Source organism: Pseudomonas sp. CFBP13508 (assembly GCF_005233515.1).
GTDB lineage: Bacteria > Pseudomonadota > Gammaproteobacteria > Pseudomonadales > Pseudomonadaceae > Aquipseudomonas > Aquipseudomonas mercuritolerans.
Map to the genome: position 1 here is coordinate 168,863 of NZ_QFZZ01000002.1, position 114,645 is coordinate 283,507.

A 114,645-nucleotide genomic window follows, 5' to 3' on the forward strand; every position below is an offset into this window, starting at 1 on the left:
CGAAAGGCTTCGATCACGCCGAAATTCAGCCCGCTGCCGCCATGAACCGCAATGCCGGCGGGCTTGTTGATCACGATCAGGGCCTTGTCTTCGAAGACGATCGAAGCTTCCAGGCGTTGCAACAACCCCTGGGCCAGCGGCACCGGTTCGTCGCGCTCAGGCACACGAACCGGCGGCACGCGCACGATATCGCCGGCCTGCAGCTTGTATTCGGGCTTGATCCGACCCTTGTTCACACGCACTTCGCCTTTGCGCAAAATGCGGTAAATCAAGGTCTTGGGCACGCCTTTGAGCCGGGCGAGGAGAAAGTTGTCGATTCGTTGGCCGGCATACTCCGGCGAGACTTCAAGCAGTTGAACGCCTGGAGTCGAAGGGGCAGTAGTTGTCATGCCGCGGATGATAACAATTTTTATGGAATTGAAGCACTTAATCATTGCTGCTATAGTCGCGAACGCCGCCAAAAGCGGCCTGGACAGCGGAACCACGGTCAAAGACCGGCCCTGACCAACGCAATTCACCAGGGCGCGAGGCCGTCCTACGGGGCTTTCGCTACGTAACGGTGGAGTTTGCGGTTGTAACGAGCGCAGGTGACATGAGGCCTGAATTACACCGCCGTGCAGAGTTCTGACTCGCCCGGCAGGCAACATTCAAGGCCAGTTCACAAAGTGCAGTCGACTGCGAATGACCCCGAGCGATTGCTTCGGAAACATCGCCTGAATTAGCCATGATGCGTGACCTCCCCTTTCGGAGCTCACGGTAAATGCCAACCCGCTGCGGATTCTGCGCGCGGCAGCACCCGAATTATCAGGGATACGTGTAGGGTGGAGATGCACAACCGCCGGACTGTGTAGCAACAAGCTTTGATCAAGACGCTTCATCTCGTCCACAGCCGCTGGTTGATTCCTCCTCCTGACTGAGTGCTTAAGTAGCCACAGCAAGCAGGACGCGTACGTCGCGGTATCGGCCCAATTGGCCGCACATCGCTGGACACGGGAATGGCCAACCACTCCCGACGCACCTGACACCGACCGTGAGAAGTCGTGTGTGCCGAACGCCGTTTCCGGCAGCCCGGAAACCGACGGTACTACATGAAAAGAATGCTGATTAACGCAACTCAACCCGAAGAGTTGCGTGTTGCACTGGTAGATGGCCAGCGCCTCTACGACCTGGACATCGAATCCGGTGCACGCGAGCAGAAGAAGGCCAACATCTATAAAGGCCGCATCACTCGCATCGAACCAAGCCTTGAGGCTGCCTTTGTCGATTTCGGCTCCGAGCGCCACGGCTTCCTGCCCCTCAAAGAAATCTCCCGCGAATACTTCAAGAAAGCCCCCGAAGGCCGCGTCAACATCAAGGACGTCCTGAGCGAAGGCCAGGAAGTCATCGTTCAGGTCGAGAAAGAAGAACGTGGCAACAAGGGCGCCGCCCTGACCACCTTCATCAGCCTGGCCGGTCGTTACCTCGTACTGATGCCGAACAACCCGCGTGCCGGCGGCATCTCCCGTCGCATCGAAGGCGAAGAGCGCAACGAACTGCGTGAAGCGCTGAACGGTCTGGTCGCTCCGGCCGACATGGGCCTGATCGTGCGCACTGCCGGCCTGGGCCGCAGCAGCGAAGAAATGCAGTGGGACCTCGACTACCTGCTGCAACTGTGGACCGCCATCAAAGAAGCCTCGCTGGATCGCTCCGCGCCATTCCTGATCTACCAGGAAAGCAACGTGATCATCCGCGCCATCCGCGATTACCTGCGCCAGGACATCGGCGAAGTGCTGATCGACAGCGTTGAAGCCCAGGACGAAGCCCTGACCTTCATCCGCCAGGTGATGCCGCAGTACGCCAGCAAGATCAAGCTGTACGAAGACAGCGTGCCGCTGTTCAACCGTTTCCAGATCGAAAGCCAGATCGAGACCGCGTTCCAGCGCGTCGTCGAACTGCCTTCCGGCGGCTCCATCGTCATCGATCCGACCGAGGCCCTGGTGTCCATCGACATCAACTCGGCGCGCGCCACCAAAGGCAGCGACATCGAAGAAACCGCTCTGCAGACCAACCTTGAAGCCGCCGAAGAAATCGCCCGTCAGTTGCGCCTGCGCGACATCGGCGGCCTGATCGTCATCGACTTCATCGACATGACCCCGGCCAAGAACCAGCGCGCCGTGGAAGAGAAAGTCCGCGAATGCCTGGAAGCTGACCGCGCCCGAGTGCAGATCGGTCGCATCTCGCGTTTCGGCCTGCTGGAAATGTCCCGTCAGCGCCTGCGTCCATCGCTGGGCGAAAGCAGCGGCATCGTCTGCCCGCGTTGCAACGGCACCGGCATCATCCGTGACGTTGAATCGCTGTCGCTGGCCATCCTGCGCCTGATCGAAGAAGAAGCCCTGAAAGACCGTACTGCCGAAGTTCGCGCGCAAGTGCCGATCCCGGTCGCTGCGTTCCTGCTCAACGAAAAACGCAACTCGATCACCAAGATCGAACTGCGCACCCGTGCCCGCATCGTCATTCTGCCGAACGATCACCTCGAGACGCCGCACTTTGAAGTTCAGCGCCTGCGTGACGACAGCCCGGAAGCCGCGACCAACCAGTCCAGCTACGAAATCGCTGCGGCCGCTGCCGAAGTCGAAGAAGTCCAGCCAGCCGCTGCGACCCGTACTCTGGTTCGCCAGGAAGCTGCAGTGAAGACTGCGCCGGCCCGTGCCAACGCACCGGTGCCGACTGAAGTTGCCCCTGCCGCACCTGCTCCTGCACCGGTTGCCGCACCTGAGCCAAGCCTGTTCAAGGGCCTGGTGAAGTCGCTGGTCAGCCTGTTCGCCACCAAGGAAGAGCCAGCCGCACCGGTCGCGGTTGCGAAACCGGCTGCCACCGAGCGTCCTGCCCGCAACGAAGAGCGCCGCAACGGTCGTCAGCAGAGCCGCAACCGTAACGGTCGCCGCGATGAAGAACGCAAGCCGCGCGAAGAACGTGCTCCACGTGAAGAGCGTGCACCACGCGAGCCGCGCGAAGAGCGCCAGCCACGTGAAGCCCGCGAGCCGCGTGAAACCCGCAGCGAAGCGCCGGTAGCCCGCGAAGAGCGCGCACCACGTGCCCCGCGTGAAGAACGTGCACCGCGTGCACCACGTGAAGATCGCAAGCCGCGTGGCGAGCGTGAAGAACGCGTGCGTGAACTGCGCGAGCCGCTGGACGCCGCGCCAGCCGCAGCCGCAGCTGTTGCTGCCGTGACCGCTGAAGAGCGTCCGGCGCGTCAGCCACGCGAAGAACGCGCTCCGCGTCCACCGCGTGAAGAGCGTCAACCGCGTGCCGAGCAGGCCGCTGCTGCCGTCGCTGAAGAAGAAGTGAACAGCAGCAACGAAGAGCAACTGCCGGAAGACGGTCAGGACAACGCCGAAGGCGATCGTCCACGTCGTCGCTCCCGTGGCCAGCGTCGTCGCAGCAACCGTCGCGAGCGTCAACGTGATGCCAACGGCAACGTGATCGAAGGTTCGGAAGAATCAGAGTCCGCTGAAAACGCTGGCGAGCCAAGCACTGCCGATCTGGCCGCTGGCCTGGCCGTCACCGCCGCCGTTGCCAGCAGCACCATCAGCGCTCCGGCAGAAGCCCAAGCCCACGAGCAGGCTGAACGCGCCACCGCCGCCACACTGGAAACTGCTCCAGTCGAAGCGCCGGTTGTCGAAGCCACCACTCCAGTGGAAGTGACTGCTGCACCGGAAATCGAAGTCGCTTCGGTCCGCGAAGCTCAGCCTCAGGTTGAAGCAACTGCCGAACCGGAAGCTGTCGTCGAAGCACCAGCGGCCATCACTGAGCCAGCGGTAGAAACCGTCAGCGAAAACGTGACCAAAACCGTGCGTGAAGTTCGCGAAGAGCAGACTGCGTTCAACTGGGTTGCCGAGCCAGCCGTCACCGAAGCACCAGCACCAGTCGCTGAAGCCGAAGTGCCGCAAGCCATGGTTTCCGAGCCAGTAGTTGCAGCAGCAGAGCCAGCGCCGACACCAGTGGTTGAAGCTCCGGTTGCCGAAGCTCAGGTTGAAGAAGCGCCAGCCGCAGTCGAAGCGCCAGCCCCTGTGGTTGAAGCTCCGGCTCCGGTCAGCGCCCTGACGCCAAACGGCCGCGCGCCAAACGATCCGCGTGAAGTGCGTCGTCGCAAGCGTGAAGCCGAGCGTCTGCAGAAGGAAGCCGAACTGGCTGCTGCTGCGGCTCCAGTCGCAGCCGAACCAGCCCCTGCAGCTGAAGTGACCGAGGCAGCCCCTACCCCGGTCGCGGAAGAAGCATCGGTAGAAGCGGTGATCGCTGAAGCACCACGCTCCGTTCAGGACGCGGTTGAACAGCGCGAAGAGGCCCAGGAAAAAGAGCACGAGCCTAAACCACTCGTGTAATTCCTGAAGTCAATAAAAAGCCCCGCCTGGTGAAAGCCTGGCGGGGCTTTTTTATGCCTGAAATTCCAGCATCATCCGGAATCTTTGTGGGAGCGAGCCTGCTCGCGAAAACGCTGGGGCAGACACTATTCATGTAACTGAACCAGCGCATTCGCGAGCAGGCTCGCTCCCACAAGGAATTTCAACACGGCTCAGGGCTGAGGAAATACCAAAGATTCAGGCACATCGATATCCCACAACACCCCTGGATCATCCACCGCCACTTCCACCACCCTACCCTGCGCAAACAACGGCCGTGCGCCACGATCGCCGGTCAGCGCCTGCAATTGCGCGCCAAACGAACGACCAAACCCCACGGGATGGCCAAATTCGCCATCCAGCACCGGCACGCTCACCGCGTCATCAGCCATCGCCGCAACCACTCGCTCGATACTCGAAGGCAAGATAAACGGCATATCGCCGAGCACAATCAACCAGCCATCCGCCTCCGGGCAAGCGGCAACACCTGCGGCAATGCTGTCGCCCATGCCGGCCGATTCGATCGACGCCACGTCGCAGCCATAAGCCTGGGCCATGCGCATCGCCTGCGGTCGAGCCTCGGTGGTGACCAGCACGCGCTTGGCGAGACTGGCCGGCAGGTTCACCAGCACCTGCTCGATGACCGAGCGCACGGCGCCATCACGCCCAGTGCAGTCAGCGAGCAATTTGTCTTTGTCGGGGCCGGCGATCTGGCGAAAGCGTTTGCCCTCGCCCGCCGCCAGCACAATCACTGCGATGGATTGGCTCATGCACCCTCCAGCGGTTTTTTCTGTTTCAGCTCCACACCGTTCTTGATCGCGACAATTTCCGCCAGCAACGACAAGGCGATCTCTGCCGGCGAATGACTGCCGATGTGCAGGCCGATCGGCCCGTGCAAGCGATCAATCGATGCTTGCGACAAGCCTAGCTGAGCCAGATTTTCCCGGCGCTTCTGGCTGTTGACTCGCGAACCGAGCGCGCCGACGTAGAACGCCGGCGAATCGAGCGCAGTGAGCAAGGCCATGTCGTCCAGGCGTGGATCGTGGGTCAAGGCGACGATCGCCGTGCGCTCGTCGGTGTGGATGTTCAACACCGCCTCGTCCGGCATGCCGGGGACGAAACGGCCATGCTGCTCTTCCCAGCCGTAAACGAACTCGGTGCGCGGATCGCAGATCAGCACTTCGAAATCCAGCAGCCGCGCCATGTCGGCGACGTAGCGCGACAACTGCCCGGCACCGATCAGCAACAAGCGCCAGCGCGGGCCGTAAATCGCCCGCAAAACCTTGCCGTCGAACACCAGCGAATCGGTTTTATTCGCCGGAGCCAGTCGCACCTCGCCGGTTTCGATGTTCAGTTCTCGGGCAACGATTTCATGGTTTTCGCAACGCTGCAGCAGCTCGGCGACCCACGCCGGGTCACCGATGCGCTCTTCGGTCAGGCGCAAAGTACCGCCGCAAGGCAGGCCGAAACGCGCGGCCTCCTCGCGGGTCACGCCGTAGGTAATCATCTGCACTGGCGGACCATCGGTGGCGATGCGGCCGTCGTGCAGCCGCGCGATCAGGTCATCTTCGACACAGCCGCCCGACACCGAGCCGATCACCACGCCGTCCTCGCGCAAGGCGAGCATGGCGCCGGGCGAGCGCGGCGCGGTGCCCCAGGTCTGCACCACGCTGAACAGCACCACCCGCTGCCCTGCGCGGCGCCACTCGAGGACGCTGCGCAGGACGTTGAGATCGACGCTATCCATTACGCTTGCGCCTTCTGCCAGCCTTGCAACTGATACCGCACCGGCAGATTGCGGATGCGCTTGCCGGTCGCGGCGAAGATCGCATTGCACAGCGCCGGGGCAATCGGCGGCACACCCGGCTCACCGACGCCACCCAACGGCACCTCACCCGGCGGCGTGACCAGATGCACAGCGACTTCCTTGGGCGCCAGCGACATGCGCGCGACCTCGTACATATGGAAGTTGTCCTGCTGGACCTTGCCGTCCTTGAAGCTGATTTCACCGAGCACGGCGTTGCCCAGGCCCATGACGCACGCGCCTTCGAACTGCGAACGGATGCGCTCAGGGTTGATCTGCGGCCCGCAGTCCACGGCGATGTCGGCCTTGTGCACGATCAGCGAACCATCGTCCTTGACCTCGACTTCAATCACCGCCGCGACATAGGTGACGAAGCTGTAATGCACCGCCAGACCGAGGCCGCGGCCCTTGGGCAGTTTGCGCCCCCAACCGGCGGCCTTGGCGGCAGTTTCCAGCACCGTGCGCATGCGCCCGGTGTCGATCGGATAACGCTCGGGCGATTCGCCGTAGTTCCACTCTTCGCTCAAGGTACGTGGATCGATCTGCCGGTCCGGGCCGAGCAATTTGATCTGGTACTTGAGCGGATCTTCCCCGGCCTTGTGCGCCAGTTCATCGACGAAACTCTGAATCGCGAAGCCGTGGGGAATGTTCGACACTGAGCGATACCAGCCGACCCGCGTGTGTACCTTGGCTTCGGGGTTTTCCAGGCGCACGTTGGGAATCACGTAGGCCATGTTGGTAAAGCCCATGCCCAGCTCGAACGCCGCCTCATGGTTCATGTCCGGCGCAAACAGCGCGGTGATGCTTGGCGCCACGGTGCGATGCAGCCACCCGGACGGCATACCGTTTTTGTCGATACCCGCCTTGAGATATTCCGCCGACACAGTGTGGAAATACGAATTGTGGATGTCGTCTTCGCGGGTCCACTGCACCCGTACAGCCTTGCCCGGAAATTCCTTGGCGAGAATCGCCGCTTCGACGACGAAGTCCGGTTTCGACTTGCGCCCGAAACCACCGCCCAGCAGCGTTACGTTGAAGGTGACCTTTTCGAACGGCACACCCAGGCGCTCGGCGATGCGCTCGCGGGTGACCTGCGGTGCCTGACTCGGCGCCCAGGCTTCGCAGACGCCGTCCTTGTAACGGGCGATAGCAACCATCGGTTCCATCGGTGCCTGCGCCAGGTGCGGCAGGTAATACGAGGCTTCGAGAGTGCTGGCGGCGCCGCTCAAGGCCTTGTCGATGTCACCGGTGTTGCGCACCACTTTGCCGGCCTTCAGCGACGCGGCTTCAAGTTCTTTGCGATAGGCAATCGAGTCATAACTGGCATTCGGTCCGTCATCCCACTCGATCTTCAGCGCCTCGCGGCCCTTGATCGCCGCCCAGGTGTTGCTGGCCACAACCGCGACGCCGCCCAATGGCTGGAACTCTGACGGCAACGGCCGACCTTCGATCTGCATGACTTTTAGCACGCCAGGGACTTTCAGCGCGGCGCTGTCATCGAGGCTTTTGACCTTGCCGCCGTACACTGCCGGGCGAGCGATAGTGGCGTAGAGCATGCCGTCGAAATGCACGTCGGCGCCGTACACTGCGCGGCCATTGACGATGTCGGCACCGTCGATGGCCTTGGTGCCTTCCTTACCGATGTAGCGAAACTCCGACGGCTGCTTGAGACGCAGGCTGTCACGCGCCGGTACTGCCAGCGCACTGGCGGCAGCGGCGAGTTCGCCGTAGCCCAGTTCGCGGCCGGACGGTTTGTGAATGACCTTGTGCAGTTGCGCATGGCATTCGCCAACCGGCACTTTCCACTGCGCAGCGGCCGCCTGTTCGAGCATGGTCCGCGCGGCGGCGCCGCAACGACGCATCGGTTCGTACCAGTGACGCATGCTGCGCGAACCATCGGTGTCCTGGTTGCCGAAGCGCACTTCGTCACCCGGCGCCTGCTGCACTTTGACCTGAGCCCAATCGGCCTCGAGTTCATCGGCCACTACCATGCTCAGACTGGTGCGCACGCCCTGGCCCATTTCCGAACGGTTGCACACCACGGTGACACTGCCATCGGCAGCAATGCTCACGTAGACCTTGGGATCGTCGATCCAGCCATTGGGCATGCCATCGGCGCCAAACTTCTTCGCAGCGTCATCGGCCAGCGCATCCTGCCAGCCCCAGCTCGCGGCGAGGACCAGCGCACCAGTGGCACCGACGCCTTTGAGAAAACCACGGCGGCTGAGGTTGCTCAGGGCGAAATCATTCGGGACACGGCTCATGCCTTCACCTCCTTCAGGTGGGTGGAGGCCTGGCGGATCGCGGTTTTGATCCGGTTGTAGGTGCCGCAGCGGCAGATGTTGCCGACCATGGCTTCTTCGATCTGCTCGTCGCTCGGGTTCGGGTTGGTTTTCAGCAGAGCGGTGGCCGACATGATCTGCCCGCCCTGGCAATAACCACATTGAGCCACGGCGCTGTCGAGCCAGGCTTGCTGCACGACCTTGCCTACCGGGTCGGCGTGGAGATTGTCGATGGTGGTGACGTTCTGGCCGATTACCGAGCCGATCGGCGTGATGCAACTGCGTGCCGGCAAGCCGTCGATATGGATGGTGCAGGCGCCGCACAGGCCCATGCCGCAACCGAATTTGGTGCCGTTGTAACCGGCGACGTCACGAATCGCCCACAACAGCGGCATGTCTTCGGTGACATCGAGGGAGTGGTCTTGACCGTTGAGTTTCAGGGTAATCATGGGCACGCCCGCATATTTTTTAGTGGTTATGGGTAACATCTTAGCGGCAAGCTTCGAGCTGCAAGCTACAAGTGAAGGCGTGTCTGATTCGCTTGCAGCTTGCAGCTCGCAACCGCGTCTTGGGTAGAGCAAATGATCGGTATCGTTAGGTGGCTAAGTTAACCCAGCATTAACAAAAAAGCCCTGCTTATACAGGGCTTTTTAGCTGCAAGTTTCTAGCTACAAGCTGCAAGCAAGAGCGGCAGATAGCTCATGACGCAGTGCAGCTTGCCGCTCGAAGCTTGAAACTTGCAGCTGCTTCAATACCGATTGGGCTCCATTTCCAGTTCGACATGAAACCGTTCGGCGATGTCTTTCTGGATACGTTGCGCCAGGTCGAGCAGTTGCAGGCCGGTGGCCGTGCCGTAGTTGACCAGCACCAGCGCCTGCAACTTGTGCACGCCGGCATCGCCATCGCGAAAACCCTTCCAGCCGGCGCGTTCGATCAGCCAGCCAGCGGCCAGTTTCATCTGCCCATCGGCTTGCGGGTAAGCCACCAGATCCGGGTGCTGCGCTTGGATCTGCGTGACCACAGCGGCAGGCACCAGCGGATTCTTGAAAAAGCTGCCGGCATTGCCGAGCACCGCCGGGTCCGGCAGTTTTTCGCTGCGGATGCTGCAGATGGCGCGGCTGACGTCGCTGGGCGTCGGCTGCTCGATGCCCTGCTCGCTCAGGCGCTGACGCACCGGACCGTATTCCAGATGCAGGTGCGCGGCGCGATCAAGCTTGAAGCGCACCCGCAGGATCAGCCAACGTCCCGGCTGCTGCTTGAACACACTGTCGCGGTAGCCGAAGTTGCACTGTTCCAGGCTGAAATCCCGCAGCTCGCCGCTCTCGCGATCCAGCGCAGTCAGGCCGGCAAACACGTCCTTGATCTCGACACCATAGGCGCCGATGTTCTGCATCGGCGCGGCGCCGACGGTGCCGGGAATCAGGCTGAGGTTTTCCAGCCCGGCAAAACCCTGGGCCAGCGTGTGCTGCACGAACGGATGCCACGGTTCGCCCGCTTCGGCTTCGATCACCACGCGATTGCCATCATCGCTGAGCACGCGGATGCCGCGCGTGGCCATGCGCAATACCAACGCCGGAATATCCGCCGTCAGCAGCAAGTTGCTGCCGCCGCCGATCACCAGCAACGGCACGTCATGGGACGCGGCATAGGCCAGCGCTTCGCGGACATCGTCATCACTGTGGGCTTCGGCAAACAGCTGCGCGCGCACATCGACGCCAAACGTATTGAAGGCCTGCAAAGATACTTGCGGTTGCACCTGCAAACTCATAAACGGCCCTTCACTTCGATCAGCAACTGGTCGCAGGCCGCTTCGATCAGATCCAGCACCTGCTCGAAACCCTGATCACCGTCGTAATACGGGTCCGGCACTTCATCGAGCAGCCCGGCATAACGACGCAAAAACAGATCCAGCTCGGCCCTGCCGGTGGACGGCTGCAAGGCCTTGAGGTTGCGCAGGTTGCTGTTGTCCATGGCGAGAATCAGGTCGTAGCTGGCGAAATCGGCCCGGCTGACCTGCTGCGCGCGTTGCGTCGACAAGTCATAACCGCGCAGTTTCGCCGCCGCTTGGCTGCGCTTGTCCGGCGGGTTGCCGACGTGCCAGTCACCGGTGCCCGCGGAGGCCACTTCGACCACATCCGCCAGCCCGGCTTCACGCAACTTGTGGCGCAACACGCCTTCAGCGGTGGGAGAACGGCAAATGTTGCCCAGGCACACAAACAGAACGCGCATCAGGCCCCCAGCAGGCGACGAACCCGCTCAAGGTCTTCAACGGTGTCGACACCGGTCGGCGGCGCGATCAGCGCGTCGGCAACATGGATGCGCACGCCATGCCACAAGGCACGCAGTTGTTCGAGGGATTCGGTGTTTTCCAGCCAGCACGGCCCCCAGCTCACGAAGTCGTGGAGGAACCCGGCGCGATAGGCATAAATACCGATGTGGCGACGATAGGGCACACCTTGCGGCAGCTGCTCGCGGCTCTTGGCAAATGCATCGCGTGCCCATGGCAAGGTTGCACGACTGAACGTCAGGGCCAGACCGTTGATATCGCTGGAAACCTTCACAACGTTGGGGTTGAACAGGGTCTCCACGTCTTCGATCGGCTCAGCCAGCGTGGCCATGCGCGCTTCGGTGTGGGCAGCAAGGTTGGCGGCGACCTGGTCGATCACGCTTGGCGGAATCAGCGGCTCATCGCCCTGGACGTTGACCACGATCGCGTCAGGCGCAAGGCCCAGTTTAGCCGCGACCTCGGCCAGACGATCGGTGCCGGAGTTGTGATCTTCACGGGTCAGCACCACTTCGGCACCAAAGCTTTTGCACGCCTCGACGATGCGCGCGTCATCGGTGGCAACCACGACGCGGGTCGCGCTGCTTTTGCTCGCCTGTTCCCAGACATGCTGGATCATCGGCTTGCCGGCAATATCCAGCAACGGCTTGCCCGGCAGACGGGTCGAGGCGAATCGCGACGGGATGACAACGGTGAAGGCTGTGGTCATTTATCCAGACGCTCGTCGGTGGTCAGGGTGCGCGCTTCGCTTTCCAGCATCACCGGGATGCCGTCGCGGATCGGGTACGCCAGGCCGGCGCCCTTGCTGATCAGTTCGGTCTTGTCGGCGCTGAGCTTGAGCGGGCCTTTGCACACGGGGCAAGCGAGGATGTCGAGCAGTTTGGTGTCCATGAACATTCCCAGAAATAAAAGAGTTAAGGCAGCAGACGATCCGGCAACAGGCGCATCAGTTGAGTGTCGAACCAGGCCACAAAGGCTGGCGACGGCACGGCATCGACCGCCAGATACCACCAGTCGGCAGCAGCAAAGGCACGGCACTTCACCGCGTCCTTTTCGGTCATCACCAACGGCAATGACGGGGTGAAATTCAACGCCTGCACGCTGTACTCGGCGTGGTCGGCAAATGCATGGGCGATCGGCCGCCAGTCTAGCGCTTCGAGGGTATTGAAGAAACGTTGCGGATTGCCGATCCCGGCCACCGCGTGCAGCGCTTGCCCGGCCGGGAAATGCTCAAGCGACTGACGCTCGCCGCTGCGCAGATTGACCAGCGCCGTAGGTTGCAGGCGAAAAGCGAAACCATCGTCGCGATCATCAAGGGCACCGTTGAACAGCACGCCATCGACACTTTGCAGGCGCTCGACCGGCTCACGCAAAGGCCCGGCCGGCAGACAGCGCTGGTTGCCCAGGCCACGTGCAGCGTCGATCAGCACCAGTTCCAGATCCCGCGCCAGACGATAATGCTGCATGCCGTCGTCAGACAGAATCAGATCCAGTGGCTCACTGGCAATCAAGGCTTTGACCGCGGCGCTGCGATCAGGGTCGATCATCAGCGGCACGCCAGTGCGCTGGACGATCAGCAGCGGCTCGTCACCGGCAATCTCGGCGCTGTGCTCGGCCTCGACGCGCCACGGCAGTTGCGGCGGTTTGGCGCCGTAACCGCGACTGACCACGCCGACGCGCAGTCCACGGCGTCGGCAATGTTCGATCAGCCAGAGAATCATCGGCGTCTTGCCCGTGCCGCCAACGGTGATATTGCCGACCACGATCAGCGGCACGGGCGATTGGTAGATCTCTCCGTCACCGTCGAGAAAGCGCTGACGCTTGTTGATCACCACGCGGCGATACAGCATTTCCAGCGGTCGCAGCAGCGTCAGGGCCGGATGCCCCTGATACCACGCGGCGAGCAGGCGATCGGACAGGCTCATCAGGATTTCGGCGCCGCCTCGACCGTGGTCATGCGCAGATGGCTGAAACCGAGCTTGCCGGCCGCATCCATGGCGGTGATCACCGATTGATGCTGGGCCTTGCCATCGGCACTGATCGACAGCGGCATGTTGGTGTCGCCGTTGGATTCTTTCTGCATGGCTTCCATCAGCGTCGGCAGGTCATTCTTCGGCAGAATCTTGTTGTTCACTGAGAACACGCCTTCGGCACTGATCGCGACGTCCAACTGTTTGACCTGCTGATCTTCGGCAGGCGAGCCGCTGACCGCTTCCGGCAGATCCACGCGCAACTGGGTTTCCCGAGTGAAAGTGGTAGTGACCACGAAAAACAGCAGCAGGATAAACACCACGTCGATCAGCGACGCGAGGTTGATGTCTACGGTTTCCCGGGGCTTGCGACGGAATTTCACGCTTTGCCCTCGGCCAGATCGACATCACGGTCGCCCTGCACCACTTCCACCAGTTTGATCGCTTCCTGCTCCATACCGACCACCAGCTCGTCGATGCGGCGCTGCAAAAACCGGTGGAAGAACACCGCTGGAATCCCGACCATCAGGCCCGCTGCGGTCGTGATCAGCGCTTTGGAAATACCGCCGGCCAGTACCGAAGCATTTGTGGTCATGCCGGAACCGGTGAAGGCACTGAAAATATCGATCATGCCCAACACAGTACCGAGCAGGCCGAGCAACGGCGCCATCGCGGCGATGGTGCCTAGAGCGTTGATGTAGCGTTCGAGTTCATGAATGACCCGCGCGGCGGCCTCTTCGATGCACTCTTTCATGATCTCGCGACCATGCTTGGAATTGGCCAGGCCTGCGGCGAGGATTTCCCCCAGCGGCGAGTTGGCGCGCAATTCCTTGAGTTTTTCCTTGTTGAGCTGCTTGTCCTTGATCCAGACCCAGACCTGACCCAGCAGATGCTCGGGGGTGACGCGACTGGCGCGCAGCGTCCACAGGCGCTCGGCGACGATCGCCATGGCCGCGATGGAACTCAGAATGATCGGCAACATCATCCAGCCGCCGGATTTGACCAATTCCCACACAGTGACAGTCCCCTCGAAAAAGTGCGCCACTTTACCATACCGATCCACGATTAAGAGCCGCCGCCCCGACGACCGTGAGGTGGCACTCATGCTGGCACCGATCAACGGCCAGCCACCGGTGGATCGCGCCAGAAACGCCGCTGTTGATGCATCGTCCACGGCGGTTTGAAGCTGCCCAGTTGCAGATGAATGGCACCGTGCTCGGCGCTGTCGTAGATGCGCAGGCCCTGTTTGCGATAGCGCGCCAGCACGGTCGGATGCGGATGACCGAAGGAGTTGCCGTGGCCACGGGAGATCAGCACCGCTTCGGGCTGCAAGGCTTTGAGCAGGACCATCGATGATGAACTGCGGCTGCCGTGATGTGGCGATTGCAGCCACTGCGTCGGCACGGCCAGCGGGCTGTCGAGCAGAACACGCTCGGCGCGAATGTCGATGTCGCCGGTGAGCAGCAGGCGTTCGCCGTTGGCCTCGATCTGCAAGACACAGGAGCGCTGGTTGCTGTCATCGGCTGCCGACCATTGCCAGAGCTGGAACTGCACGCCGTCCCACTGCCACTGTTCGCCACTCGCGCAGGCTTCGGCGCTCAACTCGGGCGGCAGGTTTGGCGGATCGCCGCTGACAACGCGCTGCACCCTCAATCCCCGCATCACCGCCAGAGCACCGCCAGCGTGATCGGCGTCAGCGTGGCTGAGCAGCATCAGGTCTAGCGCTTGCACATTGAATTTACGTAACGCTGGCAATACCACTCGCTCGCCGAGATCGAACTCGCCGAAACGTGGGCCGGCGTCATAGAGAAGCGCGTGATGGCGGGTGCGGATGAGGATGGCCAGGCCTTGGCCGACATCGAGTTGCCAGACATCGGCCCGCCCTTCTTCCATGCGCTCTCGGGGCGGCAACACCAAGAGCAAGAGCAGCGGCCAGCCCAACGGACGCAGCGGCACACCACGGGGCAACAACAATAAAATCACGCCAAGGCTGCCCAGTATCAACGCCCAAAATGGAATGGCGGCAGGTATCCATGCTGGCCATTGCCCGGCAATCAGCGCCAGCCCGTTAAACAGCCAGTCGATCAAACCACCGGCCAGCCACAACAGCCCTTCGCCGACATAAGGCACGGGCAGCAATAGCGTGCCGAGCAATGCCGGCGGCAGCACCACGAGGCTGACCCACGGCACCGCCAACAGATTTGCGACGGGGCCGCTGACGCTGATCGGCAAGCTCAGCGCCAGCAACACCGGACACAAGCCGATTGCGATCAGCCACTGCGCGCGGGTCCATGTCTGCCACCAGCGCCAGGCCCCCAGCCGCCCGCCGAAAGTGAAGATCAACACTGCCACCGCCGCGAAGGACAGCCAGAAGCCGGGACGCAAACTGGCCAGTGGATCAAACAGCAGCACGCCATTGAACGCCAGCAATAACGGCCACCACGCACCAAGATGGCGAAAACGCAGGCGCCACAGCAGCACCAGCGCCACCATCACGCAGGCGCGCTGCACTGGCACATCGAAGCCTGCGAGCAAGCCGTAACCCAGCGCCGCCGCGAAGGCCAGACCACAGGCCCACGGCAACCATGGCCAGCGCAATGGCCAGATTCCGAAACGCGCCAGCCCGGCGACCAGCATATACATCACCGCCGCCAGCAAACCGATGTGCTGGCCGGAGATCACCAGCAAATGCACGGTGCCGGTGTCTTGCAGCACCTGCCAATCCTCGCGACTGAGGCCTGAACCGTCACCAAGCACCAGCGCCGCCAGCGCGCCCTCACGTCCTTGCGCATCCACCGCCAGCAGGCGTTGGCGAACACCGTCGCGCCATGCATACCGGGCCTCAGCCAGGCGCTGGCCATCCTTGATCGTGCCGGTCGCACCGATCCGTTGCGCCAACAGCCAGGCCTCGTAATCGAAGGCGTCCGGGTTGAGCAAGCCACTCGGGCGCTTCAATTTCACCGCCAGACGCCAACGCTCACCACTATTGACCGGCGGCCCGGCGTACCAGGCCAGGCGCAGCAGCGATGGCAGTTTTTCATGGCGTGAACAGGCATCAGCCAGCTCGAAACGCACCACGCCATCGCTGTGCTGCGGCAAGCCGACCACACGCCCTTCGAGCCAACGGGTTTCTCCGTCCAGACTCGGTGGCAAGCGGTCATTCAGCGCCCACTGCGCGCCAACGCAGGCCCAGGTAAAGCCAAACAGCAAACATGCCAATGGATAGCTGCGAAACGGCAGCAGCATCAGCGCCACCACTGGCAGCACTACCAACAAGCCGACCGGCGGCAAGGCCGGCAAAAAAACCGGGGCCAGCAGACCGACTGCCAGCGCCATCATCCCTGTGCGCATATGCCCGTCCTTGAGAGTCCCCTCCTTAGGCATAGCGGGTCTGCGGCACCACTGTCGTCAACAATTGTCACAAAGTCTGAATGGGCGGTTCGTAGAATCCAGACATACTTGCCGCCTTAACCGACCGAGAAGCCTTATGCCCCGGCGCTTATTCAAACGTTACATGCCCGACCCGACGAGCATCAGGGAACACAAATCCTTACGCTTTCTCGGCACGTTGCTGCATGACCCGAACCTCTGGCATCTCAACCGCCACTCGGTCGCCCGGGCGATGGCGGTCGGCCTGTTTGCGGCGTTCCTGCCGATACCTGCGCAGATGCTGGTCGCGGCGGCATTGGCGGTGATGGTGCGCGGCAATATGCCGATCGCGGTGAGTCTGGTCTGGCTGACCAATCCGATCACCATGCCGGCGGTGTTTTTCTGCACCTACCAGGCCGGGGCGTTCCTGATGGATGTGCCGGCGCGGCATCTGCCGGACGAGCTGACCTGGGAATGGATCAGCGGTGAGCTGTCGACGTTGTGGCAGCCGTTTTTATTGGGCTCGGTGGTCGTCGGCCTGGTGCTGGGCGTCCTCGCCTACTTTCTGGTGATGCTGTACTGGCGCTGGTGGGTGGCGCGGCAATGGCGGAGGCGCAAGAAAAGCCGGCAGAAATGAATGCAAAACGGCCTCCGCGATGGGAGGCCGTTTTTTGTTGTGTCTGCGCTGGCCCCTTCGCGAGCAGGCTCGCTCCCACAGAGAACATCATTCCAGTGTGGGAGCGAGCCTGCTCGCGAAGAAAGCGACGCGGTCGGATCAGGTACGCATCCCGCGCCCGCTCACCAGCAACCGCGCACAGCCGAGATACAGCACCACGGTCGCCACCAGCATGAAGGTGATGGCGATGCCGATACGGATATCCGAGACACCAAGGATGCCGTAGCGGAAGGCGTTGACCATGTGCAGCACCGGGTTGGCCAGCGACACGGTCTGCCAGAACGGTGGCAGCAAAGTGATCGAGTAGAACACGCCGCCCAGGTAAGTCAGCGGGGTCAGCACAAAGGTCGGAATGATCGAAATATCATCGAAGTTGCGCGCAAACACCGCGTTGATGAAGCCCAGCAGCGAGAAGATTGTCGCGGTCAGCACTACCACCAGAATGGTCACGCCGAGGTGATGCACCTGCAGATGGGTGAAGAACAGCGACAGGATCGTCACGATCAGCCCCACCGCCAGACCGCGCAATACCCCACCAATGGTGAAGCCGATCAGGATCGTGTGCGGTGACACCGGCGAGACCATCAGCTCTTCGATCGAGCGCTGGAACTTGCTGCCGAAGAAGCTCGAGACCACGTTGCCGTAGGAGTTGGTGATCACCGACATCATGATCAGCCCCGGCACGATGTACTCCATGTAAGTGAAGCCACCCATGTCGCCGATCTGCCGGCCGATCAGGTTGCCGAAGATCACGAAGTACAGAACCATGGTGATCGCCGGCGGCAGCAGCGTCTGCGGCCAGATCCGCATGAAGCGTTTGACCTCGCGGTAGACGATGGTTTGCAGGGCGACGAGGTTGGGCCCGAACTCGGAACTCATACCGCCACCTTCGACAGATTTTTCTCCACCAGGGACACGAACAACTCCTCGAGGCGATTGGTTTTGTTACGCAGGCTCAGCACTTCGATGTTCTGCTGCGCCAACTGGGTGAACAACGCCGTGATGCCCATGGATTTGTCGACCTGCACCTCCAGCGTGTGGCCGTCGAGCAATCGGGCCGGGTAGCCGAGCAATTGCGGCGCCGCGCTCAAGTCGTTCTTCAGGTCAAGCAAAAAGGTCTCCACATGCAACTGGCCCAGCAACTGTTTCATGCTGGTGTTTTCGACGATGGTGCCGTGGTCGATGATGCCGATGTTGCGGCACAGCTGCTCGGCCTCTTCCAGGTAATGCGTGGTCAGGATGATGGTGATGCCCTTCTGATTCAGCTCGGTGAGGAAGGTCCACATCGAACGGCGCAGTTCGATATCGACGCCCGCAGTCGGCTCATCGAGGATCAGCAGACGCGGTTCATGCACCAGCGCACGGGCAATCATCAAACGCCGTTTCATGCCGCCGGACAGCGAACGCGACGGCACATCACGCTTGTCCCACAGGCCGAGCTGGGTCAGGTACTGCTCGGCGCGTTCCTTGGCGACTTTCGCCGGAATGCCGTAGTAACCGGCCTGGGTTACGACGATGTCGAAGGTCTTTTCGAACTGGTTGAAGTTGAATTCCTGCGGCACCACGCCGATCGAGCGTTTGAGCGCCGCCGGGCTCTTGTCCAGGTCATTGCCGAAAATATTCACGGTGCCGCTGGTCTTGTTGACCAGGGTCGAGAGAATGCCGATGGTGGTGGATTTGCCGGCGCCGTTGGGGCCGAGCAAGGCGAAAAAGTCACCTTCGGCGACGTCCAGATCGATACCACTCAAGGCCTGGAACCCGTTGCCGTAGGTTTTGGTTAGCTGCCGGATGGACAGAGCGGAACTCATATCGGATTTACGCACCAAGAAGGAAGGAAAGAAGTAAATAAGGGCGGGCGGCGAGGGAAACAACCGCGGCGCAAGTTCGCAATGGTGCTTGCCCCCGCCGCACAAGTACAGTCAAGTGTGTCGATAGTAATTATCAAGTCAACGCGGTCATGACCGCCTTCTGATAGGCCGCACGCTGCTTCAAACGTTCATACCAGGCCTGCAGATGCGGTTGCGGAGCGCGCTCGATGGGCATTTCGAACCAGGCGTAAATGAAGCTGCCCAGCGGAATGTCGCCCATGCCGATGTCATTGCCGGAAAGATAGGGCTGGCTGATCAAGGCGTGGTCGGCCATGTTCAGCAATTCATCGCATTCCTTGATCGCGGCGTTGATCGCCTTCCAGTCCTGCTTCTCCGCAGGCGTGCGCAGCACACCCCAGAACACCGTGCGAAACGGCCCGGCGAAACTCGACGTGGTCCAGTCCATCCATTTGTCCGCCGTGGCGCGGGCTTGCGCATCCGCCGGATACCAGGCGCTGTCCGGGGCGTGTTTGGCCAGCAGATAGCGAACGATGGCGTTGGATTCCCACAGCACGAAACCGTCATCCTCGATCACCGGCACCCGGCCATTCGGGTTCATCGCGCGGTACTCGGGCGTGTCGACCACACCGAACGCGCCGCCGGCGTCGATGGCCTCGTACGCCAGGCCCAACTCTTCAGCAGCCCACAATGGCTTTCTGACGTTCGATGAATTTTTCCGTCCCCAGATCTTCAGCATGACCGCCTCTTTGCAAGTGAGTGGACGGCCAGCATACGCCGGATCAGGTGCGACTCAAATCGGCCTGCATATCGCCCAGCAGCACCGGCAGTTGCTCACTGAACAGATGCGGATAGCACTTTTGCAGGTGCTCGAAGAAGAAGGTTTCCGGCACATCGGTGAATTGGCCGTGATCGAGCAGATACTCCATCAACTGCGCGCCGTCACGGTTGAACGGATGGAAAACGCTGTCATTGATGCCATCGAACTCCAGCGCTGCGACGTTGAACAACTCGCACAATTGCTGGTTGAACGCTGGCGTCGCCTTGACCCAGCGGCCGTCGAGAAACAGCTCGGTGTAGCCATGCATGGCAAACACATCGCTTTTCAGCAACTCGAGCAGACGTGGCGTCGACAGGTGATTGCGCACATCGGCCAGACCGATGCGCGCCGGGATCCCGCAATGCCGCGCACAACCGGCAAGCAGCGTGGCTTTCGGCACGCAGTAACTCTCCCCTGCTGCGAGTGCGTAACTGCCGCGCAGGGTTTGCGGATCACGGCTGAAGGTGTACGGGTTGTAGCGCACCGCCTCGCGCACGGCGTAATAAAGACTGATCGCCTGCTCACGCGGATCATTACTGGCACCGCGATGCTGCTCGGCGAACTCCACCACTGCCGGGTGGTCACTATCGATGAAGCGGCCGGGGCTCAGATACTCGTGCATGACGGCAATCTCCTGGATGAGCCACGAGTCTAGCGACAGCCTGAGCACAGAGATAACGACGTTTCGGCCAAACCTGAAAGCAAAGCTGCGCAGCAACGAACGATTTCCCACACGTGTTGCCCACCGAACCTACGAAAACCATCCGGGGTTTCCCACGATTTCAATCACCATGCTCTGACCACCCTTATTTGCAGATGCCGTCTAAGCTCTGGAGGGTCGATTTGCCTTGGTTCACGGAGGACTGAATATGCTGTTGTTGTGGATACTGGTTTTGATCGTCGGCGTGGCGTATCTCGCCCATCGACGCATCGCCCCGCTGCCCGCGTTGGGCATCGTGGCGGCCTATCTGGTCGCCATGGGGATTTTCAGTCACGCGCCGGGCTGGCTGCTGTTTGTCTTATGGGTCCTGTTGGCGGTGGTCGCCGCGCCATTGTTGCTGCCTGACCTGCGCCGCAAGCACTTCACCGCGCCGCTGTTCAACTGGTTCCAGAAAACCCTGCCGCCGATGTCGCAGACCGAACGCGACGCGATCGATGCCGGCACCGTATGGTGGGACGGCGAGCTGTTCAGCGGCCGTCCGGACTGGGACAAACTGCTGTCCTATCCAAAAGTGCAACTGAGCGAAGAAGAACAAGCCTTCATCGACGGGCCGACCGAAGAGCTCTGCGCGATGGTCAGCGACTGGCAGATCGGCCAGTCCATGGACCTGCCGCCCGAGGCCTGGACGCACATCAAGGAACACGGCTTTTTCGCCCTGATCATTCCCAAGGAATACGGTGGCAAAGGCTTCTCTGCCTACGCTCACTCGCAAGTGGCAATGAAACTGGCCACGCGCAGCGGTGACCTCGCCTCAACCGTGATGGTCCCGAACTCCCTCGGCCCGGCCGAATTGCTGCTGCATTACGGCACCGATGAACAACGTAATCACTACCTGCCGCGCCTGGCCCGTGGCGACGATATCCCGTGCTTCGCCCTCACCGGCCCGCTGGCCGGTTCCGACGCCGGCGCGATGCCCGACACCGGGATCATCTGTAAAGGCCAGTGGGAAGGACAGGAAGTCATCGGCCTGCGCCTGAACTGGGAAAAGCGCTACATCACCCTCGGCCCGGTCGCTACCCTGCTTGGCCTGGCGTTCAAGGCTTATGACCCGGATCACCTGCTCGGTGAAGAGGAAGACCTCGGCATCAGCCTGGCGCTGATCCCGACCGATACCGCAGGTGTGGAAATCGGTCGTCGTCACCTGCCGCTGGGCGCCGCGTTCATGAACGGTCCGAACTCCGGCAAGGACGTATTCATTCCGCTGGACTACCTCATCGGTGGTCAGGAAATGCTCGGCAAAGGCTGGATGATGCTGATGAACTGCCTGTCGGTCGGGCGTTCAATCTCGCTGCCAGCCGTCGGTACCGGTGCGGCCAAGTTCACCAGTCTGGTCACCGGCCAGTACGCGCAGATTCGCGAGCAATTCAATGTACCGCTGTCCGCTTTCGAAGGCATCCAGGAAGCCATGGCGCGCATCGGCGGTAACGCGTGGATGATGGACGCCGCCCGCATGCTCACCGCCAACGCGGTGGATCTCGGGGAAAAACCCTCGGTGCTGTCGGCGATCCTCAAATACCACCTCACTGAACGCGGCCGCGAATGCATCAGCCACGCCATGGATGTGCACGGCGGCAAAGCAATCATCATGGGGCCGAACAACTACCTCGGCCGCAGCTGGAACGGCGCGCCGATCTTCATCACCGTCGAAGGCGCGAACATCCTGTCGCGCAACCTGATGATCTTTGGTCAGGGCGCGATCCGTTGCCATCCGTTCGTACTCAAGGAAATGGCCCTGGCCGGTCGCCAGGATAAAGACCAGGCACTCAAGGAATTCGATGGCCTGTTGCTCAAGCACATCGGTTTTGCCGTGAGTAATGCCGCCAGCACACTGGTGCTGAACCTCGGGCTCGGTCATTTCGAACCTGCGCCGGGTGACAGGATCAGCCAAGGCTACTTCCGCGCGCTCAACCGTCAAGCCGCCGCATTCGCCATGCTCGCCGACTTCAGCATGATGCTCCTGGGTGGCGAACTGAAACGCCGCGAACGTCTGTCGGCTCGCCTTGGCGATGTACTGAGCAACCTGTATCTGGCCTCCGCCGCGCTCAAGCGTTATCACGACCTGGATTCGCCGGCGTACATGGAGCCGCTGTTCCGCTGGGCCATGGAAGAAAGCCTCGGCCAGTCGGAGCGTGCGCTGGATGAACTGCTGAGCAACTTCCCGAACAAAGTCTTCGGCTGCCTGCTCCGGGTCATCGTCTTCCCGTTTGGTCGCCGTCACAAAGGCCCATCGGACAAACTCGGCGCTGAAGTCGCTGCGGTCATCGGTCGCGCCAAGGGCGATCCGGCGCTGGAAGAACTGCTCGCCGGCTGCTACCGCCCGCAATCGGCGGACGATGCCGTGGGCGCGCTGCAACACGCCAGTGACCTGCTCAATGCCGCGCAACCGCTGCACAAAAAACTGCACACCGCACTGAAGAGCGGGCAGGTCAAACCGGCAGCCGGCGAACATGCCATCGATGCCGCGCTGGAAGCCGGCGTGCTGCAAGCCGTCGAAGCGCAAAGCCTGCGCGACGCCGAAGCGGCCCGCCGCAAGGTGATCGACGTCGATGATTTCGCCAAAGAGGAACTGACCCAGGCAGCGGGCAAAGTCCGCTGATCCCGGTTTATGTGAAAAAACGGCGCGAGGGCTTTATACTCCCGCGCCCGTTTTGCTCTTGAGGACTTATCTCGTGTCCAACGTCGTTGCCGATCATCTCGTGTTGCTCGACCACCTGCGCAGTATCCTGGTCGCCGTAGGTGAGGCCGAACAAGTGCCCGAAGAAAGCCATGCCCTGTTCCTCGAGCGCTTCGACGAACTGCTGGCCTCCCTGCCGATCGACCCTATCGAAAGCCAATACCTGGGCCAGGACATCCTCACCCAAGTCATCAGCCGCTACCCGCAAATCGCCCACCTGATCCCGCGCGACCTGCTGTGGTTCTTCGCCGGCGACTGCCTGCACTACCTCTCCGACGAAGAAATCGACCTCTACCAGGCCCTCGAAGAACGCCGCTACGAAGCCGAACAGAACGACGAACCGTTCGACTGGAACCAGGAAAAACAACTGCTGGCCATGTCTGCGCAGGACAGCAAGCACTGATATTCAAACGGAAATGAAAAGGCCCGCATGGAAATTCCATGCGGGCCTTTTTTTCAAGATCAAAAACACCCTCACCCTAGCCCTCTCCCGGAGGGAGAGGGGACTGACCGCGCTGTTTGGACGAGGTAAGTCGACCTGAATTACCGAGTCGAATGAGATTTCGAAAAGCCAAAAAATCGGCTCCCTCTCCCTGGGGAGAGGGCTGGGGTGAGGGGAAAATCCACTACAAAACCAAAGCCAGACACCTCCCGCTCCTAACCACTCAAAACAATGAGCGCAAGCTCGAGTACCGCTCTTGATCTTGATTCACAGGCGACGTCGGAAGGCTGAGCGGAGGGATTGATCCGGGGGTGGGAGCGCAGCGACCGTCTGGCGCAGCCAGACACAGCGGAAGGAGGTGCAGCGAAGCAAACCGTAGCCGCTGCGCCCGGATCAGTCCCGGAGCGAAGGAACCCGAGCCTGCGAGGGCCGAACGCAGGAGCAAGCGTTTTGGTTACTTTTTGGCGTCTGAAAAAGTGACTCGCCGTAAGGGCGAAACCGCCAGAAGCAACAACCGAAGCAACGGATATTCACCCAAACCACCAGAGCATGGTCGGCCCAAAGGCCGCCAAGTCCCACCAAAAAAACCTCAAAGCAACCCCTCACTCTCCGGCAGCTCATACGCCACAGCCGCATTGCTCCCACTGGCAGATTTCCCGGGCCTACCCAACGTCGGCTCCTTCTGCAAACACTCCACCAGATAATCAATAAACACCCGCAACTTCGGCGGCAAATACCGTGTCGGCGAATGCAGCAGCCACAACCCGCCATGATAGGAAGCAAGAAACGTCCAGTCCGGCAACACCTGCACAATCAACTTCTGTTCCAGCGCATAACGCGCCGTGAAATACGGCAGACTGCCAATGCCGATGTGCTGCAACACCGCCCCCAAGCGCACGCCCGTGTGGTTCGCGGCATAACGCCCACGCACTCCGACCGTCACCGCCTTGCTGCCCTTCTTGAATTTCCAGCGTGCATCGCTCGGCGTTTCGCCCAGATAAATACAACTGTGGTTGAGCAAATCGTGAGGATGCGTCGGCGTGCCGTGTTCGGCCAGGTATTGCGGCGTGGCGCAAAGCAAATGATCGATGGTCAGCAACTGCCGCCCGACCAGACCCGCCGGCGGACGATCAGTGATGCGTATCGCCAGATCAACGTGATCATCGATCAGATCGACCTGACGATCTTCCAGCAACAACTCGACATCGACCTTGGGATAGCGGCGCAGAAACTCCGGCATGTGCGGATGAATCACAAAGCGCCCCACCGCTTTCGGCACGCTGACCCGTACCAGACCTTCGGCTTCGTGGGTGAACTGGCCGCTGATTTCCATCACCGACCTGGCCGCACTGACCATTTCCTGGCAACGCTTGAACACCTCTTCGCCGCCATCGCTCAAGCGCAGTTTGCGTGTGGTGCGTTGCAGCAAGCGCGTGGCCAACGCCTTTTCCAATCGGGAAATACTGCGACTGACCGCCGAGGGTGAGGAACCCATCTGCCGGGCCGCTTCAGAGAAGCTGCCGGTCTCGACAACCTTGACGAAAATCGCCATTTCACCCAGCAGCGGCAGCGGAAGATTGATGCTCACAACGCACAAGTCCTTTGATGTTCGAATGGATTATCACGTTATTGCACGATTCATATAATAAAAACAGAACTTCGATCAGGGCATGGAATATGACGCTTCGCCTGTTTTTTCACAGTGACGACCTCAAGGCGAATGTCGAAGTCCTCGACTGCACACCCCACGAGAACGAATTCGCCGTAGTGCTGCGCGCGACCCTGTTTCACCCCCAGGGCGGTGGACAGCCTAGCGATACCGGCTGGATCGGTGAAAGCCGGGTGTCGCGAGTGGTACAAGAGCCGGAGTGCATTGTGCATTTCGTCGACCGACCGCTGCCGCTGGGCATGACCGTCATCCGCATCGATGAAGAACGCCGCCGCTTCAACACACGCATGCACTCGGCCGGGCACCTGATCGGTCATTTCATTCAGGCCATGGGCTGGATGCCGATCAAGGCGCACCACTGGCCGGACGAAGGCCGGGTGCAATTCAAGCCGGGCGATGGCGCAGAAGAAGTCGATGCGCCAACCGTGCAAACCGGCATCGAGCAGTGGATCGAACACGATCTGCCGCGTCTGACTTCACTGCGCGAGGGCGCGCGGGAAATCAGTTTCGGTGAGCTGCCAGCCTATGGCTGCGGTGGCACCCACGTACGCAGCCTGAAGGATTTGGGCACAGTCACGATCGCGTCCCTTTCGCAGAAGAAAGGCACGTTGTCCGTCCACTACAGCGTGGATTGAGCATTTCGGACGTTGCCATCGCGCAGCGTCCGACGCCGGGGAACCGCACTCGCCGGTTCCGTTGACTATCGATAGATGGACCTAAAACAAATGATGCTAGACGTCGAGCGTCTCGATGAGACGTGCATAAAAAAACTGGCCAACGAAGAAGTCCTCGCCATCCGCGTCAAACGCTTTCTGCCCGAGCCGCTGGCGATCGAGATCGGCGACAAGATCCTCGCCCCGGGCTTTGAAGGCTACATCAACGCGCCGAGTATCGGCCGTATCGGCATGGCCTTTTACGAGGCGGAAAACCAGCCGCTGCTGATCGAGGACTACTTCGAACGCGCCACCCGCAACATCGACGAACTGCGCCAGCGCTGCGCGCCCTACTCTTCGCCGATCGACACGTTGCGCTGCATGCTCGACGAATCCTGGCCCGCGGGCGCGCATCTGGAAAACCTCTACGGACGCAAGATGTATGTCGGCTTGTCGCGGGTGGTCAAACCCGGCGTGTGCTTTCTTGCCCATCACGACATCTTCGCCAAGGACGCCCCGGACAGTTTTCAGGCGCGCAGCCTCGAGGCGCAATTTGCCTGCAACGTCTACCTGAACATGCCCACCGAGGGTGGCGCCTTGCAGATGTGGAATGACCACATCACCCCGGATCAATTCGACGAAATGCGCGGCGACAGTTATGGCATCGAGCCGTCGCTGCTGGGGCCGCCGGCGCTGGAAGTACGACCGCAGCCCGGCGATTTCATCATGTTCAATTCGCGGCGCATGCACTCGGTGACCCCGGGTGTGGCGGATCCGCGTTTGAGCCTGTCGTTCTTTGTCGGCTATCGCGGCAATGCCTCCCCTCTGACTTTCTGGAGCTGACATGCTTTCCAATTACCTGGGCGAATTTCTCGCATTGGCGACCATCCACTTTCTCGCCGTGGTGGCGCCCGGTCCGGACTTCGCCGTGACCATCCGCCAGAGCGTGCGCTTCGGCCGGCTCGTCGGCATCTGCACTGCGCTGGGCATCGGCGCGGGAATCTCCGTGCACGTGCTGTATACCCTGCTCGGCGTCGGCGCCTTGATGCACACCACGCCGTGGCTGCTGACTGTGGCCAAAGTGGTCGGTGGGGCTTACATCCTCTATCTGGGCGTCAGCCTGATCCGCAGCAAACCCAAGAGCAGCGTCGAAGGCGAAAAAACCGCCGATGAGCCACTGGTTGAACAGTCACTGTTCAAGGCATTCAGCACCGGTTTTCTGACCAACGCGACCAACCCCAAGGCCACGCTGTTTTTCCTGGCCATCTTCACCACGATCATCAGTGCCAGCACACCGCTGCAGATCCAGGCGTTCTATGGTTTGTGGATGTGCTTCGTCAACGCGCTGTGGTTCGTGATCGTCGCGCTGTTTTTCTCCAGCAACAAAGTGCGCCTGCTGTTCATGCGCCTTGGACACTGGTTCGAGCGCAGCATGGGCGTCATCCTCATTCTATTTGCCGGACGCCTGATGCTGTCGATGTAACTCGCACAAAAAAAGTCCCGGCATCAGTTGCCGGGATTTTTTCATTTGTGCGCCTCTTTTGCATTTCTGTGCGACAGATCAAGTTTGTGACTCCCTCTTCACCTGCTCATGGTGGTAGGTTGCAAAATGTTTCTGCCGCAAGCGTCAGACATATTCTCCCAATCTCTAGCAAAGGAATGCCTGTTACATGGTCTTTTCCCTGAAAAAACTGGCCGCTGCCACGCTCGTCATGGCCAGCCTCACCGCGTTTACCAGCGCCGCACAAGCCAACATCACTGCCGAGCAAAGTGCAGCGATTCTGAAATCCTTCGATGGCAAGAACCTGACGGACTTCCGTAGCTTCCTTGGCAGCCTGGCGAAAAGTGATCTGGCCAAGACGGATAAGCTCAACCCGTCCATCAGCGCCTTTCTCGACAACAAGACCCTGAACGCCGAACAGCAGAATGAAATTCATCGCTTGCTGGGCATTTATACCCGCGTGAAATATGGCAGGGCCGCGCTGGAAACCCTGCGCCAACTCGTCGAGATCCCGACCTTCCGCAAGGACGGCGTGGAGCAACACGACAACCCGGAATTCATCAAGATTGCCGGCGAGATCCAGAAACTCGCCGAATCTTTCGGTCTGAAATTCCGCAATGTCGATAACCGTGTCTACGAAATTTCTCTGGAAGGCAAAGGCGACGAAGTCGTCGGTATTCACGCGCACGCCGATGTGGTGCCGGTGACGCCGGAAAACTGGGTGCTGAAGGACGGCACCAAACTCGACCCGTTCAAAGTCACGCTGATCGGTGATCGCATGTACGGCCGAGGCACTGAAGACGACAAGAACGCGATCGTCGTAGCGCTGTATGCCATGAAAGTGATCAAGGACGAGAAACTGCCCCTGGCGCGCAACTTCAAGTTGCTGGTCGACACCACCGAAGAAACCAGCGGCGACGCCATTCCTTATTACTTCGAACGCAACCCGACGCCGAACTACAACATGGCGCTGGACGGCGGTTATCCGGTGGTGATCGCCGAAAAAGGTTACGGCACCGTCATGGCCAACTTTGCCAAACGCAAAGCTGAAGGCACCGGCGCGGAAATCGTTTCGATGACTGGCGGCAAAGCGACCAACCAGATCCCATCGGCTTCGGTGGTCACACTGGTAACCGACAAGCCAGCCGAGCTCGCCGCCAGTCTGCAAAAAGCCGGCGACGCTTATGCCAAGGCCAACGGCAGCGACTTCGAAGTCGCGGCGAAGGTTGATGGCAAGGACGTCAAACTGACCGTTACCGGCGTTTCTGCGCACTCCTCCGAGCCTGAGTCCGGCGTCAACCCGGTCGCGCGCATGTTGAGTTTCCTCAACAGCCTGAACGGCCAAATCGCGCTCAAGCACAACCAGTTCACCGACGCGGCGCGCTATGCCGATGACAACTGGGGCCTGGATTATCTGGGCAAAAAACTTGGCGTTGGCTTCTCTGATTCGTTCATGGGACCACTGACCACCTCGCTGACCTACGTCGGTGAGGATGACAAAACCTTCAAGCTGGCGGTGAATCTGCGCGTACCGAAGGGCAAGTCTCCGGAAAAGCTCAAGGCCGAGATCGCAGAAAAACTCGACGCCTGGAGCAAAAAGACTGACGTCGCGGTAGCCTTCGACTATTCAGTGGCTGAACCGATGTATCGCAACCCCGAGGGTGAGTGGGTCAAGGCGCTGCTTGCCGTAGCCAGCGAAAACCTCGGCATGAAGTCGCAATTTGGTACTTCCGCTGGCGCGACTTCGGTTCACGAATTGCCGAACGGCGTGCAATTCGGCCTGGCGCGACCTGAGGCCAAATACACCGGCCACACCGATGGCGAATTCAAAACCGTCGACCAGTTCCTGCTGGATCTGCAGATCGTCACGGAAATGATGGGGCGTGTCGGGCAGTTGCCGAAGCTTTGAATATCGGTTCAACCCGGTGGTAAAGAAAGGCCCGAGGGTATGCACCCTCGGGCCTTTTCGTTCATTGCGTGACCGTGGTCGCTTCCCGGCTGCGGTGGACGAAGCGCCATCCCATCAACACCGTCGCCAACGTTAACGCAGTGATGAGCCCTGCCCATATCCCTTGCGGCCCCCAGCCCATACCAAATGCCATCAGGCATCCCAACGGTAGACCTATTCCCCAGTAACAGAAAATCGCCAGCCACATGGGGATTCGCGTGTCCTGCAAACCGCGCAACGCTCCCGCCGCGAGCATCTGCATGCCATCTGGGAACTGCAAAGCCGCAGCGTAGAGGAGCAGCGTCGAGGCCAGCGCGGTGACCGCGAGATCCGAGCTGTACCAGCCGGCAATCATCTGATTGCCCAAAAGCATGGCCAACATCGAAAAACTCTGGGCGACAACAACGATGACACAACCCGCATACGCCGCCCGCCGCACCGCCCTGAAGTCGCCTCGGCCCAGCGCGTGACCGACCCGCACGGTTGTCGCCTCGGCGACGGCGACCGGAATCATGAAACACAGCTGCGCGAGATTGACTGCGATCTGATGCGCCGCGAGAAAGGTCGAACCGAGTCGGCCGATGAGTAACGAGGTAACGATGAAAAGACTGCCCTGGGTCAGAATCGCAATACCGATTGGCATTCCGACCTTCAGCAAATCGAGGATGCCAGCGCGACACGGCAGATCAAACCGGGAAAACAGCTGCAAATGCGCCAACCGTTTGCCGCGCCACAGGTAACAGGCGAACAGCAGCGCCTGCAGCCACATCAACGATGCCGAGGCAATGCCCAGGCCTTGAGCACCCAGTTCCGGAAACCCAAGCTTGCCGTTGGTCAGCACGTAACCCATTGGCGCCAGCAACAGCAACCCACCAAAACTTAGAATCATGGTCGGGCGCATCCAGTGCATTCCTTCGCACAGATAACGCATGCAGAAAAACAGCGTCAGCGCCGGACTGCCCCATCGCACGGCGTGCAAAAAGTCTCGTGCGCCGGGAATCATTTGCGGCGCAATTCCTGCCGGCGCCAGTAATGCCGGCGCGAGGCTGAGAAAAGCGAACATCACGCCCCCCATGAACAGCGCCAACCAGAGTGCCTGGCGGAACACCGGACCGATCTCGCTTATTCGATCCGCGCCGTGCAAACGTGCGACCGAAGCGGTCAGCGCAATCAGCGTACCGATCGGCACCAGCATCGGCAGCCACAACAAGGCAGTGCCCAAAGTCACCGCCGCCAGGGTATCGGTGCCATGGTTGCCGGCGATCAGGTTATCAACGAAGGCGATAAGCCCGGCACTGACATGCCCGATGACCAACGGCAACGCCAGCCAGGCGGTGGCCCGTATTTCTCGCAAAGCATCAACAGTGGCAGTTTTTTGAAACATTGAATGAGATCCTCAGAATCGACTGGCCGATGCTGGCGTCATAGCCAGGAACGGCGTCGTTATCTCAGAATTGCCCATGCGCTGGCTGTCGGCTGCTTCCGAGTTTCACGGGATCGCTGTAGGAAAGTTGTAACAGAGCGCGGCAGGTACAAAACGCGCACAAACAAAAACGCCGATCATCACTGATCGGCGTTTTTATGAAATTGGAGCGGGAAACGAGACTCGAACTCGCGACCCCGACCTTGGCAAGGTCGTGCTCTACCAACTGAGCTATTCCCGCAAATGGCGTCCCCTAGGGGACTCGAACCCCTGTTACCGCCGTGAAAGGGCGGTGTCCTAGGCCACTAGACGAAGGGGACACGCTACCCGGAACACATGGTGTGTGTTTCGGTGTCCAGATCCGCATCCGAAGACTTGGTTCTGGTTTCACTCAGCACCGCCCGAAAGCACTGCTGTTTAAAATTGGAGCGGGAAACGAGACTCGAACTCGCGACCCCGACCTTGGCAAGGTCGTGCTCTACCAACTGAGCTATTCCCGCATTGGCGTCCCCTAGGGGACTCGAACCCCTGTTACCGCCGTGAAAGGGCGGTGTCCTAGGCCACTAGACGAAGGGGACACACTACAACATTCACTCCCTGCCGCGTTTCGCTGTGTGCTTTACGCTGCAAGTGGCGCGCATTCTATGGATGGATTGAGGGGTCGTCAACCCCCTGATATAAATTTATTTAAATCAATGACTTCGACCTGGATTACGGGCCGCGTAGGGCTTTTCCGTCGTCCGAAACCTGACGCCTATATTCCGCCACTCGCCAAGACGTTATAGTCACCGCACAGTGATGGCAATCTGCACATCAAGCGCCAGCATTCATCTATACAGCCGGCGGCCGATACAGATTGCAGCAGCCGATCAAACCCGTCGAGCGGCGCTAGGCGCGTAAATGCCCAGCCACTACACTCGCATGCGAACCCTATAAAGAGGTCTTACCGGTGACACCACTCATGATCACCCTGCTAGTCGTAGCCGGGATCGCAATTCTGATCGCCATTGGCTACATGAACCATGTGGTGGAAAACAACAAACTGGAGAAGGCCCGCACCAAAGTCGAACTCAACGACCGCCTGCGCCGATGCGGCGAACTGACCGAAACCTTCCCTGGCCAGTTCATGACCCCGGCGCTGAAACTGCTGCTGACCCGCCTGGAACTCAACGTCTGCCAGCGCCTGCTCAATCTGGAAAAGACCAGCGCAACCACCAAGGCCCGGATCACCGAACTCAGCGCCCTCGTTGCCCAGGGCGAATCGATCCCGGTGAACAACCCGCCCGCGCCGATCCTGACCGAAGCCAAGGCCAAAGACGTGCGCTTCCTCCTCGAAGCCCTGCACGGCCAGATCACCCGCGCCGCCCACGACGGTTTCCTGCCTCCGAACGAAGCCAAACAATGGATTCGCGAAGTGCGCCATATCCTCGTGCTGCTGCACATCGAATTCTTCAACAACCTCGGCCAACAGTCCCTGCAACAAAACCAACCCGGCCAGGCCCGCCTCGCCTTCGAACGCGGCGTGCAATATCTGCGCAAACAGCAGGATCCGCAGATGTATGCCGAGCAACTGCAATATCTGGAAAAACTCCTCGCCCGAGCCAACGCCCAGGTCATGGACAAGATCGCCCCGGTGGAAGGTGAAGAAAACCAACTGACCGCCGGCTTGAAAGATGCCGAAGCGGATGCCGACTGGAAGAAGAAAGTGATTTACGACTGAGTCGCGAATGCTGGGGAGAAAAGCCACCGTTATTGGTGGCTTTTTTGTGGGCGACTTGGAAGAGAATGTGAATTGAAGACCGCTTTCGCGAGCAGGCTCACTCCCACATTGGGAAGCAGTGTTCTCAGGTAAAAATCGGTCGGCTGTCAGGCCGCCTTCGCTGGCAAGTCAGCTCCCACAGAACAGCAAAAGCAAACCCGGGCCATCCCCACGCGGCGAAGCCGAGAGCCTGGCCGGCCCAAAGGTCGCCAAGGCTCAAAGCCGAAAATGCCCAACCATCGAGCGTAACTCCCCCCCCAACTGCGCCAGCTCAACACTCGAAGCCGCATTCCCGCGCATGGCCACGGAAGAGTGATCCGCACTCGCACGAATCTGCGTGACACTGCGATTGATCTCCTCCGCCACCGAACTCTGCTCCTCCGCCGCCGCCGCGATCTGCTGATTCATCTGCTGAATCATCGACACCGCCGCCGCAATACTCCCCAGCGCACTTTCGGTCTGCAACGCATCACTGACCGCCAGCTTCACCAGTTCACCACTGCTGCGGATCTGCTGCACCGACGACTGCGCCGCCGCCCGCAAGGCACTCACCAAGCGTTCGATCTCCTCGGTTGACTGTTGCGTACGCCGCGCAAGTGCGCGGACTTCATCGGCCACCACGGCAAATCCCCTGCCCTGCTCGCCGGCCCGCGCCGCTTCGATCGCCGCGTTCAGCGCCAACAGATTGGTCTGCTCGGCCACGCTCTTGATCACCTCCAGCACCGTGCCGATATTCTGAATCTCGGCGCTGAGGCTCTCGATGCTGGAACTGGCCGAGGTCGCTGAATCCGCCAACTGCTCGATCCGCGCCATGCTTTGGCGCACCACCTGCTGTCCGCTCTCGACCTTGTCATCCGCCGTCTGCGCCGCCAGCGCCGCCTCTTCGGCATTGCGCGCAACGTCATGCACGGTGGCGGTCATCTGGTTCATGGCCGTGGCGACCTGCTCGGTTTCCTCCTTCTGGCTGTTGACCTCCAGATTGGTCTGCTCGGTCACCGCCGACAGTGCTTGCGCGGAACCGGCCAAGCGCTCGATCCCCGACTGCAAGCCGCTGACAATCGTGCCGAGACCGGCAGCCATCTGCTGCATCGCCAACATCAGCTGGCCCATTTCATCACGGCGTGTCACCTCGACCTTTGCCGTGAGATCACCCGCAGCAATCTGCTGCGCCACACGAATCACACTGCGCAACGGTGCCACGATCAGACGCGTGATCACCCATGCAGCGAGCAATCCGACCAACAAGGCCAGCGCCGAAGAACCAATGATCAATACGGTGTTCTTTTTCAGCTCCGTCTGCATCGATGCGTCTTCGGCGACATAGGCTTGATTGACCCGGTCCACCACCTGCGCAGCACGCTGATGCAATTGGTCATAAACCGTTTTCTCTTGCGCCAGCAAACCGGTGTACTCCGCCAGTTTCTCGTTGAATCCGGCGATATGCCCCGAGACTTCATTGAGCACAGTCAGATAGCCCTCATCCTTGACCGTGCTTTTCAACGCCTCGGCCTGCTCCTGCGCTTGCGCGGCCTGCTCGATGTTGCCTTGCCCGGCATTGTCGGAATCGCCCTTGCGGCTTTGGTCCAGCCGCACCCGCGCTTCGTTCATCGCCTGCAGCATAAGTCGCGAGACCTGACTGACCTGATTCGCCTGTTCGATGAACTGGGCGCCGTCCTTGCCCTCGGTGTCTTTCAACGTATAAGCGCCATCATCGGCCAGCCCGCTCTGCAACACGTCGAGGTTATTGGCCACGCTGGACACCGACCAACTGGCCATCTCCAGCGCAAGGTCCTTGGCCTGGCTCAGCGAGACGAACTCATCGAAGGCCTTGCGATACGCGCCCAGGGCTTGCTCGACATCGCTCATCACCGGCACATTGGCCGGGGAATGTGCCTTGAGCTCGCCGGCAAGAACAATCAGCCCATCGACGCCTTCGCGCAAGGCATCGGCGGTCTTCGGATTGCCGCGCAGCGCGTACTCCTGCTCGAGCAGGCGCACCTTGAGCAGGCCGCTGTTGAGCGCGGACATCTGCTTCAAGCCGTCGAAACGCAGACTGATGGTTTGCAGCGACCAGACGCCGATCGCCGCGACCAGTGCAGTCAGCAGCAAGACCAGCACGAATCCGATACCCAGTTTTTTCGCCATACCGAGGTTGGCAAAACGTCCTTGCACGGCCGAAATCATTGCGCGTAGTCCCCTGCCAAAGTCTGTGAACGAAGATTCGCAACGGGCTCGAACCAGCACAAGACTCTGGCGTCGGAATAATGGCAAAAAGCTACGCCCGCGTCGTTTTCAGAATGCTTGAGGTCGATCCGCGCAAGTATTGCGAAAAAACTGCCGAGCCCGAGGGTCGCAGGCACAGGCCACATTGATGCGCTGCCAGTCACCGCACTCACCGCTGGGACTGAAGGCGTCCGCTGCTGATAACTCCAGCCCGCAACGCTGGGCCTGCCTGCGCACCGACGTCTGATCCTTCAACCGTGCACGCGCCCAGATGAAAAGCCCGCCAACCGGCTTGCCGAACACTTCCCACTCGGCATCTTCCAGAGCCTGCAAGGCCGCCGCGCGATCGGCATTCAAGCGCTGGCGCTGGCGCTGCACCAGTTTGCGATAGGCGCCGGTCGCCATCAGCCTGGCCAGCACCGCTTCGGCCAGCCTCGAACAGCCCAGGCCGCTGATCATCTTGACCTCAGCCAGCCGCGTCAGCAGCTCGCTGTCCGCCAGGACAAAACCGACCCGCAACGAACTGCTCAGTGTCTTGGAGAAGCTGCCCACATAAGCGACCCGTCCCTCATGATCCAGCGCTGCCAGCCGCGTACCGTTGCCAGTGTGCAGATCAGCATAGACGTCATCTTCGATCACGCGCAGGTCGTAGATCTTGCTCAACTGCACGATGCGCTGGGCAACGGCGGGCGTCAGGCAACTGCCGGTGGGATTGTGGTGATGACTGCCGATGAACAAGGCAGCGGGACGAAACTGACGCAGCACCGACTCGAGCATTTCGGTGTCCGGCCCGCTCGGCGTGCGACGAACTTCGAGCATGCGTACGCCGTGCAGACGCAGCAGGTCAAACAACGGTGCATATCCGGGCGTTTCCACCACCACGCAATCGCCGGCCTTGAACAGGGTGCGCACGATCAGATCCAGCGCATGACTGGCACCGCTGGTGCTCATCACCCGGGTACTGCAGGCGTCGATATTCAGCAGTTTGAGGCGCTTGGCAATCTGCTCGCGCAACGCTGGCAGCCCCAGCGGCGAGCTGTAATTGAACAGACTCGCCATGTCGGTGCGTGCCACCTCGCGCAACGCGTAGCTGAGGTCGTCGGGCTCGCGCCAGCTCGACGGCAGGCTTCCCTGGCCCAATATCAAGCGATTCGTTGAGGCGTTCACCTCATCACACCATGCCTGGCGACCCTCGAACGTTGCCAGTTCCGAGTCCGCTTCGCGCAACGACGGCGCGGCCGCGACGATGAATCCGGCGCCCTGACGCGCAGTCAACACACCTTGCGAAACCAGGCGCTCGCAGGCTTCGACGACGCACGACTGGCTGAGCAGATTACCCCGGGCGATTTGCCGTACGGAGGGCAACCGGGTGGCCGGCGGGATACCGCTTTGCACGATCCAGTCAGTCATTCCATCGACAATCTGCTGCACGACCGGCACCATTGCCTGTCGGTCAATTCTCAGTTCCATGAGCTCGCAAACTCCTGTCAGTTTTGCTGGCAGCAGTAAATCACAGCCGCGCCGCCGAGGCTGTGCGACAACGCCGCCAAATGCGGCAGTTCTAACGGTTTGATACACATTGTTTAACTGTATTCACATCCCAGGACGCGAGACGCAAAAAAGCCCGCACGCAGGCGGGCTCTTTGTATAACGACAACATTCAGAACGCCGTCACGCCGCCGTCCACCGCCAGCGAGTGCCCGGTGGTGAACGCCGCGCCATCGCTGCACAGATACAGCACCGCGCTGGCGATTTCCTCGACCTTGCCGATGCGCCCGACCGGGTGCATGGCGTTGGCGAATTCGCCCTTCTTCGGATCGGCTTCGTAGGCGCGGCGGAACATGTCCGTATCGATCACTGCCGGGCACACTGCGTTGACCCGGATTTTCTTCTTCGCGTATTCGATCGCCGCCGACTTGGTCAGGCCGATCACCGCATGTTTCGACGCCGCATAGATGCTCATTTTCGGCGCTGCGCCCAGCCCGGCTACCGACGCCGTGTTGACGATCGCGCCACCGCCCTGCGCCAACAACAGCGGCAACTGATACTTCATGCACAGCCAGACGCCTTTGACGTTGACGCCCATGATCGCGTCGAACTCGTCCAGCGAACCGTCGGCGAGTTTGCCTTTCTCAATTTCGATCCCGGCGTTGTTGAAGGCGTAGTCGAGACGACCGTAGGTATTGATTACCTCATCCATCAGATTTTTTACATCGCTTTCCAGCGTCACGTCGCAGCGCACGAAGGACGCTTCGCCACCGGCGGTACGAATCAGCGCCACAGTGCCTTCACCGCCGGCAGCGTCCAGGTCAGCCACCACCACTTTCAGGCCCTCGGCGGCAAACGCCAGGGCTGTCGCGCGGCCGATGCCGTGGGCGGCTCCCGTGATTACAACCACCTGACCGGAAAACGTCATGCTCATGGGTATGTCCTCGAACGCAAAAACTGGGGGATGTTGGCGTCGCAGCATAGCCAAGCGCAGCGAACGCGCGTCAGCACTATGCAATCGCTGTTTACCGGCGCATGCGCCGCAGTGATAAAACCCGCGCCGTAACCATCACTGCACTGGATCGACCTGCATTCGCCGCGTCGGCCAACCTTGCGACATCGCCGCCGAAGGGCTATCAACAAGGCTTCATTCCGTTCGAGTGCCTGTCATGACCAACCAGACCAATCGCCAGTTCCTGCTCGCCAAACGCCCGGTGGGCGCCGCAACCCGCGAGACCTTCACTTACCAGGAAGTACCGGTCGGCGAGCCACAGGCAGGACAGATTCTGGTGAAAAACGAATACTTGTCCCTCGACCCGGCCATGCGCGGCTGGATGAACGAAGGCAAGTCCTACATCCCGCCGGTCGGGATCGGTGAAGTCATGCGCGCACTGGGCGTGGGAAAAGTCATCGCTTCGAACAATCCCGGCTTCGCCGTCGGCGATTACGTCAACGGCGCGCTCGGTGTGCAGGATTACTTCCTCGGCGAGCCGCGCGGCTTCTACAAGGTCGACCCGAAACTTGCGCCATTGCCACGCTATCTGTCTGCGCTGGGCATGACCGGCATGACCGCCTACTTCGCCCTGCTCGACGTGGGCGCACCGAAAGCCGGTGAAACCGTGGTGCTGTCCGGCGCGGCCGGTGCGGTGGGCAGCGTGGCCGGGCAGATTGCCAAGATCAAAGGCTGCCGCGTCGTCGGCATTGCCGGCGGGGCCGACAAGTGCAAATTCCTCATCGACGAATTGGGTTTTGACGGCGCCATCGACTACAAGGCCGAAGACGTCGTGGCCGGCCTGAAGCGCGAATGCCCGAAAGGCGTGGACGTGTACTTCGATAACGTTGGCGGCGACATTCTCGACGCGGTGCTGAGCCGCTTGAACATGAAGGCGCGAGTGGTGATCTGCGGCGCGATCAGCCAGTACAACAATAAAGAAGCGGTCAAAGGCCCGGCCAATTACCTGTCACTGCTGGTCAATCGGGCGCGCATGGAAGGCTTTGTGGTGATGGACTACGCCGCGCAGTTCGCCAGCGCCGCGCAGGAGATGGCCGGCTGGATGGCCAACGGGCAGCTCAAGAGCAAGGAAGATGTGGTTGAAGGGCTCGAGACGTTCCCGGAGACGCTGATGAAACTGTTCAACGGCGAGAACTTTGGCAAGTTGGTGTTGAAGGTTTAAGGCCAGCCTGAAACCAATGTGGGAGCGAGCCTGCTCGCGAAAGCGGTGGATCAGTCGGTAATGATGCCGACTGACACGCCCTCTTCGCGAGCAGGCTCGCTCCCACAGTTGGATCTTCAATAAGCTTTAGGAAATTTCGGCTACGACTGCGGCCAACGCTTGCGCCGGATCTGCCGCCTGGCTGATCGGACGGCCGATTACCAGGTAATCGGAACCGGCATCCAGTGCCTGACGCGGGGTCAGAATGCGCCGTTGATCGTCTTGCGCGCTGCCCGCCGGGCGAATCCCCGGGGTCACCAGTTGCAGCGACGGGTGCGCGGCTTTCAGCGCCGACGCTTCCAGCGCCGAACACACCAGACCATCCATCCCGGCCTTCTCGGCCAGTGCCGCCAGACGCAGCACTTGTTCCTGCGGCTCGATATCCAGACCGATACCGGCCAGATCCTCGCGCTCCATGCTGGTCAGCACGGTCACACCAATCAACAACGGTTGTGGACCACTGCGCTTGTCCAGCTCTTCGCGGCAGGCCGCCATCATGCGCAGACCGCCGGAGCAGTGCACGTTGACCATCCACACGCCCATCTCGGCAGCGGCTTTCACGGCCATTGCGGTGGTGTTGGGAATGTCGTGGAATTTCAGGTCCAGGAACACTTCGAAACCCTTGTCACGCAGGGTGCCGACGATTTCCGCCGCGCAACTGGTGAACAGTTCCTTGCCCACTTTGACCCGGCACAGTTTCGGGTCCAACTGGTCGGCCAGCTTCAGTGCGGCGTCACGGGTGGGGAAATCCAGGGCGACGATGATAGGAGTCTGGCAGGCGGACATGGATGGGCTCTCAGGCTGGTCGAAAACGGCGCGCATTGTAGCGGAACCGGCGGCGGCGCGGCACCCGATGATCGGTAAATCGTCGCGCCGAACGTGATCAGCTTAGCCGCCGCGGCCATTGTGTCGACTCCGATACACAGCCGACACGCCGACAACACGCACCCGGGTTAGCCTCGCCCGGCGCAACACGTCCTTACAACAGCACTTCCCGCCTCCCGGCCGGACGCCTATGCTGAAACCACCACTGGCAGCGAACAGCCCCATGCACAACACCCCGACAACCGTGACGGACGAAAGCAAAGACGACAAGCGCTGGAGCATCCGCGCGCTGATCGTCGACGATGACGTGCCGATCCGCGAGCTGATGATCGATTACCTCGCCCGCTTCAATATCCACGCCAGCGGCGTCACCGACGGCGCGGCAATGCGCCAGGCGCTGCAGGGTGAACATTTCGACGTCATCGTCCTCGACCTGATGCTCCCCGGCGAAGACGGCCTATCGCTGTGCCGCTGGCTGCGCGCCGAATCGGACATCCCGATCCTGATGCTCACCGCCCGCTGCGAACCCACCGACCGCATCATCGGCCTGGAACTGGGCGCCGACGATTACATGGCCAAACCGTTCGAACCACGCGAACTGGTCGCCCGTATCCAGACCATCCTGCGCCGCGTGCGCGACGACCGCAGCGAACAGCGCGCGAACATTCGCTTCGACAACTGGCGCCTGAACAGCGTCCTGCGCCAGGTGGTCGCCGACAATGGCCTGGTAGTGCCCTTGTCCAACGCCGAATTCCGCCTGCTCTGGGTCTTCATCGAACGCCCGCGCCGCGTGCTCAGCCGCGAACAACTGCTCGACGCCGCTCGCGGTCGCTCGATCGAGGCTTTCGACCGCAGCATCGACCTGCTGGTCTCGCGCCTGCGACAGAAACTCGGCGACGACCCGAAAGCCCCGCAATTGATCAAGACCGTGCGCGGCGAGGGTTACCTGTTCGACGCGCGGGACATTGGCTGATGCGGGCGCGCTTCGACACGTTGTTCGGCCGGCTGTTCGGGGTGCTGTTTGTGGCGATCGTCCTGGCGCACCTGCTGGCCTTCGCCTGGTTCAGGCTCTATGGCCCTCCTCCGCCGCCTCCGCCCGAATTTTCAACAAATATTGACGGTCAACCGCCGCTGCATGATTCCGCTTATCCACCGAGGCAAGCACGCCCCTGGTTCGGTGGCCCGGTGGTGCCGCTGACCTTTCAGTTCATCACGCTGATGATTGCCGCATGGTACGGCGCCAAACTGCTCAGCCGTCCGATCCAGCGCCTGAGCGACGCCGCCGAGCGCCTGAGCGAAGACCTCGACAGCGACCCCCTCGACGAATCCGGCCCGCGCGAAGCGCGGCAAGCGGCGCACACCTTCAACCTCATGCAACGACGCATCCGCGAACAGGTACAGCAACGCGCGCGCATGCTAGGCGCCGTCTCCCACGACCTGCGCACGCCACTGTCACGGTTGAAACTGCGTCTGGAAAACATCAGCGACGACAAACTGCAAAGCCAGATGCGCCAGGATCTGGACGACATGATCGGCATGCTCGACGCCACCCTCACCTATCTGCACGAACAACGCACCAGCGAAGCCTTGCAGTTGCTGGACGTGCAGGCGCTGGTCGAATCGCTGTGCGAAAACGCCCAGGACCAGGGCGCCGATGTACAGGTCAGCGGCCACTGCGCGCCTTTGCCAGTACAACCGATGGCGCTGCGCTCGTGCATCAACAACCTGCTGGACAACGCCCTGCGCTACGCCGGACAGGCACGGATTGAACTGCTGGAACAGCGTGAGGAATTGCTGATTCGGGTGATTGATCACGGACCGGGGATTGCTGAGGACCAGCGTGAAGCCGTGTTTGAACCGTTCTACCGACTGGAAGGCTCGCGTAACCGCAACTCCGGCGGCGTAGGACTGGGCATGACCATCGCCCGCGAAGCCACGCAGCGGCTGGGTGGGGGGTTGGATCTGGAAGAAACACCGGGTGGCGGGCTGACCGCCGTTGTCCGGTTGCCACGGGGCTGAGGCTCAGCCGACTTGAAGTGTGAGCGAGCCTGCTCGCGAAAGCCTCTGATGATTCAATGCATCTGTTGAATGTATCGGCCTCTTCGCGAGCAAGCTCGCTCCCACAATGAAACTGAGTGTATTCGGTAGATATTGGTTGGATGTGGAGGCGCTATCGCTGGCAAGCCAGCTCCCACAGGGATCTAGTGGTTTCAGAGAGAGATGGGTTGGCTGCCAGGCCGCCTTCGCGAGCAGGCTCGCTCCCACAATGAAACTGCGTGTATTCGGTAGATATTGGTTGGATGTGAGGGCGCTATCGCTGGCAAGCCACTCCCACAGGGATCGAGTGGTTTCAGAGAGAGATGGGTTGGCTGCCAGGCCGCCTTCGCGAGCAGGCTCGCTCCCACAATGAAACTGAGTGTATTCGGTAGATATTGGTTGGATGTGAGGGCGCTATCGCTGGCAAGCCAGCTCCCACAGGGATCGAGTGGTCTCAGAGAGAGATGGGTTGGCTGCCAGGCCGCCTTCGCGAGCAGGCTCGCTCCCACAATGAAACTGAGTGTATTCGGCAGATATTGGTTGGATGTGGTGGCGCTATCGCTGGCAAGCCAGCTCCCACAGGGATCGAGTGGTTTCAGAGAGAGATGGGTTGGCTTTGAGGGCGCTATCGCTAGCAGGCTCACTCCTACAGTTTGATCGAGCGCGTCCAGCAAGAAATGGGTCGGCTGTCAGGCCGCCTTCGCGAGCAGGCTCGTTCCCACAAAAGCAAAAGCAAAAGCAAAATCAAAGCAGCGCAGCTGCCCGCGGCGAAGCCGCCCCACTCAACAATGAGCGCAAGCTCGAGTACCGCTTTTGATCTTGATTCACAGGCGACGTCGGAAGGCTGAGTGGAGGGATTGATCCGGGCGTGGGAGCGCAGCGACCGTCTGGCGCAGCCAGACACAGCGGAAGGAGGTGCAGCGAAGCAAACCGTAGCCGCTGCGTCCGGATCGATCCCGCAGCGAAGGAACCCGAGCCTGCGAGGGCCGAACGCAGGAGCTAGCGTTTTTTGCTTACTTTTTTTGGCGCTTGTAAAAAAGTAAGTCGCCGTCAGGCGAAACCGCCAGCCGCCGCAGCGAAACATTCGGATATTCACACCAGACAAACCCAAGCATGGTCGGCCCAAAGGCCGCCAAGCCCCCCCCTAGACCCGAGCCTGACTCTTACTCCAATCCGTCAAAAGACTATAAGCCACCGCCAACAAAGTAGGCCCAATAAACAACCCGATAAAGCCAAACGCAATCAACCCGCCAAACACCCCGAGCAACACAATCACCAACGGCAGATTCCCGCCACGACTGATCAGATACGGCTTGAGCACATTGTCCACGCCACTGATGATGAACGTCCCCCAGATCCCGAGAAAGATCGCCATCCCGTACTCACCCTTCCACACCAGCCAAGCCGTGGCCGGCACCCACACCAGCGGTGGCCCCATCGGAATCAGACTCAACATAAACGTGACGATCCCCAGCACCAGCGCCCCAGGAACCCCGGCAATGAAAAAGCCGATCAACGCCAGCACCGCCTGCGCCGCCGCCGTACCAATCACACCGTTGACTACGCGCTGCACCGTGCCCGCCACCAATTCGATGTAATAGCCGGCACGATCACCAATCAAGCGCTCCAACAGACTGTGCACAAACGCCGCCAGTCGCGGCCCGTCACGGTAGAAGAAGAACACAAACACCAGGCTCAGCGTCAGCTCGAGAATCCCGCCGCCGATCTGCGCACTGCGTGCCAGCAGCCAATTGCCGACCTGGCCCAGATATGGCTTGATCGAGACCATTAACGCCGCGCCCTGCTGGTCGATGCTGTCCCACATCGCCACCAGCCGCTCACCAACCAAAGGCACACTGCCAAGCCAGGTGGGCGCTTCCGGCAAACCGTCGACCTGCACGTCCTTGATGAATGCCGTGGCATCGCGCACATGATCGGCAAGATTGAAACCCAGCCATACCAGCGGCGCCGCCACCAGCAACATCCAGCCGAGGGTCAGGATCAACGCGGCCAGCGATTCGCGGCCATTGAGCGCACGGGTCAGCAACCGCATCAGCGGCCAACTGGCGAACGCCAGCACCGCGCCCCAGAACAGCGCCGACCAGAACGGCGCCATCACCCACAGACTGGCACCAAACAACACCAGCAGCAGAATCTGCACCAGCAGGCGATCGTTATTGAGCATGGAAAGTCCCGGCAAAGTCAGTCAGCGAAAGAGTAGGCGAACACTGCGTGCGTGCTCCCCCGGCACAGCTTATCGCAACAGGTCGATGCGCAGGCCAGAGCCTTCGAGATTGCCGGTTTCCATCCGGGCCGCCCGCACACCCTGAGTCATCAACGCCTGGCGCCAGGCTTCGGCCTTGGGCCCGGAAACCGTGACCCGCAAGGTCGTGTCGAGATTCAGGCCACGGGAAATCAGGCGCAGCCAGGTAGCATCCGGCTCATCGACCAGTTTCGGCAAATCCAGCTCGCCGGTGCTTTTCAGCTGGCGCAGCAGGGTCGCCGAGGTCGGCAGCAGTTCGCCCAACGGCGCAGTCGCCTCGAACTGCTCGACATGCAGATAGGCTTTACGATTGCCTCGAGTGATGCTGTAGAGCGCCACCAGCGTGTTGTCCTTTGGCACCGCCAGCCTGAGCAACAGATAGGCCTGCTGCTCGTCAGAGCCATACAGCTTGGCGTTGCCGAACACTTCGTTGGCCCACAGGCTGCTTTCGCCGCAATCGCGGGCCTGGCACCAGAACAGCAACTCGGCGTCCTGCTGTTGCAGGGCTTCGCGGGCGGCGGTGAAAGCTTCGGTGGCGGAATGTTCAGGCGGCAACTCGTAGGTCACCGAGGTGGTCTGGCCGCGGGCGGTGACCTGGCCGTCATAACGCAACTGGCCGCTGATCTTGCGGATCGAACCCAGCGGGTAGATGCGCTCCAGCTCGGCGGCCGGGCGATAGTCGACAATCTGAGCATCGGCCAGACGCGGCACGATTTGCAGATCCTGGCTGCCCGGCACATCGGCAGCGAAGGACAAGGAGCTGAAGCAGCACAGCGCGAATAGACTGAGTGGCCGCATAGTCAGGCTCACCGGACGGTCATGGCTGGGCGGGTCGGGGTCGCAGCGGTATAGAAATCCATCGAGTTTGTCTCCTGTTTCAACCCGCCCAGCCTCGGCAGTTGCCGGTAGCAAGTCAAGGCATGGCGAAGAAGCGATTGAAACAGTCTGCTACAAGACCTGCGCCAGCCTCGTCATTCAGGTGCAGATGATGCCCGCCCGGCAACTGTTCGTGACTGAAGGGTAGACGCTGGAGCAACTCAGGATGCCTGGCCAGCATGCCATCCGCCGCGACCACCAGATGGGCCGGGCAACCGACGCGCGAGGCAAACGCCATCGCCTGTTCTTCAGTCAGGCGCAGCGGCGACGGCAGGGTCAGGCGATTGTCGGTGCGCCAGGTGTAACCGCCCGGCACTGGCATCAAGCCGCGCTGGGCCAACAGTTCGGCAGCCTCACGACTGACTGCCACCAGGCCTTTCATCCGCGCCTCGATGGCACGCTCAAGGGTGGTATAAACCGGTTTGCGTTTTTCGCGCAGATCAAGTTGCGCCTGCAGGGCCATGCCCATGCGTTCGGCGGCGTTTTCGCCTTTGTCTGTCGGAGGAATCACGCCATCAATGAGCGCCAGATGGCTGATGCGTTCAGGCAGCGAACCGGCCAGCACCATCGAGACAATCGCGCCCATTGAATGTCCGAGCAGGCCGAAACGCTTCCAGCCCAGCTGCTCGGCGACTTGCAGCACATCATGGGCGTAGTCCCACAGGGCATAACCGGCGCCGTTCGGCCGATGCGCGGAATGACCGTGGCCGGCCATGTCCAGCGCGACGATACGCAAACCGTGGAGCTTGGGCGCCAGCCGCGCGAAGCTGTTGGCGTTGTCGAGCCAACCGTGCAACGCGATCACTGGCAAGCCGTCCTCGGGGCCGAACAGATGCGCGGCCAACTCGATGTGCGGCAGGTTCAGACGCACTTCTTCGCAGGTCGGGCTCATGCGCAATCCTTGTTCTGGCGCTGCTCCCAGCGCATGAACAGACTCTTGAGCAGCCGTGCCGTATCTTGCGGGCGCTCAAGCGGGAACATATGCCCCCCGGGCATGCTCAGCGCCTCACCCTGGGGCAGACGCGAGACGAAACGTGTGTGATGGCGCATGACCACTCGGCTCTTGTGCCCGCGCACCATGGCCAGTGGCACCTGCAACTGGCGGGTGCGCCCCGGACTGGTGTGCGGCACGCCGCGATAAATGCTGATTTCCGTGGCCGGGTCGAAACGCAGACGCAGCTTGTCGTCGACCTGATGCAAACCGTGTTGCAGGTAGGCATCGAAACAATCCGGATCGAAGCCGCGAAACAGGGTTTTGCCGGAAAAGTAGCTGCGTGCACTGTCGAGATCGGCGAACTCTTCACGGCGTCCGAGGGTGCGCCCGGCCGGGGTCAGCCGGTCGATGAAACCAAAGCGCTTGGCCGCGCGGATCACCCACTGATCGGTGCGGGTCAGCACCGGCGAGTCGAGCATGACCACGCCGCGATACAGCTCGGGACAACGCAACGCCGCATGCAGGTGCAGCAGACCGCCAAAGGAATGGCCGACGCCCCACACCGGCTGTTCCTGCTGCTCGAGGTGATGGATCAGTTCGTCGACGAGGTTGTACCAGTTATCGTCCGCCGGAAAACGCGGGTCATGGGCGTGCTGCTCCAGATGCGCGACCCGATACTCCGGCGCCAGCGCCGCGAACAACTTGCCATAGGTCCCCGAAGGGAAGCCGTTGGCGTGGGCGAAAAAGATCGGTTGCGACATGCGGGCAAATCCATGAGCGGGAATCGTGACGTTGATTGTCCGCAAGAGCCGGCGTCGCAGCAATGACTGTAAGTGCCAGGAATGATGACAGTCCGGTCAGGGTGATGTGTATCAGCGAGACCGCTGCCCCCTCACCCCAGCCCTCTCCCCCAAGGGGGCGAGGGGGAAAGGGAGCGGATCGGGGGAGTGTCCGGGACCTGAGCTCGACTCGAATTATCAGGTCGACGAGGATCGCGAAAACCACACGGTAGGCCCCCTCTCCCTATGGGAGAGGGCTGGGGTGAGGGCTCGTCCTGACGGAACCCGATAAATGTCAACGCAGCGGCGGCTGTTCCCCCAGCGGCACCACCGCCATGGTCAGGCGCGACACGCAACTGGCCTTGCCTTCATCGCTGGTCAAACGGATGTCCCAGACATGCGTGGTGCGCCCGATATGGATCGGCGTGGCCACCGCCGTCACCCGCCCACTGCGCAACCCGCGCAAATGGTTGGCGTTGATCTCCAGGCCCACGCAATAGAACTTGCTGGCATCGATGCACAGATAACTGGCCATCGAACCCACGGTTTCCGCCAGCACCACCGAGGCGCCGCCATGCAGCAGACCGTAAGGCTGATGGGTGCGATGGTCGATGACCATGCTCGCGGTCAGCGACTGTTCGTCGAAGGCTTCGAAGCGAATATCCAGCACTTCGCCAATGGTGTTCTTCTGGATTGCGTTCAACTGTTCGATGTCGGGAGTAGTACGCCACAAGCTCATCGCAGACTTCCTTTGTTGTTGTAATCGATGCTCAATCCTGCCACAGCACCGCCTCGCTGCGCGCGCTCCATTCTTCGAAGCGTGCGCCGTAGCGGTCTTCGATGACGTTGCGTTTGATTTTCAGAGTCGGCGTGAGGAAGCCGTTATCCACCGCCCAGTTGTCCTTGACCACCACCAGCCGGCGCAGGCGTTCGTGCTTGTCGAGGACGGCGTTGACCTCTTCCAGCAGCTTTTCCAGGCTCGCGTGCAGACTGGCACGAGGCTCTTGCTGATTGGTCGTCGACAGCACGCACAACCCCAGCGGTGCACTCAGGCCATCGCCGACCACGCACACTTGTTCGATGCGTGAATGCACGGCCAGGCGGTTTTCGATCGGTGCCGGCGCGACGTATTTGCCCTTGCTGGTCTTGAAGATTTCCTTGAGCCGGCCGGTCAGGCGCAGACGCCCTTCGCTGTCCTGCTCGCCCTTGTCGCCGGTGCGCAGAAAGCCGTCGGCGGTCAGCGTCTCGGCGGTTTTCTGCGGTTCCTTGAAATAGCCGAGCATGTTGGCCTGGCTGCGCACCTGCACTTCGCCGGACTCATCGATGCGCACCTCGACTTCCGGGCACGGCTGGCCAATCCAGCCTTGCTTGTATCGCCCCGGCAGGCAGATATGCGAATAGCCGCAGCCCTCGGTCATGCCGTACACCTCCAGCACATCGAGGCCGAGTTTCTGATACCAGGCGAGCAAGGTCTGCGGTACCGGCGCGGCGCCGGACAACGCCACGCGCAAGGCATCCAGACCAAGCCCGGCCAGCACTTTGTGGCCGATCCGTTTGCCGATGAAGGGTAGCCCGAGAAGAAAATCCAGGCGCTTCGCCGGGATCTTGCTGTACACGCCCATCTGGAATTTGGTCCAGATACGCGGCACGCCGAACATAGCGGTCGGCCGCGCGCGCTGCAGATCAGTGATGAAGGTGTCGAGGCTTTCAGCGAAGAACACCGTCTGCCCGGTGTAGATCGACGCCAGTTCGACAAACATGCGCTCGGCGACGTGGCACAGCGGTAGATACGACAGCAGCCGATCATTCTCATTGAGCCCGAACAGCTGCGTGCCACGACTGGTGGCGAAACCGAGATTGGCGAAACTGTGCATCACGCCTTTGGGCAGGCCGGTGGTGCCGGAGGTGTAGATGATCGTCGCCAGTTGTTCGGCGGCGGGGCGTGGATCGTCCTGGATTGGCGAACAGCTCTGCAGGTCCGCCCAGCTGTAATCGAACTCGCCGGGCGGATGCAGCGGCAGGCTGATGGTCGGCAAACCCGTCGGCACGCCTTGCGCCATGCCTGCCCAATCATCGAGCTTACCGATGAACGCCAGCGCACTTTCCGAGTGAGTCAGCACTTGCGCAACGGATTCAGCGGTGAGATTGGGGTACAGCGGCACGGACACATGCCCGGCCATCCAGATCGCCAGATCAGCGATGATCCAGTGCGCGCAGTTTTTCGAGATCAGGGCGATATGGCTGCCGGGCCGCAACTCCCGCGCCCGCAACCAGTGCGCCGCGCAGCGGGCCTGATGGCCGACATCGGCCCACGTCAGCGTCTCGACCTGGCCACCGCCGATCGGCTGCACCAGAAAGCGCTGGCGCGGGTGCCGGGCTTCCCGTTCGTAGAACACGTCCAGCGGCAAACGGAAGGCGGCAGACATGCGACTCGCTCCTGTTTTTTTGGTCTGGAGCAAGCGTAGTCAACCAAGCAAGTGCTTGGTTGTAATTTTCAAACAAATAATTTCATGGGGTGGCAGAAACCAATGTGGGAGCGAGCCTGCTCGCGAATGCGGTATGTCAGCCCCAAAAAGGGTGAATGACACGCCGCCTTCGCGAGCAGGCTCGCTCCCACAGGGATATGGCGTTAAGGGTGCTTGAGGCTATTGAGCTTCATCGAGCCAATCAGCAGTTCACTGTGCTCAAGCTCCGCCAGCCCCGCCGTACTCACCCGCTCCGGCGGATGCCCGGCGCCGTGCTGCAGATAGCTGAGCAGATTACCCACCAACGGGTTGTGGCTGACCAGCAGCACATTGCTCACCGACACCAATTGCTCGGCGACCTTGTCCGGATCGCTCTCCGGCGTCAGCCACTCGACCGTACGGATCTCCGGCTCGAACCCCAGCGCCTCGCGCACGATCTGCGCGGTCTGCTGCGCGCGCAGATAAGGGCTGGCGTAAATCGCCGTCAGCGGCTGGCCCATCAGATGCGCCGCGCTGCTCAGGACTTCTTTACGACCATGCTCGGTCAGCTCGCGCTCGGAATCGATTTTCGAACCGTGAGGCACCGCCTCACCGTGACGCAATACCCACAGTTTCATAGTTTGGGCTCCTCATCGCGCACCGGGTGCGCGGCCGGGGCGACGGTGTGCGGCGCTTCCCCTTCCGGGGTGCGCGGCGCCGGCCAGTCGGCGAACGGCCAGGGCTTCTGGTCACTGTGGAACGTGCCGAACCGGCCAATCTGCGCGAGGAACTGGCTGAGGCTGTCGCCAAAATTCATCAGGCTGGCGCTCGGTGCGCCGTAGATCAGGCGGTAGATCAGTTGCACCAATACCACCGCGCCGAGGATGAACTGCGCGACTTGCCAGACCAGCAGATAAACGATCATCCACAACACCCGCAGGAGGATGGATTCGTACTGGGTTTCGCTTTTCGGATCGTTCATGGCTTGCTTCCTGTCCGTGTAACAGCTGAATCAGTTGAAACCGCTGGTGGAAATAAAGTCGACGTCGGTTTTCGGCTCGGCACGCATCAGTAGACCGATCACCTGCTCCAGCGTGCGTCCTTCGAACAGGATCGCGTGCAGCCCGGCGACCAGCGGCATGTACACGCCGACTTCCTGGGACTTGGCCTTGAGCACCTTGAGGGTGTTGACCCCTTCGGCGACCTCGCCGAGACGCGACACCGCTTCGTCGAGGCTCAAGCCCTGACCGAGGGCGAAGCCGACCTGGTAGTTGCGGCTCTTGGGTGACGAACAGGTGACGATCAGATCGCCAACCCCGGCCAGACCAAGGAAGGTCATCGGGTTGGCGCCCTGATTCACCGCAAAGCGGGTCATCTCGGCCAAGGCGCGAGTGATCAGCATGCTCTTGGTGTTCTCGCCCATCTCCAGCGCCACCGCCATGCCGGCGATGATCGCGTAAACGTTTTTCAACGCCCCTCCCAGCTCGACACCGAAACGGTCGGCGCTGGCGTAGACGCGGAAGGTGCGCCCGTGCAGGGCGGCTTGCACCGCTTTGCACAGTTCTTCGTCTTCACTGGCGACCACCGTGGCGGTCAGTGCGTGCTCGGCGATTTCCCGCGCCAGGTTCGGACCGGACAACACGCCAATGCGCGCCTGCGGGGCGATCTCTTCGAGAATCTGGCTCATCAGCTTGAAGGTCTGCGCTTCGATGCCTTTGGTCAGGCTGACCAGCATCTTGCCGCTCAAGCGCTCGGCGTGGGCGGCGAGTACCGTGCGCAACGCGCTGGATGGCAACGCGACAAAGCACAGATCACAAGCGTCGAGAGTGGCCTGCAGGTCGGTGACAGCGGTCACCCCCGGCAGAATCTTGATGCCTTTGAGGTAACGCGGGTTTTCGCGGTTGACCCGGATGGCCTCGGCCTGCTTGGGGTCACGCATCCACTGAAGGACTTGATGGCCGTTCTCGGCCAGCAGATTGGCCACGGCGGTACCAAAACTTCCGCCTCCCAGGACCGCAATCGGGCGCTGTTCAGTCATATGCAATCCGTTAATCCATACCAGTGGCGATGCCGGGCATTATACGGGGCGACCCGGTTGCGGCCAGCCCCAGCAACAATTACCGACATTTGTAGGAAGAAGACCAATAAAACCTAGGAAAATGCCTGCAACGTCACTGGAAAAGTCGCCGCCCTCGGTTAACATGCGCGCCAATTCCTCTCTCTGCAGGCTGTGTCGTGTTTTCTGGCCCTCCTCCCCCGCGCTCGCCGCTGCTACTGGCGCTGCTGTTCAGCCCGCTGGTGCTGGCGGACGACCTGTTCGTCGACAGCCAGACGCTGCCGCAGGTACTCACAGCCACGCGGCTGAAACAGACGCCAGCGGAAGTGCCCGGGAGCATGACCGTTCTCGACAGCGAATTGATCAGCGCCAGCGGTGCCCGCGACATCAGCGAGCTATTGCGACTGGTGCCGGGGATGATGGTTGGCAGCATCAACGGCAATCAGCCGGCGGTGAATTACCACGGCACCAACGCCAGCGAAGCACGGCGCATGCAGGTGTTGATCGATGGCCGCTCGGTGTATCGCGCAGGCCTGGCGACGGTGGACTGGAGTGATATCCCGGTAGCGATGGAAGACATCGAGCGGATCGAGGTGTTTCGTGGCCCGAACACCGTCAGCTACGGCGCCAACGCGTTGATGGCGGTGATCAACATCATCACTCGCCACCCGGCCGACAGCCACGGCACGCGTTTGAAGATCACTCGCGGCCAGCGTGGCATCAACGACTTTTATGCCAGCCAGGGCACCGGTTGGGATGGCGGCGATCTGCGCCTGTCGCTGTCCGGTCAGGAAGACGACGGTTTCGACAGCGACCGCAACGGCGCCGATTATCGCGACAGTCGACGCTTGAATCGTCTGAGCCTGGCGGTCAGCCACGACCTCAATGAAGGGCAAAGCCTCGACTGGCAGCTCAACGCCAAGGACGGCAGCAATCAGCGACCTTATACCTACCGCCCGGTGTTCTCGGGGATTACCGACGCCGGGAACAATTCCGACGTGGTGGCCAAGGATTACGCCGGTTCGGTACGCTGGAACCTCGATATCAATCCCGAACATAGCCTTTATGTGCAAGGTTCGGCGCAGCACTGGGATCGCCAGCAAGTCTGGCGCGCCTGCGATGCCGAGGTGTCGTTCAGCCCCGAGCTGGCGCAGCTGTGGCAGCTCAACCCGAATTACACCGAACGGCTGGCGCGCAACATCAACCAGTTCACCGGCCCCGGCGCGGCACCCGGCACGCCGCAGGAAATGGCGCTGGCCAATCAAGTGCTCGAACAATGGCGCAACGGCGCCAGCCAGACCTTGTGCGGCGATATCGACCAGAGCGCCCGCGAATCGCGCTACGACCTCGAACTGCAGGACACCCTCAGCCTGTCCGACAGCCTGCGCCTGGTCAGCGGCCTCAACTACCGCTACGACCGTGCCGATTCCGAGACCTATTTCAACGGCACCCTCGACGACACCACCTGGCGCGCTTTCGGCCAACTGGAATGGCGCGCCACCGAGCACTGGCTGGTGCAGGGCGGCGCGATGTTCGAAGACACGCAACTGATCGGCAGTTCGCTGACCCCGCGCTTCGCGGTCAACTACCTGATCAACCCGCGTCATGGCCTGCGCGCGGTGTACTCGGAGGCGATCCGTTCGCCGGACATGTTCGAGAACAACGTCAATTGGAGCTATCAGGTCAGCAACCTGCGACCCTCGGCCTACGGCCAGTCGTCGGCGCGCTATTTCGTCAAGACCCGTGGCCCCGGCGATCTCGATCAGGAGCACATGCGTTCTCGCGAATTGGGCTACAACGGTTATTTCGCCGAACTCGGTCTGGCCGTGGACGTGAAGCTGTTCTACGACGAAATCACCGGCATGATCAGCGAGCCGCTGCGCAACAACCAATACATCGCCAGCAATGCCAACAGCTCGCGCTTTCGTGGCACCGAAACGCAACTCGACTGGCACCTCAGCAGCGCCGACCGCTTGCGTTTGACCTACGCCTTCGTCGACGCCGAGGCGAGCAATCCGCTGGACCAGCAGTTGACCTCGCGCAACAGCGGTTCCGCCGGTTGGCTGCGCAATTGGGGGCATGGCTGGAACAGCGCCCTCTTTTATTACGGCGACAACGCGCTCAACGGCTATCGCTTCGAACGCGTCGACACGCACATCGCCAAACGCATCGCCATTGGCAAAGCTCAGCTGCAATTGGCCGGCGTGCTGCAACAGCGTCTCGACCATCAGCCGAACACCTTCGTCGACAATAATTACGACGAATGCCGGGTGATGTATTTCAGTGCCGAGCTGGAGTTCTAGGATGCGCACCGGCCCGTCACGGAAGACGCCCACCCTGGGCCACTGGCTGGCCGGGCTCTGCCTGTTCATGACCGCGTGGCTGCACGGCGTCGCGGTGCAAGCGGCGGATATTCTGTTGACCGGCGCCGAGGAAAGCCCCGGCGTGCAGGCCTTCGTGCAAGCGCTGAGTGAACTGCGCCCGACCGACAATGTGCGGTTCCAGCCGCTGGCCAGTTTGCCGGCTCCGGGCAAACTGCCGGCCAGTCTGCGCTTGATCCTGCTCGATCTGCCCAGCCTCGACTGGCGTCTGCAAGACTCACAAGGCCCGTCGACGCTGGTGTTGCGCATCAGCCGCTTGCAGGCGCGCCAGCGTTTCGCCGATGCCCAACCGGCGCGCCTGAGCCTGCTCTGGAGCGACCCGCCGCTGAGCCGGCAACTGCAACTGATCCGGCGAATCCTGCCGCAAGCCCGGCGCGTCGGCGTGCTGTTCGATGAGCACGGCGAGTTCCTCCTCGACGAATTGCGCGTGGCTGCGCGGCCATTGAATCTGCAGATTGTCAGCCAGCGCTGGGACAACATTCACGACAGCCGTCCGCTGCAAGCGGTGCTGAAAAGCAGCGACGTCTTGCTCGGCCTCGATGACCCCGATCTGTACAACTCGCAAACGGCGAAAAACCTCCTGCTCAGCAGCTACTCGCGGCAGGTTGCGCTGATCGGCCCCAACATTGCATTCGTTCGCGCGGGCAGCCTCGCCAGTACCTACAGCGACCAGAGCGACTGGCTGGCGATTCTCGACCATTTGCTCGATCAGCCCACCAGCGCCTGGCCGCGAACGCTTTACCCCGCTCGTTTCAAAGTCTCAAGTAATGCGCAGGTGGCTCGTTCCTTAGGCATCGAACCGCTGAATGAAGCATCTGTCGCCAGTGCCTTGGCCGAAGGAGAGCGCCGCCCATGAATTTCCGTCGCCGTTGGGACATCAACACCCGCACGCAGTTGATCAGCCTCGGGCCGGCGCTGTTGCTGACGTTGCTGTTGATCAGCTTCTTCACCTTTGTGCGCATCCAGGATTTGCGTCAGGAGCTGAACCACACCGGCCAGTTGATCGCCAATCAACTGGCCCCGGCCACGGAATACGGGGTTATCTCCGGCAACAACGAAGTGCTGGAAAGCCTGCTCAAGGCAACCCTGGCCACGCCCAACGTGCGCTTTCTCGAAGTGCAGGACAGCGCCAACCGGATTCTGGTGTATGTCGAACAACCGGCTGATAGCCACAGCCGCCCGCATCAGGTCGAAGTCTTTCAGGCACCGGTGCGTTTGCAGCGGATCGCCTTGCACAACGACTTCTTTCAGGACGGCAAAGTCAGCAACAGCGCCGCCGGCGAGGATTATCTCGGGCGAGTGATCGTCGGGCTGTCCAACGATGCTTTCAGTCAGCGCCAGCAGGAGATCCTGTTCAAGGCCGGGATTCTCGCGCTGTTCGCCCTGCTCTTCACTTTTGTCGTCGCCCGTCGTTTGGCCGGCAGTCTTTCGCAACCGATCCGCGATATCGGCGATGCGGTCAAAGCGATTCAGGAAGGCGACTACAAAACCCCGCTGCCGATTGTCGATGACACTGAATTGGGTGCGCTGTCGCAGCACATCAATAACCTCGCCCAGGCGCTGGAACAGGCCAGCCGCGAGCAGCAGCAGGCGATGGCGCAGCTGATCCAGACCCGCGAAGAGGCGGAAAAGGCCAACAACGCCAAATCGGATTTTCTGGCGATGATGAGCCATGAACTGCGCACGCCCATGAACGGCGTGCTGGGCATGTTGCAGTTGCTTGAAACCACCGAGATGACCGAGGAGCAGGTCGAATACGCCGCGCTTGCTTCGGAGTCGACCGAACATCTGCTCAAGGTCATCAATGACATTCTCGACTTCTCGCGAATCGAACGTTCGGAGCTGGAGCTTGAGCACATCCCATTCAACCTCGCCGAGCTGATCGGCGCCTGCGCGCAGTCGTTCCAGCACAGCGCGGTGCAGCGCGGCCTGGCGCTGAATCTGCGCATCCCCGACGACATGCGCGGCTTGCAGGTGCAGGGCGATCCGACGCGGATCCGGCAGATTCTGGTCAACCTGGTCGGCAATGCCTTGAAGTTCACCGAGCAGGGCCGGGTCAGCATCGAGGCGCAATGGCAGTCGCTGGATCACGAACTGCTGTGGTTCACCTGCTCGGTGCGTGACAGCGGCATCGGTATTTCTTCTGAGAGTCTGGAGCTGATGTTCAACGCCTTCCAGCAGGCCGACAGTTCGATCTCCCGTCGTTACGGTGGCACCGGGCTTGGTCTGCCGATCGCGCGGACTTTGGCCGAACGTATGGGCGGCACCTTGCGCGCGCAGAGTGAGGAAGGACGCGGTTCGGTATTCACTCTGGAAATTCCATTGGCGCTATATAAGCAGGCAATGCCAGCGCTGGCCGCGCCGCGCACCCTGAACGGCAGTGGTCAGGGCGAGGGACGCCATGTGTTGCTGGTCGAAGACAATCCGGTCAACCAGACCGTGATCGAGGCAATGCTGCGCAGCCTGGGCTTCGCGGTCAGCGTGGCGACCGATGGCGCACAAGCGGTGCGCAGTGCCGAGGGCGGCGAATTCGAAGTGATTCTGATGGATTGCCGGCTGCCGATCATCGACGGCTACGAGGCCACGCGACAGATCCGCGACCTGCCCGGACGCCGCGATGTGCCGATCATCGCGCTGACCGCCAACGCCTTGCAGGGCGATCGCGAAACCTGTCTGGCAGCGGGGATGAACGATTACCTGGCCAAGCCGTTCAAACGCAATGACCTGCAGCAGATTTTGCAGCGCTGGGTGTCGTAGTGTGGGCCTTTCGACCATCTGCGACTGGCGTGAAAAGCGAAAGTGCGGCAGTCTTAGGCACCCGAACGAGCCCCAAAAGGGGCTTGATTAAAAATTTCAGTGCACAAGTGTACATTCATGTCCTTGGTGCTGTGACTTTCACCACAACGCAATAGTCTATGAGTAGGCTGCCGGTTCGAGGCATGAACGCCTTGAACGGTCGGGAAGATCTGCCCCACCTGCCGCATGGGATTATTGAGGAGCTCGCATGACCAAACAAAACGCCTTTACTCGGGAAGACCTGCTGCGCTGCAGTCGCGGTGAGCTGTTCGGCCCAGGTAACGCGCAACTGCCCGCCCCGAACATGCTGATGGTGGATCGCATCACCCATATCAGCGAAGAAGGCGGCAAGTACGGCAAAGGTGAATTGGTCGCCGAGCTGGATATCAACCCTGACCTGTGGTTCTTCGCCTGCCATTTCGAAGGCGATCCGGTAATGCCGGGCTGCCTGGGTCTGGATGCCATGTGGCAACTGGTCGGTTTCTTCCTGGGCTGGCAAGGCCTGCCGGGCCGCGGCCGTGCGCTGGGTTCGGGCGAAGTGAAATTCTTCGGTCAGGTGCTGCCGACCGCGAAGAAAGTCACCTATAACATTCATATCAAACGCGTCCTCAAGGGCAAGCTGAACATGGCCATCGCCGATGGTTCGGTCAGTGTCGACGGACGCGAAATCTACACCGCCGAAGGCCTGCGCGTCGGCGTGTTCACCTCCACTGACAACTTCTAAGGGTTATTCGCATGCGCCGCGTCGTTATCACTGGTCTGGGCATCGTTTCGTGCCTGGGCAATGACAAAGAGACCGTCTCCGCTAACCTGCGTGCAAGCCGCCCTGGCATCCGGTTCAACCCGGAATATGCTGAAATGGGTCTGCGTAGCCAGGTTTCCGGCTCCATCGACCTCAACCTTGAAGAGCTGATCGATCGCAAGATCTATCGCTTCGTCGGCCATGCAGCGGCTTACGCCTACCTGGCCATGAAAGATGCCATCACTGACTCCGGCCTGACCGAAGAGCAAGTGTCCAATCCGCGTACCGGCCTGATCGCTGGTTCCGGTGGTGCTTCCACGCTGAACCAGATGGAAGCGCTGGACATCCTCCGTGAGAAAGGCGTGAAGCGCGTTGGCCCGTACCGCGTCACGCGGACCATGAGCAGCACCGTTTCCGCTTGCCTGGCCACGCCGTTCAAGATCAAGGGCCTGAACTACTCCATCGCTTCTGCCTGCGCCACCAGTGCTCACTGCATCGGTACCGCCATGGAACAGATCCAGATGGGCAAGCAGGACATCGTCTTCGCCGGTGGCGGTGAAGAAGAGCACTGGAGCCAGTCGTTCCTGTTCGACGCGATGGGCGCCCTGTCCAGCAAGCGCAACGACACCCCGGAACAAGCTTCCCGCGCCTACGACAAGGACCGCGACGGTTTCGTCATCGCTGGCGGCGGCGGCATGGTTGTCGTCGAAGAGCTGGAACACGCTCTGGCCCGTGGCGCGAAGATCTACGCCGAGATCGTTGGCTACGGCGCAACGTCCGATGGCTACGACATGGTTGCCCCGAGCGGCGAAGGCGCGATCCGCTGCATGCAGCAGGCGCTGTCCACCGTCGACACCCCGATCGACTACCTGAACACCCACGGCACTTCGACTCCGGTCGGCGACGTCGCGGAAATGAAAGGTGTGCGTGAAGTGTTCGGCGACAAGGCTCCAGCGATCAGCTCGACCAAGAGCCTGTCCGGTCACTCCCTGGGCGCCGCCGGCGTGCACGAAGCGATCTATTGCATGCTGATGATGGAAGGCAACTTCATCGCCGGCTCCGCCAACATCGACGAGCTCGACCCGGAAGTGGCCGATCTGCCGGTGCTGACCAAGACCCGCGAGAACGCCACTATCAACACCGTGATGAGCAACAGCTTCGGCTTCGGCGGCACCAACGCCACGCTGGTACTGAAGCGCTGGGAAGGCAAGTAATTCCCCGCTGCTGAGCCGCACATGAAAACGCCCCGACTGGTTCGGGGCGTTTTTTTTCGTCTGCAGAAAATAGCAGGTACACCGCAAAACCCTGTGGGAGCGAGCCTGCTCGCGAATGCGATACTCCAGTCACCCTATCGTCGTCTGACTCACCGAATTCGCGAGCAGGCTCGCTCCCACAGTGGGTTTCCGGGGTCTCGGGAGATGAAACTTCTGTCATGAAACTTACCACCCTGCGACCGAATGTCGCGGTTTACGCGGCCTGCAGCTTTGTTGCGAAATCCGCAACAACACCTTGCGCCAATCGGCAGTTTACTTAGCTGACTAACAAATCCTATAACAGAGTCCTGCACACGCCTTGGTGCAGTAACTTGAGATCTGGAGCTAGCAGATGACTGTAAAAGTAACTGAACGCGACGATTCACACATGTCCCACGAAGGCCTGGCCGCCGGCATCCGTATCTGGGATGTGCATCAACAAGACTTGCTGGTCGGCATGTTCCACAACGAAATAGATGCGCATAACTACAAGGCCGAACTGGAAGTGCAGGAACAGCAAAGAGAACTGAAGTCCGCCTGAAACAACACAGCATTTGAAAACGACAAACCCCGCCATGAGCGGGGTTCGTCGTTGTTACAGCCGTGGATTTACCACATCAGATCGTCAGGGATCTGGTACGCCGCGTACGGATCGTCCTCGGCGTTGACCTCTTCGGTCTGCACGTTGAGCTGGACGATGCGCTGCGGGTCGCGCTCCTGGATCTTCAGCGCCGCTTCACGGGGAATCACTTCATAACCGCCGTTGTGGTGCACGATCGCCAGCGAACCGCTGCTGAGCTTGTTGCGCATCAGCGTGTTGACCGAGATGCGCTTGACCTTCTTGTCGTCGACGAAGTTGTAGTAGTCCTCGGTGGTCAGCTTGGGCAGACGCGAGACTTCGATCAACTGCTTGACCTGCGCGGCGCGGGCCTTGGCCTCGGCCTTCTCCTGCTGCTGACGGTTCAGCTCCTGGTCGCGCTTGACCTTCTCGGCCATGGCTTCCTGGGCGGCGCGCTGCTGCGAATCGTCGAGCTCAGCCTGGCCTTTGTGGGCCAGACGCTGTTGCTTCTGCTTGTCTTTGCTGACCTGCTTGGCCTGCTTTTGGTTGACCAGGCCTGCTTTGAGCAACTGGTCGCGAAGGGAAAGGCTCATCAATGCTTACTCACTTGGGCAACGGCTCAGCCGCAGCTGGGCTCATTCTTTTCCTGGCGTTTGGCTTCGCCCCACAGGGCGTCCAACTCTTCGAGGGTGCAATCTTCCATGGGACGGTGGGTGTCGCGCAATGCCTGTTCGATAAAACGGAAACGTCGTTCAAACTTGCCATTGGCGCCGCGCAGGGCGGTTTCCGGATCGACCTTCAGATGCCGGGCCAGATTGACCACGGAAAACAGCAGATCGCCGATCTCGTCGGCCACCGCCACAGGATCATTTTCCGACATGGCTTCGAGCACTTCATCGAGCTCTTCGCGCACCTTGTCGAGCACTGGCAAGGCATCCGGCCAGTCGAAACCGACCTGCCCGGCGCGCTTCTGCAACTTGGCCGAGCGCGACAGTGCCGGCAACGTGGCCGGCACGTCGTCGAGCAAGGACAACTGCTCGGGCGCCGAGGCTTTCTCGGCGCGCTCTTCGGCCTTGATCTCTTCCCAGCGCTGCTTGACCTGCTCTTCGCTCAAGCGCGGCACGTCGAGCGGCGCGTACAGATCGCCCGTCGGGAACACATGCGGATGACGACGGATCAGTTTGCGCGTGATGCTGTCGATCACCCCGGCAAATTCGAACCGCCCTTCCTCCTTGGCCAACTGGCTGTAATAAACCACCTGAAACAGCAGATCACCCAACTCGCCCTGCAAGTGATCGAGATCGCCACGTTCGATGGCGTCGGCCACTTCATAGGCTTCTTCGAGGGTGTGCGGGACGATGGTCGCGTAGGTTTGCTTGATGTCCCACGGGCAACCGAACTGCGGATCGCGCAGACGGGACATCAGGTGGAGCAGGTCTTCGAGGCTGTACATCATTTTTCTGTCTCACCACAGAACCATTGTGGGAGCGAGCCTGCTCGCGAAAGCGCTGTGTCTGCAACAAAGATGTCGACTGACACGCCCTCTTCGCGAGCAGGCTCGCTCCCACAGAGAAACCACATCACGGAGTACGGTTACGCCGCGTTTCGATGATGTTCGGCAATTGCGAAATCCGCCCCAGCAGCCGTCCCAGCGCATCCAGTCCGGGGATCTCGATGGTCAGCGACATCAGCGCAGTGTTGTCTTCCTTGTTCGAACGGGTGTTGACCGCCAGCACGTTGATGCGCTCGTTGAGCAGCACCTGCGAGACGTCACGCAGCAGCCCGGAACGGTCGTAGGCGCGGATGATGATGTCCACCGGATAGGTGAGCACCGGCACCGGCCCCCAGCTGACCTGAATGATCCGCTCCGGCTCGCGCCCGCCCAGTTGCAGCACCGAGGCGCAGTCCTGGCGGTGAATGCTCACGCCCCGGCCCTGGGTGATGTAACCGACGATCGCATCGCCCGGCAGTGGCTGGCAGCAACCGGCCATTTGCGTCATCAGATTGCCGACGCCCTGGATCTGGATATCGCCGCGCTTGCCCGGCTTGTAACCGGTCGCCTTGCGCGGGATCAGTTCCAGTTGCTCGTTGCCACGCTCCGGTTCAACCAGTTGCTGCGCAAGGTTGACCAGATGCGCCTGACGCAGGTCGCCGGCACCGAGGGCGGCGAACATGTCTTCAGCGGTTTTCATATTGGCCTTTTCAGCCAGCTTGTCGAAATCCACCGCCGGCAGGCCGAGGCGATTGAGTTCGCGCTCGATCAGGGTTTTACCGGCCGCAACGTTCTGATCGCGAGCCTGCAATTTGAACCAGTGAACGATCTTCGCCCGCGCCCGCGAGGTGGTGACGTAACCGAGGTTCGGGTTCAGCCAGTCGCGGCTCGGCGTGCCGTGCTTGCTGGTGATGATCTCGACCTGCTCGCCGGTCTGCAGGCTGTAGTTCAGCGGCACGATACGGCCGTTGATCTTCGCGCCCCGGCAGTTGTGGCCGATTTCGGTGTGTACGCGATAGGCGAAATCCAGCGGCGTCGCGCCTTTCGGCAAATCGATGGCGTGACCGTCGGGAGTGAAGATGTAAACCCGATCAGGCTCGATATCGACGCGCAGCTGCTCGGCCAGACCGCCGATGTCACCCAGCTCTTCGTGCCATTCGAGGACCTGACGCAGCCAGGAAATTTTCTCTTCGTAATGGTTCGAGCCGGATTTGACGTCGGTACCCTTGTAGCGCCAGTGCGCGCAGACGCCGAGTTCGGCTTCTTCGTGCATGGAATGGGTGCGGATCTGCACTTCGAGGACCTTGCCTTCCGGGCCGATCACCGCCGTGTGCAGCGAGCGGTAGCCGTTCTCTTTCGGGTTGGCGATGTAGTCGTCGAATTCTTTCGGGATGTGCCGCCACAGGGTGTGGACGATGCCGAGCGCGGTGTAGCAGTCGCGCATTTCCGGCACCAGCACGCGCACGGCGCGAACGTCGTAGATCTGGCTGAATTCCAGACCCTTGCGCTGCATTTTGCGCCAGATCGAGTAGATGTGTTTGGCCCGGCCGCTGATGTCGGCGTCGACGCCGGTGGCCTGCAGTTCGTCCTTGAGCTGGGTCATCACGTCGCTGATGAAACGCTCGCGGTCCAGCCGCCGCTCGTGGAGCAACTTGGCGATCTGCTTGTATTGATCGGGTTCGAGATAGCGGAAGGACAAGTCCTCCAGCTCCCATTTGATGTGACCGATGCCGAGGCGATGCGCCAGTGGCGCATAGATGTCGAAGACTTCGCGAGCGACGCGGTTGCGCTTTTCATCGTCGGCGGTTTTCACCGCACGGATGGCGCAGGTGCGTTCGGCCAGTTTGATCAGCGCAACGCGTACGTCATCGACCATGGCCACGAGCATTTTGCGCAGGTTCTCGACCTGCCCTTGCGTGCCCATGACCATCGATTGCCGTGGGCTGAGGCTGGCGCTGATGGCCGCCATGCGCTGCACGCCGTCGATCAGCTTGGCCACTACCGGACCGAAGCGCTGGCCGATGGCCGCCAGCTCTATCTGGCCTTCACGCACGCCACGATACAAAACGGCGGCGACCAGTGAATCCTGATCGAGCTTGAGGTCGGCGAGGATCTCGGCGATCTCAAGGCCAGTGCTGAAACTGCCGGAGCCTTCGGCCCACAGGTTCTTCTTCGCATTGGACTGCTGTTCGGCCTCGCGAGCGAACTCGCAGGCTTCTTTCAAGGCCTCGCGATCCAGTGCCAGATCGACACTGACCGCGTGATCGAGCCAGGCCTCGAGATTGATACTGCCGTCGGTGTTGATCGGCTGGTGTGCTCTCACCTGTACCATGCTGCTTTACCTTCCCTACGACGCAGATTCAATGCGTCAAATCGCTGATCCTCAGTGTCCGTTCGCGCTCGCGGGGCTCAGGCGAGCGCTGCGCGGACAGATCAGACGGATTCAGACGAGCCGTCCTGGCTCGCTTCAAATAACGCCATGGCCTCGACATGTGCCGTCTGAGGAAACATATCGAGAATCCCGGCACGTTTTAACCGGTAGCCCTGCTTGATCAATTCCTGCGTGTCGCGCGCCAGCGTGGCCGGGTTGCACGACACATATACCAACCGCTTGGCACCCAGGGTCGCGAGCTTGCGCACCACCTCGAAAGCACCGTCACGCGGTGGGTCCAAGAGTACCGCAGAAAAGCCGTTTCCGATCCACTGGGCATCGCTCAAAGGCTGGGATAAATCGGCTTGAAAAAACTTTGTGTTATGCAAATTGTTACTGACGGCGTTGGCAGCGGCCCGCTCGACCATGGTCTGCACGCCCTCCACAGCCACCACTTCATGCACGCTTTTGGCCAGCGGTAGCGCAAAATTTCCCAACCCGCAAAACAGGTCGAGCACGCGTTCTTCAGCCGTCGGTTTCAGCCAGTCCAGCGCCTGGGCGATCATCGCTTCGTTGACCCCGGCGTTGACCTGAACGAAATCTCCCGGCCGATAAGCCAGCTCGAGATCCCACTGTTCCAGGCGATAACCGAGGCTCTGACCGGCCTCGACCGGTTGCGGTTCACCTTCGCCATGCAGCCACAACTGCGCCTCGTGGAACTGGCAGAAATCCTTGAGGATGCTCAGATCCGCTTCGGACAACGGCGCCATGTGCCGCAGCAATAGCGCCAGTGATGAGCCGCTGAACAGCTCGACATGGCCCAGCGCCTGCGGTTTGCTCAAGCGCCGCAGCATCTCCGGCAAGCGGGTCATGATCGGTTGCAAGGGCTGTACCAGCACCGGGCATTCGCTGATCGCGACGATGTCCTGACTGCCGGCAGCGCGGAAACCCACTTCGAGTTTTTTTGCCTTCATGTCCCAGCGCACGGCGATGCGCGCGCGCCGACGGTAGCCGAATTCCGGGCCGGTCAGCGGCGCTGCCCACTCTTCAGGTTCGACACCGGCCACCCGCGACAATTGCTCGGCGAGCATGCGCTGTTTCAGGGCGAGCTGTTCGTCGTGGGGCAAGTGCTGAACGCTGCAACCGCCACAGCGGCCGAAGTGCGCGCACGCAGCCGGGCGGCGCAATTCGCTGGCAGTGAACACCCGTTCGGTGCGCGCTTCGACCACTTTGCCGTGGGCGCCGAGCACCCGTGCTTCGACCTCTTCACCGGCAAGGGCGCCGAGGACGAACCAGGTCTTGCCTTCGAAAAACGCGATACCGCGACCGTCATTGGCCAGGCGCTCGATACTCAAGCGCTGCTTCTTGCCGGTCGGGATCTGCGGCGCCTTGCTGCCGCCGGTAGGCTGGAAGCGCAGGCCTCTCTCGTGTTTGGCCATCAGTTCGGCGCGTCGAAAATGCCGGTCGACAGGTAACGGTCGCCACGGTCGCAGATGATCGCGACGATCACCGCGTTTTCAACTTCTTTGGACAAGCGCAGCATCGCTGCAACCGCGCCGCCCGAGGACACGCCGCAGAAGATGCCTTCTTCGCGGGCCAGGCGCCGGGTGACGTCTTCGGCTTCGCTTTGCGCCATGTCGACGATGCGGTCGACGCGGTCAGCCTGATAGATCTTCGGCAGGTATTCCTGCGGCCAGCGGCGGATGCCGGGAATGGCCGAGCCTTCCATCGGTTGCAGGCCGACGATCTGCACGCTGTCGCTCTGCTCTTTGAGGTAGCGCGACACGCCCATGATGGTGCCGGTGGTGCCCATCGAACTGACGAAATGAGTGATGCTGCCCTGGGTCTGACGCCAGATTTCCGGGCCGGTGGTGGTGTAGTGCGCTTCCGGGTTGTCGCCATTGGCGAACTGGTCGAGCACCTTGCCACGGCCTTCGGCTTCCATACGCTGGGCCAGATCGCGGGCGCCTTCCATGCCCTCTTCCTGAGTCACCAGGATCAGCTCGGCACCGTAAGCGGTCATCGCCGCTTTGCGCTCGGCGCTGGAGTTGTCCGGCATGATCAGGATCATCTTGTAACCCTTGATCGCAGCGGCCATCGCCAGAGCGATACCGGTATTGCCAGAGGTCGCCTCGATCAGCGTATCGCCGGGATTGATCTGCCCGCGCAACTCGGCGCGAGTGATCATCGACAACGCCGGGCGGTCCTTGACCGAACCCGCCGGGTTGTTCCCTTCGAGCTTGAGCAAAAGGGTGTTGCTGGTGGCGCCGGGCAGGCGCTGCAAACGCACCAGCGGCGTGTTGCCGACGCAATCGGCGATGGTTGGGTACTGCAGGGTCATGGCGTATTCGCAATCCAGACGTGCGGGGGCGCCTATCATACCGGCAAACCCGCGCAGGCCATATCACGCAAAGTGCGGTGCTTATGGTTTATGGGAATAAGCAAATAAAAGTCGCGCCAGTGGTGCGACTTTTACTTGAGCAACACTCAGTTCTCGTGGTGATGCTTGGAATTCGCGAGCAGGCTCGCTCCCACAGGATTTAGTGTCAGCAGTGATGACACTATTAACGGTAGATCACACAGCCTGCGGCGAACCGCGCTCCATTGTGGGAGCGAGCCTGCTCGCGAAGGCGTCCGCATGGGCGACGCCGTCATCCGCCAACAAGCGCAAATTCAACCGCAGCCCCGCCCCGGTATTTTCCGCCCAGAGCAACCCGCCCTGGCGCTGCACCGCATTGCGCGCAATGCTCAATCCCAGCCCAAAGCCACCATCCCCGGGCCTTGATCCGTCCAGTCGAATGAACGGCGAAAAGATTCGCTGCAGATCTTCGTCAGCCACGCCGCCGCCCTGATCCTCCAGCCACAAATGCCAATACTCGCCATCGCGCCGTGCATCGAGACGCACAATCCCGCCCTCGGGCGAGTGACGAATGGCGTTGCGCAAGATGTTTTCCAGCGCTTGCGCCAGGGTATTGAGGTTGCCGCGCACCCAGCACGATGCCTCGACCGAGCATTGCAGTTGCAGACTCGGCCAGCCGCTTTCATAGCAGGCGTTGTCGGTGAGCATTTCCCACAGCGCCTGAATCTGGATCGCTTCATCCGGCAACGGTGAGCGGTCGGTGTCGAGCCAGGCCAGTTGCAGGGTGTCTTCGACCAAACGTTGCATGCCGTCGACCTCGCGGCCGATGCGCTCGCGTAGCTGCGGCAGACCCTGTTCGCTTTCGCTGGCCACACGCAGACGGCTCAGCGGCGTGCGCATTTCGTGGGACAAGTCACGCAATAACTGCTGCTGCAAGGCGACTGTGCTTTGCAGGCGCTCGGACATGGAATCGAAGGCCCGCGCCAGCTCACCGAGCTCATCCGGGCGCTGGGTGATGCCGCTCGACAGGCGCACATTCAACTGGTCGGCGCGCCAGGCGTTGGCCTGTTCGCGCAGGTTGTTCAGCGGCACCACCAACAGGCGATACAGGCCGACGCACAGCAACAGAGTGAACAGCCCGGGAATCACACCGTTGGTGATCACCCGCCAGAACACCCGGTACTTGCCTGGCACAAAACGTTCAGGCAGCTCGATGACGAGGATGCCGGCGGCCGGATCCTGAGGGAACGGTACCCTCAGCCAAGGTCGGCCCTTCTTGTGGATCGGCCAGTCGAGGCCGCGCAAAAAGGTCAGGTGCTGCACCTCTGCCGCGTTCAACGGCTGGCTGCTCAGCGACTGCAAATCAGCGCCGATCACGCCGACCCAACTGGCCTCGCGCAATTCCATGCTCTGCAACCAGTCATCGACGCCATTGCGCCCGCCGCGCTGCCACGCCTGTTCGGCTTGCGCGGCATAACGGCTGAGCGTGCTGCGCGCGTCACTGGAGAGGAACTGATTGCGCTCCTCCATGTAGCGGCCCCACGACCAGCTCAGCCAGATCATCAGCAGACAGAACGCCACCAGCAGGCACGCCAGTTTCCAGAACAGTGAATGCCGACCCGGCAGCTCAGACAGTTTCATCGGCGCCGCTCAAGACATAGCCCTTGCCCCACACCGTGCGCACTTCGCGCTCGGTGTAACCGATGGCTTTGAGTTTGCGGCGGATCTGACTGATGTGCATGTCGAGGCTGCGGTCGTGCGCCGCAAAGCCGCGTTGCAGGACGTGCTGATAAAGGAAGGCCTTGCTCAGCACTTCCTCGTTGTTGCGGTGCAGGGTTTCCAGCAGACGGAATTCGCTGCGGGTCAGCCCGGCCGCCTGCTCGCGGAAAAACACGTCGCAGTGTTCGTCATCGAAACGCAGGGTGCCGCTGACCACCGCATCGTTAATAGCAGGCGGGCGCCGATCCAGCGCCACGCGGCGCAGGATCGCTTCGATGCGCACATGCAACTCGGCCATGCTGAACGGCTTGGGCAGATAGTCATCGGCACCGAGGCGGAAACCGCTGATGCGATCGGCCTCGGCACCCAGCGCCGACATCAGCAACACCGGCGTCGAATGGCTCTGACGCAATTGCGTCAACAACTGTAGACCATCGAGCCCCGGCAGCAGAATATCCATCAGCACCACGTCGAAAGGCTGGCACTGGGCGATGTTCAGACCTTCCTGGCCGTTCTGGCACCAGGTCACCTGAAAACCGCTGCGGCCCAAATGCTCGTGCACATAGGCGCCGAGGACCGGATCGTCTTCAATGGAAAGGATGCGTGGCTGGCAAACGGAAACAGGAGTCATGAGTATCTGCAAGTAATTCTCAGTTGGCGGATTATTCAAGATTGTCCGACAGCGGGCAACACAAGCTTGGCCTGTCGGACGAACGAGTGCGTGGGCGGCGCTGCATTTTCCGCAAGATTGCCCGCCTGCAAATCGCTACACTGCGCCCATGTCGCGTGCCGGATGCACGCATGTGTCAACAGATCAGCGGGATGCGGGAGATAGGCGTGCTCAAGAAACTGGGAATCAAAGGTCGCGTGCTGTTGCTGACCTTGTTGCCGACCAGCCTGATGGCGCTGGTGCTGGGTGGCTATTTCACCTGGACGCAGCAGACCGACCTGCACAGCCAATTGATGCAGCGCGGCGAAATGATCGCCGAGCAACTGGCGCCGCTGGTGGCGCCGGCAATGGGTCACGGCGACGCCGATCTGCTTGAACGCATCGCCACCCAGTCCCTTGAACAACCCGACGTGCGCGCGGTGACCTTCCTCGCGGCGGACCGCTCGCCACTGGCCCACGCCGGCCCGACCATGCTCAATCAAGCGCCAAGCGGCGACAGCGCGCTGCTGCAACGACGCAGCGGCAATGACGCGACGCGCTACCTGATGCCGGTGTTCGGCAAGCACCGCAACCTCGCCGGCGAAATCATTCCCGAAGAATCCGAACGCCTGCTCGGCTGGGTCGAGCTGGAGCTGTCGCACAACGGCATGTTGCTGCGCGGCTATCGCAGCCTGTTCGCCAGCCTGCTGCTGATCGCCGCCGGACTTGCTGGCGCCGCCCTCCTCGCGTTGCGCATGGGCCGCACCATCAACCGTCCGCTGAGCCAGATCAAACAAGCGGTCGCGCAACTCAAGGACGGTCATCTGGAAACCCGCTTGCCGCCCCTCGGCAGTCAGGAACTGGATGAACTGGCCTCGGGTATCAACCGCATGGCCGGCACCCTGCAGAACGCTCGTGAAGAATTGCAGCACAGCGTCGATCAGGCCACCGAGGACGTGCGGCAGAACCTGGAAACCATCGAGATCCAGAACATCGAGCTGGACCTGGCGCGCAAAGAAGCGCTGGAAGCCAGCCGGATCAAATCCGAATTCCTCGCCAACATGAGCCACGAGATCCGCACGCCGCTCAACGGCATTCTCGGCTTCACTCACCTGTTGCAGAAAAGCGAACTGACCCCGCGCCAGCTCGACTATCTGGGCACCATCGAAAAGTCCGCCGACAGCCTGTTGGGAATCATCAACGAGATTCTCGATTTCTCGAAGATCGAGGCCGGCAAACTGGTGCTCGACCACATTCCGTTCAACCTGCGTGACCTGTTGCAGGACACCCTGACCATCCTCGCCCCGGCCGCGCACGCCAAGCAGCTCGAGCTGGTCAGTCTGGTCTATCGCGACACGCCGCTGTCGCTGGTCGGCGATCCGCTGCGTCTGAAGCAGATCCTCACCAACCTGGTCAGCAACGCGATCAAGTTCACCCGCGAAGGCACCATCGTCGCCCGGGCGATGCTCGAAGACGAACACGAAGACAGCGTGCAACTGCGCATCAGCATTCAGGACACCGGCATCGGTCTGTCGAGTCAGGATGTCCGCGCGCTGTTCCAGGCTTTCAGTCAGGCCGACAATTCGCTGTCGCGCCAACCCGGCGGCACCGGGCTGGGGCTGGTGATTTCCAAGCGTCTGATCGAGCAGATGGGCGGCGAGATCGGCGTCGACAGCACGCCGGGCGAAGGTTCGGAATTCTGGATCAGCCTGAGCCTGCCCAAGACTCGCGACGACGCCGAAGACCTGCCCGCCGCGCCATTGCTCGGACGCCGCGTGGCGGTGCTGGAAAACCACGAACTGGCGCGTCAGGCCTTGCAACATCAGCTGGAAGACTGCGGACTGCAAGTGACGCCGTTCAATACTCTGGAGAGCCTGAGCAATGGCGTCACCGGCGCGCATCAGACCGATCAGGCGATCGATCTGGCGGTGATCGGTATCACCAGCAACGACATGCTCCCGGAGCGTTTGAACCAGCACATCTGGGACCTCGAACACCTGGGCTGCAAAGTGCTGGTGCTGTGCCCGACCACCGAACAGACGCTGTTTCACCTGTCGGTGCCCAACCCGCACAGCCAGCTTCAGGCCAAACCGGCGTGTACGCGCAAATTGCGCCGGGCGCTGTCCGATCTGGTCAATCCGCGCCAGACCCGCAGCGAACCGGGCGAGCCGCTGTCCAGCCGTGCGCCGCGCGTGCTGTGTGTCGACGACAACCCGGCCAATCTGCTGCTGGTGCAGACCCTGCTCGAAGACATGGGCGCTCGAGTGCTCGCGGTGGAAAGCGGCTACGCAGCAGTCAAAGCGGTGCAGAGCGAATCTTTCGATCTGGTGTTGATGGACGTGCAGATGCCCGGCATGGACGGTCGCCAGACCACTGAAACCATTCGCCAGTGGGAAAGCGAGCGGCATTGCACGCCGCTGCCGATCGTTGCCCTCACCGCCCACGCCATGGCCAACGAAAAACGCGCGCTGCTGCAAAGCGGCATGGACGACTACCTGACCAAACCGATCAGCGAGCGGCAACTGGCGCAGGTGGTGTTGAAGTGGACCGGACTGGCTCTGCGCAATCAGGCGCCGGAGCGCAACGGCGACAGCGCGGCGAGTCAGCAGGAACTGCCGGTGCTCGATCACGAAGAAGGCTTGCGTCTGGCGGCGGGCAAGGCGGATCTGGCGGCGGACATGCTCGCTATGCTGCTGGCCTCGCTGGAAGCCGACCGCGAAGCGATACGCGCCGCGCGTGACAGCCACGACCAGAATGCCCTGCTCGAACGCGTGCACCGTTTGCATGGCGCGACCCGTTATTGCGGCGTGCCGCAACTGCGCGCCGCCTGCCAGCGCAGCGAAACCCTGCTCAAGCAGGACGATCCGAAAGCCGCCGCCGCACTGGATGAACTGGAGCGCTCGATCAATCGACTCGCGGCGCAGGCGCGCATCAGCGCCTGACCTGCGGCAAGGCACGGCGCGCGCAAAGCGCTACAGTTGTCGCGGGCCGTTGCGGCCCGCGTCGATGTTCCAGGAGGATTCATGCGCACAATCATTTTCAGCAGCCAGACCTACGACCGCGACAGCTTTCTCGGCGCCGACTGCCCGGCCGGGCTTGAACTGCATTTTCAAGCGGCGCGGCTCAGCCTCGATACGGCGGCGCTGGCCGAGCAACACGAAGTGGTCTGCGCGTTCATCAATGACGACCTCAGCACCCCGGTGCTCGAACGCCTCGCTGCCGGTGGCACGCGGCTGATTGCCCTGCGTTCGGCGGGTTACAACCATGTCGACCTGCCGGCGGCGAAACGCCTCGGCCTGGCCGTGGTTCGTGTGCCGGCCTACTCGCCGCACGCCGTGGCCGAACATGCCGTGGCGCTGATCCTCGCCCTCAATCGTCGTTTGCACCGTGCCTACAACCGCACCCGCGAAGGTGATTTCAGCCTGCATGGCCTGACCGGTTTCGATCTGGTCGGCAAGACCGTCGGCATCGTCGGCACCGGACAGATCGGCGCAACGTTCGCGAAAATCATGCACGGCTTCGGCTGTGAACTGCTGGCCTACGATCCGTATCCCAATCCCGAGGTGCTGGCCTTGGGCGCACGTTATCTGAGCCTGCCGGAATTGCTCGCGCAGTCGCGGATCATCAGCCTGCATTGCCCACTCAACGAGCAGAGCAAGCACCTGATCAATCGCGACTCACTGGCGCACATGCAGGCCGGGGCGATGCTGATCAACACCGGGCGTGGCGGGCTGGTGGACACGCCGGCGCTGATCGACGCGCTGAAGGACGGCCAACTCGGTTATCTGGGGCTGGATGTTTACGAAGAAGAGGCGCAGCTGTTTTTCGAGGATCGCTCCGACCTGCCGTTGCAGGACGATGTGCTGGCGCGTCTGCTGACGTTTCCCAACGTGATCATCACTGCGCATCAGGCGTTTCTGACCCGCGAGGCGCTGGGCGCGATTGCCGCGACCACCCTGCACAACATCGCGACCTGGGCGGCAGGTGCGCCGCAGAACCAGGTCGAGGGTTGAACGGTTTTACTTGGACAGCGAAGACGCCAGGATCAGCAAGCCCAGCCAGCCGAAACCGAGCAGGCGCTGCTTGCTGGAATGGCCGTTGCGCAGCAGGAACCAGACGAAAAACGCCGGCAACAGAAACACCATGATTTTCAGCCAGCCTTCCACCGGGCGACTGCCATCGGGATTGAGCGGTTGCTGCTCCTCGCGGGCCTGATCTGCGGCCTGCTGACGACGGCGACGCCCCGCCGCTGCCGGCATCACTTTGGGTAAAGGCTCGGACACTGGCGGCGCAACCGCCTCGGGCACTGCGTTGTTGCGTGGCAGGCTGCCGAAGGAAATCGTCGAGGCTTGCACCGGTGCCGCCGTCGATTGCGCCTGCATGGCGGCGTGTTCAGCCATCGGCGCGCCGCAGTGAATGCACACCAGCGCTTCGGAACTGATGCTCCGCTTGCATTCATAACATTCGATCAGCGCCATGTTCCGTTCCTTCAGATTCGGGGGCCGGCAGTTTGCCATGACTGTCGGCGCATTTGAACCGGATCGAAGGTCGCACGCGTGCATCATTCTGCAATCGAGCCCGTGCTAGCATGTCGCGCATATTTGGAGGACCCATGGTCGAACACGATTTCCGCTACACCCTGATGAACCCGCAACACACCCTCACCGAATGCCGCGCCCTGGTTCCGGGCCGCTATCAGGTGACCGGCAACGGTGGCTCGATCCGTATCGGTGATGCCCTGTTGGTCACGCTCAAAGGCAGCAAGGATTTGTCCATGCGCCTGACCGTCGACACTGTGCGCCACCTGATCAATCCGCCAGGCCAATGGACCGCGATGACCACAGGCCCGGTGTTCGGCGAACTGGCCATTCACACCTGGCAGGTCAACTGCGACAGCTGCGCGAAAGAGCTGAGCTTCGAATTCGCCGTGGATGCCAAACTCGGCAAGACCGCCGAGAAACCTGCCGCCACCGCGCGCATCGCCGAGCTGGGCTGGAAAGCCGTCGGCGACAAGCATCTGTGCCCGAAATGCCAGGAGCCTGCGTGATGAAACGCCTCGCCCTGACCGCACTGATCGGTGTCGGCCTGGTTGGTTGCGCCGCAGAGCCGGTGCAACTGCAGCACAACCGCAGCTACATTCTGGAATGGATCGGCGAGCGGCCACTGATGGATTACAGCCACCTGACCGTGACCCTCGGCGATGACGGCCGCGCCTACGGCAACGGCGGCTGCAACCATTGGTTCGCGCCTTACACGCAGGACGGCGACAAGCTGAGCTTCGGCAAGATCGGCAAGACCCGCAAGCTCTGCGCCCCGGCGGTGATGGAGCAGGAACAGCGCTTCTTGCAGGCGCTGGAAAAAGTCGAGCGCTGGGACATTTCGCCGATCGAGCAGATACGCTTCTGGCCTGCTCAAGGCAAACCGTTGCGCTGGTGGCTGGAAGAGGGTTGATCCGCCCTGGACCGCCAAGGCCCTCACCCTAGCCCTCTCCCAGAGGGAGAGGGGACTGATTGGGGGATATTGAAGAGTTATGTCGACGTGGTAATTCTTCGCCGAATCCATAATCGACTGGATCCTGTCTGACGGGACCATAATCAACTCGGTGTCTCAGGTCGATGTACGACGAAAGACACCTCGGTCGGCCCCCTCTCCCCCGGGAGAGGGCTGGGGTGAGGGGCTTCTGGCGGTTTACTTCGTAGCCTGCAACGCCTCCAGCTTCGCCATTACCCCCGCCGCCGTCTGCTCACCGAGCAACTGTTCACGCACCTTGCCCTTGTCATCAATGATGAAGGTCACCGGCAGCGCCTCACTGCGCGGCAGGTCGAACAGCTCGGCGGGATCCTGCGCGAGCACGGTGAACTTGATGCCAAGCTTTTCGCTGGCTTCTTTCAGCTCCGCGCCCTGCACGTTGTCGAAGTTGACCCCGAACACCCCGACATTCTTGCTCTTGAGCTCATCAGCCAAATGATTCAGCTCGGGAATTTCCGTGCGGCACGGGCCACACCATTCGGCCCAGTAGTTAAGCACCACCCATTGTTTGTCCAGACGTTCGGACGCGACCTTCTGGCCGTTCTGGTCGATCCCGTAATCATTGCCGCAGCCCCCCAGCATCAACGCCCCGAGAATCGTCAATGCCGCTGCCAATCGCCGTGTCATGTCGTGTTCCTTGTGAAAATTCGAAAGCGCCTGCGACCCATCGCCTCTGACGGTTCTGGATTGCGCGCCGCACAGTTAGAATAGCCGCCACTTTACGCCAGAAGCGACCCGCCATGACCGATCTGACGCTTTATCACAATCCGCGCTGCTCGAAATCCCGCGGCGCACTGGAACTGCTCGAAGCCCGCGGCGTGCATCCGACTGTCGTGCGCTACCTGGAAACGCCGCTCAGCGCCACGCAGATCAAGGCCCTGCTCGGCAAGCTCGGGATCAGCGCGCGGCAGCTGCTGCGCAGCGGTGAAGAGGAATACAAAACCCTGAACCTGGCCGACGCCAGCCTCAGCGAGCAGCACCTGATCGACGCCATCGCCGCACACCCGAAACTCATGGAGCGGCCGATTCTGGAAGTCGGCGACAAGGCCGTCATCGGTCGCCCACCGGAAAACGTGCTGGAGTTGTTGCCATGAGCACGCCGTACATTCTGGTTCTTTATTACAGCCGCAGCGGTTCGACCAACGAGATGGCCCGGCAAATCGCCCGTGGCGTCGAGCAGGCCGGAATGGAGGCGCGTTTGCGTACGGTGCCGGCGATTTCCACAGAGTGCGAAGCGGTGGCGGCAGACATTCCCGATGAAGGCGCGCTCTACGCCAGCCTCGACGATTTGAAGAACTGCGCCGGCCTCGCCTTGGGCAGTCCGACGCGTTTCGGCAACATGGCCGCGCCGCTCAAGTACTTCCTCGACGGCACCAGCAACCTCTGGCTGACTGGCGCGCTGGTCGGCAAACCGGCCGGCGTGTTCACCTCCACCGCCAGCCTGCACGGCGGTCAGGAAACCACGCTGTTGTCGATGATGTTGCCGCTGTTGCATCACGGCATGTTGATCACCGGCCTGCCCTACAGCGAATCGGCGCTGCTCGAAACCGAAGGTGGCGGCACGCCGTACGGGGCCAGCCATCACGCCGGTGCCGACGGCAAGAACGGTCTTGATCAGCATGAAGTGGCGCTGTGTCGCGCACTCGGTCTGCGGCTGGCGAAAACCGCGCAGAAGCTGGTGGGCTGATGGCGAAGAAGCCGAAAGTCCTGCCCTCGATAGAGTGGCTTGAGCCACGGGTGACGGCGATGCGCGTGCTCAGCCTGCTGAGCTTTTTCGCCCTCGCCGGTTTGCTCGCTGTTTATTACCTGGTGTTCGCCGACCTGCATGGCGCGCGGCCTTGGGTGATTCTGCTGGTCGAGCTGATCCCGTGGCTGGTGCTCGCCCCGGCGATGATCATGGGCAGCGCCCGTGGCCATTCGTGGATGTGTTTTGTGGTGAACCTGTATTTCATCAAAGGCGCCCTGGCGGCATACGACCCCAACCGGCAGCTGTTCGGCGTGCTGGAAATGGCCGCGAGCCTGGCGGTGTTCTGCTCGGCGCTGTTGTATGTGCGCTGGCGCTATCAGTTGAATCGCAAATTGGCGGGTGAAGGCGAGATCAGCGTCGCCTGACCGATCGCTTTCGCGAGCAGGCTCGCTCCCACAGGGGAATGCATTCCAGATGTGGGAGCGAGCCTGCTCGCGAATGCAGCGACGCGGTTTTAATGGTTGACGGTATAGGCGAGCATCATCGAAATCTGGCTCATCGGCCGTCCGCCGCTCTGTTCGTGCCATTGGTTGAACGCGTTTTGCACCGTCGCCAGATCACGCTGGCTGGTCGGCACTTTGTCGACGATCTTCTGTGCATTCAGCGCCGCGACCACGTCGTAGCTCGGCACGAACGTGTCCTTGCCGACCATGCGCAAAAAGCGCGGCGCCGACAGCCCGCCGAGTTGGTGGCCGTGCTTTTTCAGGTAGGTCCACAGGCCGACGATATCGGTCACTGGCCAGTCGGCGATCAGCGCGCCGAAGCTGCCCTTGTCCTTTTCCACATCGAGGATGAACTGCGCATTGCGCGGCACGCTTTTCAGTTTGCCGAGGTGACGGATGATCCGTGCGTCCTGCATCAGCCGCTCGAGGTGTTCGGCGCTCATCAGCACGACTTTTTCCGGATCGAACTTGAAGAACACCTCTTCGAACGCCGGCCACTTGGCGTCGACCAGGCTGTGCTTGAGCCCGGCGCGAAAAACCCGCAGGGCCATGGTCGAGAGGTAGCGGTCGTCGCGGATCTTGCGCAGTTGTGCGGGGGTCTTGGGAACGGGCAGATGGGCTTCCAGTTCAGCCGCCGAACCGAAACGGTTCAGACAGTATTCGTGCAGCCACTTGTAATCGCGCATGCCCTCTCCTGAGGTTTGGAAATGAATAACACCTGTAGAAGCAGGCCCCTGTGGCGAGGGGATTCATCCCCGCTGGGCTGCGCAGCAGACCCCGAGATTTTGGGGCCGCTTCGCGTCCCAGCGGGGATGAATCCCCTCAACCACAGGTCCTGCTTCTACAGGGTGGGTTTACAGATTGACGACATTGACGAAACGCGAAGCCGCGGTCTCGTCGATCTTCAGGCTGGTGAAGTCGAACAGGTTGCGGTCGGCCAGTTGCGACGGCACCACGTTCTGCAGGCTGCGGAAAATCGATTCGGTGCGGCCCGGGGTCTTGCGGTCCCAGTCCTGGAGCATTTCCTTGACCACCTGGCGCTGCAGGTTTTCCTGCGAGCCGCAGAGGTTGCACGGGATGATCGGGAATTGCTTCAAGTCCGAGTAGGCCTGAATGTCCTTCTCGTTGCAGTACGCCAGCGGGCGGATCACCACGTTGCGGCCATCGTCGGCGCGCAGCTTCGGCGGCATCGCTTTCAGGGTGCCGTTGAAGAACATGTTGAGGAAGAACGTTTCGACGATGTCGTCGCGGTGATGACCGAGGGCCATTTTCGTCGCGCCGATTTCGTCAGCGAAGGTGTACAGCGTGCCGCGACGCAGGCGCGAGCACAGCGAACAGGTGGTCTTGCCTTCCGGCACCAGTTCCTTGACCACCGAGTAAGTGTCTTTCTCGACGATGTGATACTCGATGCCCAGTTCTTTCAGGTAGGCCGGCAGCACGTGCTCGGGAAAGCCCGGCTGTTTCTGGTCCATGTTCACCGCGACGATGTCGAACTTGATCGGTGCAACCTTCTGCAGGTGCATCAGCACGTCAAGCATGGTGTAGCTGTCCTTGCCCCCGGACAGGCAGACCATGACCTTGTCGCCGTCTTCGATCATGTTGAAATCGGCGACCGCTTCGCCGGCCAGGCGGCGCAGGCGCTTTTGCAGTTTGTTCTGGTTGACCGTAAGAGTGCCCATGACGCGAAATCCGTGAGGTGTGACGAAAGGCCGGCATTTTACGCAAAAACCCCGGTAGCGCGAAGCATCTGTGGCGAGGGGATTTATCCCCGCTGGGTTGCGAAGCAGCCCCAAAACCCGAGAACTCGTAATGCCTGACACTGCGCGCTGAATGGCCTGGCGGCTGCTGCGCAAGCCGAACGGGGATGAATCCCCTCGCCACAAAAGTGTTTCAACCCCAAAAATTCCTTCCCCGCAAGACCCCGAGGCGATTATCCATCCCGTTTACAGCGCGATTTGCTCTAAGCCCGGCATACCGGTGCGCTGGAGTCCTTTCTATACTGCGACATAAGGTCGCACACATCTGAAGACCTGTATTTGCTCGGCCATCTTGGCCCGTAGGCGCTCCGTTGGGGGGCGATGGCAATGACAAGAGGAGTGAATGGCATGATCCATCACGTAGTGGGACTGTTTACCCACCCCGATCAGGAATGGAAGGAGATCCGTGGCGACCAAGAGGAAAGCATCAGCCACATGTACCTGACGCACACGCTGATTCTGGCGGCGATCCCCGCTGTCTCGGCGTTTATCGGCACTACCCAGGTCGGCTGGGTGATCGGCAATCGCGCGCCGGTGATGCTCACGTTCGAAAGCGCCTTGTGGATGACCATCATGTCGTACCTGGCGATGCTCGGCGGGGTCGCGGTGATGGGCGCCTTCGTGCACTGGATGGCCCGCACCTATGACGCCAATCCAAGCCTGGCCCGTTGCGTGGCGTTTGCCACTTACACGGCGACACCTTTGTTTGTCGGCGGTCTGGCGGCGCTGTATCCGCACATGTGGCTGGGGATGATCGTCGGCACAGCGGCCATCTGCTACACGGTGTATCTGTTGTATGTCGGCCTGCCGACTTTCATGAACATCCCTTCGGATGAAGGTTTCCTGTTTTCCAGCTCGGTGCTTGCCGTCGGCCTGGTGGTGCTGGTGGCGATCATGGCGTTCACCGTGATTGTCTGGGGCCTGGGTGTCGGCCCGGTCTATACCAACTGACCTGTTTCCTGCCTGAGAAAAACAACATCTGCCAATACAGGCCGCCGCAAGGCGGCCTTCTCGTTGGGCGACGACCATTCGGCAGGTCAGCGATTCGCAAGTCGCCGGGGTTGCGGCATACTCGGCGTCTCTGGAGATCCATCAAGCATGCCCGAGCAACTCAATACCCGCGTCGAAGATTGTTACCAACTCGCTGAATCCTTTTTCAAACGCTCCTTCAAACGCCCCGTCGTCAGCCTCAAGCTGCGCGGGCAGAAAGCCGGTGTCGCGCATCTGCACGAGAACCTGCTGCGCTTCAATCCGCAGCTGTACCGGGAAAACACCGAGCACTTCCTCAAGCAGACCGTGGCACACGAAGTCGCTCACCTGATCGCTCATCAACTGTTCGGCGACCGCATCCAGCCCCATGGCGAGGAGTGGCAACTGATCATGCGCGGCGTCTACGAACTGCCGCCGGACCGCTGCCACACCTATGAAATCAAGCGGCGCAGCGTGACCCGCTATATCTACAAATGCCCGTGCCCCGACAGTGATTTCCCGTTTACCGCCCAGCGCCATGGCCTGGTGCGGCAAGGGCGGCGGTATCTGTGCCGGCGCTGCCGCAGTACGCTGGTGTTCAGTGGTGAGATGCGGGTGGAATAGTCAGTTCTGCGGTGCCCTGACTGGCCCCTTCGCGAGCAGGCTCGCTCCCACAGGGGAATGCATTTCAATGTGGGAGCGAGCCTGCTCGCGAAGGCGGCGGCATGAGCGCTACAGAATCACCTTGGCCGAACGCAACTCGGCAATTCTCCCACAGGGGAATGCATTTCAATGTGGGAGCGAGCCTGCTCGCGAAGGCGGCGGCATGAGCGCTACAGAATCACCTTGGCCGAACGCAACTCGGCGATCCGCTCAGCACTCAACCCCAACTCCCCCAACACCTCATCCGTATGCTGCCCCAACCCCGCGCCAACATGCCTTGGCGTCGGCAATGCTTGAGAGAATTTCAACGGACAGGCCATCTGCGCCTGCGTCGTGCCATCGCCGCGCGGTACCTGGGTCACCAGCTTCCGCGCCTGCATTTGCGGATGGCGCAGCGCCTCGCCCAAACTCAACACCGGCTCGACACAGGCATCTACCCCGGCGAACAACTCACACAGTTCTGCAAAATCATGCCGTTCGAACTCGACGCGCAACGCCTCTTTCAAGGCCTGTTGTTGCTCAGGCCTGGGCGACAACCCTTGCGCCGCCAGTTCCGGCCGGCCCAGCGCCGTGCACAAGTGCTGCATGAACGCTGGCTCCAGACTCCCCACCGACATCCAGCGCCCATCCCGGGTGCGGTAATAATCGTAAAAGCTGCCGCCATTGAGCATCTGGTCTTCCCGACCCGGTTCCACGCCGCAGGCCAGATAACCCGCGCCGGCCATGGCGTTCAGGCTGAACGCGCAATCGGTCATGCTCACATCCAGATGGGTGCCCTGCCCGGTTTGCTGGCGGGCAATCACCGCTGCCAGCAAGCCGATCACTCCGTGTAGCGAGCCGCCCGCCACGTCCGCCACCTGCATGCCCAACGGCAACGGCCCGCTGTCGGCGCGCCCGGTATAGCTGGCAAGCCCGGCCAGCGCGAGATAGTTGATGTCATGCCCGGCGCGTTCCTTGTACGGCCCGGTCTGGCCGTAACCGCTGATCGACACATAAATCAGCTTTGGATTGATCGCTTTCAACGCTTCATAACCCAGGCCCAGACGCTCCATCACCCCGGGGCGAAACTGCTCGAGGACGATGTCGTACTCGCCCAGCAGTTGCTTGATAATCTCCAACGCTTCGGGCTGTTTGAGATCCAGCGCCAGACTGCGCTTGTTGCGGTTCAGATAAGCGTGGCTGGCCGAGACCCCGCCATCATGCGGCGGCAGCACCCGCAGCAGATCCATACGGGTTGGCGATTCGATGCGCAGCACCTCGGCGCCCATGTCCGCCAGCAGCAACGAGGCGAACGGCCCCGGCAACAAGGTGGAGAAATCGAGAATCTTCAATGAGGCCAGCGGTGCGGACATGAGCGAACTCCTTGGGCGATGCACTCAGCCTAGGCAGCCATTGTCGATGCGGCAATCACCGCAAATGTCAGCAGGTGTGACCGTTACGCTCAAACGCTGCGTTTAATCGCGCGCTCAAATCGCAGACAAGAAAAAACCCGCCGAAGCGGGTTTTTCTGTGCAAGCGATGCTTACTTCACATTGCTCGGGGTTGGGCCTTCAGCCACACCCAGGTCATCTTCTTCACGCTCGTCGGAAATACCGCGACCGCCAGAAGCCAGCTCGGTTTGCAGTTGATCGGTGTCCAGTTCCTTGACCCACTTGGCCACAACGATGGTCGCAACAGCGTTACCGACCAGGTTGGTCAGTGCGCGGGCTTCGGACATGAAGCGGTCGATACCGAGGATCAGCGCCAGACCGGCAACCGGCAGGTGACCTACCGCCGACAGTGTCGCGGCCAGAACGATGAAGCCCGAACCGGTCACACCCGCCGCGCCTTTGGAGGACAGCAGCAGTACCAGCAGCAGAGTGATCTGGTGGGTGATGTCCATGTGCGTATCGGTCGCCTGGGCGATGAACACGGCGGCCATGGTCAGGTAGATCGAAGTACCGTCGAGGTTGAACGAGTAACCGGTCGGGATCACCAGACCAACAACCGATTTCTTCGCGCCCAGACGCTCCATCTTGATCAGCATGCGTGGCAATGCCGATTCCGACGAGGACGTACCCAGTACGATCAACAGCTCTTCACGGATGTAACGCACCAGTTTGAACACGCTGAAACCGTGAGCCCGGCAGATCGCACCCAGCACCAGCACGACGAACAGGACGCAGGTGATGTAGAAGCAGATCATCAACTGGCCCAGTTGCACCAGCGAGCCGACACCGTAGGCACCGATGGTGAACGCCATGGCACCGAACGCACCCAGTGGCGCCAGTTTCATGATCATGTTGATGATGTTGAACATCACGTGGGCGAAGCGATCGATCATGTCCAGCAGCGGACGGCCGTACGAGCCGAGGCGATGCAGGGCGTAGCCGAAGATCACCGAGAACATCAGCACTTGCAGGATGTCACCGGTGGCGAACGCGCCGACGATGGTGTTCGGGATCACATTGAGGAGGAAACCGACAATGCTCTGGTCTTTACTGGCCGTCACGTAGGTGGCGATTTTCGAGGCGTCGAGGGTGGTGACGTCGATGTGCATGCCGGCGCCCGGTTGCACAACGTTGACCACGACCAGACCGATCAGCAGGGCAATGGTGGAAACGATTTCGAAGTACAACAGCGCGTAGCCGCCGGTCTTGCCTACCGATTTCATGTTCTGCATGCCGGCGATGCCGCTGACAACAGTACAGAAGATGATAGGGGCGATGACCATTTTGATCAGCTTGATGAAGCCGTCACCCAGTGGCTTGAGGGCCACACCGGTCTGCGGATAGAAGTGACCAAGCAGGATGCCGATAGCGATGGCAACGATCACCTGGAAATACAGGGATTTGTACAGTGGCTGACGAGTCGTCATTGCAGGTTTCCTCAAGCGTCCAGCGGCAACATCCATCTGTCGAGCGCTGAACCTTAATTGCGAACCCTCCTGCACTGGAGGGATTTGTTGTTGGAACGGCATCTCTCCGGCGGGGAGAAATGCACGCTTCTGTCGCTTGTATCGCAAACGTCGTGCCAGATTGGTGCGAATGGCAGCAAGCCTTTTGATATCAGGGCCTGCGGGATTTTCCTGTCACCAATCAGTGACTTGGGGCATGGCGGATTTCCGCCAACTGAGCGCTCAGTGTCCTGCAATTTGGCGGAAATCCGCCTTGTTGCGTTGCCTGCCCGCCGTTACGATCGGTGCCTGAACAAGGATTGCCGCTTATGCGCGAACGCACCATCGCCAGCCATTTCGCCCGTGCCGCCCTTGGCGGTGCACGCCGGCGCGGCCTGGATTATTCAGGCCTGTTGCAGCAACTTGGGATCAGCGCGGAATTGCTCGACGAGCCCCGCGCGCGCATTGCTCCTGAGCAGTTCACCCGGCTGATTCAGGGCTTGTGGCTGGCGCTGGACGACGAATACCTGGGTTTCGGTAACGCCCCGAGCAAGCCCGGCAGCTTCGCCATGATGTGCCACGCCTCGATTCACTGCCGCAACCTGGAGAAGGCTCTGCAACGTGGCTTGTTGTTCTACAGCCTGTTCCCCGACGCCCCACGCCTGACCCTGCGTCGCGAAGACGACTGGGTGCGTTTGAGCCTGGACGACGCGCAGTGGTGGGACCCGGATCATTTTCTCAGCGAGAGTCTGTTGGTGATCTGGCACCGCCTCGGCAGTTGGCTGATCGGCCAGCGGATACGCCTTGACCAGGCAACCTTCAGCTATCCGCGCCCCGCGCACGGCAGCGAATATGACCTGCTGTTCCCCTGCCCGCTGACCTTTGATGCCGAGCAAAGCAGCCTGCTGTTTCACAGTCGCTATCTGGCCATGCCGCTGTTGCAGGACGAACGCACGCTCAAGCATTTTCTCGAACGCTCCCCCGCCGACCTGCTCTCACGCCCGGACGACGGCGACAGCCTGAGCAGCCGCCTGCGCCGCTTGCTCAGCCGCGACGCTGCGCACTGGCCTGATCTGGACGGTGTCGCGGCGCATCTGCATATCAGCCCGCAAACCTTGCGGCGGCATTTGCGTGAGGATGGCACGAGTTTTCAGGAGCTCAAGGATCAGCTGCGGCGGGATATCGCCATCTACCATCTGGGGCGGGCGGATTTGTCGTTGCAGCAGATTGCCGAGCAGCTCGGATTTTCCGAGCCATCGGCGTTTCACCGGGCGTTCAAAAAATGGACAGGGCTGACACCGGGGGCTTATCGGGCGCAGGAACAGTGGGATTACCCCTGATTGAATCGCCATTCTATTTTGTCGATCACTATGCCGTGATCCGGTCCAGGATCTGAGACCCTCACCTCGAAGGAGGCACAAGGTCGTGTTCCTCTATAAACACAGAGTGCCAGGAAGCCCTCAGTGAGAAACTGGCGCTCTATTTCAACATGTTCCGTATCAAAGAAAACGACAGTATTGCTTGGGTTTTGCGATTGTCCATATGCAAAGCTGATGAAATTAGCGATATCCCCCAGCTCAAACCGAACCGAGATATTCGAACCGGAAACCAAATACTTGCTGCCGTAACCGCTTTGATCCGCAACAGTGATATAAGCCGCTTGAGTGATATTTGCACCGGTCGGGATGACCGTGAGCCCGCTCTTCAATCGTGTAGGGCTATTGTTCGGCAATGCTCTTGGAGCCTCACTCTCCCAATCTTCAACTCCAACGCCACCAACGACCCGCGCAAGGGCAGGTAGGGAGGCGCCGATGGTTTGCCCATCCCTTTTCAATTCAAATGAAACAGAAATCTGACTGCCCGAAATCACCTGCACATTGGGGACCTCAATGAGGGACTGCAGGCGGCCCAAACTGTCTCTCTCAACCTTGCCAAGTACGGAAAATTCAGCGCTAGGTTGACTCGAGATATACGTTACTACAACGTCATCGTTCAATTGATAAGGCGCTTTGTCCGCCAGAACAACCACATACAGTGGCCGACCACCCAACTTGTCACGATCAATGATATTTGGATCATCACTGGAATCATCGAGGTTTTCACGCAAAATCGGTTTTTCCAAGGTGACGCGCTGCGAATTGACATCCGCCTCGATCACTTTCGACCAGCGCCGTTTATCCGTCGGATTGTTCACCTGATCGACCACGGTGTATGAGATGGGAAACTGCGCATTATTGCCGGCCTGTTCAAACATGTCTCGGGTTACGGTCATTACAAAAGGGATGCCTTGCTGACCGGGTTGTACGGTAAAGGGAAAACGTTCGCGATTGAGCTCAAGGGTGATCCGATCGTATGCCCTCATAAACGGGTAAGACACCGTCACCGCAACACCTCGATCCGCTTCTTCCTTGCCGATATGCGGCGGGTCACCCAACTCAGCCGGCAGGCTGATCGCCAGGTCAGGATGGTCGCCCGTGCCGGGCACATCGTTGCCGCCGGGAAGGTCACGATGATACAGCGCCCACGACTCGATGGACGGCCCAGTGTTGCCGCTTACTCGCTCCACTTCATAGGTGAAAACATGCACACCGTCGCGGAGCAACGACTGATAGACGTCGAAATACACCGGATCATTCTGCTGGGTAGGTGGCACCGGCTTGCGCTCGATCAACTGCGGCTGCGTATCCCAGGAGCTTTTCATGTAAAGCGCAATATTCAGATAACTGCCACCCAAGGGAGGATCGACCACCCCTTGCACCGCGCCTTCACGGCTACCGTCGCGGCTGTTCACCTCCCGGAAGCTCGCCTGTGGCAACCCCTCCACCGGCACTCCTGCGGGAGGCGCGGGGCTGACAATGACGTCCGGGGTGGCACCGGCGAATTTGATCGGATAATTGGCCAGCACACCGCCGTTTGACTGATCGCCTTTCATGACGCACCTTCCCTGTCGATTAGGCCAACGAACGTCGGCCTGGATGTAGCTCATCAAACACCCGGCGAAGCCAAGGGGATACTGTCAGGTCTGACAGGTCAAAAGGGTTTACGACGAACGGTACTGTTGTATCAGCCGTTATGGCTAGGGCCGAAGCCCCGCGCCCTAGGTGTGTAAGGATTTCGAGAACCGTGCTCAACCAGGTGGATCCACATTATCCAGTACCCGACTCACCGCCCAGTTCCCTCAGCATCGCAACCCGCGCAATCCCCATGTCGTGTTGCGATATGGCACGCCCAGAGGGCCGGCGAAATCATTGAATCACACTCACCCAGGCGAACGACTCGCAGGCGTTTACCAATGGTTTAGTTATCGATGTCGGGATCGACGAGGTAGATCGTGCTGGGTTTGCGGGCGTCATGTGGCGAGGGTGGTTTGAAGTACTGGTCGAGGGCGCGGTCGGCGGTTTCTATGTGTTGACCGCACCGACGGCGGCGCCAGCAAGCTGGCTTCTACAGGGGCTCTGTTAACACCACAGCTCCAAGGTGGGAGCGAGCCTGCTCGCGAAGAGGCTGGCACTGCCAACCTTTACACCGCCGGAAAATGAATCCTGAACGCCGCCCCGCCCATCGGTGAATCGCCCAAAGCCAAACGCGCGTTGTAGCTTTCGATGATGTCCTTGACCACCGCCAGCCCGATGCCCTGCCCCGGATGCTGGGCGTCCAGGCGTTCACCGCGTTCGAGAATCCGCGCACGCTGATCGAGTGGAACACCCGGGCCATCGTCCTCGACGCACAATTCGATCCCGGCCAAGGACTCGCGCACGCTGACCCGCACTTCGCCGAGGCACAGGCGATAGGCGTTTTCCAGCAGGTTGCCGAGCATTTCCAGCAGGGCGCCCTGTTCGATCGGTACATAGCAATGCTCGGGCAGATCAAAGGTCACGCGCACGTGTTTGTCGCGGTAGACCTTGTCCAGCGTGTCGCACAGGCTTTTGAGCACCGGTTGCAGGCGCACCTGATGGCGCACCAGACCGCTTTTGCGCAGGCTGGCCCGCTGCAGTTGGTAGCCGATCTGCTGGCTCATGCGTTCGATCTGGCTTTGCAGGACCCAGGCTTGATCACGGTCGTCGGGGCGCTGGGCCATGTCTTCGCTGACGCCTTGCAGCACCGCCAATGGGGTCTTCAGGCTGTGGGCGAGGTCGTCGAGAGAATCGCGGTAGCGGCTGCGTTGCTGGCGTTCGCTGAGCAGCAAGCGGTTGAGCGAGCCGGTCAGGCGCAGCAGTTCACGCGGGTGCTTTTCCGTCAGGCTTTCGCGGGTGCCGCTTTCGATCTCGTCGAGTTCCTGGCTCAAGCGGCGCAAGGCCTTGAGGCCCCAGGTCAGGCCGATCCATAACAACGCCAGCAAAACCAGCAATGCCGCGCCGAAGCCCAGATAGAGGTTTTCGCGCAGGCCTTCGAGGGTGGTTTCGTATTCGCGAACCGGTTGCAGAGCGACGATGCTGAACGCTGCGCTCTTGCCGCCGAGCAATTTGACTTCGACGTCGTAGACGAAGAACTCCTGACCGCTGGCTTCACGAATCCGCGCGAACTCGTTACCGAGGCCGTCGTAACGCGGTTTGTAGTTGATCTGTTCTTCCTGGGTGGCCTTCGAGCGCCACACCAGTTTGCCGTCGCGGTCGTAGATATAGCCGAGCAAACGGAAATCGGTGAGGTTGAAGCGCTCGTCGGGCAATTGCGACGGCATCACCAGCCGACCGTTTTCCACCCGCGCGGCGGAGATCAATGTGGTGACGTCGGAGGCCAGGCGTTGCTCGATCGAGTCCTGCAAGGCAAGGCTGAAGGCGCCCTGCATCGCCGGCAGCAAGGCAAGCATGAACAACACCGCCAACGTGGTGGCGGCGAGCATCAAGCGAACGCGAAGGGAACGGATCAAGTGCAGCGCTCATTGAACAGGTAGCCAAGGCCGCGCACGGTGTCGATCGGTTTGAACCCAGCCGGGCCTTCGAGCTTGCGGCGCAGACGGCCGACCAGCACTTCGATGACATTCGGATCGCGCTCGTCGTCATCCGGATACAGCTGCTCCATCAAGCGATCCTTGGGCACCACTTGCTGGTGATGGCGCATGAGGTATTCGAGGATGCGGTATTCGTAAGCGGTCAGCGCCAGCGGTTGTTCATCGAGGCTGGCCTGTTTGCGATTGAGGTCGAGCAGCAACGGCCCGGCAACGATGGTCGACTGGGTGAAGCCGCTGGAGCGGCGCAGCAATGCGTTCAGGCGTGCGTCGAGTTCTTCGAACTGGAACGGCTTGACCACGTAATCGTCGGCACCGGCGGCGAGTCCTTCGACCTTGTCCTGCCAGTTGCCGCGCGCGGTGAGGATCAGGATCGGGAAGGTCTTGCCGCCCGAGCGCAACTGGCGGATCAGGTCGAGGCCGCCCATGCCCGGCAGGCCGAGATCAATCACCGCCAGATCGAAGTTGTACTGGCCGGTCTGGTACAGCGCCTCCTCGGCATTGGCCACGGACTCGACCACGTGACCGCTTTCCGTCAGGCGGGTTTGCAGGTGATGACGCAACAGCGCCTCGTCTTCGACGACCAACAGTTTCATGCCTTTCTCCCCATCACTTGAACACTCCAGACACAACCTGTGGGAGCGAGCCTGCTCGCGAAAGCGGTGGATCAGCCAAGCAAGTGTCGGCTGATACACCTTTCGCGAGCAGGCTCGCTCCCACATTCAATCGACGGCAACCGCTTAGAAATAGTAGTTGGCCGACAGATAGGTCTGCGCGCTGCTGGTCAAGTCCAGCGAGCCCTGTTTGCTGCCGCCGCTATCTTTCATTTCGGTGCTGGCGTTGCTGCGCAGGTAACGGTAACCGAGTTCTATCGAGGTGTTCTGCGAAACTTGCTGCAACACACCCACCTGGCCACCGATGGCGTAACCGATGTCGCTGTCACGGCTGAAGCCTGGCGAATCCTGCGTCAGCTTGGTCAGACCGGCCGTGGCGCCACCGAACAACTTGGTGCTGCCGCCCACCGGGTAGAACAGGTCATAGCTGCCGAGCAGGTTTTCCTGGCGCAGTTTAACGCCATTGTGCGAGCCGGAAACGTTGTCGTAAGTGGCGTAGTAGCGGCCCTGGCTGTTTTGCTGACCGAGGCGCAAGCCGTAGGTGTTGTTGCCGTCGATGGCCCCGGTAACGTTGGGGTTGCCGAGATTGTTGTTGAGCGCATGGGACTTGTCGATCTTGTCGCTGGTCTGGCCGAACGTCAGGCCGGCGAAGTTGCTGGTGTCGTCGGCGTTGGCCGCGATGCTGGAGCCTAACAGGGTAAAAGCCAGCAGCAATTTGTTTAAACGAGTCATGGGTATTTCCTCTTTCACAGTGCTGTTTGGGTATGACGCAAGATTACTGAGCCACCCCTGTACGGCCCCTGAACCGTCTCTGAACCTGACCTGAACCAGATCGACTAGGCTGTTCTGACCACTTTCATCAAGGAGACCCGACCATGCGCCTGTTCCTCGCCCTCACTTTGCTGGCAGTCAGCAGCTTCACCCAGGCTGCGATCAAGACTGAAGAAATTCCCTACCAAAGCGCCGACGGCAGCCAACTGATCGGCTACTACGCCTATGACGACGCGATCAAAGGCCCACGCCCCGGCGTTGTCGTGGTTCACGAATGGTGGGGGCTGAACGATTACGCCAAGCGCCGCGCGCGGGATCTTGCCGAACTCGGCTACAGCGCGCTGGCCATCGATATGTACGGCGACGGCAAGAACACCGAGCACCCGAAAGACGCCATGGCCTTCATGCAGGCAGCGACCAAGGACGCCGATGCCGCCAGTAAACGCTTCGCCGCCGGACTCGATCTGTTGAAGAAGCAAAAGCAGACCGACCCGAACAAAATCGCCGCCATCGGCTATTGCTTCGGTGGCGGCGTGGTGCTGAATGCCGCGCGTCAGGGTGTGCCGCTGGCCGGTGTGGTGAGTTTCCATGGCGCGCTGGCAACCAAGACCCCGGCGACTCCGGGCAGTGTGAAGGCGAAAATCCTCGTCGAGCACGGCGCGCTGGACAGCATGGTCACTCAGGACCACGTCACCGCGTTCAAGTCGGAGATGGATAAGGCCGGGGCGGATTACCGGTTCGTCAGTCTGGATGGCGCCAAGCATGGTTTCAGCAATCCGGATGCCGATCGTTTGAGCCATGGCGAGCATGGCGGGCCGGATATTGCTTACAACAAGGCGGCAGATGAAAAATCCTGGGCGGATATGCAGGCGTTCTTCAAGAAGATTTTCGGCTGAGTCAGTAGCGACCGAGGCGCGGCCTTCCGCGAGCAGGCTCGCTCCCACATTGGATCCCTGTCGCACAGGAGATCCCCTGTGGGAGCGAGCCTGCTCGCGAAGGCTTCACCGCCGATCTCGACCTCGCCCCGACTAACCGGCAAAATGCCCGCCATGCATACCACCCCCGCCCTGCCCGCCTGCTGCACTGCGCTCGACGGCCATTGGCCGTTGCCGACGGTCCTGGCCGATACCGTGCTGCTCAGTACCCACTTCGACCCGGCACGCCTGCTCGGCGATGACTTTCAGCGCAGCGCTGTGCTGGCGCCACCGAGCATCCAGCGTTCGGTGGCCAAGCGTCAGGCCGAGTTTCTTGCAGGACGCATTTGCGCCCGTGCCGCGCTGCACCAACTCGAAGGCCTGAATATCGTCCCGCCGATTGGCGAAGACCGCGCCCCGGTGTGGCCGGCGCATATCTGCGGCTCGATCACCCACAGCACCGGCCGTGCGGCAGCAATCGTCGCCAACAAGCAACACTGGCGTGGCTTGGGCATGGATCTGGAAAACCTGTTGAGCCACGAGCGCGCCGAAAGGCTGGCCGGGGAAATTCTCACCCCGGCGGAATTGCAGCGCATGGCGGCGGGTTCTCAGGAGCAACTGGCGCTGCGGGTGACCCTGACGTTTTCGGTCAAAGAGAGTTTGTTCAAGGCGCTGTACCCGATCGTGCAGCAGCGCTTTTATTTCGAGCATGCCGAAGTGCTGGAATGGACTGCGGCGGGTCAGGTCAGGCTGCGGTTGTTGACGGATCTGTCCTGCGAATGGCGCAACGGATCGGAGCTGGAGGCGCAGTTTGCAGTGCAGGATGGGCAGTTGTTGAGTCTGGTCAGTATTCAGGCCTGAAGTTTTGCATTGCCTGTTATGGCGCCTTCGCGAGCAGGCTCGCTCCCACAGGGGATTGCATTTCAAATGTGGGAGCGAGCCTGCTCGCGAAGGCGGTATCCCGCATCTCAGCGGCGCTCCTGATTCCTCGGCCAGCTCAGACTGAAACACGCCCCACCCAGACTCTTGCTCTTGCCAATGATCGCGCGGCCGTCGTGCCAGTGAATGATCCGCCGCACAATCGACAACCCCAGACCATGCCCGCCCGAGGCCCGCGTGCGGCTGTCGTCGAGGCGCAGAAACGGCGTGAAGATCCGCTCCCACGCCACTTCCGGCACCCCCGGCCCGTCATCCTCGACGTCGATCCGGCAACGCAACTGGCCGACCTGATAACTCACCGTCACTTGTGAATGCGCATGGCGCATCGCGTTGCCCACCAGATTCTGCAGCGCCCGATGCAGATAACGCGGCTCGGCCTCGACCCAGGCGCCGTCGTTGTCGGCCGATGACAGACACAAACCGCGCTGTACCGTGACCTCGGCGCGCAGCGGCGCCAATTCTTCGATCACCTGATTGACCAGCGCATCCAGGTCGATGCGCTGGAAGGTCAGCGCCGGTGAGCCTTGCTCCAGTCGTGCGTAAGTGAGCATTTCGTCGACCAGCTTATCGAGGTCTTCGATGTCGTGATCCATGCCTTCGCGGTATTTCTCCAGCGCCTGCGGGGTGGTCGCCGTACCGATCATCTCCAGACCGAAACGCAGCCGCGCCACCGGCGTACGCAGTTCATGGGACACCGCGCGCACCAGTTCACGCTGGATCGCCAGCAGTTGCTGCAAATGCTCGGCCATGCCATTGAACGCCAACGCCAGCCGCCCGACCGAGTCGGCACCGCGCGCTGGCACGCGGGTTTCCAGGCTGCCCTTGGCGATCCGCGTGGCCGCCGCTTCGAGGCCGCGCAAACGTCGCTCGAGCTGACGCACCAACAGATAAACGATAAGGCCGATCAGGGTCAGGCCCAGCGCGGCAATCAGTACCAGCCATTCCGGCGGGTACGGATTCATCTGATACAGCGGGCCGATTTCCAGCACCCACGGCGTGCCGACCATACCGGCAAACACGCGAATCGAATCGCCACCCTTGCCCAGTGCCATCACCGTATCGCCCTCGGCCACGCGGCGACTCTGGTCTTCGTCCATGTCGGCGTCATTTACCGTGACCAGACGCAGATCGAAGCCGAAGCCTTTTTCCTGCTTTATCTGCGCCAGACGCTTGGGCTGTTCGCCGACCGGTACCCGCACCAGTTCATCGGCCAGCAGATAGATGGTCGCCCGCGCCAGTTGCTCGCTGATTTGCTGTACCTCGCCCACTAGCATCATTTGCTCTTTTTCGCTGATCAGCCGATAGACCTTGGCCGCATGTGGCCCGGTCTGCTCGACCAGCGCCTGACCGCGCAGCACACGGGTGCGCTGGGCCAGATCGAGGTCGGTTTCAGAGAATTTCTTCAGCGTCAGCGGTATACCGAGCAGCCGCTCCCACACCAGGAGCGCGCGATGGCGCTCGGTCTGGTTCATCGGTTGCAGATTGTCGGCCATCAGCGAAAAAGTGCCGTGGGCCAGGCGCTCGCGGTATTGCTCGCTGCGCACCTGATTGAGCAGGTTAAGCGCCAGCACGCCGAGCACCGCCACCAGAATCAGCGCGGCGCACATGCCGCCGTAGATGCGCAGGAAGATCGAATTCACAGCGCCAGGTCTGCGCAGGCTTCAGGGACGAACAGATAGCCTTTGCTGCGGATGGTCTTGATCAGGCGCGGATGGTCGGGGTCGTCACCGATTTTCGGGCGGATGCGCGAGATGCGCACGTCGATCGAACGGTCTTGGCCGTCGTAGCCGATGCCGCGCAATGCGGTGAAAATTTCTTCCCGGGAAAGAATCCGCCCGGCATTGGACACCAGCAGCCAGAGCAGGTCGAACTCGGCGCTGGTCAGCTCGATGCCGTTGTCGCTCAGCCAGGCTTCGCGTAACGCGTTGTCGACCACCAGCGGACCGAATTGCAACCGCCGGGATTTTTCCGCGACCGGCTCTGGTGTGTCACTGCGACGCAGCAATGCCTGGATGCGCGCCAGCAACAAGCGCGGGCGCACCGGTTTGCACACATAGTCGTCGGCACCGAGGTCGAGGCCGTGGATCTGATCGGCATCGTCGGTGCGCGCGGTGAGCATCAGGATCGGCCCGTCATACTGGCTGCGCACTTTGCGGCAGATGCTCAGGCCATCCTCGCCGGGCAGCATCAGATCGAGGATCACCAGGTCGGGTTGCTCCTTGATGATCCGCGCCGCCGCCAGCGCACCGTTGCCTTCGATCTCCACGCGCAGGCCATTGGCTTGCAGGTAATCGCGGGTGAGCTCGGCCAGTCGCTGGTCATCCTCGACGATCAATACCTGCCAGTTTTGTTGCTCCACCGGTGACCTCTGCTTGCTGTTTTTATTGATATGAGAAGGCTGTGCTGAATGAACGCGGCCCCTGTAGGAGCTGACGAGTGAAACGAGGCTGCGATCTTTTGATTGTGGTTTTCAAGAGCAAGATCAAAAGATCGCAGCCTCGTTGCACTCGTCAGCTCCTACAGGAGTCCTCCCGATCATCTGTCATGTTTCAGGAGGATAAAAATGCCCATGCACCCAGCGATTGTATAAACGCCGCTCACCCGGAAAACAAGTCGGTAAATGCGTTCGGACAAGGCGGAATTCTGTGATAGGGTTCGCGCCCTTAAAAAACCGCTGAAGCGTTTTTCCAGGCAAAAAAACAGTGACAAACGGTCTGGCTCAGCAGGTTCGCGGCCTACACGCGTTTTCCCTGTTTCTTACACAAATTACGCACAGGCTTATCCACAGGTAGTACGTTGCAATCCCCCCCTGAAACGCATTATCTTGTAGCACGGCGAAAACAGAGACCCTACATATAGGGTTTTCACCTAAAACGCCCAACCACATTTCAGACCTGAAACTCAAGTGCTTTATGGCCAGTTTCCGGTAGAACAAGCGAGTTTTTACAAGCCCAAACCGCACTGGCGGATGGCACCGTTTTATTTGGTCCGAAACGGACGAAACGGTATGGGTGTTGCAGTCATGACTGCCACCCGCGAAGGAATCCGGTAGCGAGCTTGTGCTTGCGACCAAAACTTCGGCAAGGACGCGGCGTTGCAGCCTTTTTCCTACTGTTCCGAAGTTTGTAATGCCGACGCCCGTCGGTTGCAGTGCTTCGGTACAGAACGGTGAGCACCATGACGGTGCCAAACAAACATAGAGAATGTGGAGACCACCCCCCATGCAAACCGACACAACTCGCGAGAACCCGCAGGGCACCTTGCCGCAGGCCGCCGATTCGACTTCGGATCTGGCAGCCACCGCGCCTGGCCAGCTGCGCGTGATCAAGCGTAATGGCACTGTCGTTCCTTACACCGATGACAAGATCACCGTCGCTATCACCAAAGCGTTCCTCGCAGTTGAAGGCGGCACCGCTGCCGCCTCGTCGCGAATCCACGACACCGTTGCGCGCCTGACCGAACAGGTCACCGCGACCTTCAAGCGTCGCATGCCGTCGGGCGGCACTATCCACATCGAAGAAATCCAGGACCAGGTCGAACTGGCCCTGATGCGTGCCGGCGAGCAGAAAGTTGCACGCGACTACGTGATCTACCGTGACGGCCGTTCGAAAGAACGCGCTGCTCACGCTCCGGCCGAAGAAGCCGTCAACGCGCATCCGTCGATCCGCATCACCCGCGCCGACGGCAGCCTGGCGCCGCTGGACATGGGTCGCTTGAACACCATCGTCACCGAAGCGTGCGAAGGCCTGGAAGAAGTCGATGGCGACCTGATCCAGCGCGAAACCCTGAAGAACCTGTACGACGGCGTGGCCCTGACCGACGTCAACACCGCCCTGGTGATGACCGCCCGTACCCTGGTCGAGCGCGAGCCGAACTACTCGTTCGTCACCGCCCGCCTGCTGATGGACACCCTGCGTGCCGAAGGCCTGAACTTCCTCGAAGTCGCCGAAAGCGCCACCCATCACGAAATGGCCGACCTGTACGCCAAGGCACTGCCGGCCTACATCGCCAAAGGTATCGAGTTCGAACTGCTGAACCCTGTGCTGGCCACCTTCGACCTGGAAAAACTGGGCAAGGCGATCAACCACGAGCGCGATCAGCAATTCACCTACCTGGGCCTGCAGACCCTGTACGACCGCTACTTCATCCACAAGGATGGCGTGCGTTTCGAACTGCCGCAGATCTTCTTCATGCGCGTGGCCATGGGCCTTGCGATCGAAGAGAAGCAGAAAGAAGACCGTGCGATCGAGTTCTACAACCTGCTGTCCTCGTTCGACTACATGGCTTCGACCCCGACCCTGTTCAACGCCGGTACCCTGCGTCCACAGCTGTCGAGCTGCTACCTGACCACCGTGCCGGATGACCTGTCGGGCATCTATCACGCGATCCACGACAACGCCATGCTGTCGAAATTTGCCGGCGGCCTGGGCAACGACTGGACGCCTGTTCGTGCGCTGGGTTCGTACATCAAGGGCACCAACGGCAAGTCGCAAGGCGTGGTGCCGTTCCTCAAAGTAGTGAACGACACCGCTGTGGCCGTGAACCAAGGTGGCAAGCGCAAAGGCGCTGTGTGTGCCTACCTGGAAACCTGGCACATGGACATCGAAGAGTTCATCGAGCTGCGCAAGAACACCGGTGACGATCGTCGTCGTACCCACGACATGAATACCGCCAACTGGATCCCTGACCTGTTCATGAAGCGTGTCTTCGATGACGGCAAGTGGACCCTGTTCTCGCCATCCGAAGTACCTGACCTGCACGACCTGACCGGTAAAGCCTTCGAAGAGCGCTACGAGTACTACGAAGCGCTGACCGAGTACCCGGGCAAGGTCAAGCTGTTCAAGACCATCCAGGCCAAAGACCTGTGGCGCAAGATGCTGTCCATGCTCTTCGAAACCGGCCACCCATGGCTGACTTTCAAAGACCCGTGCAACCTGCGCAGCCCGCAGCAGCACGTCGGCGTGGTCCACAGCTCGAACCTGTGCACCGAGATCACCTTGAACACCAACAAGGACGAAATCGCCGTTTGCAACCTGGGCTCGATCAACCTGCCGAACCACATCGTCGACGGCAAGCTCGATACCGCCAAGCTGCAACGCACAGTGAACACCGCCGTGCGCATGCTCGATAACGTGATCGACATCAACTACTACTCGGTGCCGCAAGCGAAGAACTCCAACTTCCGCCACCGTCCGGTCGGTCTTGGCATCATGGGCTTCCAGGACGCGCTGTACCTGCAGCACATCGCCTACGGCTCCGACGCTGCCGTCGAGTTCGCCGACAAGTCGATGGAAGCGGTCAGCTACTACGCGATCCAGGCTTCCTGCGACCTGGCCGACGAGCGCGGCGCCTACGAGACGTTCAACGGTTCGCTGTGGTCCAAGGGCATCCTGCCACTGGATTCGCAACAGATCCTGATCGAACAGCGTGGCGAGAAGTACATCGACGTCGACCTGAAGGAAACCCTCGACTGGGCACCGGTTCGCGCCCGTGTACAGAAAGGCATCCGTAACTCGAACATCATGGCCATCGCACCGACCGCGACCATCGCCAACATCACTGGCGTTTCGCAGTCGATCGAACCGACTTACCAGAACCTGTACGTGAAATCGAACCTGTCGGGCGAATTCACCGTGATCAACCCGTACCTGGTTCGCGACCTGAAGGCTCGCGGTCTGTGGGACTCGGTCATGATCAACGACCTGAAGTACTACGACGGTTCGGTGCAGCAGATCGAGCGAATCCCGCAAGAACTCAAAGAGCTCTACGCGACCGCGTTCGAAGTGGACACCAAGTGGATCGTTGACGCCGCCAGCCGTCGTCAGAAGTGGATCGACCAGGCCCAGTCGCTGAACCTGTACATCGCCGGCGCATCGGGCAAGAAGCTCGACGTGACCTACCGCATGGCCTGGTACCGTGGTCTGAAAACCACCTACTACCTCCGTGCCCTGGCCGCGACCAGCACCGAGAAGTCGACCATCAACACCGGTAAGCTGAACGCTGTTTCCAGCGGCGGCAACCACGGCGACGATTCGGTCCTGGCCGCTCCGGCAGGTCCGGCGCCAGTGCCAAAGGCCTGCGCGATTGACGAGCCGGATTGCGAAGCTTGCCAATAAACTGAGCTGAGATCAGGCGTTGCGAGACGCCTGAAATCTCAAGGCAAAAGAAAACCCCCGACAGACTTCAGGTTTGTTGGGGGTTTTGTTTTTTGAAGGGCCTTGGCGGCCTTTGGGCCGACCGGGCTCTTGAGGTTTTGGGTGTATATCCGTTGCTGCGGGTGTTGCCGCTGGCGGTTTCGCTCTTACAGCGAGTCACCTTTTTCAGACGCCAAAAAGGTAACCCAAAAGGCTTTGCCCCGGCGTACGGCCCGCTCGCTAAAGCTCGGGGTACCTTCGTTACGGGACCGATCCGGGCGCAGCGGCTACGGTTTGCTTCGCTGCACCTCCTTCCGCTGTGTACGACTGCGTCGTACGGTCGCTGCGCTCCCACACCCGGATCGATCCCGTAACGAAGCCTGCCGAAGGGGCAAAAGATCAAGAGCCGGATCAAAAGCCAAAACAAAAGCAAAAGCCAGATCAAAAGATCGCAGCCTTCGGCAGCTCCTACAGTTGGATCGAGTGTTACCTCAAGACCAGGTCGGCCGCCAGGCCGCCTTCGCGAGCAGGCTCGCTCCCACAAAAGCAAAAGCAAAGCAGCGCAGCTGCCGCGGCGAAGCCGCCCCACTCAACAATGAGCGCAAGCTCGAGTGCTTTTGATCTACGGGCGACGTCGGAAGGCTGAGTGGAGGGATTGATCCGGGCGTGGGAGCGCAGCGACCGTCTGGCGCAGCCAGACACAGCGGAAGGAGGTGCAGCGAAGCAAACCGTAGCCGCTGCGTCCGGATCGATCCCGCAGCGAAGGAACCCGAGCCTGCGAGGGCCGAACGCAGGAGCAAGCGTTTTGGGTTACCTTTTTGGCGTTTGAAAAAGGTGACCCGCCGTAAGGGCGGAACCGTAATCAGCAACACCCGCAAAAACGGATATTCACCCAAAACCCCAAAAGCCTGGTCGGCCCAAAGGCCGCCACGGCCCAAAAAAAAGCCCCTCAAAACCGAGGGGCCCAAAAAACCAGCTCAGAAACCCAATCAGGTCATCTGAATAATGGTCTGCATAATCGTGCTCTGCGTCGAAATGGTCTTGGCGTTCGCCTGATAGTTGCTCTGACCCTTGATCAGATCAACCAGCTCATTGGTCAGGTTAACGTTCGACTCTTCCAGCGAGTTGGACACCACCTCACCCAACGTACCGGTCTTCGGCGCATCGTAACCCGGAATACCCGAAGCGAAAGTCTCTTTCCAGCTGGTGCCACCGACAGCCTGCAAGCCCTGTTCGTTGGTGAAGCTGGCCAGCGCGACCTGGCCGATCGCCTTGCTCTGGTTGTTGCTGAAGTTGGCAAACAGCGTACCGGTGCCGTCGATGGTCAGGTTGGTGATCTGGCCAGTGGCGTAGCCATCCTGAGTCGGAATCGTACGCGAGGTATCAGCGTTGTACTGAGTGGTCTTGGCCATCGAAATGGTCACGCCATTCGGGTTCGCTGCCGCGCCGTTAGGCGTGAACACACCATTGGTCACAGTGCCCGGTACCCAGCCCGTCAACTTCAGATCGCTGCTGATGATCGGGTTGGCTGGATCCGCCGGGTTAGGCGTGCTCACCTGAACCAATTTACCGGAGCTATCGAACGACAATGTCGAAGCAACCGGCGCGGTGGTCACCGGGTTGCTACCGGTAGCATCCGGGTTGCGACCATCGACCAGGGTGTAAACCTTCCAGGTGTTCTCGCCGGTCTTGACCATGTACTGGTCCATGACGTGGGAGTTGCCCTGGGTGTCATAGATCGGCGTGCTGAACGACTTGGTGTAAGTCTCAGGCTTCGACGGATCAAACTTGACGGCGCTGGCGCCGGTATCAACGATCACTGGCGCCGACGAGTTGAGGTTGATGCTCGAAGTCACCGAAGAAGACGACTTCGGCGCCAGGTTCGAGGTGTCGATCTTCAGATCGGTCAACACGCCGTTGATGATTTTGCCGTTGGCATCCACACCGTAACCCTGCAGACGCGAGGTGTAGTCGGTGTTGGTGATGTAACCGGCGTTGTCGACCTTGAACGTACCGGCACGGGTGTACGAGATCGAGCCGTTGTTGCTCATGGTGAAGAAGCCGGAACCGTTGATACCCATGTCCAGCACGTTACCGGTGTTGTTGATGTCACCCTGGGTGAACTGCTGGGACACGTTGGCCAGGCGCACACCGTTGCCAATCACTTTGCTGCCGCTGCCCAGACGAGTCGACGAATAGACGTCTTCGAATTCTGCGCGCGAGGATTTGAACCCGGCGGTGGCGACGTTGGCGATGTTGTTGCCGGTGACGTCGAGTTGTTTGTTGGCGGCATAGAGACCGCTAAGGCCGATGTTAAAAGACATGTTCCACTCCTTCGTGCCGGGTTAGTCGGCTCTATATACCAATGGTTTGTACTTTGGACAGGGCTACGGTGCCCTTGCCGGCCAGGTTGAGCATCAGCTCGCCACCGGTCTGGCTGATCGTCACGCTGTTGACGGTCGCTGGCAGGTAGGTCGCCAGATCGGTCGCGGTGCCGTTGATCGGTGCGTTGGCCTTGAACGTGTAAGTGCCGACTGGCACCACGGTGCCGGCAGTGTCCTTGCCGTCCCAAGTGAAGCTGGCATCGCCGGCAGCGCGGCTGCCGAGGTCGATGGTGCGCACGGCTTTGCCGTCCTTGTCGGTAATGGTCACGGTGCCGCCGGCAATCGACGAAGGCACGGTGACCGAACCGGTCAGGCCTTTGCTCGGGTCATCGAGCTGGGCGGTGTTGGTCTGCACGATCACGTTGCGACCGACCAGCGACGACGCCTGCAGCGCCTGCGACGAGTTGTAGTTGCCGGCAAGGCCACTGACGGTGGAGTTCAGCGTGGTGATGCCTTCAAGGCTGCTGAACTGCGCCAGTTGCGCAACGAACGCGCTGTTGTCCTGCGGGTCGAGCGGGTTCTGGTTTTTCAGCTGGGTGACCAGCAACTGCAAGAAAGCATCCTTGCCCAGCGCCTGGCCGCCGGTGGCACTGTTGGTCGCCGAAGCGATGCCGCCCGACGTGGTGCTGCTGGCCTTCTTCGACGAGTTGGCCAGGATGTCGTTCATGCTCAGGCTGCTGGTGGTATCCGTAACGCTCATGGCAGTCGCCCCTTATTACTGACCGAGGGTCAGTACCTTCTGCATCATGGTTTTGGCGGTGTTCATCATTTCCGCGTTGGTCTGGAACGAGCGGCTCGCGGAAATCATGTCAGCCATTTCTTCCACCACGTTGACGTTCGGGTAGTAGACGTAGCCCTTGGCGTCGGCGGCCGGATGGTTCGGCTCGTAGCGCGCTTCGAGGTTGCTCTGGTCTTCGACGACGCCGAGCACCTGCACGCCCTGCCCGGCCGCGTCCTGGTTCTGGAACAGCGAATCGCTGCCGCCGGCCTGGCCGCCCTGGAACATGGTGGCGAATACCGGATGGCGCGCGCGGTAGGTCTGGTCGATGCTCGACGAAACGGTTTCGGCGTTGGCGATGTTCGAGGCCACGGTGTTCAGGCGTGTGGTCTGCGCGCTCATGCCGCTGCCGGCAATGTTGAAAACGCTGGACAGGGACATGGATTATTCTCCGCGCAGGGCTGACACCAGCCCTTTGAATTTGCTGTTGAGCAAGGTGAAGCTGGCCTGGAAGCCGACGGCGTTTTCCGCGTAGTTCGACTGTTCCAGTTGAGCGTCGACGGTGTTCTGGTCGATCGAAGGCTGCATCGGCGTGCGATACATCAGCGACTCGTCGCCGTTGCCCAGCCCTTCAGCCTCGATGTGCCGGCTGTTGGTCATGTTCAGGGCAAAGTGGCCGCCGGTCTTGGTCTTCTCGGTCTGTGCTTCGAGCACTTTGGAGAAGTCCAGATCCCGCGCCTTGTAGTTCGGGGTGTCGGCGTTGGCGATGTTGTTGGCCAGCACTTCGGCACGCTGGGCGCGGAAGCCCAATGCCTTTTCGTGGATGCCCAGCGCTTTGTCGAAGCTGATGCTCATGTCGGGAACCTTCAGGTGACCGGTTTTTCGTATCTGAGCTTTAGCAAGCGCCGTGCCAAATGAACAAAGCCCCGTATTCCGGGGCTTTGAGCCGAACAGGCTAAGCGGCAATGCCAGAAAAGCGGCAACCGGTTACCGCCGGATGCCGCTTTTCTGCCGCTTGCCGTCGTTGCCAGGTCAGCGCAGATCCCTGTGGGAGCGAGCCTGCTCGCGAAGGCGGCGTGTCAGGCGCCAACTGTCTTACGGACAGACCGCTTTCGCGAGCAGGCTCGCTCCCACAGGGGGTTCGTGGAAAATAATTCGGGCATAAAAAAACGGCAGGCCTTTGCGGGCCTCCCGTTTTTTGTATCAGCGCAAACCGCTTATTTCGCCTTGTAGATAATCCCCGGGCTGCACTGAACCATCTGGTAATGATCCGGCAAACCATTCAGCGCTTCGGACGCGCCAAGGAACAGGTACCCGCCCGGCTTCAACGTACTGTGAATGCGCAACAGGATGTCCTTCTTCACTTCGGCAGAGAAGTAGATCAACACGTTGCGGCAGAACACGATGTCGAACTTGCCCAGCGCCGCGTAGCTGTCGAGCAGGTTGAACGAGCGGAACTCCACCCGGCTCTTGATCGGCGCCTTGACCACCCAGCGCCCCGGCCCTTTCGGGTCGAAGTAGCGTTGCAGGCGTTCCGGCGACAGACCGCGACCGATCGCCAGGCTGTCGTACTCGCCGGTCTTGCAGTTGTTGAGCATCAGGCCCGACAGATCGGTGGCAACGATCTGCACGCCCATCTTCAACTGACCCAGGTTGCTGCGCTCGAACTCGTCGATCGACATCGACAGCGAGTACGGTTCCTGTCCCGACGAGCAGGCCGCCGACCAGATCCGCAGACGCTGGTTGGGGCTGGCCTTGATCGCTTCCGGCAGTACCTTGTTCTTCAAGACTTCAAACGGATAGGTGTCGCGAAACCATAGGGTTTCGTTAGTCGTCATGGCATCGACCACCTGCTCGCGCAAACCGCTGCGCGGCTGGGTCTGGATGCGCTGTACCAGCTCACCCAGGGACTTGATGCCTTGCTGCTCCATCAGTTTGTTGAGACGGCTCGAGACCAGATACTGCTTGTTTTCACCGAGCAGAATGCCACAGGCTTTTTCCAGGAAGACCCGGAACTGTTCGAAATCCAAATTACCCGTAGACAATGATGCCGCCTCTTAAATCGTGTTGACCGCCAGGGGCAGAAGGCCCCTAGCTGATATCTGCTGCTTTGATCCGGTCGACTACCCGGGATGCGAGGTCATCAGGACGGAATTTGGCCAGGAAGTCATCAGCACCGACTTTCTTAACCATCGCCTGATTGAATACCCCCGACAACGAAGTATGCAGGATGATATGGAGCTTTTGCATGCGTGCGTCGCCGCGGATTTCCGCCGTCAGGGTGTACCCGTCCATCTCCGGCATCTCGATGTCGGAAATCATCATCAGGAACTCTTCTTCCGGCTTCTTGCCCTCGTCGACCAGCTTGCGCAGGTAATCCAGCGCCTGCTTGCCGTCGTTCAGCGCCACCACTTCGACACCGATGGTCTGCAGACAACGCGTGACCTGCTTGCGCGCCACCGACGAGTCATCGACCGTCAGCACCCGAAGCGACAACGCCTTGGTCTGCGTCTCGACATCGACCACGCCCACCGAAATCGCTTCCGGCGTCGGCGCGACTTCGGCCAGCACCTTCTCGACGTCGATGATTTCGACCAACTGGTTGTCGACCCGCGTCACAGCGGTCAGGTAGTGATCGCGACCGGTACCCTTGGGTGGCGGATGGATCTCTTCCCAGTTCATGTTGACGATGCGCTCCACCGAGCGGACCAGGAAACCCTGGGTCTTGGTGTTGTACTCCGTGATGATCACGAACGGACTGTTCTTGTCTTTCAACGCACCGGAGCCCGTTGCCATTGCCAGATCCAGGATCGGAATGGTCGCTCCCCGTATATTCGCTACCCCGCACACGACAGGACTGGATTTGGGCATCAACGTCAGGGACGGGCATTGCAACACTTCCCGTACCTTGAACACGTTGATCCCGTAGAGCTGCGGCCCGTCGAGACGGAACAGCAGCAGCTCGAGGCGATTCTGCCCTACCAGTTGCGTGCGCTGGTTCACCGAATCCATTACACCAGCCATGCCCAGACTCCTACACCAACGCCAAGTGTTGTTGCGACGCACATTCATTGCTAAACGGCACGGCGCTTGCTTTTTAACTCGTATGAACGCTCAAACGACATTTTCCCGACGCCTGACATCTACCCTTCGCAAAGGGCTTTGCGCGGTGGCCGCCGTTTGCTGCTCGCTTGCTGGCAGTCCTGCCCATGCAGATGCGGTTACCTTGCCTGATATGCTTATCGGCGTGACTCAGGGCTTTCTTGAATTCACCGTAGAAGACTATTTGGCTTCCAGTCAAACCGAAGGCCGCTACGAAATCGAAGTCAACCAGCTCGACCCGCGCATGCGCATGCCCATGTGCGACAAGGAATTGACAGCCACACTGGAGAGCCCGGCACGCCCGCTGGGCCGCGTCACGGTGAAGGTTCGCTGCGAAGGCAGTTCGCCCTGGACGGTGTTCGTACCCGCTCAAGTCCGCCTGTTTCGCGAGATCGTGACGACCACTCGTCCGCTGAAACGCGCCGGCATTATCGAGCCGCAGGATGTGACCTTGCGCGAGCGCGACGTCAGCACGATCAACCAGGGTTTCCTGACCTCCGTCGACGAAGCGATCGGGCAGAAACTTACCCGACCAACGGTCGCCGATCAGGTCATCACACTGGTGCATCTGGAACAGGCCGAAGTGGTGCGCAAGGGTGACCAGGTGGTGATCACTGCGCGCAGCGGCACCCTTGCCGTACGCATGCCGGGGGAAGCGCTCTCCAATGGCGGCATGAAAGAACAGATTCGAGTAAAAAACCTTAACTCTCAAAGAGTTATCAAGGCGCAGGTGATTGCGCCGGGACAGGTCGAAGTGGCCATGTAAAAGCCTCGTGGAGAAAACTGGCGCCGATCCCGTCGCTTCCCTAAACTGTGCCGCAGCAGGTCTCGCAACGGCGCATGCAAGCTTATGGTTGATTGGGCCTAAAGTTTTTCAGGGGATAGCCGAAAACATGGCAAGCGTCCAAATTCCCAGAGGTTTTTTATCATGGTTATCGATTTCAACCGATTGAACAGTTCCTCGTCACTAACCGGCAGCACACGTACCAGCAACGCCAAGGAAAGCGCTGAAAACAGCCCCTCCGCACCGCTGAATACTCAGGCCGAACCGGCCAGTGCCGCCAAAAGCGGGGAATCGGTACACCTCAGCAATGAGGCTCAACAGTTGCAGAAGGTCACTGACAAGCTGCGCGATCAGCCTGCTGTCGACAAAGCCCGTGTGGCCGAGTTGAAAGCCGCGATTGCCGATGGCAGCTATAAAGTCGACAGCAACCGTGTAGCCAGCAAACTGCTCAACTTCGAAGCCCAGCGCTAGGCTTTTGCCGGCGCCAGGCTTTTGGACGCTTAAACCCCAAGGCCAGCCATGCACGACACTAACTTATTGCAACTGATCAACGACGACTTTGCTCCAGCGCAACAATTGCTGGAGTTATTGCAAACCGAATCCCTCGCTTTGCATGGTCGTGACATGCCGTTGCTGGAAGAAATTCTGGCGACCAAGCAAGCGTTGATCATTCTGCTCGAGCAGCATGGCCGCAAGCGCAGCGAAATCCTCGCCAGCCTCAACCTGCCGACCGATCGCACAGGTCTCGAGCAACTGGCCAGCCAGTCGAGCATTGGCGACCAGTTGCTAACCCAGGGCGACGCCCTGACCGCGCTGATCGCCCAGTGCCAGGCTGCCAACGTCAAGAATGGCCAGTCGATCCAGATCCAGCAGGCGACCACGGCCAATCAGTTGAAGATCCTCACCGGCGGCGAGCCGCCAGCGCTGTACGACGCCAGCGGGACCTTTGCCAAACCGGTCAAGCCGCGAACGCTCAGCCAGGCATGAGCCATTCGCTGGCCCTGCACTATCCACTTGCGCAACATGCTGGCAAAATACTGGCCAGTCGTCTTATTTTGTCTGGAGATTGAAGAACCGTGTCCAACACCCTAAGCGCGGATGATGCTCCGCAGCCTCCGAAGGTGCTCACCACGCCACTGGAAATCTCCAGCAACCTGCGCCAGCTGCAAGACAGCCACGATCCGCTGATCATCACCTTCCATGAACGCAGCCAGCGTTTTCAGAGTTACCTGATCAAGGTCGACCGCGAAACCGCAACGATTGCGCTGGACGAAATGATCCCGCGCGATGGCGAGCGCTTCCTCCAGGCTGGCGAACCGTTCAAGGTCGAAGGCTTTCATGACGGCGTGCGCATCGCCTGGGAATGCAACGGCACTCTCAACATCGAAGAATCCGACGGCGACCGTTTCTACACCGGCGATCTGCCGAGCGAAGTGGTCTACCACCAGCGCCGTAACGCCTTCCGCGCTGCGTTGAAGCTCACCGATCTGGTCAGCGTTGAACTGGGCGGCGAAAAGCTGAAGGCGCCTATCCACGGCAAGCTGCTGGATATTTCCGCGACCGGTTGCAAGTTCCGCTTCGAAGGCGACATCACTGATCGCCTGCAACTGGGCCAGGTCTACGATCGTCTGATCGCCCCGCCGCTGTTCGGCAATCAGCCAACGTCGGTCGAGCTGCGCTACCTGCACTTCGAAGAAAAACTCAACATCACCTTCGCCGGTCTGCGCTTCCACAACATCAGTGGCCAGGCTGCGCGCAACGTCGAGCGTTTTGTTTACCAGTTGCAACGTGAAGCACGGCGTTTTGACAAAGACGATCTCTGAGTCGCAGCGATCAAAAAAAAGGGCAGTCCCGCACAGGGCTGCCCTTTTTTATGCGCCGGTGTTTACCTTCGATTCAGGGCCTGCCACCGCTGATATCCGGCGCAGGCTTATCGTCATTGCCGCTGTCCAGTTCGGTTTCAACGACTGCTTCCGGCTGCGCTTCAGGCTCAGGCTCAGGAGTAACCGGCGCCGGGTCTTGGACCATCTGCTCCTGCACCACCTGCTCATCGACACGCGGGTCAAGCGCCGCCACCAGCGGCGAGCTCGACATGCTGTCCGGCATTGCCACGTGATGCAGCGGTGCGTCGTCGACCTGGTGCAGGTTGGTCACTGCTTTCGGACGAATCCGCCAGACCAGCACCAACGCGAAGAAACTGAAGAACGCATACAGGCTCTGACTGCCGAGAAACTTCATCAATACACCCGCCAGCAGCGGCCCAATGCTCGCGCCGACGCCGTAAGTCACCAGCAGCATGGCGGTCAGCGACACCCGGCGATCGCCTTCGACGTGGTCGTTGGAAAACGCCACCGCCAGCGGATACAGGCAGAATTGCACCAGCGAACAGAAGAAACCGACGACGAACAGCACCTCCAGCGGCACCTGCGGCATGATCGCCAACGGCAACGCCGCCACCGCCAGAAACCCGGCAAAGCAGCGAATCAGCAGCGCGCGGTCGTAGCGGTCGGACAACCAGCCCAACGGCCACTGCACCAGCAGACCGGCAAAAATGCAGCTACCCATGAACAGACCGACCTGCTCGGTCGACAGCCCTTGCTGCGAGGCGTACAGCGGTGCCAGACCATAAAACGAACCAATGATCAGACCGGCGCCGAGCACCGTGCTCAGCGATTGCGGCACACGCTTGATGAAGAAGCGCGGCTCCATCGGCGCGGGGTGCAGAGGCGCCGGGTGAATCCGTCGGGTCAGCGTCACCGGCACCAGACACAGGGCAAAGCACAGCGCCACCAGCATCAGCAGTTCCAGGCCGAGGCCGGGGTGCATGACCAGAATCAGCTGGCCCAGCACCAGGCCCAGGTACGAGGCGATCATGTAACCGCTGAACACCAGCCCGCGCTGATTGGCATCGGCCTGCTCGTTGAGCCAGCTCTCGATGACCATGTACTGACACATCATGCCCAGACCGACGATCGTCCGCAGCACCAGCCACGCCGGCAGCCAGTCCACCAGACCATGGCCGAGCACCGCCGCGCCGACGATCCCCGCACACGCCGAGTAGGCACGGATATGCCCGACCCGGGCGATCAGGCGATGGCCGATCTTGCCGCCCAGCACCAGACCGAAATAGTTGGCCGCCATCAGCGCACCGACCCACAGCCCGTCGACGTTGTCGGCAGCCAGACGCAAAGCCAGATAAGTAGAAAGAAGGCCTGAGCCGATCAACATCATCAGCGAGGCGAAATACAGCGCTCGAAAGGATTTCCAGATTTGGCGCATCGGCGTTCCGAGCGGCTCCTTGCAGTAAATACCGGGCGGTCAGAACGACAGCCCGGCAGCAGCGATACGTCAGGCCTGGGCGGCCAGCACACGGCGCTCCCAGGGAGTAATTTCATCAAAGAAGCTGGTCAACTCCATGGTCTTCGAAGCGATGTAGCCTTCGATGAACTCCGACCCGAACAGTTCCCTCGCCAACTGGCTACGTTTCAGACGCTCCAGCGCGGCGTGCAAGGTACACGGCAAGGCCAGATTATCCGGCACGGCGAACTCACCCTGGATTGCCGCGCTCGGCTCCAGTTCCTGCTCGATGCCATGCAAACCCGCAGCCAGACTGGCGGCGATGGCCAGATAAGGGTTGGCGTCGGCGCCCGGCAGACGATTTTCGACCCGACGTGCGACCGGCGAGCTGGCGGGAATACGCAAGCCAGCGGCGCGATTGTCATGGGACCAACAGGCATTGTTCGGCGACGCGTACGGATGACACAGGCGCTGATAGGAATTCACGTTGGGCGCAAACAGTGCGGTGAAATCGGCGAGGCCTGCCTGTTGCCCGCCGATGAAGTGGCGGAACATCGACGTCGGCTCGCCGTTCGAGTCAGTGAAAACATTCTTGCCGCTGCCGATCTCAACGATGCTCTGGTGAATATGCATCGAACTGCCCGGCGTATGCGCCAGCGGTTTGGCCATGCACACCACGCTCAGGCCATGCTTGAGCGCGACTTCCTTGAGCAAGTGCTTGAACAGGAACGTCTGATCGGCCAGCAGCAGCGGGTCGCCGTGCAGCAGATTGATCTCGAACTGGCTGACGCCCATTTCATGCATGAAGGTGTCGCGCGGCAGGCCGAGGGCGGCCATGCATTTATACACTTCGCTGAAGAACGGCCGCAGACCGTTGTTGGAACTGACGCTGAACGCCGACAAACCGTCCTCGCGGCGGCCGTCGAGGCCTACCGGCGGACGGAACGGCTGGGTCGGATCGGTATTGGGTGCGAAGACAAAAAATTCCAGCTCGGTCGCCACCACCGGCGCCAGACCGTGCGCGGCGTAACGGGCGATGACCGCTTTGAGCTGGCCACGGGTCGAGAGACTTGAGCTCCCCCCGCTCAGTTCGTCAGCGTCGCAAATCGCCATGGCGCGCGGCTCGTCGCTCCAGGGCAAGCGGTGAATCTGCGCAGGATCGGCGACCAGCGCCAGATCGCCGTCATCGCTGCCGTAGAACCGCGCCGGCGGATAGCCGCCCATGATGCATTGCAGCAGCACACCCCGCGCCAACTGCAAACGCCGCCCCTCGAGGAAACCCTCGGCGGTCATCACCTTGCCCCGTGGCACACCGTTCAGATCCGGGGTGACACATTCAATCTCATCAATGCCGGTCAATCGCTGCGCGAGTGAACCCTGGCCATCGGTTGTCATGACGCAATCCTTGTTATTGTGCGAGCCGCGAACGGCGACCCGGACAAAATAGGCTTCGCCTGTTCGGAATATCAAGCAGCCCCCACAAATATCCCTATCCTGCAGAACCCGTAGGAGCTGCGTAGGAGCTGACGAGTGCAACGAGGCTGCGATCTTTTGATCTTGAAAAAATCAAAGGCAAAAGATCGCAGCCTCGTTGCACTCGTCAGCTCCTACAGGTCATGTCAGGGCAAGTAGAGGCTGAACACCCCACCACCCAACGGCCCGCCATTGCTGATTTCGGTGCGCCCTTCCACGCCGTTGCGCTGATGCAGCGCGGCGATGCGATTGGCGAAATACAGACCCAGCCCGGTGCTGCCGCTGCTGTGATTGATGCCCTGCACGTAATCGGCCTGACGCTCGAGCATCTGCGCCGGATAACCGTCGCCGTCGTCGTTGATGCTCAATACCAGTTGCCCGGCTTCGTCGCTGACGGTAATCAGCAGCGACTCGCGGGCGTAACGGATCGCATTGTTGATGCAGTTGCCGAGCACCGAGGCGATCAGCTCGCGATCGAAGAAACCCAGCGGGCTCAACGGATCGACTTCATAGGTGGCGATGATGCCGCGACTGGCAAACACTTCCTGATGCGCGGCCAGTTGCGCCTCGATGAAATCGTCGAGTTCGTGATACGCCGGCTGCAGCGGCAACTGATTCACGCCGAGTTTGTACAGCCCGAGCAACTGCACCAGCATGCCGTTGAGGTGGGCGAACTCGAAGTCGATCACGCCCTGCTCCGAGCCGTCGCGCAGCTCTTTCGGCAGACGCGCCAGCCACTGGCTGTGCGCCTGCATCAGCATGGCCAGGGAGTTCTTCATGTCGTGGACGGTGGAGGCAATCACCGTGGAAAAATCCAGCGCCGGATCAATTGGGTTCATTCGCCAAACGCCTTGCTTTTCAGCTTCTGATAACGCGCAAACCGCGCGTCGGTGTCGGGCATCAGGCCCACCAGTTTCAGGCAGGCCCGACATTCTTCCAGCTCCGCCGACGGCACACTGGTGTCGGTGCCGTGCAGCAGCGACTGGGCCAGGTTCAGCGCAATACTGATGTTTTTCGGTTGCAGCTTGAGCGCCTTGCGGAAGACCTCGCGGGCCTCGACCAGATTGCCGGTCTTGTACACGCGCACGCCCTGGCGGTTGAGATCGGCCGCAGCGTTGCTCGAACTGAGAATGGTCGGATCGTCGGTGAGCTTGGCAATGTCTTTCATGACCGCCGGGTCATCACCGTAGATCTCTGCGCAGCTCTTGAGCATCGAAGTGCCCGCCTCGGCCTGACCGAGCATCTGCAACTGCTTGGCCACCAGCAACGCCGCCTCGGGGCTCATGAATTGCTCCATGCCATCGAGGCGCATCAGCGCTTGTTCGGTGAGTTTGTCAGCGGTTTCGGCGTCGTTAAGCAGCAGGCTGGTGGCTTTCATTAGACGCGCACGGATTTGCAGGCCAGGATCGCTCGGGTTCTCCTTGGCCACGGCACTGAGCGTAGTGTTGATCTCCAGCCGCGTGCGCGTGTCGAGGCCGCGATCGCTGCCCTTGCTGATCAACGCGTGCGCCAGGCCGAGATTGCTTTCCGGGTCCTTGAAACGCGACTGCGCGCCCTGCGCCACGGCCTGACGATAAGCGCGCGAGGCGGTTTCGAAATCTTCGTTGGCCATGGCCAATTTGCCGAGCAAAGCCTGACGGCGCACCGCCAGCGGCGACAGCCGGATCGCTTCTTCCAGCACCCGCTGCGCGCCTTTGCTGTCGCCTTCGGCCACCAGCACATCAGCCATGCCGTCATACAGCGCCGGCATCATCGGGAACACTTTCAAGGCCTTTTCATAGACCTCTTTGGCCTGCGAGACCTGCCCGCGCTTGAACAATAATTTGCCCAATCCGGCGAAGGCCCACGGCAACGGCCGGTCGGCAATGATGCCGTCGTAGAGCCGCTCCAGCGCTTCGTTCTGGTTCATGTCGCGCAGGGCGTCGGCGCGGTAACGCAGGCACAGCGGCGAATAGCGGATGTCCTGTTTGCACAGGGCAATACAGGCATTGAGCACCTCGACCGGCTTACCTCGATCGAGGGCTTGCAGAATCGGTTTGAGCAACGTCTTGCGTTGTTCCAGACGCTCAAGGCGCTGGGCCAGTCCGGAACGGTTGAACGGCTTGGTCAGGTACGCATCCGGCTCATGCTCCAGCGCACTGAGCACCATCGCCTGACTGGTCTCAGCGGTGACCATGACGAAAACGGCTTCGTGGCTGATGAGCTTTTCCGACATCAGGTCTTCGAGCACCTGCTGGCCGTTCTTCTTGCCGTCGCCGAGATGGAAGTCCTGAAGAATGAAATCGTAGGACTTCTGCGAGCACATCTTCAGCGCCTGCTCGCCAGTGTCGGCAGTATCGACATCCTTGACGCCGAGCTCACGCAACATCGAACGCACGGAACTGCGGAAATCGGAAAAATCATCGACGATCAGAAAGCTTTTTTGGTGATACGACGACATCGAGGATTTCCAGGCAATTGAAGAAAACGAACCGAGGCGATTTCAGGCGCGCAGATGATAGCTGGAGGCCATGCGCCATCAAGCGATTTCGCTGGAGTCTGAACTCACCGTTCGGGTTATCGGCCAAAAATGCCCGGGCCTGAGGGTGGTGCTTCAAGAATGTTGCCTGGAGTATTACTCTGCGCGCCTGGCTCAAGGATTTTCATAGGGACTGAATCGTGTACATCAAGGGACGCTACATCCTGTCGGCCTTTTTGCTGCTGTTTATCCAGCCAATGCGTGCGGCGGCAATGGACTGCACCAAAGCGGCGAACGACGTGGAAAACACGATTTGCGCGAATAAAGCGCTTTATGAGCTCGACGCGCAAATGGGCACGCAGTATCGCCAACTGATGACAACTGCCACAGCGACGCAACCTGAGCTCAAGCGCACCCAGCGCGCCTGGCTAAAAACCCGCAATGCCTGCGCAGTCGATGTCGCTTGCCTGGATGGCAGCTACCGCCAGCGCCTGCAAGCATTGCAGGCACAGTGGACGCAAGCCGCAATGTGGCAGCCGGACGCCGTGGATCTTCAGGCGATGAACGATCTGCAGGAAAGCATTCGTGCCGAGAGCAAAAACCACACGGAATTTGCGCTGGAACATGCCTTGGCCGCACGGGCTTTCGAGTCTTCGCAGACATCGTTCGCGGGCGATCCAGTCGACAGTTATGGCGAGCAAACCCACTTCCCCAAGTCGCGCCCCAAAGGCGTGAGCGAGGACGAATGGAAAGCATTGAACGCCTCACGCATTGAAGGCGCCGCCGAGACCGGACGGACTTCCTACGCACTGCTGGATCTGGACGATGATGGCCAACGCGACCTTATCGTCGACACATACGCAGGCGGCACTGGCCTGTTCACCTACGTGGAAACCTGGCACCGAACGGGCGAGCGGTTTGTCAAAAGATCGGTGGAGCCGGAAAGTTCGCTGTTCTACACCAACGACCGTGGCGCCAATCAGGCAGTCAGCTGGATCAGGCTTCACGACAGAATTTATGCCGCTTACCGAAACGGCGCCTATGGTGTCGATAATCTGTACCTGCTCAATCCGCTGAAGATCAACCGTCAGGTACCGACGGTGTCCGTGCGTTACGCTTACTCCCTGCAAGTGCCAACCACGCAACATAAAGAAGACGGCACCAGCACCTATGACCTCGAAGCGGATTTGCACGCGGCACTCGACCACGCCGTCACTCAAGCGATGAAAGCCGCCCCCGACTCAACCAATAACTCGCCCCTTTGCCCAATTCCTCCCACGGGTACCGGAGACGGCGATTACTACAGCTACGGCCCAACGCACTATGCCATCGAAAAGATCACCGACCTGCCGGTAATGATTGGCGGCGAATGCTACATCGGGGCGCTGGTCAACTGGTTCGGCAGCTACAGCGAAAAGGCTGGGTTATTCGCCCAACTGGCCGTGCGCAAGCCGGGCGTCGAGGCCAGCGGGACTAGCTACGAAGTCTACGGCCGCCGGCATGTTACCGAGGTCAGCGGGAGCCTTGGCAAAGTCGAAATCAACGACGACTGACCACCGATCATCACACCGGCAAAATAATCGGCACGGTTGCCAATCGCCGGAGGTCAAAGACACAGACAGCACATTTGTCCTTCAAAAATGCAGGCAGATCCCCAAATGAGGTTTATTCTGCTCAATTACCTGCGCCCCCGGACGTCCGCGATACGCTTGTACCGCCACAAAAAAAGGCCGAAGTGATGACCTCGAAAACCCCTGCCTCGCCCTCTGCGCCCGAGCGCAAGGATGTGACCCCCAGCCACCTGAATTTCCCGGTGGTGGGCATCGGCGCCTCGGCGGGCGGCCTGCAAGCGATCAAGCTGTTTTTCGAGCATATGCCGAAGGACAGTGGCATGGCGTTCGTGATCATTTTGCACCTGTCGCCCGATCACCAAAGCATCGCCGACCAGATCATTCAGGAATCGACGCGCATGCCGGTGCTGCAAGTGACGCAGCCGGTGCCGATCGAAAAGAACTGTGTGTACGTGATCTCGCCAGCGCATTCGCTGTCGATGAACGACGGCTATCTGCGGGTCAGCACGGCCGGTTCGCCGCAGGCGCGCCACACGGCCATCGACCTGTTCTTTCGCGATCTGGCCGATGTGCACCGTGAGCGGGCGTTCTGCGTGGTGTTGTCAGGCACCGGCTCCGATGGTGCGGTGGGTTTGTCGCGAATCAAGGAACAGGGCGGCGTGACGCTGGTGCAAGTGCCGGAAGACGCCGAGTTCGACGGCATGCCGCGCGCCGCCATCGAGACGCGCATGGTCGATCTGGTGCTGCCAGTGGTCGAGATGCCGCAGAAACTGATGGAGCTCTGGCGCAACTCCCAGAACATCAAATTACCCAGCGCCAATGATCCCGACTTGAAAGCCTTGAAGCCTGCAAACGAACACGAGGCGTCGATCGCCGAACAACGCCTGCATGAAATCCTGTTGTACCTGCGCAGCAGCACCGGTCACGATTTCAAACACTACAAGCGCGCCACCGTGCTGCGGCGTATCGAGCGGCGCATGCAGGTCACCAGCCAGTCTGACCTCGGCGCCTATTACGACTACCTGCAAAATACCCCGGAAGAATCCAAGGCCCTGCTCGGCGACATGCTTATCGGCGTGACCAACTTCTTCCGTGACCGCGAAGCCTTCGAAGCCCTTGAGCGCGATGTGCTGCCGCAACTGGTGCAATCGGTTGCCGACTCGTCGGAAAAAGAAGAATTGCGCGTCTGGTCTGCCGGCTGCTCGACCGGCGAAGAAGCCTACAGCCTGGCGATCCTGCTCGATGATCAGATGCAGGTACAAAGCAGCAAGGCCAACCTGCAAGTGTTCGCCACCGATATCGACGAACGCGCGATCACCACCGGCCGCGCCGGCACCTATCCGCAAGCCATCGTCACCGACGTACCGCCAACGCGCCTTCGGCATTATTTCGTCAAGGACAATGAGCATTACCGGATTCGCAAGGAAATCCGCGAGAAAGTGCTGTTCGCCAAGCACAGCCTGTTGTCCGATCCGCCGTTCTCGCAGATCGACCTGATCGTTTGCCGCAATCTGCTGATTTACCTGGATCGCGAGGTGCAGCGGGAAATCCTGCAGATGTTCCACTTTGCCCTGCGACCGGGCGGTTTCCTGTTTCTCGGCACCTCTGAAAGCGCCGATGCCTGCCATGAATTGTTCGCGCCAGTGGACAAGCGCAACCGCATCTTCCGCGCCAAGACCGGTACCCCGAACAGCCGTCGCACCCCGACCATGCCACGTGGCGGTTACATGCGCACCAGCGTTTCCCGACCGCCATCGAAAGCCATCGAGCCCGTCAAGCTGTCGTTTGCCGATATCCACCGCCGCGCCATAGAACGCTTCGCCCCGCCGAGCATCATCGTCGACACCAATGCCGATATTCTTCACATGAGCGAAGCCGCCGGGCGTTTCCTGCGGCATGTCGGCGGCGAGCTGTCACGCAACTTGCTGACGCTGATCCTGCCGGAACTGCGCCTGGAAATTCGCACGACACTGTTCCAGGTGCAGCAAAGCAACCTCACTGTGTGCTCGCGTGAAGTGCTGCTCAAGCGCGAGGAGCGCCAGTACCGCATCACGCTGATTGCGCAGCCGTACAAGGACGACGACTTCGACAGCGAGTGCGTGCTGGTGACCTTCGATGAAACGGAGATCGACGCGCACGAGCAGGCGCTGACCACGGTGCTGCAGACTGAAAGCCAAGTGCTCTCGAACCTGGAACGTGAGCTGCAACGCACCAAATTGCATTTGCAGGACACCATCGAACAGTCGGAAATCTCCAGCGAAGAGCTCAAGGCTTCCAACGAGGAGATGCAGGCGATCAACGAAGAATTGCGCTCGGCCACCGAAGAGCTCGAGACCAGCAAGGAAGAGTTGCAGTCGATCAATGAAGAGCTGTTGACGGTCAATTACGAGCTGAAGACCAAAGTCGAAGAAACCGACAAGATCAACGATTATCTGACCAATCTGATCGCTTCTACCGACATTGCTACGGTGTTCGTCGATCGCAGCATGCGCATCAAATGGTTCACGCCGCGCGCCACCGACATCTTCAGCATGTTGCCGGTAGACACCGGCCGTTCACTGCTGGATATCACCCATCGCCTGAATTACCCGGCGATGACCGAGGACGCGGCGCAAGTGTTCGAATCGCTGAACATGATCGAACGCGAGGTCAACAGTACCGATAACCGCTGGTACATCGCCCGCTTGCTGCCTTATCGCTCCAGCGAAGACCACATCGACGGCACCGTGTTGACCTTCATCGACATCAGCAAACGCCGCGAAGCCGAGGAAGAGCTGCGCCTGGGCGAAGAACGCATGCGTCTGGTCGCTGAGAGTACGCGTGACTACGCGATTATCATCCTCGATGAAATGGGTGCGATCACCAGTTGGAACAAAGGCGCTGAACTGATCTTTGGCCACAGCAAAAACGAGGCCGAAGGTCAGTACTACGATTTCATCTTCACAGCCGAAGACCGTGCTGCCGGCATGGCTGAAAGCGAATTGTCCACCGCCCGCCAGCACGGCCGCTCTGAGGATGAGCGCTGGCATGTGCGCAAGGATGGCAGCCGATTCTTCTGCAGCGGCGAGGTCACCAGGCTCAGCGGCGACCGCTTGCAGGGCTATGTAAAAATCGCCCGCGACCTGACCGGACACAAGCGCCAGCAGGATGAACAGAGCAAGGAACTGGCGCAGACGCGCAATACCGTGTCCCTGCGTGATGAGTTCTTCGCGGTCATGTCCCATGAACTCAAGCACCCGCTCAACCTGATCCAGCTCAACGCCGAACTGCTGCGGCGCCTGCCGATGATCCGTACTGCCGGCCCGGCGACCAAAGCGGTCAATACCATCTGCGATGCCGTGAACAGTCAGGCGCGGATCATCGACGACCTGCTTGATGTAGCACGGGTGCGCACCGGCAAGCTCAAACTGCAATTGGCGCGTGTCGATCTGAGCGCGGTTCTGCGCGACATTCACACCGTGGTGCTCAATGAGCAACACGCCACGCGCATCGACCTGCAATTGCCTGAAGCACCGTTGATCATTCATGCCGACCCGACACGGGTCGAGCAGATCATCTGGAATCTGGTCAACAATTCGCTGAAGTTCACCCCACCGAGCGGGCGCATTGAGTTGATCGCCAGCAAGAGCGGGAAAATGGCGCAACTGGACGTCAAGGATAACGGCGTCGGCATCGCTGCGGAAAACCTCGAACACGTCTTCGATCTGTTCGGCCAGGCAGAAAAACAGCACACCAACCATCAACGTGAAGGCTTGGGCATAGGCCTGTCACTGGTGCGGCAACTGACCGAAGCCCAGCACGGCACGGTGAAGGTTGCTTCGCCGGGGCTCGGCGCCGGTTGTACCTTTACCGTTCGCCTGCCGCTGTCGACTGATGTCGAAGAAACCGCTGCAACAGCC

At 60.7% G+C, this 114,645-nt stretch carries 99 protein-coding genes and 4 tRNA genes (2 of these 103 only partly in view); 38 read left to right on the plus strand and 65 right to left on the minus strand.

Going from position 1 to position 114,645, the window contains the following annotated elements:
- On the minus strand, positions 1-389 hold the 5' end (the start) of the coding sequence (gene rluC / locus PspCFBP13508_RS05275) for a 23S rRNA pseudouridine(955/2504/2580) synthase RluC (RefSeq protein WP_016770994.1). The gene continues 571 nt to the left of window position 1, outside the view; the window shows 389 of its 960 coding nt (coding positions 1-389); its start codon is at positions 387-389; its stop codon lies off the left edge, out of view.
- A gap of 699 nt (positions 390-1,088) precedes the next feature.
- Between rluC and rne the strand changes: the two genes are divergently transcribed.
- A complete protein-coding gene (rne, locus tag PspCFBP13508_RS05285) occupies positions 1,089-4,361 on the plus strand; it encodes a ribonuclease E (RefSeq protein ID WP_137213892.1) in 3,273 nt (1,090 codons plus the stop codon).
- 191 nt (positions 4,362-4,552) lie between these two features.
- Here rne and PspCFBP13508_RS05290 read toward each other — a convergent pair whose 3' ends face one another.
- The 12 genes from PspCFBP13508_RS05290 to PspCFBP13508_RS05345 all read right to left on the minus strand — a co-directional run bounded on the left by PspCFBP13508_RS05290 (position 4,553) and on the right by PspCFBP13508_RS05345 (position 16,070).
- On the minus strand, positions 4,553-5,149 hold the full coding sequence (locus PspCFBP13508_RS05290) for a nucleotidyltransferase family protein (protein WP_137213893.1): 597 nt from the start codon (positions 5,147-5,149) through the stop codon (positions 4,553-4,555).
- Positions 5,146-6,126, minus strand: a complete 981-nt coding sequence (locus PspCFBP13508_RS05295; RefSeq protein WP_137213894.1) for an XdhC family protein — start codon at positions 6,124-6,126, stop codon at positions 5,146-5,148. Before PspCFBP13508_RS05295 ends, PspCFBP13508_RS05290 begins: the two co-directional genes overlap by 4 nt.
- Positions 6,126-8,447, minus strand: coding sequence for a xanthine dehydrogenase family protein molybdopterin-binding subunit (locus PspCFBP13508_RS05300; RefSeq protein ID WP_137213895.1), 2,322 nt, complete (start codon positions 8,445-8,447; stop codon positions 6,126-6,128). The genes PspCFBP13508_RS05295 and PspCFBP13508_RS05300 overlap by 1 nt, the downstream gene beginning before the upstream one ends.
- Complete coding sequence (locus PspCFBP13508_RS05305; protein ID WP_016771000.1) at positions 8,444-8,914, minus strand: (2Fe-2S)-binding protein; 471 nt, start codon at positions 8,912-8,914, stop codon at positions 8,444-8,446. Before PspCFBP13508_RS05305 ends, PspCFBP13508_RS05300 begins: the two co-directional genes overlap by 4 nt.
- Positions 8,915-9,213: 299 nt before the next feature.
- The gene (gene murB / locus PspCFBP13508_RS05310) at positions 9,214-10,233 is read right to left on the minus strand and encodes a UDP-N-acetylmuramate dehydrogenase (protein WP_137213896.1); all 1,020 of its coding nucleotides are present in this window, start codon (positions 10,231-10,233) and stop codon (positions 9,214-9,216) included.
- Positions 10,230-10,694: a low molecular weight protein-tyrosine-phosphatase gene (locus tag PspCFBP13508_RS05315; RefSeq protein ID WP_125917273.1), complete on the minus strand. Its 465-nt coding sequence runs from the start codon at positions 10,692-10,694 to the stop codon at positions 10,230-10,232. Before PspCFBP13508_RS05315 ends, murB begins: the two co-directional genes overlap by 4 nt.
- The gene (gene kdsB, locus PspCFBP13508_RS05320; protein ID WP_071173223.1) at positions 10,694-11,458 is read right to left on the minus strand and encodes a 3-deoxy-manno-octulosonate cytidylyltransferase; all 765 of its coding nucleotides are present in this window, start codon (positions 11,456-11,458) and stop codon (positions 10,694-10,696) included. The genes PspCFBP13508_RS05315 and kdsB overlap by 1 nt, the downstream gene beginning before the upstream one ends.
- Positions 11,455-11,640, minus strand: a complete 186-nt coding sequence (locus tag PspCFBP13508_RS05325) for a Trm112 family protein (protein ID WP_003179363.1) — start codon at positions 11,638-11,640, stop codon at positions 11,455-11,457. Before PspCFBP13508_RS05325 ends, kdsB begins: the two co-directional genes overlap by 4 nt.
- Before the next feature lie 23 nt (positions 11,641-11,663).
- Positions 11,664-12,674 carry a tetraacyldisaccharide 4'-kinase gene (gene lpxK, locus PspCFBP13508_RS05330; RefSeq protein WP_137213897.1) on the minus strand — a complete coding sequence of 337 codons (1,011 nt, stop codon included), beginning with the start codon at positions 12,672-12,674 and terminating at the stop codon, positions 11,664-11,666.
- Complete coding sequence (locus PspCFBP13508_RS05335) at positions 12,674-13,102, minus strand: biopolymer transporter ExbD (RefSeq protein WP_041479458.1); 429 nt, start codon at positions 13,100-13,102, stop codon at positions 12,674-12,676. Before PspCFBP13508_RS05335 ends, lpxK begins: the two co-directional genes overlap by 1 nt.
- On the minus strand, positions 13,099-13,734 hold the full coding sequence (locus PspCFBP13508_RS05340) for a MotA/TolQ/ExbB proton channel family protein (RefSeq protein ID WP_016771007.1): 636 nt from the start codon (positions 13,732-13,734) through the stop codon (positions 13,099-13,101). The genes PspCFBP13508_RS05335 and PspCFBP13508_RS05340 overlap by 4 nt, the downstream gene beginning before the upstream one ends.
- Positions 13,735-13,835: 101 nt before the next feature.
- Positions 13,836-16,070, minus strand: a complete 2,235-nt coding sequence (locus PspCFBP13508_RS05345; RefSeq protein WP_137213898.1) for a DNA internalization-related competence protein ComEC/Rec2 — start codon at positions 16,068-16,070, stop codon at positions 13,836-13,838.
- A 136-nt stretch (positions 16,071-16,206) separates the two neighbouring features.
- Between PspCFBP13508_RS05345 and PspCFBP13508_RS05350 the strand changes: the two genes are divergently transcribed.
- Positions 16,207-16,725: a DUF2062 domain-containing protein gene (locus PspCFBP13508_RS05350; RefSeq protein WP_016770668.1), complete on the plus strand. Its 519-nt coding sequence runs from the start codon at positions 16,207-16,209 to the stop codon at positions 16,723-16,725.
- A gap of 138 nt (positions 16,726-16,863) precedes the next feature.
- On the opposite strand, the gene PspCFBP13508_RS05355 is transcribed toward PspCFBP13508_RS05350, so the two are convergent.
- From PspCFBP13508_RS05355 to PspCFBP13508_RS05370, 4 genes are all read right to left on the minus strand, one after another.
- Positions 16,864-17,643 (minus strand): ABC transporter permease, encoded by a 780-nt coding sequence (locus PspCFBP13508_RS05355; RefSeq protein WP_056788203.1) that lies wholly within the window; start codon positions 17,641-17,643, stop codon positions 16,864-16,866.
- Positions 17,640-18,572, minus strand: a complete 933-nt coding sequence (locus PspCFBP13508_RS05360; protein WP_137213899.1) for an ABC transporter ATP-binding protein — start codon at positions 18,570-18,572, stop codon at positions 17,640-17,642. The genes PspCFBP13508_RS05355 and PspCFBP13508_RS05360 overlap by 4 nt, the downstream gene beginning before the upstream one ends.
- A gap of 133 nt (positions 18,573-18,705) precedes the next feature.
- Positions 18,706-19,329, minus strand: coding sequence for a glutathione S-transferase (locus PspCFBP13508_RS05365; RefSeq protein ID WP_016771011.1), 624 nt, complete (start codon positions 19,327-19,329; stop codon positions 18,706-18,708).
- Positions 19,330-19,372: 43 nt separating this feature from the next.
- Positions 19,373-20,032 carry a transglutaminase family protein gene (locus PspCFBP13508_RS05370; protein ID WP_071173232.1) on the minus strand — a complete coding sequence of 220 codons (660 nt, stop codon included), beginning with the start codon at positions 20,030-20,032 and terminating at the stop codon, positions 19,373-19,375.
- Positions 20,033-20,279: 247 nt separating this feature from the next.
- Here PspCFBP13508_RS05370 and PspCFBP13508_RS05375 point away from each other — a divergent pair, with 247 nt between their 5' ends.
- Complete coding sequence (locus PspCFBP13508_RS05375) at positions 20,280-22,727, plus strand: acyl-CoA dehydrogenase (protein ID WP_137213900.1); 2,448 nt, start codon at positions 20,280-20,282, stop codon at positions 22,725-22,727.
- A 73-nt stretch (positions 22,728-22,800) separates the two neighbouring features.
- On the plus strand, positions 22,801-23,208 hold the full coding sequence (locus PspCFBP13508_RS05380; RefSeq protein WP_039760212.1) for a PA2817 family protein: 408 nt from the start codon (positions 22,801-22,803) through the stop codon (positions 23,206-23,208).
- Between the two features lie 628 nt (positions 23,209-23,836).
- Here PspCFBP13508_RS05380 and PspCFBP13508_RS05385 read toward each other — a convergent pair.
- Positions 23,837-24,835 (minus strand): LysR family transcriptional regulator, encoded by a 999-nt coding sequence (locus tag PspCFBP13508_RS05385; protein ID WP_071173234.1) that lies wholly within the window; start codon positions 24,833-24,835, stop codon positions 23,837-23,839.
- Between the two features lie 89 nt (positions 24,836-24,924).
- Between PspCFBP13508_RS05385 and PspCFBP13508_RS05390 the strand changes: the two genes are divergently transcribed.
- From PspCFBP13508_RS05390 to PspCFBP13508_RS05405, 4 genes are all read left to right on the plus strand, one after another.
- Positions 24,925-25,551 carry an alanyl-tRNA editing protein gene (locus PspCFBP13508_RS05390; RefSeq protein WP_130911834.1) on the plus strand — a complete coding sequence of 209 codons (627 nt, stop codon included), beginning with the start codon at positions 24,925-24,927 and terminating at the stop codon, positions 25,549-25,551.
- Positions 25,552-25,641: 90 nt separating this feature from the next.
- Positions 25,642-26,412: a 2OG-Fe(II) oxygenase gene (locus PspCFBP13508_RS05395; protein ID WP_122700212.1), complete on the plus strand. Its 771-nt coding sequence runs from the start codon at positions 25,642-25,644 to the stop codon at positions 26,410-26,412.
- Position 26,413: 1 nt separating this feature from the next.
- A complete protein-coding gene (locus tag PspCFBP13508_RS05400; protein ID WP_016773667.1) occupies positions 26,414-27,052 on the plus strand; it encodes a LysE family translocator in 639 nt (212 codons plus the stop codon).
- A gap of 187 nt (positions 27,053-27,239) precedes the next feature.
- Positions 27,240-28,979, plus strand: coding sequence for a dipeptidase (locus tag PspCFBP13508_RS05405; protein WP_137213901.1), 1,740 nt, complete (start codon positions 27,240-27,242; stop codon positions 28,977-28,979).
- 61 nt (positions 28,980-29,040) lie between these two features.
- Here PspCFBP13508_RS05405 and PspCFBP13508_RS05410 read toward each other — a convergent pair whose 3' ends face one another.
- The 5 genes from PspCFBP13508_RS05410 to PspCFBP13508_RS05430 form a co-directional block, all read right to left on the minus strand.
- On the minus strand, positions 29,041-30,402 hold the full coding sequence (locus tag PspCFBP13508_RS05410; RefSeq protein ID WP_137213902.1) for an MATE family efflux transporter: 1,362 nt from the start codon (positions 30,400-30,402) through the stop codon (positions 29,041-29,043).
- A 204-nt stretch (positions 30,403-30,606) separates the two neighbouring features.
- Positions 30,607-30,682: transfer RNA gene (locus PspCFBP13508_RS05415), tRNA-Gly, on the minus strand.
- 3 nt (positions 30,683-30,685) lie between these two features.
- Positions 30,686-30,761, minus strand: a tRNA-Glu gene (locus PspCFBP13508_RS05420).
- Positions 30,762-30,865: 104 nt separating this feature from the next.
- Positions 30,866-30,941, minus strand: a tRNA-Gly gene (locus tag PspCFBP13508_RS05425).
- Between the two features lie 2 nt (positions 30,942-30,943).
- Positions 30,944-31,019: transfer RNA gene (locus PspCFBP13508_RS05430), tRNA-Glu, on the minus strand.
- A gap of 383 nt (positions 31,020-31,402) precedes the next feature.
- Here PspCFBP13508_RS05430 and PspCFBP13508_RS05435 point away from each other — a divergent pair.
- Positions 31,403-32,161: a hypothetical protein gene (locus tag PspCFBP13508_RS05435; protein WP_178083664.1), complete on the plus strand. Its 759-nt coding sequence runs from the start codon at positions 31,403-31,405 to the stop codon at positions 32,159-32,161.
- Between the two features lie 255 nt (positions 32,162-32,416).
- On the opposite strand, the gene PspCFBP13508_RS05440 is transcribed toward PspCFBP13508_RS05435, so the two are convergent.
- The 3 genes from PspCFBP13508_RS05440 to PspCFBP13508_RS05450 form a co-directional block, all read right to left on the minus strand.
- Entirely contained in the window at positions 32,417-34,384 is a 1,968-nt protein-coding gene (locus tag PspCFBP13508_RS05440) for a methyl-accepting chemotaxis protein (protein WP_137213903.1), read from the minus strand.
- Between the two features lie 108 nt (positions 34,385-34,492).
- Positions 34,493-35,893 carry a PLP-dependent aminotransferase family protein gene (locus PspCFBP13508_RS05445; RefSeq protein ID WP_137213904.1) on the minus strand — a complete coding sequence of 467 codons (1,401 nt, stop codon included), beginning with the start codon at positions 35,891-35,893 and terminating at the stop codon, positions 34,493-34,495.
- Positions 35,894-36,083: 190 nt separating this feature from the next.
- On the minus strand, positions 36,084-36,845 hold the full coding sequence (locus tag PspCFBP13508_RS05450) for an SDR family oxidoreductase (protein ID WP_137213905.1): 762 nt from the start codon (positions 36,843-36,845) through the stop codon (positions 36,084-36,086).
- 101 nt (positions 36,846-36,946) lie between these two features.
- Between PspCFBP13508_RS05450 and PspCFBP13508_RS27345 the strand changes: the two genes are divergently transcribed.
- Together PspCFBP13508_RS27345 and PspCFBP13508_RS05455 are read left to right on the plus strand one after the other, a co-directional pair.
- A complete protein-coding gene (locus tag PspCFBP13508_RS27345; RefSeq protein WP_161984071.1) occupies positions 36,947-37,084 on the plus strand; it encodes a hypothetical protein in 138 nt (45 codons plus the stop codon).
- Positions 37,081-38,085, plus strand: coding sequence for an NADP-dependent oxidoreductase (locus PspCFBP13508_RS05455; protein ID WP_137213906.1), 1,005 nt, complete (start codon positions 37,081-37,083; stop codon positions 38,083-38,085). Before PspCFBP13508_RS27345 ends, PspCFBP13508_RS05455 begins: the two co-directional genes overlap by 4 nt.
- Before the next feature lie 126 nt (positions 38,086-38,211).
- Here PspCFBP13508_RS05455 and pyrF read toward each other — a convergent pair whose 3' ends face one another.
- Complete coding sequence (gene pyrF, locus PspCFBP13508_RS05460; RefSeq protein ID WP_122507613.1) at positions 38,212-38,910, minus strand: orotidine-5'-phosphate decarboxylase; 699 nt, start codon at positions 38,908-38,910, stop codon at positions 38,212-38,214.
- Between the two features lie 262 nt (positions 38,911-39,172).
- Between pyrF and PspCFBP13508_RS05465 the strand changes: the two genes are divergently transcribed.
- On the plus strand, positions 39,173-39,922 hold the full coding sequence (locus PspCFBP13508_RS05465; RefSeq protein ID WP_110645974.1) for a response regulator transcription factor: 750 nt from the start codon (positions 39,173-39,175) through the stop codon (positions 39,920-39,922).
- Complete coding sequence (locus PspCFBP13508_RS05470) at positions 39,922-40,968, plus strand: ATP-binding protein (protein WP_137213907.1); 1,047 nt, start codon at positions 39,922-39,924, stop codon at positions 40,966-40,968. Before PspCFBP13508_RS05465 ends, PspCFBP13508_RS05470 begins: the two co-directional genes overlap by 1 nt.
- A gap of 1,162 nt (positions 40,969-42,130) precedes the next feature.
- Here the strand turns inward: PspCFBP13508_RS05470 and PspCFBP13508_RS05475 are convergent.
- From PspCFBP13508_RS05475 to PspCFBP13508_RS05515, 9 genes are all read right to left on the minus strand, one after another.
- Positions 42,131-43,171 carry an AI-2E family transporter gene (locus PspCFBP13508_RS05475; protein WP_137213908.1) on the minus strand — a complete coding sequence of 347 codons (1,041 nt, stop codon included), beginning with the start codon at positions 43,169-43,171 and terminating at the stop codon, positions 42,131-42,133.
- Between the two features lie 69 nt (positions 43,172-43,240).
- Complete coding sequence (locus PspCFBP13508_RS05480) at positions 43,241-44,047, minus strand: DUF4892 domain-containing protein (RefSeq protein ID WP_137214181.1); 807 nt, start codon at positions 44,045-44,047, stop codon at positions 43,241-43,243.
- Positions 44,048-44,162: 115 nt separating this feature from the next.
- Positions 44,163-45,017, minus strand: a complete 855-nt coding sequence (locus PspCFBP13508_RS05485; protein WP_137213909.1) for an alpha/beta hydrolase — start codon at positions 45,015-45,017, stop codon at positions 44,163-44,165.
- The gene (locus tag PspCFBP13508_RS05490; protein ID WP_137213910.1) at positions 45,014-45,820 is read right to left on the minus strand and encodes an alpha/beta hydrolase; all 807 of its coding nucleotides are present in this window, start codon (positions 45,818-45,820) and stop codon (positions 45,014-45,016) included. Before PspCFBP13508_RS05490 ends, PspCFBP13508_RS05485 begins: the two co-directional genes overlap by 4 nt.
- 313 nt (positions 45,821-46,133) lie before the next feature.
- A complete protein-coding gene (locus PspCFBP13508_RS05495) occupies positions 46,134-46,577 on the minus strand; it encodes a hotdog fold thioesterase (protein ID WP_016773655.1) in 444 nt (147 codons plus the stop codon).
- A gap of 31 nt (positions 46,578-46,608) precedes the next feature.
- Positions 46,609-48,264 (minus strand): AMP-binding protein, encoded by a 1,656-nt coding sequence (locus PspCFBP13508_RS05500; RefSeq protein ID WP_137213911.1) that lies wholly within the window; start codon positions 48,262-48,264, stop codon positions 46,609-46,611.
- Positions 48,265-48,467: 203 nt separating this feature from the next.
- Positions 48,468-48,920 (minus strand): phosphohistidine phosphatase SixA, encoded by a 453-nt coding sequence (gene sixA, locus PspCFBP13508_RS05505; RefSeq protein ID WP_137213912.1) that lies wholly within the window; start codon positions 48,918-48,920, stop codon positions 48,468-48,470.
- Entirely contained in the window at positions 48,917-49,264 is a 348-nt protein-coding gene (locus tag PspCFBP13508_RS05510; protein ID WP_016773653.1) for a DUF4389 domain-containing protein, read from the minus strand. The genes sixA and PspCFBP13508_RS05510 overlap by 4 nt, the downstream gene beginning before the upstream one ends.
- A gap of 30 nt (positions 49,265-49,294) precedes the next feature.
- Complete coding sequence (locus tag PspCFBP13508_RS05515) at positions 49,295-50,320, minus strand: NAD(P)H-dependent glycerol-3-phosphate dehydrogenase (RefSeq protein ID WP_137213913.1); 1,026 nt, start codon at positions 50,318-50,320, stop codon at positions 49,295-49,297.
- A 197-nt stretch (positions 50,321-50,517) separates the two neighbouring features.
- Between PspCFBP13508_RS05515 and PspCFBP13508_RS05520 the strand changes: the two genes are divergently transcribed.
- The 6 genes from PspCFBP13508_RS05520 to PspCFBP13508_RS05545 all read left to right on the plus strand — a co-directional run bounded on the left by PspCFBP13508_RS05520 (position 50,518) and on the right by PspCFBP13508_RS05545 (position 58,051).
- On the plus strand, positions 50,518-52,641 hold the full coding sequence (locus tag PspCFBP13508_RS05520) for a TonB-dependent receptor (RefSeq protein WP_137213914.1): 2,124 nt from the start codon (positions 50,518-50,520) through the stop codon (positions 52,639-52,641).
- Position 52,642: 1 nt separating this feature from the next.
- The gene (locus tag PspCFBP13508_RS05525) at positions 52,643-53,575 is read left to right on the plus strand and encodes an ABC transporter substrate-binding protein (RefSeq protein ID WP_137213915.1); all 933 of its coding nucleotides are present in this window, start codon (positions 52,643-52,645) and stop codon (positions 53,573-53,575) included.
- A complete protein-coding gene (locus tag PspCFBP13508_RS05530) occupies positions 53,572-55,476 on the plus strand; it encodes an ATP-binding protein (protein ID WP_137213916.1) in 1,905 nt (634 codons plus the stop codon). The genes PspCFBP13508_RS05525 and PspCFBP13508_RS05530 overlap by 4 nt, the downstream gene beginning before the upstream one ends.
- 247 nt (positions 55,477-55,723) lie before the next feature.
- On the plus strand, positions 55,724-56,239 hold the full coding sequence (gene fabA / locus PspCFBP13508_RS05535) for a 3-hydroxyacyl-[acyl-carrier-protein] dehydratase FabA (protein WP_024013962.1): 516 nt from the start codon (positions 55,724-55,726) through the stop codon (positions 56,237-56,239).
- 11 nt (positions 56,240-56,250) lie between these two features.
- A complete protein-coding gene (fabB, locus tag PspCFBP13508_RS05540; RefSeq protein WP_016773647.1) occupies positions 56,251-57,471 on the plus strand; it encodes a beta-ketoacyl-ACP synthase I in 1,221 nt (406 codons plus the stop codon).
- Positions 57,472-57,862: 391 nt separating this feature from the next.
- Positions 57,863-58,051, plus strand: a complete 189-nt coding sequence (locus tag PspCFBP13508_RS05545; RefSeq protein ID WP_016773646.1) for a hypothetical protein — start codon at positions 57,863-57,865, stop codon at positions 58,049-58,051.
- A gap of 68 nt (positions 58,052-58,119) precedes the next feature.
- On the opposite strand, the gene PspCFBP13508_RS05550 is transcribed toward PspCFBP13508_RS05545, so the two are convergent.
- From PspCFBP13508_RS05550 to PspCFBP13508_RS05580, 7 genes are all read right to left on the minus strand, one after another.
- Positions 58,120-58,662, minus strand: a complete 543-nt coding sequence (locus PspCFBP13508_RS05550) for a DUF2058 domain-containing protein (protein ID WP_016773645.1) — start codon at positions 58,660-58,662, stop codon at positions 58,120-58,122.
- 26 nt (positions 58,663-58,688) lie between these two features.
- Positions 58,689-59,522 (minus strand): nucleoside triphosphate pyrophosphohydrolase, encoded by an 834-nt coding sequence (gene mazG / locus PspCFBP13508_RS05555; RefSeq protein ID WP_024013963.1) that lies wholly within the window; start codon positions 59,520-59,522, stop codon positions 58,689-58,691.
- Positions 59,523-59,649: 127 nt separating this feature from the next.
- The gene (gene relA / locus PspCFBP13508_RS05560; RefSeq protein ID WP_041479585.1) at positions 59,650-61,893 is read right to left on the minus strand and encodes a GTP diphosphokinase; all 2,244 of its coding nucleotides are present in this window, start codon (positions 61,891-61,893) and stop codon (positions 59,650-59,652) included.
- Between the two features lie 101 nt (positions 61,894-61,994).
- Positions 61,995-63,371: a 23S rRNA (uracil(1939)-C(5))-methyltransferase RlmD gene (gene rlmD, locus PspCFBP13508_RS05565; protein WP_137213917.1), complete on the minus strand. Its 1,377-nt coding sequence runs from the start codon at positions 63,369-63,371 to the stop codon at positions 61,995-61,997.
- The gene (cysM, locus tag PspCFBP13508_RS05570; RefSeq protein ID WP_039757833.1) at positions 63,371-64,273 is read right to left on the minus strand and encodes a cysteine synthase CysM; all 903 of its coding nucleotides are present in this window, start codon (positions 64,271-64,273) and stop codon (positions 63,371-63,373) included. The genes rlmD and cysM overlap by 1 nt, the downstream gene beginning before the upstream one ends.
- Positions 64,274-64,507: 234 nt before the next feature.
- Complete coding sequence (locus PspCFBP13508_RS05575) at positions 64,508-65,932, minus strand: sensor histidine kinase (RefSeq protein WP_137213918.1); 1,425 nt, start codon at positions 65,930-65,932, stop codon at positions 64,508-64,510.
- Positions 65,919-66,641, minus strand: coding sequence for a response regulator transcription factor (locus tag PspCFBP13508_RS05580; RefSeq protein ID WP_137213919.1), 723 nt, complete (start codon positions 66,639-66,641; stop codon positions 65,919-65,921). The genes PspCFBP13508_RS05575 and PspCFBP13508_RS05580 overlap by 14 nt, the downstream gene beginning before the upstream one ends.
- Before the next feature lie 206 nt (positions 66,642-66,847).
- Between PspCFBP13508_RS05580 and PspCFBP13508_RS05585 the strand changes: the two genes are divergently transcribed.
- Both PspCFBP13508_RS05585 and PspCFBP13508_RS05590 read left to right on the plus strand, forming a co-directional pair.
- Positions 66,848-69,601 (plus strand): response regulator, encoded by a 2,754-nt coding sequence (locus PspCFBP13508_RS05585; protein ID WP_122752293.1) that lies wholly within the window; start codon positions 66,848-66,850, stop codon positions 69,599-69,601.
- A gap of 81 nt (positions 69,602-69,682) precedes the next feature.
- A complete protein-coding gene (locus PspCFBP13508_RS05590) occupies positions 69,683-70,672 on the plus strand; it encodes a 2-hydroxyacid dehydrogenase (protein ID WP_137213920.1) in 990 nt (329 codons plus the stop codon).
- A gap of 6 nt (positions 70,673-70,678) precedes the next feature.
- On the opposite strand, the gene PspCFBP13508_RS05595 is transcribed toward PspCFBP13508_RS05590, so the two are convergent.
- The gene (locus PspCFBP13508_RS05595) at positions 70,679-71,137 is read right to left on the minus strand and encodes a hypothetical protein (protein ID WP_137213921.1); all 459 of its coding nucleotides are present in this window, start codon (positions 71,135-71,137) and stop codon (positions 70,679-70,681) included.
- A gap of 134 nt (positions 71,138-71,271) precedes the next feature.
- Between PspCFBP13508_RS05595 and PspCFBP13508_RS05600 the strand changes: the two genes are divergently transcribed.
- Both PspCFBP13508_RS05600 and PspCFBP13508_RS05605 read left to right on the plus strand, forming a co-directional pair.
- Positions 71,272-71,706 (plus strand): hypothetical protein, encoded by a 435-nt coding sequence (locus PspCFBP13508_RS05600; RefSeq protein ID WP_039757838.1) that lies wholly within the window; start codon positions 71,272-71,274, stop codon positions 71,704-71,706.
- On the plus strand, positions 71,706-72,110 hold the full coding sequence (locus PspCFBP13508_RS05605; RefSeq protein ID WP_137213922.1) for an META domain-containing protein: 405 nt from the start codon (positions 71,706-71,708) through the stop codon (positions 72,108-72,110). The genes PspCFBP13508_RS05600 and PspCFBP13508_RS05605 overlap by 1 nt, the downstream gene beginning before the upstream one ends.
- Before the next feature lie 237 nt (positions 72,111-72,347).
- Here the strand turns inward: PspCFBP13508_RS05605 and PspCFBP13508_RS05610 are convergent, their stop codons facing one another.
- The gene (locus PspCFBP13508_RS05610) at positions 72,348-72,815 is read right to left on the minus strand and encodes a TlpA disulfide reductase family protein (protein ID WP_095181582.1); all 468 of its coding nucleotides are present in this window, start codon (positions 72,813-72,815) and stop codon (positions 72,348-72,350) included.
- A gap of 113 nt (positions 72,816-72,928) precedes the next feature.
- On the opposite strand from PspCFBP13508_RS05610, the gene arsC reads away from it, so the two are divergent.
- The 3 genes from arsC to PspCFBP13508_RS05625 are packed head-to-tail and all read left to right on the plus strand — an operon-like array spanning position 72,929 to position 74,300.
- Positions 72,929-73,282, plus strand: a complete 354-nt coding sequence (gene arsC / locus PspCFBP13508_RS05615; protein WP_137213923.1) for an arsenate reductase (glutaredoxin) — start codon at positions 72,929-72,931, stop codon at positions 73,280-73,282.
- Positions 73,279-73,875 (plus strand): NAD(P)H:quinone oxidoreductase, encoded by a 597-nt coding sequence (gene wrbA / locus PspCFBP13508_RS05620; RefSeq protein WP_137213924.1) that lies wholly within the window; start codon positions 73,279-73,281, stop codon positions 73,873-73,875. The genes arsC and wrbA overlap by 4 nt, the downstream gene beginning before the upstream one ends.
- Positions 73,875-74,300, plus strand: coding sequence for a DUF2069 domain-containing protein (locus PspCFBP13508_RS05625; RefSeq protein WP_137213925.1), 426 nt, complete (start codon positions 73,875-73,877; stop codon positions 74,298-74,300). Before wrbA ends, PspCFBP13508_RS05625 begins: the two co-directional genes overlap by 1 nt.
- 89 nt (positions 74,301-74,389) lie before the next feature.
- Here the strand turns inward: PspCFBP13508_RS05625 and PspCFBP13508_RS05630 are convergent, their stop codons facing one another.
- A complete protein-coding gene (locus PspCFBP13508_RS05630) occupies positions 74,390-75,064 on the minus strand; it encodes a DNA-3-methyladenine glycosylase I (RefSeq protein WP_016773632.1) in 675 nt (224 codons plus the stop codon).
- A 168-nt stretch (positions 75,065-75,232) separates the two neighbouring features.
- Complete coding sequence (gene ttcA, locus PspCFBP13508_RS05635) at positions 75,233-76,057, minus strand: tRNA 2-thiocytidine(32) synthetase TtcA (protein WP_024013975.1); 825 nt, start codon at positions 76,055-76,057, stop codon at positions 75,233-75,235.
- Positions 76,058-76,483: 426 nt separating this feature from the next.
- Here ttcA and PspCFBP13508_RS05640 point away from each other — a divergent pair, with 426 nt between their 5' ends.
- Together PspCFBP13508_RS05640 and PspCFBP13508_RS05645 are read left to right on the plus strand one after the other, a co-directional pair.
- A complete protein-coding gene (locus PspCFBP13508_RS05640) occupies positions 76,484-77,086 on the plus strand; it encodes a Yip1 family protein (RefSeq protein WP_016773629.1) in 603 nt (200 codons plus the stop codon).
- Between the two features lie 147 nt (positions 77,087-77,233).
- Positions 77,234-77,728: a SprT family zinc-dependent metalloprotease gene (locus PspCFBP13508_RS05645; RefSeq protein WP_024013976.1), complete on the plus strand. Its 495-nt coding sequence runs from the start codon at positions 77,234-77,236 to the stop codon at positions 77,726-77,728.
- Positions 77,729-77,937: 209 nt separating this feature from the next.
- Here PspCFBP13508_RS05645 and PspCFBP13508_RS05650 read toward each other — a convergent pair whose 3' ends face one another.
- On the minus strand, positions 77,938-79,119 hold the full coding sequence (locus PspCFBP13508_RS05650; RefSeq protein WP_137213926.1) for a CaiB/BaiF CoA-transferase family protein: 1,182 nt from the start codon (positions 79,117-79,119) through the stop codon (positions 77,938-77,940).
- A 170-nt stretch (positions 79,120-79,289) separates the two neighbouring features.
- Positions 79,290-80,624, minus strand: a complete 1,335-nt coding sequence (locus tag PspCFBP13508_RS05655; RefSeq protein ID WP_024013978.1) for a dicarboxylate/amino acid:cation symporter — start codon at positions 80,622-80,624, stop codon at positions 79,290-79,292.
- 347 nt (positions 80,625-80,971) lie between these two features.
- Here PspCFBP13508_RS05655 and PspCFBP13508_RS05660 point away from each other — a divergent pair, with 347 nt between their 5' ends.
- Positions 80,972-81,982 (plus strand): AraC family transcriptional regulator, encoded by a 1,011-nt coding sequence (locus tag PspCFBP13508_RS05660; protein WP_137213927.1) that lies wholly within the window; start codon positions 80,972-80,974, stop codon positions 81,980-81,982.
- Here the strand turns inward: PspCFBP13508_RS05660 and PspCFBP13508_RS05665 are convergent.
- The 4 genes from PspCFBP13508_RS05665 to PspCFBP13508_RS05685 form a co-directional block, all read right to left on the minus strand.
- Complete coding sequence (locus PspCFBP13508_RS05665) at positions 81,973-83,574, minus strand: hypothetical protein (protein ID WP_137213928.1); 1,602 nt, start codon at positions 83,572-83,574, stop codon at positions 81,973-81,975. The two genes, PspCFBP13508_RS05660 and PspCFBP13508_RS05665, sit on opposite strands and share 10 nt — an antisense overlap.
- A 588-nt stretch (positions 83,575-84,162) precedes the next feature.
- Positions 84,163-85,509, minus strand: coding sequence for an ATP-binding protein (locus PspCFBP13508_RS05670; protein WP_137213929.1), 1,347 nt, complete (start codon positions 85,507-85,509; stop codon positions 84,163-84,165).
- The gene (locus PspCFBP13508_RS05675; protein ID WP_016773623.1) at positions 85,506-86,183 is read right to left on the minus strand and encodes a response regulator transcription factor; all 678 of its coding nucleotides are present in this window, start codon (positions 86,181-86,183) and stop codon (positions 85,506-85,508) included. The genes PspCFBP13508_RS05670 and PspCFBP13508_RS05675 overlap by 4 nt, the downstream gene beginning before the upstream one ends.
- 144 nt (positions 86,184-86,327) lie before the next feature.
- Positions 86,328-86,933 carry a porin family protein gene (locus tag PspCFBP13508_RS05685; protein ID WP_137213930.1) on the minus strand — a complete coding sequence of 202 codons (606 nt, stop codon included), beginning with the start codon at positions 86,931-86,933 and terminating at the stop codon, positions 86,328-86,330.
- A 143-nt stretch (positions 86,934-87,076) separates the two neighbouring features.
- On the opposite strand from PspCFBP13508_RS05685, the gene PspCFBP13508_RS05690 reads away from it, so the two are divergent.
- Together PspCFBP13508_RS05690 and PspCFBP13508_RS05695 are read left to right on the plus strand one after the other, a co-directional pair.
- A complete protein-coding gene (locus PspCFBP13508_RS05690) occupies positions 87,077-87,868 on the plus strand; it encodes a dienelactone hydrolase family protein (protein WP_137213931.1) in 792 nt (263 codons plus the stop codon).
- A 153-nt stretch (positions 87,869-88,021) separates the two neighbouring features.
- Entirely contained in the window at positions 88,022-88,747 is a 726-nt protein-coding gene (locus tag PspCFBP13508_RS05695; protein ID WP_137213932.1) for a 4'-phosphopantetheinyl transferase superfamily protein, read from the plus strand.
- Between the two features lie 107 nt (positions 88,748-88,854).
- Here PspCFBP13508_RS05695 and PspCFBP13508_RS05700 read toward each other — a convergent pair whose 3' ends face one another.
- On the minus strand, positions 88,855-90,465 hold the full coding sequence (locus PspCFBP13508_RS05700; RefSeq protein WP_137213933.1) for an ATP-binding protein: 1,611 nt from the start codon (positions 90,463-90,465) through the stop codon (positions 88,855-88,857).
- On the minus strand, positions 90,462-91,184 hold the full coding sequence (locus tag PspCFBP13508_RS05705; protein WP_137213934.1) for a response regulator: 723 nt from the start codon (positions 91,182-91,184) through the stop codon (positions 90,462-90,464). Before PspCFBP13508_RS05705 ends, PspCFBP13508_RS05700 begins: the two co-directional genes overlap by 4 nt.
- Positions 91,185-92,046: 862 nt before the next feature.
- On the opposite strand from PspCFBP13508_RS05705, the gene PspCFBP13508_RS05710 reads away from it, so the two are divergent.
- Complete coding sequence (locus PspCFBP13508_RS05710; protein WP_130909866.1) at positions 92,047-94,941, plus strand: ribonucleoside-diphosphate reductase subunit alpha; 2,895 nt, start codon at positions 92,047-92,049, stop codon at positions 94,939-94,941.
- Between the two features lie 1,007 nt (positions 94,942-95,948).
- On the opposite strand, the gene flgE is transcribed toward PspCFBP13508_RS05710, so the two are convergent.
- The 6 genes from flgE to PspCFBP13508_RS05740 all read right to left on the minus strand — a co-directional run bounded on the left by flgE (position 95,949) and on the right by PspCFBP13508_RS05740 (position 101,085).
- On the minus strand, positions 95,949-97,283 hold the full coding sequence (gene flgE, locus PspCFBP13508_RS05715) for a flagellar hook protein FlgE (protein WP_130912376.1): 1,335 nt from the start codon (positions 97,281-97,283) through the stop codon (positions 95,949-95,951).
- Between the two features lie 31 nt (positions 97,284-97,314).
- Positions 97,315-98,043: a flagellar hook assembly protein FlgD gene (gene flgD, locus PspCFBP13508_RS05720; RefSeq protein ID WP_130912377.1), complete on the minus strand. Its 729-nt coding sequence runs from the start codon at positions 98,041-98,043 to the stop codon at positions 97,315-97,317.
- 15 nt (positions 98,044-98,058) lie between these two features.
- Positions 98,059-98,502 carry a flagellar basal body rod protein FlgC gene (flgC, locus tag PspCFBP13508_RS05725; RefSeq protein WP_042607186.1) on the minus strand — a complete coding sequence of 148 codons (444 nt, stop codon included), beginning with the start codon at positions 98,500-98,502 and terminating at the stop codon, positions 98,059-98,061.
- Between the two features lie 3 nt (positions 98,503-98,505).
- Complete coding sequence (gene flgB / locus PspCFBP13508_RS05730) at positions 98,506-98,916, minus strand: flagellar basal body rod protein FlgB (protein WP_016773613.1); 411 nt, start codon at positions 98,914-98,916, stop codon at positions 98,506-98,508.
- Between the two features lie 362 nt (positions 98,917-99,278).
- A complete protein-coding gene (gene cheR, locus PspCFBP13508_RS05735) occupies positions 99,279-100,106 on the minus strand; it encodes a protein-glutamate O-methyltransferase CheR (RefSeq protein WP_016773612.1) in 828 nt (275 codons plus the stop codon).
- A gap of 46 nt (positions 100,107-100,152) precedes the next feature.
- On the minus strand, positions 100,153-101,085 hold the full coding sequence (locus tag PspCFBP13508_RS05740; protein ID WP_016773611.1) for a chemotaxis protein CheV: 933 nt from the start codon (positions 101,083-101,085) through the stop codon (positions 100,153-100,155).
- 82 nt (positions 101,086-101,167) lie between these two features.
- On the opposite strand from PspCFBP13508_RS05740, the gene flgA reads away from it, so the two are divergent.
- From flgA to PspCFBP13508_RS05760, 4 genes are all read left to right on the plus strand, one after another.
- A complete protein-coding gene (gene flgA, locus PspCFBP13508_RS05745) occupies positions 101,168-101,929 on the plus strand; it encodes a flagellar basal body P-ring formation chaperone FlgA (RefSeq protein WP_130899192.1) in 762 nt (253 codons plus the stop codon).
- Between the two features lie 162 nt (positions 101,930-102,091).
- Positions 102,092-102,418, plus strand: a complete 327-nt coding sequence (gene flgM, locus PspCFBP13508_RS05750; protein WP_042607188.1) for a flagellar biosynthesis anti-sigma factor FlgM — start codon at positions 102,092-102,094, stop codon at positions 102,416-102,418.
- Positions 102,419-102,466: 48 nt separating this feature from the next.
- Entirely contained in the window at positions 102,467-102,934 is a 468-nt protein-coding gene (locus PspCFBP13508_RS05755; RefSeq protein ID WP_041479278.1) for a flagellar protein FlgN, read from the plus strand.
- An 89-nt stretch (positions 102,935-103,023) separates the two neighbouring features.
- Complete coding sequence (locus PspCFBP13508_RS05760; RefSeq protein WP_137213935.1) at positions 103,024-103,770, plus strand: flagellar brake protein; 747 nt, start codon at positions 103,024-103,026, stop codon at positions 103,768-103,770.
- A 73-nt stretch (positions 103,771-103,843) separates the two neighbouring features.
- On the opposite strand, the gene PspCFBP13508_RS05765 is transcribed toward PspCFBP13508_RS05760, so the two are convergent.
- From PspCFBP13508_RS05765 to PspCFBP13508_RS05780, 4 genes are all read right to left on the minus strand, one after another.
- Positions 103,844-105,226: an MFS transporter gene (locus tag PspCFBP13508_RS05765; RefSeq protein WP_137213936.1), complete on the minus strand. Its 1,383-nt coding sequence runs from the start codon at positions 105,224-105,226 to the stop codon at positions 103,844-103,846.
- 69 nt (positions 105,227-105,295) lie between these two features.
- The gene (locus PspCFBP13508_RS05770) at positions 105,296-106,537 is read right to left on the minus strand and encodes a glutamine synthetase family protein (RefSeq protein ID WP_178084476.1); all 1,242 of its coding nucleotides are present in this window, start codon (positions 106,535-106,537) and stop codon (positions 105,296-105,298) included.
- A gap of 326 nt (positions 106,538-106,863) precedes the next feature.
- On the minus strand, positions 106,864-107,556 hold the full coding sequence (locus PspCFBP13508_RS05775) for a HAMP domain-containing sensor histidine kinase (protein ID WP_039757863.1): 693 nt from the start codon (positions 107,554-107,556) through the stop codon (positions 106,864-106,866).
- Positions 107,553-109,157, minus strand: a complete 1,605-nt coding sequence (locus tag PspCFBP13508_RS05780) for a tetratricopeptide repeat-containing response regulator (RefSeq protein ID WP_016773603.1) — start codon at positions 109,155-109,157, stop codon at positions 107,553-107,555. Before PspCFBP13508_RS05780 ends, PspCFBP13508_RS05775 begins: the two co-directional genes overlap by 4 nt.
- Positions 109,158-109,375: 218 nt before the next feature.
- On the opposite strand from PspCFBP13508_RS05780, the gene PspCFBP13508_RS05785 reads away from it, so the two are divergent.
- Together PspCFBP13508_RS05785 and PspCFBP13508_RS05790 are read left to right on the plus strand one after the other, a co-directional pair.
- Positions 109,376-110,728, plus strand: coding sequence for a lysozyme inhibitor LprI family protein (locus tag PspCFBP13508_RS05785; protein ID WP_137213938.1), 1,353 nt, complete (start codon positions 109,376-109,378; stop codon positions 110,726-110,728).
- 185 nt (positions 110,729-110,913) lie between these two features.
- Positions 110,914-114,645, plus strand: the 5' portion of a protein-coding gene (locus PspCFBP13508_RS05790; protein ID WP_137213939.1) for a CheR family methyltransferase. Its footprint extends 405 nt past the window's final position; only the first 3,732 of its 4,137 coding nucleotides appear in the window; the start codon lies at positions 110,914-110,916; the stop codon falls past the right edge of the window.

Bases quoted from the DNA above. Each gene is read 5' to 3' on its own strand.
- rne (WP_137213892.1), top strand. From the start codon at position 1,089: ATGAAAAGAATGCTGATTAACGCAACTCAACCCGAAGAGTTGCGTGTT.
- PspCFBP13508_RS05290 (WP_137213893.1), bottom strand. From the start codon at position 5,149: ATGAGCCAATCCATCGCAGTGATTGTGCTGGCGGCGGGCGAGGGCAAA.
- PspCFBP13508_RS05295 (WP_137213894.1), bottom strand. From the start codon at position 6,126: ATGGATAGCGTCGATCTCAACGTCCTGCGCAGCGTCCTCGAGTGGCGC.
- PspCFBP13508_RS05300 (WP_137213895.1), bottom strand. From the start codon at position 8,447: ATGAGCCGTGTCCCGAATGATTTCGCCCTGAGCAACCTCAGCCGCCGT.
- PspCFBP13508_RS05305 (WP_016771000.1), bottom strand. From the start codon at position 8,914: ATGATTACCCTGAAACTCAACGGTCAAGACCACTCCCTCGATGTCACC.
- murB (WP_137213896.1), bottom strand. From the start codon at position 10,233: ATGAGTTTGCAGGTGCAACCGCAAGTATCTTTGCAGGCCTTCAATACG.
- PspCFBP13508_RS05315 (WP_125917273.1), bottom strand. From the start codon at position 10,694: ATGCGCGTTCTGTTTGTGTGCCTGGGCAACATTTGCCGTTCTCCCACC.
- kdsB (WP_071173223.1), bottom strand. From the start codon at position 11,458: ATGACCACAGCCTTCACCGTTGTCATCCCGTCGCGATTCGCCTCGACC.
- PspCFBP13508_RS05325 (WP_003179363.1), bottom strand. From the start codon at position 11,640: ATGGACACCAAACTGCTCGACATCCTCGCTTGCCCCGTGTGCAAAGGC.
- lpxK (WP_137213897.1), bottom strand. From the start codon at position 12,674: ATGAGCCTGTCCGATCGCCTGCTCGCCGCGTGGTATCAGGGGCATCCG.
- PspCFBP13508_RS05345 (WP_137213898.1), bottom strand. From the start codon at position 16,070: ATGCGCACAGGGATGATGGCGCTGGCAGTCGGTCTGCTGGCCCCGGTT.
- PspCFBP13508_RS05350 (WP_016770668.1), top strand. From the start codon at position 16,207: ATGCCCCGGCGCTTATTCAAACGTTACATGCCCGACCCGACGAGCATC.
- PspCFBP13508_RS05355 (WP_056788203.1), bottom strand. From the start codon at position 17,643: ATGAGTTCCGAGTTCGGGCCCAACCTCGTCGCCCTGCAAACCATCGTC.
- PspCFBP13508_RS05360 (WP_137213899.1), bottom strand. From the start codon at position 18,572: ATGAGTTCCGCTCTGTCCATCCGGCAGCTAACCAAAACCTACGGCAAC.
- PspCFBP13508_RS05365 (WP_016771011.1), bottom strand. From the start codon at position 19,329: ATGCTGAAGATCTGGGGACGGAAAAATTCATCGAACGTCAGAAAGCCA.
- PspCFBP13508_RS05370 (WP_071173232.1), bottom strand. From the start codon at position 20,032: ATGCACGAGTATCTGAGCCCCGGCCGCTTCATCGATAGTGACCACCCG.
- PspCFBP13508_RS05375 (WP_137213900.1), top strand. From the start codon at position 20,280: ATGCTGTTGTTGTGGATACTGGTTTTGATCGTCGGCGTGGCGTATCTC.
- PspCFBP13508_RS05390 (WP_130911834.1), top strand. From the start codon at position 24,925: ATGACGCTTCGCCTGTTTTTTCACAGTGACGACCTCAAGGCGAATGTC.
- PspCFBP13508_RS05395 (WP_122700212.1), top strand. From the start codon at position 25,642: ATGATGCTAGACGTCGAGCGTCTCGATGAGACGTGCATAAAAAAACTG.
- PspCFBP13508_RS05400 (WP_016773667.1), top strand. From the start codon at position 26,414: ATGCTTTCCAATTACCTGGGCGAATTTCTCGCATTGGCGACCATCCAC.
- PspCFBP13508_RS05405 (WP_137213901.1), top strand. From the start codon at position 27,240: ATGGTCTTTTCCCTGAAAAAACTGGCCGCTGCCACGCTCGTCATGGCC.
- PspCFBP13508_RS05410 (WP_137213902.1), bottom strand. From the start codon at position 30,402: ATGTTTCAAAAAACTGCCACTGTTGATGCTTTGCGAGAAATACGGGCC.
- PspCFBP13508_RS05435 (WP_178083664.1), top strand. From the start codon at position 31,403: ATGATCACCCTGCTAGTCGTAGCCGGGATCGCAATTCTGATCGCCATT.
- PspCFBP13508_RS05440 (WP_137213903.1), bottom strand. From the start codon at position 34,384: ATGATTTCGGCCGTGCAAGGACGTTTTGCCAACCTCGGTATGGCGAAA.
- PspCFBP13508_RS05445 (WP_137213904.1), bottom strand. From the start codon at position 35,893: ATGGAACTGAGAATTGACCGACAGGCAATGGTGCCGGTCGTGCAGCAG.
- PspCFBP13508_RS05450 (WP_137213905.1), bottom strand. From the start codon at position 36,845: ATGAGCATGACGTTTTCCGGTCAGGTGGTTGTAATCACGGGAGCCGCC.
- PspCFBP13508_RS27345 (WP_161984071.1), top strand. From the start codon at position 36,947: ATGCGCCGCAGTGATAAAACCCGCGCCGTAACCATCACTGCACTGGAT.
- PspCFBP13508_RS05455 (WP_137213906.1), top strand. From the start codon at position 37,081: ATGACCAACCAGACCAATCGCCAGTTCCTGCTCGCCAAACGCCCGGTG.
- pyrF (WP_122507613.1), bottom strand. From the start codon at position 38,910: ATGTCCGCCTGCCAGACTCCTATCATCGTCGCCCTGGATTTCCCCACC.
- PspCFBP13508_RS05465 (WP_110645974.1), top strand. From the start codon at position 39,173: ATGCACAACACCCCGACAACCGTGACGGACGAAAGCAAAGACGACAAG.
- PspCFBP13508_RS05470 (WP_137213907.1), top strand. From the start codon at position 39,922: ATGCGGGCGCGCTTCGACACGTTGTTCGGCCGGCTGTTCGGGGTGCTG.
- PspCFBP13508_RS05475 (WP_137213908.1), bottom strand. From the start codon at position 43,171: ATGCTCAATAACGATCGCCTGCTGGTGCAGATTCTGCTGCTGGTGTTG.
- PspCFBP13508_RS05480 (WP_137214181.1), bottom strand. From the start codon at position 44,047: ATGCGGCCACTCAGTCTATTCGCGCTGTGCTGCTTCAGCTCCTTGTCC.
- PspCFBP13508_RS05485 (WP_137213909.1), bottom strand. From the start codon at position 45,017: ATGAGCCCGACCTGCGAAGAAGTGCGTCTGAACCTGCCGCACATCGAG.
- PspCFBP13508_RS05490 (WP_137213910.1), bottom strand. From the start codon at position 45,820: ATGTCGCAACCGATCTTTTTCGCCCACGCCAACGGCTTCCCTTCGGGG.
- PspCFBP13508_RS05495 (WP_016773655.1), bottom strand. From the start codon at position 46,577: ATGAGCTTGTGGCGTACTACTCCCGACATCGAACAGTTGAACGCAATC.
- PspCFBP13508_RS05500 (WP_137213911.1), bottom strand. From the start codon at position 48,264: ATGTCTGCCGCCTTCCGTTTGCCGCTGGACGTGTTCTACGAACGGGAA.
- sixA (WP_137213912.1), bottom strand. From the start codon at position 48,920: ATGAAACTGTGGGTATTGCGTCACGGTGAGGCGGTGCCTCACGGTTCG.
- PspCFBP13508_RS05510 (WP_016773653.1), bottom strand. From the start codon at position 49,264: ATGAACGATCCGAAAAGCGAAACCCAGTACGAATCCATCCTCCTGCGG.
- PspCFBP13508_RS05515 (WP_137213913.1), bottom strand. From the start codon at position 50,320: ATGACTGAACAGCGCCCGATTGCGGTCCTGGGAGGCGGAAGTTTTGGT.
- PspCFBP13508_RS05525 (WP_137213915.1), top strand. From the start codon at position 52,643: ATGCGCACCGGCCCGTCACGGAAGACGCCCACCCTGGGCCACTGGCTG.
- PspCFBP13508_RS05530 (WP_137213916.1), top strand. From the start codon at position 53,572: ATGAATTTCCGTCGCCGTTGGGACATCAACACCCGCACGCAGTTGATC.
- fabA (WP_024013962.1), top strand. From the start codon at position 55,724: ATGACCAAACAAAACGCCTTTACTCGGGAAGACCTGCTGCGCTGCAGT.
- fabB (WP_016773647.1), top strand. From the start codon at position 56,251: ATGCGCCGCGTCGTTATCACTGGTCTGGGCATCGTTTCGTGCCTGGGC.
- PspCFBP13508_RS05545 (WP_016773646.1), top strand. From the start codon at position 57,863: ATGACTGTAAAAGTAACTGAACGCGACGATTCACACATGTCCCACGAA.
- PspCFBP13508_RS05550 (WP_016773645.1), bottom strand. From the start codon at position 58,662: ATGAGCCTTTCCCTTCGCGACCAGTTGCTCAAAGCAGGCCTGGTCAAC.
- mazG (WP_024013963.1), bottom strand. From the start codon at position 59,522: ATGTACAGCCTCGAAGACCTGCTCCACCTGATGTCCCGTCTGCGCGAT.
- relA (WP_041479585.1), bottom strand. From the start codon at position 61,893: ATGGTACAGGTGAGAGCACACCAGCCGATCAACACCGACGGCAGTATC.
- rlmD (WP_137213917.1), bottom strand. From the start codon at position 63,371: ATGGCCAAACACGAGAGAGGCCTGCGCTTCCAGCCTACCGGCGGCAGC.
- cysM (WP_039757833.1), bottom strand. From the start codon at position 64,273: ATGACCCTGCAGTACCCAACCATCGCCGATTGCGTCGGCAACACGCCG.
- PspCFBP13508_RS05575 (WP_137213918.1), bottom strand. From the start codon at position 65,932: ATGAAACTGTCTGAGCTGCCGGGTCGGCATTCACTGTTCTGGAAACTG.
- PspCFBP13508_RS05580 (WP_137213919.1), bottom strand. From the start codon at position 66,641: ATGACTCCTGTTTCCGTTTGCCAGCCACGCATCCTTTCCATTGAAGAC.
- PspCFBP13508_RS05590 (WP_137213920.1), top strand. From the start codon at position 69,683: ATGCGCACAATCATTTTCAGCAGCCAGACCTACGACCGCGACAGCTTT.
- PspCFBP13508_RS05595 (WP_137213921.1), bottom strand. From the start codon at position 71,137: ATGGCGCTGATCGAATGTTATGAATGCAAGCGGAGCATCAGTTCCGAA.
- PspCFBP13508_RS05600 (WP_039757838.1), top strand. From the start codon at position 71,272: ATGGTCGAACACGATTTCCGCTACACCCTGATGAACCCGCAACACACC.
- PspCFBP13508_RS05605 (WP_137213922.1), top strand. From the start codon at position 71,706: ATGAAACGCCTCGCCCTGACCGCACTGATCGGTGTCGGCCTGGTTGGT.
- PspCFBP13508_RS05610 (WP_095181582.1), bottom strand. From the start codon at position 72,815: ATGACACGGCGATTGGCAGCGGCATTGACGATTCTCGGGGCGTTGATG.
- arsC (WP_137213923.1), top strand. From the start codon at position 72,929: ATGACCGATCTGACGCTTTATCACAATCCGCGCTGCTCGAAATCCCGC.
- wrbA (WP_137213924.1), top strand. From the start codon at position 73,279: ATGAGCACGCCGTACATTCTGGTTCTTTATTACAGCCGCAGCGGTTCG.
- PspCFBP13508_RS05625 (WP_137213925.1), top strand. From the start codon at position 73,875: ATGGCGAAGAAGCCGAAAGTCCTGCCCTCGATAGAGTGGCTTGAGCCA.
- PspCFBP13508_RS05630 (WP_016773632.1), bottom strand. From the start codon at position 75,064: ATGCGCGATTACAAGTGGCTGCACGAATACTGTCTGAACCGTTTCGGT.
- ttcA (WP_024013975.1), bottom strand. From the start codon at position 76,057: ATGGGCACTCTTACGGTCAACCAGAACAAACTGCAAAAGCGCCTGCGC.
- PspCFBP13508_RS05640 (WP_016773629.1), top strand. From the start codon at position 76,484: ATGATCCATCACGTAGTGGGACTGTTTACCCACCCCGATCAGGAATGG.
- PspCFBP13508_RS05645 (WP_024013976.1), top strand. From the start codon at position 77,234: ATGCCCGAGCAACTCAATACCCGCGTCGAAGATTGTTACCAACTCGCT.
- PspCFBP13508_RS05650 (WP_137213926.1), bottom strand. From the start codon at position 79,119: ATGTCCGCACCGCTGGCCTCATTGAAGATTCTCGATTTCTCCACCTTG.
- PspCFBP13508_RS05655 (WP_024013978.1), bottom strand. From the start codon at position 80,624: ATGACGACTCGTCAGCCACTGTACAAATCCCTGTATTTCCAGGTGATC.
- PspCFBP13508_RS05660 (WP_137213927.1), top strand. From the start codon at position 80,972: ATGCGCGAACGCACCATCGCCAGCCATTTCGCCCGTGCCGCCCTTGGC.
- PspCFBP13508_RS05665 (WP_137213928.1), bottom strand. From the start codon at position 83,574: ATGAAAGGCGATCAGTCAAACGGCGGTGTGCTGGCCAATTATCCGATC.
- PspCFBP13508_RS05675 (WP_016773623.1), bottom strand. From the start codon at position 86,183: ATGAAACTGTTGGTCGTCGAAGACGAGGCGCTGTTGCGTCATCACCTG.
- PspCFBP13508_RS05685 (WP_137213930.1), bottom strand. From the start codon at position 86,933: ATGACTCGTTTAAACAAATTGCTGCTGGCTTTTACCCTGTTAGGCTCC.
- PspCFBP13508_RS05690 (WP_137213931.1), top strand. From the start codon at position 87,077: ATGCGCCTGTTCCTCGCCCTCACTTTGCTGGCAGTCAGCAGCTTCACC.
- PspCFBP13508_RS05695 (WP_137213932.1), top strand. From the start codon at position 88,022: ATGCATACCACCCCCGCCCTGCCCGCCTGCTGCACTGCGCTCGACGGC.
- PspCFBP13508_RS05710 (WP_130909866.1), top strand. From the start codon at position 92,047: ATGCAAACCGACACAACTCGCGAGAACCCGCAGGGCACCTTGCCGCAG.
- flgE (WP_130912376.1), bottom strand. From the start codon at position 97,283: ATGTCTTTTAACATCGGCCTTAGCGGTCTCTATGCCGCCAACAAACAA.
- flgD (WP_130912377.1), bottom strand. From the start codon at position 98,043: ATGAGCGTTACGGATACCACCAGCAGCCTGAGCATGAACGACATCCTG.
- flgC (WP_042607186.1), bottom strand. From the start codon at position 98,502: ATGTCCCTGTCCAGCGTTTTCAACATTGCCGGCAGCGGCATGAGCGCG.
- flgB (WP_016773613.1), bottom strand. From the start codon at position 98,916: ATGAGCATCAGCTTCGACAAAGCGCTGGGCATCCACGAAAAGGCATTG.
- PspCFBP13508_RS05740 (WP_016773611.1), bottom strand. From the start codon at position 101,085: ATGGCTGGTGTAATGGATTCGGTGAACCAGCGCACGCAACTGGTAGGG.
- flgA (WP_130899192.1), top strand. From the start codon at position 101,168: ATGAACGCTCAAACGACATTTTCCCGACGCCTGACATCTACCCTTCGC.
- flgM (WP_042607188.1), top strand. From the start codon at position 102,092: ATGGTTATCGATTTCAACCGATTGAACAGTTCCTCGTCACTAACCGGC.
- PspCFBP13508_RS05755 (WP_041479278.1), top strand. From the start codon at position 102,467: ATGCACGACACTAACTTATTGCAACTGATCAACGACGACTTTGCTCCA.
- PspCFBP13508_RS05765 (WP_137213936.1), bottom strand. From the start codon at position 105,226: ATGCGCCAAATCTGGAAATCCTTTCGAGCGCTGTATTTCGCCTCGCTG.
- PspCFBP13508_RS05770 (WP_178084476.1), bottom strand. From the start codon at position 106,537: ATGACCGCCGAGGGTTTCCTCGAGGGGCGGCGTTTGCAGTTGGCGCGG.
- PspCFBP13508_RS05775 (WP_039757863.1), bottom strand. From the start codon at position 107,556: ATGAACCCAATTGATCCGGCGCTGGATTTTTCCACGGTGATTGCCTCC.
- PspCFBP13508_RS05780 (WP_016773603.1), bottom strand. From the start codon at position 109,157: ATGTCGTCGTATCACCAAAAAAGCTTTCTGATCGTCGATGATTTTTCC.